The organism is Bacillus cereus group sp. BfR-BA-01408 (genome assembly GCF_022663305.1).
Lineage (GTDB): Bacteria > Bacillota > Bacilli > Bacillales > Bacillaceae_G > Bacillus_A > Bacillus_A pacificus.
Map to the genome: position 1 here is coordinate 1 of NZ_JAKUFF010000003.1, position 115,343 is coordinate 115,343.

Below are 115,343 nucleotides of genomic sequence, written 5' to 3' on the forward strand. Positions count from 1 at the left end.
CTACTGGGTAGGAATAAGCGTAGTTGCTCTCTATGAGGGTAGAAGCACTGTCGAACTCCGACAGACGCAAGCCCCCACTTCAAACGACCCGTAAGGGTGTTAAGTGGCGGGGTGTTGACATATAATTGTGTAGGGAGAATATCTGTAACTATTTGTAAAAATAGGAGGCGGCTATAAAAATGAATGAAATTGCTACGTGGGATTTAGATCGATTGTATTCAAAGGGGGATATTCTAGTACCAATATTGGAGTTGAAAGAACAATATTTTGTAACAAAAGATATAGATATTCTTTCAAAACTTATACAAGCTATTGAAAAAGCAGAATACTATTTGTACTGTCGATCGGCTGAAGAAAGTGTTGCATTGGATAACACTAGATTGACTGTGAAAGTAAAGGAAGTAAAAAGTGAAGTGCAGCAAGTCATACAGCAAAGTGAGATGGAAATTACCGATAATACTAGGCTAGTAAAAGATGAACTAAATGCGTGGGAAAATATGTACATACAATTAAGGAATAGGATAGAAATAGAGCACAATAATAAGCAATTATCATTTGGACAAGCAAATCATGTTGCAATGAATAGTGATAATGAAAAGGAAAGACTAGAAGTATTCGAGTCATTAACATGTGCTTTACATAAGGAGAAAGAAATTTTTGCTACTGTATTAAATCAAATAGGAAGATTGCGTAATACGAAGGGTAATGAATTAGAAGATAGAGAGATTTTAGCAGGGTCTCTTCATGCGAATGGTATATCAGAAACTGTATTATTACAAATATGGAATGCGACAGAAGAAAATCTAGATAAATTAGTTAGTGCTTTAAATGTGTATAAGAAAGGCAAAGCTTCGATTACATGGCATGAACTTATGACAGTAAAGGAGAATAATGAGGTTATTATTCCTTTTTCAGTAGCAGTACAAAACATATACGATGCTTTAAAAAATATAGATGAAGAATTAGCAGAATTTGCACGTCATGCGATAGAAAGTGGTTGGGTAGATGCAGAGCCGAGAGAAAGTAAACCACCAGGTGGATTTTGTGCACCTTTTTTCAGTGAGAAAGAATCACGAATCTCTATGCGTTACGACGGAAGTATCGATAGTGTAAGAGTACTTGCCCACGAACTAGGACATGCTTGGCATTTTTATAATATGAGTTTTGAACAATCCTCTTCTTTTTTAGATGATTATTTGCCAATGAGTACAGCTGAATCAGCATCTATTTTCTTTGAAACGGTGCTTATAAATTATTTAATTCAAACAACAGATAGTATAGATATGAAAAAGTCATTGCTTAGCTGGAAAATAAGAAACTGTTTGAATTATGTAATGGCAATTCGAGCATCGTTCGAATTTGAGAAGAACTTTTATGAGAAATGTAAAGAAAGTCCTTTAAGTGCTGATGAAATTGAGAAATTATCTATAGCAGCGCAAGAAAAAGCATACGGGAATGCATTATTAGAATATCAGCCGTTTGTTTGGGTGAAATATATTCAATTTTATATAGCAGATGTTCCTTTTTATAATTATCCATACACATTTGGCTATTTAGTTAGTTTTAGTTTATTAGAAATAGCTCAAGAAAGTAAAAGTACTTTTCACTTGAAATATAAAGAGTTTTTACGAGAAACAGGAAAAGCTCCAGTGGAAGAACTGATGAAAAAACATTTTGAAACAGATATAACGAGCTATGTATTTTGGGATAAAGCTTTTAGACAAATTTCTAAAGATATTGATGAATATTTGAGGCTTATGTAGGGAGAGAGTATAGTGGATCACCAACTTATAAAGGGAATACCTTTTTCAACTTTAGAATATGCAAAAGCTATAAGTTTATTAAAAGGTTGGCTGTATGAACAACAAGAGAAACCAAGATTTGTAGTAACTGCAAATCCTGAAATTGTTATGTCTGCAAAGGAAAATACGGCTAAATCTAAACAGTTTAAAAAGATGTTACTATTTGCGGATTTAATAACAGCGGATGGAATTGGTGTCATAATTGGCTCGAAAATATTAAAAGGAACGCTGAAAGAACGCGTCACTGGGGCAGATATCACTCACGATTTAATAAAATATTGTAACGATAATCGATACCGTGTCTTTCTTTTTGGAGCTGCACCAGAAAGTAATAAAAAGGCATTAGTAAAATTAAATGAGCAGTTCCCAGGAGCACAGTTTAAAGGACAGCATGGATTTGTAAATGGTGAGGAAATAGAAGAAGTAAAAATGAAAATAAAGAAATTCAAGCCGCACTTATTGCTAGTAGGACTAGGTTCACCAAAACAAGAAGAATTCATCTATGAAAACATACAAACATTAAACGTTCCACTATCTATTGGTATTGGTGGTATGATCGATATATTATCTGGTACTGTAAAAAGAGCACCAAAAATTATGAGGGATACTGGAACTGAATGGCTATATAGGTTACTTTCACAGCCGAAAAGATTTAAGAGACAACTTGTACTTCCAAAATTTTTAATTTCAGTTATGGTAGAGAGGATGAAAGGAACAGCAAGTTAAGAAAGGAAAAAAGATGATAGAGTCGTTATCTAATGAAAAAGCTAATATGATATTACAAGAGCTGCAAGTAGAGTGCGAATCTTTATTTGAATTTCAAATACAAAAAGTAATTCCAATTCATCGTGGTTGGTTAAACTTGAAGTGGAAACTCGAAACGGATGTAGGGAACTTTGTATGAAAGCAATATAATAAAGAACGATACGCGATCTATGGGTAGATAATTTCTTATTCCATAACGATAAAGTCTCAGCAATTCTAGATTTTGATCGTATAGATTATGATTATGTAGAATTGGATATTGGGCGTGCGGTTATATCTTGTACCTTACATGATGGGGGTTTAAATAAGAGTCTTGTTGCATCATTCTTAGCGGGGTACCGCAATGAATTAGACTTTCCAGTAGGGAATATTGTTCGGGCAATTCAAATGCTTTGGTACATGGAGAGTACTTGGTGGATTCATGCCAATATGGATCAGCATAGTGTACCACCTTCACGTTTTGCGAATGAAATGAATTGGATAGCTGAAAATTACGGTGCATTACATAATATATTGGCAGATTTATAAGAAAAAAAGGGGACAACATACATGAACAGAATCGGCATTATCGGAGCAATGCAAATTGAAATAGACTTACTTTTAGAAAAACTAGCTATACAAGAGAAACAGACAATTGCGGGGATGCCTTTTTACGTTGGAGAATTCATGGGAATGGAAGTGATTGTTACAAGATGTGGTGTAGGGAAAGTAAATGCAGCCGCATGTACGCAAACGTTAATTCATAAATTTGATGTAGATGCTATCATTAATACGGGTGTTGCTGGCGGGCTACATCCAGATGTAAAAGTTGGAGATGTAGTCATTTCAACTAACGTAACCCATCATGATGTAAGTAAGACTCAAATGAAAAACTTATTCCCGTTCCAAGAGGAATTTCACGCAAGTAAGAAATTAATGGAGTTAGCACGTACTGCATGCAATAGTAGTAGTTTACATATTGGGGTTCATGAAGGAAGAATCGTAAGCGGTGAATGTTTTGTTGAAGATTCAAAACTAAAAGCGAAATTAATAGATGAATATGCACCGCATTGTACAGAGATGGAAGGTGCAGCAATTGGACATGTTGCCTACATAAATGAAGTACCGTTTCTCGTAATACGATGTATTTCTGACAGTGCAGACGATGAAGCACAAATTTCTTATGATGACTTCGCGAAAACGGCCGCAAACTATTGTTCAGAAATTATCGTTGAGATGTTGAAAAATATATCGAGTAAAACTTATAGTTCAAAAGGAGGGAATGAAATGTTACAAGCATTCATTTTTGATATGGACGGAACGTTATTTCAAACAGATAAAATTTTAGAATTATCGTTAGATGATACTTTTGATCATTTACGTTCATTAAAATTATGGGATACGGTAACACCTATTGATAAGTACCGTGAAATTATGGGCGTGCCGTTACCGAAAGTTTGGGAAGTGTTACTACCGAATCATTCTCTTGAAGTAAGAGAACAAACAGATGCATATTTTTTAGAAAGATTAATTGAAAACATTAAGAGTGGAAAAGGTGCTTTATATCCGAATGTAAAAGAGATTTTTACATATATAAAAGAAAATAATTGTTCAATTTATATTGCAAGTAATGGTTTAACTGAATATTTACGAGCAATCGTATCTTATTATGCTTTAGACCAATGGGTTACTGAAACATTTAGTATTGAACAAATAAAATCGCTTAATAAAAGCGACTTAGTAAAAAGTATTTTGAACAAATATGATATAAAAGAAGCAGCCGTAGTTGGGGATCGTTTATCTGATATACATGCAGCTAAAGAAAATGGCTTGATTGCGGTTGGATGTAATTTTGATTTTGCACAAGAAGATGAACTTGTTCAGGCGGATATAGTAATAGATGATTTAATGGAGTTGAAGGGGATATTACCTGCTGTACAGAGATAATAAAGTTATTTAATAATCCTCTTTCTACTAACGGAATAGATTAGCTCAATAGGGAACCCAAAAAAATACTTGTGGCTTCTGAATGTTAAATACAAAGTAGACTCTGCAATAAAGAGGTAGAGAGATAGTATAATTCATTTGTGATAAATTAGTAATAGTTTGAATTGGATTATAAAGTGTGTGCGTTTTTTACCAAGTCCTATATGTCTCATTCTATGGAGGGAATATGCTTAAAAATAATTTTAAAATTAGTAACATTCCTGTAGTTTTATGGGGAGATAAGAGTGAGAAGATTTTTATTGCAGTACATGGAAATATATCAAATAAGGAAGATACAGTTATTCAAATATTAGCTGAAGAAGCTAATCAAAAAGGCTATCAAGTATTAAGCTTTGATTTACCTGAGCATGGAGAAAGAACAAATGATAATACCCCTTGCAAAGTACAGGTTTGTGCTAGTGAATTATCTATAATTATGAATTACGCAAAAGAACATTGGAAAGAAGTAAGTGTGTTTGCATGTAGTATAGGTGCGTATTTTAGCCTTTTAGCTTATCAAAATGATGTGATAGAAAAGGCGTTATTTTTATCACCAGTAGTTAATATGGAACGAATTATCGAAAATATGATGAAATGGTTTAATGTAACACCAGAGCTTTTGCAAAAAGAAATGACTATAGAGACACCGATTGGTCAAAAGTTATATTGGGATTATTTATGTTATGTAAAAGAACATCCTATTAATACATGGAATACAGATACATATATTATGTACGGGGCCAAGGATGAACTGTGCGAATTTAAAATTATTAATGATTTTACAAAAAAACATCGTTGTGAATTAGAAGTCATGGAGACGGGTGAACATTACTTTCATACTGCAGAACAGTTAAAGATATTTCAACAGTGGTTACACAAACATATCAATTAACGAAGTATAATTTATCTTGGGTCTGTTTGAGAATAAACTAATATAATATTTCATCATATTTGAGTACAAATAGTTTTAAACGTATAGCAATTAAACAATTATATTATCGATTTACATCTGAAGTGCAAAATACGCATGACACAAATTGAATGAAGTAACAACCATAAAAATGCTCAGAATAAATAGTTCTTGAGCATTTTATGTATTTTCATATTAAGGAGGAATTTATTTGAAAGATATACATATTCAACAAATTGAAGATTTAATGTTATACGAACACAATTACCTTGTTCAAGAAAGCAAAGAAGAAGGATTTAATTTCCTAATAAAACTAATAAGTGAATATGAAAATAAAATAAACACATTTAATAAAACTGGTGAATGTTTATATGGTATTTTTCAAGGGGAAAAGTTAATTGGAATAGGAGGGTTGAATGAGGATCCTTATACAGAAAATAATAAGATTGGCCGATTAAGGAGATTTTATATTTTAAAGAATTATCGTCGTATAGGGCTAGGGAAGTTGTTATTAAACCAACTATTATCTTATGCGGAAAAGAATTTTAAAGTAGTTGTTTTACATACAGATACAAAGCAAGGCGATGCATTTTATACTGCAAATGGATTTGTGAAAGGGGAATTATTTAAAGGATCTAGTCATTATAAAGTATTATATGAGTAAAAAAGAGACCTCAGCTTCGAAACATAAGCTTATGAAGTCTCTTTTTTCTAGTCAATTATGTTCAACGTTCATTTCTTTCAATAATCCCTTCGGATCACCTTTCACATAATAAAAATGCGGGTTGTTTTCATCATCGTAAAGCATAATATAAGGTTTTTCGTTAAGTGGTAGAAGAATAAGTACTTCATCAATTGTAGTTTGTAGCCATTGATTTGTAATCGAAACTGGTTTAGATAGAGGGATTTTTATCATGTGACCATCTTTTGGAACGACATTTAAGTTTTTGAACGGGCTAGTAATAGATTTAGCATATTGAACAGCTTCTTTTTGAATAGCTGAATCTAAAGATTGTTTTTGAACGACCATTTCTTTTTTGCAATCAAATACTTCAATTTGTTGATTACTATTTGCGAACACGTTTGTCGATAATAAGAAACAAAGAAGAGTAATGACCCCAATTTTTTTAATCATAATACAACACCTCGTCTTTACTATACCCTTAAAAAGTTCAAATATTTTTCTGTCACATTTATGTAACAAAGAAGTTGTATAATACAGTTGGTTTTTGTTTAAAAGTAATGGAGGATCATTCATGAAAGTATTAATTGCAGATGATGAACAAGATATGTTAAGGATTTTAAAAGCTTATTTTGAAAAAGAAGGCTTTGAAGTGTTATTAGCGAAAGATGGAGAGGAAGCACTTCAAATATTTTATGATGAGAAAATTGATTTAGCTATTTTAGATTGGATGATGCCGAAACATAGTGGCATTACTGTCTGTCAAGAAATAAAAAAGAATTCAAGCGTAAAAGTATTAATGCTTACGGCGAAAAGTGAAAGTGAAGATGAATTAGCAGCGCTTCAAAGCGGAGCAGATGAATACGTAAAAAAACCATTTCATCCAGGCGTACTCATTACTCGAGCGAAAAAGCTAATACAACACGATGATGTCATTCAAGTTCAAGATTTGAAAATTGATTTTACGAAAAATAAAGTTTATAAAAATGACAAAGAGTTAGATATTACAAAAACAGAGCTAGAATTAATAAAGTGTTTTTTAAATCATAAAGGCATGATTTTAACTCGTAAAAAATTGTTAGATATCGTATGGGGATTTGACTATTTTGGAGAAGAGCGAACTGTTGATACACATGTAAGGAGATTACGAAAAAAAGTTGGAGAAAATATTATAAAGACGCACCGTGGGCTAGGATATAGTTTGGAGGAACAGAGTGAATAAACTTGGAAAAAAACTATTTCTCAGCATTTCTTTAACTGTTATTCTTATTTTTACGATTTCTTTATTATTAATTAACTATCTTTTACCGAAATATAATATTTACAAAACACGAGAAAGTTTAAAAGGTATTACAGCACAAATACAGTCCATACCGAGCGAACAAATAGATGAAGCAATTTCTAGCATTGAAAATAAAGGAACTGTTACGATTGCGTATACATCAATTAACAATTCGGAAGATCATATTAATGATGAGTTACGCTTGCAACTTACAAGGAAAAGAGTTGCCCTTAATAAACTTTGGATTACAAAAGGTGAAATAATAAAAGTAAAGAACTTCGGACAATTGAATAAAATATATGATCAAGAGAAAACCAAATCTAGTTTTTTTGTGAAATATATTGCGAAAAACGATATGTTGATTTTAGTAGGGGTTTCTATCGCACATTCGAATGAAATAATAAAAACGTTAAACGCATTGTATTTATTCATTTTAGGTATGACGATTTTACTTATTATTGTACTTGTATGGATATTGTCAAAAGCAATTACGACACCACTGAAAGAATTAAGTGATGTCGCAGAAGATATTTCACGTTTAAAGTTTAAAAAGACAAAAGTGAAAACGAATGATGAAATAGGAGACTTAGCCACTAGTATTAATATCATGAGTGAAAAACTACATGAAGCCCATGAAGATTTAACAGATCGAAATGAACATTTAAAACGATTTATGGGTGATGTGACGCATGAATTAAAAACACCAATAGCACTAGTAAAAGCATATTCTATGGGAATAAAAGATGGTCTAGATGATGGTATGTACATAGATACAATCATTAAACAAACAGATCAAATATCAAATTTAATTGAAGAATTATTACGATTTTCTAAATTGGAAAGAGATGTTTTGCAAAAAGAAGAATTCTCTATTAAATCACTACTCCAAAGTATTATAGATAAGCATAAGATTGAACTGGATTCAAAAGAAATTGATTTGCATGTGAATTATAATGTTGGCGATGCAATTATTTATGCAGATGTAAATAAAATGAGTATGGTATTACAAAATTTAATTTCCAATGCGATAAAATATACAACAAATCAAAATATAAAAATTACTTTAGAAGATCGAAATGAAAGTGTATATTTTCAAATTCAAAATGGTATGAATGGTGAACAAATGAAAGATATCGATAAAATTTGGGAGCCTTTTTACGTCTTAGAATCTTCTCGTAGTAAAGACCATTCAGGTACAGGACTAGGTTTAGCAATCGTGAAAAGTATTTTAGAAAGGCATGGTTTTGACTATGGTGTATCTACTATAGAGGGAGAAATACGGTTTTATATAACTATGAAGAATGAATAATTTAATACGATTAGAAGCATCGTCTATTAATAGGCGATGCTTCTAATTGATTATATGTGAGTAGTAAACGAGAATAAATAACTTCAAAAAATCGTTGGAAGAGTGTTCTGCAAATTTCTCAAGTGGTTGTATGAAGTATTAACTGAATTTTCAGTAATTTTGTTGTATAGTAAAAGGAGAAATATATGGGGAGGAAAGAGTATGGGGAAAAAGAAAATAGCTACACTATCAGCAATATTATCTTTATCAATTGCATCAGGTGTTTCTAGTATGACTGCGTATGCGGACAATAAAGACACAAACTACATAAATAAGAATGACGTTAAATTAAATGGAAAAATCTCAGAAGCGTTACGTTCAAACACGAAGATTGAATTAGAGAATGGGATGACAAAACCGATTTACTCGCTTGATGAAGCGATTGTTGAAAATTTATTTGTAGAAACGGAAGTAGATAGTGATCGAGATGGAAAAAAAGATCGAGTATCAGTAAAAGTTATGCGTCCAAAAACTGATCCAAATGTGAAAGTTCCTGTTATATATGAAATGAGTCCATATCGAGCGGGTTTAAAAGACGTTCCTGTATATAATGTAGATGAAGAATTGTATGCGTATGAAGGCAAACCGTATGGAGCTGTTAATCTTGGTTCATACGGAAATTATTATGTACCAAGAGGCTATGCAGTCATTTTAGGTGAAAGTATTGGAACTGGAAAATCAGATGGATGTCCGACTACTGGGGACGAACAAGAAATATTGGGGACGAAATCTGTCATTGATTGGGTAAATGGACGTGCGAAAGCATATACAGAAAATGGTGAGGAAGTTAAAGCCGATTGGTCAACAGGAAATGTAGGTATGACTGGAGTCTCTTATAATGGTACGTTACCGAATGCTGTTGCAACGACAGGCGTTGAAGGGTTAAAAACAATTATACCAATTGCAGCGATTAGTAGTTGGTATGATTATTATCGTGCAAACGGTGCAGTCATTGCGCCAGGTGGATACCAAGGAGAAGATACAGATAATATGGCAGAAGCAGTACTAACAAGAGAAAATCCTGAAGTTTGTGGACAAGTAATAAAAGAGTTAACAGCAGGACAGGACCGGAAAACTGGTAATTATAATAATTTTTGGGATAAACGTAATTATGTAAAAGATGCTAAAAACGTAAAAGCGAGTGTATTTGTTGTTCATGGTTTAAATGATTGGAATGTAAAGACGAAGCAGTTTGCACAGTGGTGGGAAGCGCTTGGAGAGAATGGTGTCCCTCGTAAAATGTGGTTACATCAAGGTGGACACGGTGGGACATCAACGAATGACTGGCAAAAAACACAAAATAAATGGTTTGATTACTGGCTATATGGAATTGAAAATGGCATTATGAATGAACCAATGGTTGATGTACAACGTGAAAATAAAACATGGGAAAAATTAAAAAATTGGCCAGATCCAGCAGCTGTACCGTCAAAAATTCGGATGTATTTAAGTAACAAAGCAGTTAATTTACCATTGAGCATGGGGGCTGTTAATAAGGTGTTTTCATTCGAAGATGATGCAAAAATGAAATCAAACGAATTAGTAGCAAACCCAGAATTAGAAGTAGCCAATCGATTAGTGTATACAATGCCTGTACTGCCAAAAGATACGCGTATAAGTGGTACGCCAAAGATTTCAATTACAGGAAATATTGATCGATCTGTATCAAATTTAACAGCATTACTTGTTGACTATGGAGGAACGAAGCCGGAAATCGTAACACGAGGCTGGATGGATCCACAAAACTTAAAGAGTATAGAAACTTCAACAGCGATTCAACCGGGCAAAGATTATACATTTACATGGGACATGCAGCCAGATGATTATGTCTTTAAAGCTGGGCATCAAATTGGAGTTGTTTTAATTGCAAGTGATTATGATTATACAATTAGACCAAAAGCGGGCACGAAGCTTACAGTGAAATTAAGTGAAGTGACATTGCCAATTGTGAAATAAATAGTTATGGATAAAGAGCTTACTACAAAGTAAGCTCTTTACATTTTGAAAGGGGGAGTTTAATGTGAATGTTTATTGGTAGATACAAAAAGGCTTACAATAAATAAAAAAATTGCATTTATGATCAATAGGCCACTAAATGTAAGCCCAGCAAAACCTCCAGCGAATCCATCTCCTACTTTTTCACCAATTACATGCAAAGTGGCAAAGAAAACGATGGGGGAAGAAAGAATGAAAATGCCACTTGTAATTTTCCATATTCGTCTATACTTCTTTGCAATAAAGAAAATTACAGCATTAAAAGCAATAAGAAGTAAAAGAAATATAATGAATGAATTCATCATAGGCTCCTCTTGGTAAAATTCTGAATTTTCATTCACAAGGAAATGTTATATAATATGATTATATTGTATGGAAAGCGAGTGATATATTATGACAGTCAGCTCTTTCGAATTTTCATTAAAAGTAAAGGTACAGGAAGATTAATTGAATTAAAATCTTCCGTACGTAAAAAACGGAGGAGAAAATAAATGTTTAGTTTTTATAGTACACTTTGCACGGAACTTTATGATTTCACAAAGCCTGTCGGTTATTCTTTAAATGGTGATATTGAGTATTACGAAGAACGTTTAAAAACTTGCACTGGAAGAATTCTCGAAGCAGCGGTAGGATCAGGGCGCGTCATCATTCCACTTTTAGAGGCTGGATTTAAAGTAGATGGGATAGATTATTCACCTGAAATGCTAGAATCGTGCCGCGTGCGATGTAAAGAGAGAAACTTACATCCTAATTTATATGAAGGAAGCTTACAACAATTTTCACTGCCACATAAATACGAGGCAATTATCATTCCTACTGGATCTTTTTGTTTAATTGAAAATCGTGTGGATTCTATAAACGTATTGAAATGTTTTTATGAACATCTTAATCCAGGCGGGCGATTAATCGTAGATATTATGCTTCCCCATGACTGGAAGACTGGAGAAATTCATACATCGACTTTTTCTTTGCCGAGCGGAGACGGAATTACATTAGAAAATAAATCAATTGAAATAGATTGGCTGAACCAAGTTACTCTATCATATTTAAAATATGAAAAATGGAGTAAAGGACAGTTAGTACAAACAGAACTACAACGCTTTGCGATGCGCTGGTATGGAATAGAAGAGTTTAAACTTCTGTTAGAAAGTATAGGTTTCTCTAACATTACTTGTTCTGCTGATTATGTTTATGAAAAAGAACCGTCAAATGCTAATCAAATGTTTACTTTTGAAGCCGTGCGAAAAGAAAAATAAAGAACTACTTAAGAAAACAAGGCGATCGACATAATATCGATTGCCTTGTTTTAATCGTATATTACTTACATGCTATTTCGTTTTCATCGTCCAAGCATCTTTCTATTAACTACATATGATATTTATATTAGAGACAGTCACTATTTTAAATAGAACTGTTATTTTTCTATAAATGTTATTTTGGAGAAGTAGGGGGATAAATTTGGAGAACGTAGAACAAGATAGAATTGAGAATCAAGTGTATTCAAATCGTGTAGTAAGATCAGAATTTGATGCGAATTGGGAAACGTGTATATCAAAAAGTGGTTATGTAATTTATGTAGCAACAAGTAACAATGCTGAAGTAACAGTACTTCTTGCAGATGGTTCAAGTAAATTATTAATTTTTGAAAAAGGCGGTAAAGTAGTAGTAGGTGGCGGTGGAACAAGTCATTACAGTAAGCCGCATATCGCAAGAAATATTTAAGGAGTTAATTGAGAAGAAACCTATAAGTAATATAGAAAAAGCATTTCCTATTTCGGGAAATGCTTTTTCTATGTTATAGTATAATAGTGTTTCAAAACAATGTTATTTTAATATATTTCAGATTTTGTTGTGTATTATTTTTATATTAAATTAGTTGTGTAAGTATTTTTTTATATAAGGAGTAATAATTAGAGAAATGAAAAATATCGACTTTATACTAGAAAGTGATGAGGCATTAAAACCGTCTGAACGATTAGTACTATTATTATTAGAGAAGCATAGAATGTTATATACGAACGATCTATTAGCATTATCTAATTTATCATATAAAACATTAACGGATTCATTAACAGCACTAGTTTTAAAATCATATGTACTAAAGGAAACAGGCAAGGGAAGAAGACAGAATTGTTATAGATTGGTATGATAAGATTCCTCATTTTAGAGATCTCATATTAATGTTTTTTGAATGTAAGGGTAAATTCTATTTTGGTTTTCAAATGAAAAATACAGGACAAGGTTCGCTTGCATATTTCAATTTCATTTTTATTAATGTAATTCTATCGTTATTGAAAATAGAAAAATAAAATAAACTGCAAAAAACAGAAATAAAAAAATAATCCGTTTTTAAAATGGATTGTTTTTTATTGGAATAATATTATTTAATGAATGGAAAACAGGAATGATTATTCTACTTCACTTGTATACTTTTCAGGTAATAATTCCATTACGTTACATTTTACAAGTTCACCATTATAAGAAAGTATAACATTCGTATTTTTTCCGTAATCACTTATTAATTCTCGACACATCCCACATGGAGCAACAACCCAACATTTTTCTATATCTTCATGAGGGTGTGGGTGTGCAACTGCTACAATGGTATCAAATTCATGATCACCTTCGGAAATAGATTTTCCTATTGCCATGGCTTCACCACATACTGTTATTCTTCCAACATTTGCTTCAACATGCACTGCTGCATAAATATTACCCGTTTTAGTTCGTACAGCTGAACCGATATGATGACGACCATATTTATAGTTTTTTTCGATTACTTTTTCAGCAGCTATAATTAAATTATAGTCTTCACTATTTAAAGGCATTACTTGTAACATAATTTCTCCTCCTTATAAAACATGATTATTGATATTTTAACGAAATATTTTGATATTTTAAAATAAAAGATAGAAATACGATAGATAATATTGTTATGTAAACTGTTATTTTAAGAGGAAAATATAATAATCAATAGAACATATAGAAGAGTGTAATTAAATATTTTGAATGATGGGAGATTATTATGGAGATTTTACAATCAATAACACAAGCTGTTATAAGTGGTAATAAGGAAAAAGTGGTGGAGTTTATAAAGACGAATCCAAGTGCAGTTAATGAATTTAGTGAAGATGGGTGGACGCTACTTCATTTAGCGGCTTATTTTGGACAAAAAGAGATAGCGAGTTTTCTTTTAGAAAGTGGTGCAGATATACATATTAGAGCAAAAAACGAAAATGAAAATACACCTTTACAAGCGGCAATAGCGAATAAGCAAATTGAGCTTGTTGCTTTCTTAATTGAAAAAGGATCAGATGTAAATGTTATACAAAGTGGTGGTTGGACGGGTCTCCACGAAGCAGCATTATTAGGGAATGAAGAAATTATCGTATTGCTTCTTAAAAATGGAGCTAATAAGATGATTGAGAAAAATGATGGAAAAACAGCCTATGATATTGCTTTAGAAAAAGGACATGAGCACCTTTTACATTATTTGCACCAGGAAGTGAACATATGATGAATAAATGGAGTGTAGGTATATTTTTATTTGATGATGTAGAAGTGTTAGACTTTGCAGGGCCATTTGAAGTTTTTTCTGTAACCGAAGCGGATGAAGAAAAACCATTTACTGTTTATACAGTTAGCCAAAATGGAGAAATGATTACAGCAAGAAACGGATTAAAGGTACAGCCGGATTATAGTATTGAAGATTTACCACCAGTTGATATTTTACTTATTCCAGGTGGTAAAGGCGTTCGGGAAAATGAAGTGAAAAATGATATTATAATCAATTGGATTCGTCAGCAAATGAAAGAAGTAAAACTAATGACTTCAGTTTGTACTGGAGCGTTATTACTTGCGAAAGCTGGTTTACTGGATGGCTTAAAAGCCACAACGCACTGGGCTAGTATTCAAACGTTCAAAAAAGATTTTCCGAATGTAGAAGTAATGGAGAATGTGAAATTTGTAGATGAAGGGCACATCATTACATCGGCAGGTATTTCAGCTGGTATTAACATGTCATTTCATATTGTGAAAAATTTGTTAGGTGTGGAGGTTGCTGAGGATACGGCAAAAAGTATGGAATATGATATTGATTTACAAAATTAAAAAAGCCCAAATTGGGCTTTTTTCTTATTTTAAGTGTATATAGGTATGATCTATGCTCTAAACTTAAGCTCTTAAATAGTCATTCTGGTTTTATCAAATATACGACAATGCATTTCTTTTCTCCTTGTAATCATGTTAAAACAAGGAGAAATTTGTATGTAAAAAAACTCTTCTACAATAGTAGAAAAAGAATAACAGAAACTACTATTTTATGCCAGTATACATAAAAAAGTGCAATATAAATATGGAAATGTCGTCGAATGCTATCTTTAATTGGTTAATTAGTGAGATATTTTTGTGAAGGAGCTTATTTTATAAGAATAGAATTAAAGTTAATAAGAAATCATGCCGATGGTAGTGAAAATATATGTGTTAGGGGGATTTCATAATGAGGAAACTCAAGCGAATAAATGTTCCTAATATACAAGAACAACTATCACAGTCTAATGAGAATCGAGCAATTAATAAGAAAAAACTAAGGCGATTTATATTCATGTTTATATTTATTGCGGCGGCTACTTTGTACGTTCAATTTATTTTAACGAAACAACAAGAAATAATTGTAGAAAAAAAAGATACAATAACGAACCAAAAAAAACAATTGCTTTCTTTAAAGAGAGATAAGGCTTCTTTAAAGACTAACATAGAAAATTTAACAGACGATGAAGAAGAAATTTTAAAGTTTGCGAGAAAAGAATATCAATTTTCTAAATCAAATGAAACTATATTTGTGTTGCCGAAGTAGTGTAATAGAACAGTTAGCAATAGCTAGCTGTTTTTTCATGTATGAATGTCATGGTACAAGAAACAATTACATATTGTAAAAATGAAGAGCTCGAGCTGTTTTTGTACTTATGGAATATATACGAAAATAAATGTTGTTAAAATTCTGTCAATTGTATTATAATACAAGGTAAGCGGATACATTTTTTAATCCATGTTGAGTTTATCACTCATACGACTATTAAGAAAACCGTTATCCCGTATTAGAAAGGAAGAGAGCTGTGTACGCTTCAAATACAATTTATGTCGTAGGGGATGCGAAAGCACCTCAAAATAATCCCATTACCGAAAAGTTTAAAAGCTATTTTGTAGCGTTTGTACTTGTTAAGGAGACTGGGGAAATTGTAGATGCAGATTGCTCAGCGACAATTGCATTAACATCTCAATTCGTTAAATATTTATTTCTACATAAAAATATTAATGACCCCGAATTAGTAATGGAAATAAAAGATCGTTATTTCGGTTCGTCTCAAAAAGCACTACTTGTAGCATTAAAAGATGCACAGAAAAAATATAATCAAATCGCTGCTTTGTCTACACATTCCTAGACAAAATCCAGCCGTAAGAATCTTCTTATGGCTGGATTTTTTTATTTCCCATTAACCTTCCACATGAAAAGTAGGCAAAAGAGGAGATGTATTGATCCAAAATCATTGAGAATTAAGGTTCTATTTTGCAAGAAAACGAAAGGATGAACAAAATGAAAATTACTGATGTAAAAGTAAATCGTAGACGTGTAAATCTGCATACACCGTTTAAAACGGCGCTTCGTACTGTAACCGAAATAGAAAGTATAGACGTATATATTCATACAGATGAAGGAATTGTTGGCAAGGGTGCTGCAGCTGCAACACCAGTTATTACGGGGGATTTCGCTAGTGGGATTGAAGAAGCAATTTTAGGGCCGATGCGTTCAAGTTTAATTGGTCAAGATATTACTCAGTTTCAGCAGTTACTACAGCACATTCAAATGAGTTGTATTGGAAATCCAAGTGCAAAAGCGGCGGTAGATATGGCTTTATATGATGTGTATTGTCAATATCATAACGTTCCACTTTACGCATTATTAGGTGGAAAAAAAGAAATTCACACAGATATTACTGTAAGTGTAGATGAACCGTTCATTATGGCGAAAGAGGCAAAGCAACATGTAGAAAAAGGATTTCAAACTTTGAAAATTAAAGTGGGGAAATCTGCCCCTTTAGATTTAGAACGTATTGAAGCGATTCGAAATAGCGTACCAAAAAATACGACGTTACGATTAGATGCAAATCAAGGTTGGAATCCAAAAGAGGCAGTTTCTATCATTAAAGAGATGGAAAATCGTCATTTAAATATTGAATTTATTGAACAACCTGTTCATGCGAAAGATTTGGATGGTTTAAAGTACGTCAAAGATCATGTACAAACGCCTATTATGGCAGATGAAAGCATATTTTCAGCGGGTGATGCATTGAAAATCGTTCAAGGAGGATATGCAGACTTGCTCAATATTAAATTAATGAAATGCGGTGGTATACGTGAAGCTTGGCGTATTGCTGATATTGCAGAAACAGCTGGTGTAAAATGTATGGTCGGAAGTATGATGGAATCCTCACTTTCTGTTAGTGCTGTAGCCCATTTAGCAGCTGCCCATCCTAATATTCATTACTTCGATCTTGATGCACCGCTTTGGTTAATGGAAGAACCAGAAGGAATGACTTATTCTGGATCAAAGGTAAACCTTCAATCGACAGTGAATAGTAAATCTTAGGAGAAGAGACTAGTAAACTATCTTTTAAGGGGGATATGTATGAAAAAAGTAGGAACTGCATTTTTAACAACTTTATTTATATTTTCATCGTTTACATCAGCACATGCTGAAGAGAAGAAAGATAGTAAGGCGTTTATCGATGTGTCTGCCGCAACACTTTGGACTGCACCTGATTCATTACGGCCAATTGATGTACCAAGCGCTACAAATCCAGTTGATTTGTGGAAGTGGACGAAATCGATGACGCTTGATGAAAAACTTTGGTTAACAAACGCAAATAAATTAGAAACGCAAGCGCTATTAGGTCAAGAAGTAACGGTTGTTGATAAAAAAGGGGACTGGGTGAAAGTGTTAGTCCATGGTCAGCCAACACCACGAAATGAGGAAGGTTACCCAGGGTGGATGCCTGAAAAACAGTTAACTTATAATCAAGAATTTGCAGATAAAACAAATGAACCTTTCGTATTAGTAACGAAACCGACAGCAATTTTATATATAAATCCTTCTGAAAAACATAAATCGCTTGAAGTGAGCTATAATACGCGACTGCCGCTACTAAGTGAAGATACAATTTCATATCGCGTGTTGTTACCAAATGGACAGAAAGCTTGGCTACGAAAAAATGATGGAACGGTTTACCGTTCTCAAAATGATATTCCAACCCCGGCGGCCGATGATTTAATAAACACAGGGAAAATGTTTTTAGGATTACCGTACATTTGGGCTGGTACAAGTGGCTTCGGATTTGATTGTTCTGGATTTACACATACAATTTATAAATCGCACGGTATTACCATTCCGCGAGATTCTGGACCGCAATCGAGAAATGGAATTGCAGTGGATAAAGAACATTTACAAAAAGGAGATTTAATTTTCTTCGCACATGATCAAGGGAAAGGTAGTGTTCATCACGTTGCTATGTATATTGGTGATGGAAATATGATTCACTCACCAAGAGCTGAAAGATCGGTAGAGATTATATCACTAAATACACCAGGATATATAGAAGAATACGCTGGTGCGCGTCGTTACTTACCTTAAAAAATAGAGGGAGGTTTTCAAATGAAAAAAGTTGTTCGTTACTCATTAGTTAGTACTCTGTTAGTTTCTTCAATTTTAGTTGGCTGCGCAAAAGAAAAAACAACGACAAAGCCGAAAGATGAGAAGAAAGTATTACAGTTACTAGAAACGGGTGAAATTCCGTCATTACATTCAGGGAAAGTAACAGATGCAGTATCATTTAACGTTTTAAATAACGTAATGGAAGGATTATTCCGCTTATCGAAAAATGATGAAGTGATTGAAGCTGGCGCACAAAAATATGAAGTGAGCAAAGATGGAAAAACATATACATTCCACTTACGTGATGCGAAATGGTCTAACGGAGATCCAGTAACAGCGCAAGATTACGTATATGCTTGGAAGCAGCTTATTAATCCGGATACTGCTTCTCAATATGCATACATTGCGTACGATGTGAAAAATGCGGAGAAAATAAATAAAAAACAACTAGGGTTAGAGGAATTAGGAGTAAAAGCGAAGGATGATAAAACGTTCGTTGTAGAGTTGGAACATCCTGTACCGTATTTTACGAAATTACTTATTTTACCATCATTCTATCCGATTAACGAAAAATATGCGAAAGAACAAGGTAATAAATACGGATTAGAAGCAAATAAAACGGTATATAATGGGCCTTTTACACTATCTGATTGGAAGCATGAAGCGAGCTTTACAATGAAGAAAAACGATAAGTATTGGGATAAAAAAGAAGTGAAGTTAGATGAAGTAAACTATCAAATTGTTAAAGAAATTTCAACTGCGGTAAATTTATATGAAACAGATAAAGTTGATAGAGCTGTCATTTCTACAGAATTCGTAGATAAATATAAAAATAATAAAGAGCTAAAACAATATACAGATCCAGTTATGTACTTCTTCCGATTTAATGAAAATGTGCCGATTCTTAAAAATAAAAATGCACGTCTTGCACTAAGTACAGTGTTTGATAAGAAAGGACTTGCGACTTCGTTTTTAAATGATGGTTCGGTTGCTGCAAACTATTACGTGCCAAAAGGATTTTTAAAAGGTCCAGATAACAAAGATTTTAGAAGTACAGCAGGTGAGTTTAATAAAACGGATGTAAAACAGGCGAAAGAATATTGGGAAAAGGCGAAGCAAGAGACTGGTATAAATGAAGTAACGCTTGAGTTATTAAACTATGATTTAGAAAACTTTAAGAAAGTAGGAGAATACATTAAAGAACAGCTAGAGAAAAACTTACCAGGCTTAAAGGTAAATGTAAAATTACAACCACATACGCAAAAGCTAGCGCTAGAGAAGAAGAAAGAATATGAAATGTCATTATCACGTTGGCTACCAGATTATCCAGATCCAATGACATATTTAGAAGTATTCCTTTCTGGAAGCAGTGTGAACAATACTGAATATGCAAATCCAGAATATGATGCGTTAATTAAGAAGATTAAAACAGAATTAGGTAATGATGAAAAAACTCGTTGGAAAGCATTGCAAGATGCTGAAAAGATGTTGCTGGATGATGCGGTAATTGCTCCAGTATTCCAGCGTGGATTATCTTACTTACAAAAGCCATATGTGAAAGATTTATACGTACATCAATTTGGACCAGCAACAAGTTTAAAGTGGGCAGATGTACAAAAATAAAGGATGAGAAAACAGACTCCACGTTTGTGGTAGTCTGTTTTTTAGTTAAAGTCGGGTAAATAGTACATGGTATAATTTACTAGTCTGTATAAAATTTTGGAGGGGAATGAAGTTTTATGTTTGAAGAAAAGAAAGTAATGCATACAAAAAGGTTATTCATGAGAAAGCCCATTATAGAAGATGTTGATCAATTTTATAGCATAGTAAAAGAAGAGGCTGTTGGCAAATGGCTTGCTAAATCAAAGGGAATGTCAAAGGAAGAAGTAAAGGACTATATTATGCAACTAATATCACATTGGGAACAGTATGGTTTCGGGGTATGGTTGTTAGTTAATAGAAATACAGGAGAGCTTTTAGGACATTGTGGTTTAAGAAAAATAGATGAAACAGGTGAAATAGAAATTATGTATTTACTTGATCCGGAATATTGGGGAAATGGATATGCGTCAGAAGCAGCAAAGGCTTCCATTCAATATGCAAAAGAGATGATGAATGTAAAAAGAATAATTGCTAGAGTAAAAGTAGCAAATGAGAACTCGAAAAAACTTTTACGAAATCTAGGGTTTATATATACTCATGAAGTTGATTATAGCGGGCGCCTATTATCATATTTTGAACTCAATACATCATCCGAAGAATTCTAGACATTTCATATGTTTTTTCATTGTTAAAAAATAAAATTATTACTAAAATTTCAGTGTGAAATGTATGTAGAATCTTGTATAATTAACGTGTTTCTATGGAAACATTTTCTTGCGCTATATAGGTCTTAATAGAACAAGAAAAGAAATACATACATGTATATAATAGATAAATAGAATGGAACATGTATAGAGAAAAAGGAGAGAAATGATGACGTGTCAAAGGCAAGGGTTACAATTTAATTGCGATAGGAAGAGGAACAAAAAATGAAAATGAAGCATGCTTTTGGTCCCATAATTTTAGCGTGTGTGCTGTTTTTTATTATCATACTCATCCCATCGAAAAGTTTAGTATCACTGATTAGTGATAAGAAGGTAGAAGATGCGGCAACTTCTTTACAAAAAGAAAAATTACAAAGTGTATTCTTGCAACAGAAAATGTTAGAGAATTCGCAGTATTTACCGATGTACGGTTCATCTGAATTTTTACGAATGGATGCATATCATCCATCTAATTACTTTAAAGTGAATCCTGCAGGTTTTACGCCATATTTAATCGGAATTGGCGGTACACAAAGTTTAGCTCATATATTAAATATGACGTCTACTATGGATGAGTTAGAAGGTAAAAAAGTAGTCTTTGTTTTATCGCCACAATGGTTTACAAAGACTGGGGTTTCCCAAGGGGATTTTACGAACAATTTCTCCAAACAACAAGCATATCATTTTATTTTTAATGATAAAATAAATGTAGAAATGAAGAAGCAAATTGCGAAACGACTTTTAGATTATAAAGTTGTTCAAGAAGATGATATATTAAAAAATTCCTTAGAAGGTATTGTATATAATGATACGAAACATAACGTAAAAGCGGGCTTAGTTAAACCACTTGCTTATATGCATCGAAATATTTTAGATCATAGAGATTTATTTAACTCCATATTTAAGATTGAGCCGATGAAAGAAAAAACAAATGTGGGACTACGTTCAATTTCTTGGGGAGATGCACGTAAACATGCGGAAGAAGAAGGGAAAGCGGAATCTACTACAAACACATTCGGAATTGAAAATCCATATTACTATAAACATAATTTGAAGAAAAAGTTAAAAGGTCTAAAAAACTTTAGAGCAAATGAATCGTATGAAGAATCACCAGAATATGATGACTTACAAATTGTTTTAAATATTTTTAAAGAGAAAAATGTCAAGCCGCTCTTTATTTCTGTACCTGTAAACGGACCATGGTATGATTACGCTGGTTTCCCTAAAGAGCGCCGTGAAGTGTATTATAAAAAAGTTAGGGAACAAGTTGAGAAAGCAGGATACCCAGTAGTGGATTTCTCTGGCCATGAATATGATAAGTATTTCTTAAAAGATACAATTCATTTAGGTTGGAAAGGCTGGATTTACTTTGATGAAGCAGTGCAAAACTTTTATACTGAAAAATAAGTGTGGAGAAAAAGGAACGGCTATAAGCTGTTCCTTTTTTAGAATAAATGATTTTGATGGGGGCAATTCGGAAAGGCGTGTATATCTTGAATTTGTCTAAAATCATAATGTTTCATTGCGAACTGCGCTTGATAAAGGTATTCATATACATACAATTGACCATCATGTGCTGAACATAATACACCAGAGGTTCCTTGCCCATTAATAAAGGAAATACCGATAGGGCGTCCGATTAAGTATTGTATTTTTTGTTGCCAATGCATAGGGGAATCACTCCTTTTTGAAATAATATACGAAATGAATGAGTGAATTGTAGCTTATCCACATAAGTATGAAGGCTTTTTATACAATTTCTAGAAGATATTAATATGAATGAATTATAAGTGCGAGAAAGGATTGAATAATGAAGAAAGAGAATATTTTGGAAGAAAAATTAAATTTAATAGAATGGTGTCAAACATTGAAGGGATTAAGTGATGATATGTGGCTTCGATCATTTAAAAATGGTTCGTGGGGAATTGCAGATGTGATTTCACATTTTATCGTTTGGGATACGTTTTTAATAAAGCATAGAATTCCATACTTTATAAGTGGACAATCTGTACCAAATGTTCCAATAGATGTTGAGGAAATGAATAAGGGAGCAATAAAATATGCGAGATCTGGTATTTCAAAAGAAGAAATATTAGATCAATTTAGTGTTACTCGTAAAAAATTAGTAGATCAAATTGAGCGAATTCCAACCCAATATTTTTATAATGACCATCAATTTGGTACTAAAAAAGTGAGGCTAAACCATTATTTTTCCTCACTCATTCAGCATGACTTAAAGCATAAAGAAGAAATAAAGCAATTTCTAATATATAATCAAGCCTATAATAAAAACCGCTAACATTTGTAATAAAATGTATAGCGGTTTTTATTTATATTTTTACGCAAGATTTTTACGCTTTTTTGTCCATTTTTTTATAACGAAGTATAAAAGAATAAGTATGACGCCACCAATTGCGAATGATTTCACATATGGTCCAGCAACATCGTTAATATTTTCCCAATTCTCACCTAGTTTTTCACCTAAATAAATGAAAATGATAGACCAAGGGATGATTGCAAGTGCTGTTAACGTAGTGAAACGTAGGAATGACATTTTTGTAATACCAGCAGGAATTGAAATCGCATGACGCACTACTGGAATGAAGCGTGCTGTAAAAATGACGCCAGTTCCGTAACGATTAAACCAATCTTCTGCAGCATCTATATGTTTTTTATGAATGAAAATATATTTTCCGTATCGTTCTAATATAGGTCGTCCACCGTATCGTCCAAGCCAATAAATAAAAATTTGAGCAATAACGCCGCCAATTGTACCAAATACAATTGCGCCTAAAAATGAGATACTACCATTGAATACTAAGTATCCCGCATAAGCAAGGACAATCTCACTTGGGATAATCTCAATCATAAGTCCAAGCATAATGCCCCAATAACCTAATCCTTCAAAAAACGTTAATACTGAATGAATAAAACTACTTACCATTGTTGCACCTTCTAGTTTATGTATTTTTGAATAGGTGAACCTTATACTTAATAACATAAAAGATTCACTATGTGTAGATTATACCTTATTTGTATAGGGGATTGCTATTTCAATTCTTTTATGCCTCTTATAAGTATTATAATAAAGTATGTAAGTTCCGTTTTCATGAAGAGATAATGAAAAGATTATTAAAAATTTCTCATAAAAAAATAGAAGCATTTCTGCTCCTATTTTTTAAGGCTTCACATCTAAGTTCTGTAAAAATAAAGTTGCTGTTACGTAACGTTTCGCTAACATTTGTACATAAGCGGTATGTACAGAAAGTGTGGCAATAATAATGGCGTTACGAATTGCTTCACGTTGTTCGTTATTAACCTGATCGAACTTGCTTGCAATGTTATCAGCTCTTTCTTTTACGATGTTTTCAATTGTATGGATTGTATCTGTTGCATTTAATTGTAAGCAATTCCCTTGATTGAGTTCTTCAAATAGAGAAGAGTATGCTCCATATAAATGAACAGGATTGATTAAGTCATCACTTCGATCGGCTGGGTCATTTACGATAAGGCGTAATAGCTTACGAATAGATTCAAAATCAAGTGCTGTTTTTAAATCTTCAACAATGAATAGTAAGGCTGCTTGTTCAATTGAATATTTTTTTCCTTTTTGAGGAGAGCCAATCATTTCTTTTATATCTCGTTTCACCCAGTTTTGCATGGCAGTTACAGAGAAACTTGTGTTTTCGATCTGATTGCCAAGCGCGACTATTTCATTTAAAGAGAAACCGACGTCTGTATCGTCAATTTTTATCAGTTTTTCAAAAATAGGTGAAAGTGCGGTAGTAATAAAAGCAGTTACGCTTTGTCCGCTTTCAATATCTTTTTTATGTGACTTTGCCCAAGCTTCTTGTAAAATACCGAGAGGCTTTTTCGTATTCCATCCTCTTAACGATAGAAGAAGGGTAGCCATTTCGTTTCGTGTGAGATGAAATGTTTCCATCTTTTCACCTCCATAAATAATAAAAAGTTCTTATGAACCTATAATATGTTTTGTTTCATTTAAAGTCAATTCTGTTTTGCTTAATTTTTCCTTTGTCACCAAACTGTCGGAAGTAAATAACACTTGCATATTTCGACAAAAGTTCATATAATAAGTTCATAAGAACCTTTAAAATGTTTTTAAAAATAAATCTATCATTCTGAATTTACTAGAAAGGTAGATTTCACATATATCTATATAAAAGGAGAATGGATATAATATGTTGAAAAAACTTGTAGCAGTCATGACAGCATTCATGGTTATCTTTGGAGCTAGTAGCTTCATGTTTGTAGATCACGCAGCAGCGAAGAGTTACAAATCTGGTAAAAAGTCATTTACACCAAGTTCAGGTCAAAAGTCAAAAGTTGATTTAAACAAAAAAGACTCAAATGTAAATTCGCAAAAAACGACTCCAGATTCAAAAACAAAAGCAACAAATACAGCACCAAAAAGTAATAAAGGAAGCTTTATGAAAGGTTTATTACTAGGTGGTCTTGGTGGTTTACTAATGGGTAGCTTATTTGCAAATATGGGAGCTCTTGGTTCTGTATTAGCGTTTATGGTAAATATGTTAGTAATGGCTGGTATCGTAATGTTAGCAATTCGTGCATTTAAATACTTTAAAGATCAACGTAAGAAAAAGGAAGATGAAGTAGCATGGAAACGATAAAAATTTCTGAACAAGAACTGATCAATGCCCTTTGCGTATATATCGCTGAAAAAAGACAAGTTGGTCCAGAAGAAGTTTTAGTTGAACTTATGTACGACGATGACTATGGTTTCTCTGCTGAAGTAGAGGTAAATGGTCGCCAGCAAATTTTAATTCAAGCGAACTTAATCGAAGCACTACGCTTATTACTTGACAGAGAATATAACGTCAATTCATTTGCGGCGAGATTACAACTTGAATTAGATGATGAAGAAGGTATTTACGCGTTAGCGAAATTTAATAGTGACGAACAATAAGACTGTTAGGGCTTTATGCTCTAGCAGTTTTTTATTTTAATTTTTATTATTAGTATTTTTCCTATTTTAGGATAAAATTCAATTTTTAATAAACTTATGAATTGGTAAAAATATGTTATTATTATTGAAAACATTTTATGTTAATAGGAGGATATTATGAAAAAGAGATTATTAGCAACAATAGCTACGGTATGTTTATCTTTAACTGCTTGTAATTCAACAGAAGAAACAAAGAATGTAAAGGCGAAAGAGAAAACAGAGAAGAGTGTAGAACAAAAAACTGACACAGCAAATCAAAAAGTTGAGGAAGTAAAATCAGCAAGTACAGTAGAACAGTTATCACAAGACCATAATGTGTCAATAGAAGGAGATGGTAAAAATTCTTCTGATTTCTTTGAGTTGAAAGCTGGTTTTGTAATTGCTGATGTAGAACATAAAGGGAAAAGTAATGCAATCCTTCATTTGAAAGATGAACAGGGAAATGATGCGGGAACACTTTCTAACTTTATTGGAAATGGTAAACAAAAAAAATTAGTTGTTATAAAAGAGAGTGGAAAGTATTTCATTGATGCACTAGCAGACGGACACTGGAGTGCTAATATGTCTCAATCTATTCCGATGGATAAAGTAGTGACGACTCCAGGGGCAGTAAGCGGGCATGGTAGTGATGTTGTATTTGTAAAGTTAGAAAAAGGTTTAAAAGAATTTCATGGGATACATAATAACGGGAAAAGTAATTTTATCGTTCATCTAAATGATAGTACTTTATTTAACGAAATCGGAAACGCTGATACTACGAAAAAAATGCCTGTAAAAGAAAATGGTATACATATATTTACTATTCAAGCTGATGGTGATTGGACAATTGAAGTGAAATAATTTGAAAAGCTCCTCTTATATTTTTGATAAGAAGAGCTTTTTTACAAATAAGTCTTATTAAAGAATTTCTTGTTGTTTATAGAAATCGTTATCATTTGTTTGGAATTTATGCCATAAATCATTCATCTTTCGTCTACCGATATCTACCATCGGATTAAACTGAATTGCAGCTTTCTGACGAACAAAGTGAACGTTTTGAATGGCGTGAGTTAATTGTTGGTCGACTATATCACGTTTTTCACTTGCATATTTAGCAATAGATAGACCTGCAACAGTTCCTTGTGCCATTGCAATCTTCCCGCTTTCAATGCCAGTTATATTACCGGCTACAAATAAACCAGGAAGAGGGGTTTCCATTGTTTCAGAATGGAGAGGAACGTGCCCGCCTAATTCCGGAATGTAACGGAATGGACAGCCAGCTACAGCAGCTAGCTCAGCAAGAGGATATAAGCCACCTGCAATACAAACGAAATCTGCCTCATATATTTGTTCCGATCCAGTGATGATGTTTCCTTTCGTATCAATATTAGCAATGCGTACACCTTCAACTTGATCTGTCCCGATAATTTCAAGAGCTGCTTTTCGAAGATGAAGAGGTGTACCGTTTATTTTCATACCGTTATTAGGGTAAAACTTTAATCCAGCTTGTTTCGCCCAATTATATTGCATCAATCGACTACCAATACGTAATAAAGGTGACGGGGCAAGGTGTGCAGCGTGTAAGAGAGAATTTAAAACTTCTTCTGGTTCACCAGCCTGTTGACTTAACTCACTTTTTTCAGGAAGTACGATATGTTCCACTTTAATTCCTACCAATTGTAATTCATTCAAAATGGCAAATGACAATATGTTAGCACCAATAATGATTCCTTTTTTCCCAACTTGAACACGATGTACATTCGTCATAACTTGAGCTGCTCCAATTGACATCACCCCAGGAAGTGTCCAACCAGGAAGAGGGATAGAGTACTCAGCAGCGCCAGTAGCAAGTAAAACGAAAGGTGCTTCTAACGTACCGATATTCGTATGGACGAACCAAGAACTTTCATCTTTATCTAAATTATAGACGGAAATGCCACATCGAATATCAACTGAAAGAGATTGTGCTTCTTCGTGAAGGCGTTTGGATTCTTTTATCCCGTTCCACCATTCTCCAGTAGGTTCTTGATGTAATTGTCCTAACAATCTTCCGCCAGGCTTCATAAATTCATCAATAACAAGTACTTTTAGTCCAAAACGGGCACAAGAGATAGAGGCTGATAAACCCGCGGGGCCAGCACCGATAATAATGACATCGTTCATCGCTTTTTCACCATCTCTCTCACGATATTTGGATGTTGTTTACCACTAATAACAACCATACCGTTTTCTACAACAGTTAAGCATGCTCGTACGTTTGCTTGATTGTTTACTGTGACGCGGCATTCAGAACAATGTCCAATATTACAGTAAATACCTCGTGGCGTCCCGCTATCTTCATGCACTCTTAATGTTCTTATTCCGTTCGCAAGTAAAGCAGCTGCAATCGTTTCATGTTCATATGCTTCATATTGTTGACCGTTAAATTGAAAAGTGATGCGATTACTATTATGTAAACTCCCTAAAATAGGGTGATGTGTAATTCTACTCATTTACTTTCACCTACCGATCCAAAAGTAACTGCTCGTACCGGTGGTTGGTATTTCAATGGAATATCATTTGTAGTTACGCCTGGATTTGCATTTTCAACCATTCGATCTATCATCATTCTACATGTGCGGCCACCGCAAAAACCCATGCCAGCACGTGTTCTTAGTTTTAATTCTCTTGCCGAGCATTTATAATCAGCAATTGTCGATTGAAGTTGACCATATGTAACTTCTTCACATCGACAAACAATTAAGTGATCTTTATTCGTCATATGTATTCCTCCTCTAGTTCGATTTGCACAAATTATATAATGCAAAAACTATGCCAATATAGAGGAGGGAAGGTTTATTGTAACCCAAGCTTTTTTAAACGATTATATAAGGTGGCTCTCGTAACACCAAGTTGTTTTGCGCATTCTAATTTATTCCCATTTAAAATGCGTAAAGCCCTCTCAATGACTTTTTTCTCATGTTCCTCCATCTCTTCTTGCAAAGAGAGGATTGTATGATTGTTGCTGAGTAATAAGGAATGAGCCGCATGATTATCTAAAGTTTCGGTTGTATGAAATGGTAAATATTCTTGCTTTATAATACCGTCAGTCGCAAATACGACAAGTCTTTCAATAACGTTACGGAGCTCGCGAATATTACCTGGCCAATTGTAATGAAGCAGTTCATGCATAATGCTTGAAGGTAAGTCGCGAATGGGTCTGTTATAGTTAATTGAAAAATTGTTTAGGAAAGAATAGGTTAATTCAATAATATCTTCGCGTCTTTCGCGCAGCGGTGGAATATGCAAACTAACTACATTTAGGCGATAGTATAAATCTTCTCGGAACGTGCCTTTTCTCATTTCTTCTTGTAAATCACGATTGGTAGCAGCGATAATACGAAAGTCAATATGAATCTCTTTTTCTCCACCAACTCGGTAATATTTTCGTTCTTGTAGTACGCGTAAAAGCTTCACTTGCATATCTAGCGGCATTTCTCCAATTTCATCAAGAAATAATGTGCCGCCTTGGGCGAGCTCTATTTTACCTTTCTTACCTTTACTATTTGCACCAGAAAACGCCCCGCGCTCATACCCGAATAATTCGCTTTCAAATAACGCCTCTGGAATGGCACCACAGTTAATTGAAATAAAAGGTGCCTTCGCTGCCTCACTAGCTTCATGAATTGCTTTCGCAAATACTTCTTTTCCAACACCACTTTCACCGAGTATTAAAACGGTTGATTTCACCGAACAAACTTTTCTAGCTAATTGTATTGTTCTTTGTATAACAGGGCTCTTTCCATTCATCGCAAGAAAAGGATCTGATTCATCTTTATACTTTGCTACTTCTTGTTCTAAACGGTGCATTTCATGTGACATATTGAATAGTTTTTCATTTAATGCGACTTGATTTGTAACGTCAGTTTCTGAAACGACTGCTCCTATAATTTCACCGTTACAATAAACTGGATTTGAGTTAATTAATACGAACAAATCTGGACGAGGTTGATGGAACTGAGCGATTATACTTTTTCCGTCATGTAATGATTGCAAAATTTCCAAATCTTTATAGTCAAAAAAATGAGTGATAGGTTGCCCAATAATTTCATTATGCTTGACTGAAAAGATCTTTTCGGCGCCATCTGTCCAGGTGCAAACGCGTTCTTTATCATCGATGACTGTAACGGAAGAATCCGTTGTTTGTATTACGGTGTTATAAAAAGAATGGAGTTCATTGTATGACTTAACAAGAAACGGGATGATTTGCTGAGCTGTTATACAGCATATAGGCTCTTTATTTTCGTTCATTATGATAACCACTATTTCATTGGAAAACGCGTCAATTAAAGCGGTGAATGAATCATCTTCATATATTACTGCGCAGTTATATTTTTCTGTAGTAGAAGGGCGGTAATAATACTTTTCGTTAATTTGCTCAATATGTTGCAAGCAGTATGTATGATCAATGGATAAAATTTTTAGAAATTCTTTTATTGTGGGAAATGAGAATGCCATATTGTCCTCCTATTATGTATAAAAATTTTGACAGTGATAAAAAAATAATACACTTATTTACGATAAATTTAAAATATTTTTACAAATAAAAATATTATTTATAAAAATTGTATATATGTACAGTTGGCACGTCAATTGCATAAAAGAAAGTGAGAGCTTTAGGGGAAGGAGGAATATTTTGTGAGGCACTGCGACGTTTTAATAATTGGAGGCGGTATTATTGGCTGCTCGATCGCTTATTACACTTCGAAATACGGAAGAGACGTAACAATCATTGAAAAAGGAGAATTTGTCAGCGGGACGTCTTCACGGTGTGACGGAAATATTTTGGCTATTGATAAAGACCCAGGATTTGATAGTCAAATGTCGTTAGTAAGTCAAAAATTAGTAACGGATTTAAGTGAAGAGTTAGAGCACTCATTTGAATATAGGGCACCAGGAAGTATTCTCGTATGTGAGTCGGATGAAGAGATGGAAGCAGCGCAGCAATGGGTAAATCGTCAAAAAGAAGCTGGTTTACCATTTCGAATGCTTGATAGGCAAGATATAAGGGAAGAATCACCATTTTTCGCAGATGATTTATTAGGCGGGTTAGAATGCGCAACAGATTCGACTGTAAATCCGTATCTTCTTGCTTTTGCACTTCTTGCAGAATCGAAGAAATTTGGTACGAAAGCTTTTAATCATACGGAAGTAAAAGAAATGAAAAGAGATATAGACGGTTCATTTATTGTAGAAACGACAAATGGGACGTTTACTGCGAAGCAAGTGGTGAACGCAGCGGGTGTGTGGGCTCCGAAAATTGGACAAATGTTGGATGTAAATATCCCAATTGAACCGAGAAAAGGGCATATTATTGTAGCTTCAAGGCAACAACACGTTGGTTGCCGTAAAGTAATGGAATTTGGTTATTTAATTTCTAAATTTGGCGGACAACGAAAAGTGGATGCTTTAACTGAAAAATATGGGGTAGCCCTTGTATTTGAGCCGACAGAAAGCCAAAATTTTTTAATTGGTAGTAGTAGAGAATTTGTAGGGTTTCATACGAGGATAAATAACGAGGTTATTAAATGTATTGCGAACAGAGCAATTCGCTTTTATCCAAAAATGGTGGATATGATGGTGATTCGTTCCTATGCTGGGTTACGTCCGTGGACAGAAGACCATTTGCCGATCATTTCACGTGTGGAACATATCCCGAACTACTTTATAGCAGCAGGGCATGAAGGGGATGGCATTAGTCTTGCTGCAGTTACAGGAAAAGTGATTGAAGAGTTATTAAACGAAAAAGAAACAATCATTCCTATTGAACCACTTCGTTTGAGTCGTTTTACAGAAAGGGTGTTAAACGGATGAGGTCACAAAGAGTCTTTACGACGATTGATACACATACGGGCGGGAATCCAACGAGAACATTGATTAGCGGCCTGCCTAAGTTAATAGGAGAGACGATGGCAGAGAAGATGATACATATGAAAAAGGAGTATGACTGGATTCGTAAATTGTTAATGAATGAACCGCGTGGTCATGATGTAATGTCAGGAGCACTATTAACAGATCCGTGTCATCCTGAAGCAGATATTGGTGTTATTTACATAGAGACAGGTGGATATTTACCGATGTGTGGTCACGATACAATTGGTGTATGTACAGCTTTAATTGAATCAGGTTTCATTCCGGTAGTTGAACCGATTACCTCGCTAAAGTTAGACACACCAGCCGGATTAGTTGAAGTCGATATATTTGTTCAAGATGGAAAAGCGAAAGAAGTCTCCTTTTGTAACATTCCAGCTTTTTTACTGAAAAATATTACAGTAGACGTCGAAGACATTGGAACTGTAGAGGCTGATATTGCGTATGGAGGGAATTTTTATGCCATTATCGATGCGAAATCAGTAGGGTTAGAGTTAGTACCAGAAAATGCATCTACAATCATAGATAAGGCAATTCATATAAGAAATATCATCAATGAAAAATTTGAAATCATTCATCCAGAGCATTCGTTCATTAGAGGATTAACCCATGTTGAATTTTATACAGATCCTACTCATGAAAGCGCTCATGTGAAAAATACAGTTGTCGTTCCGCCTGGAGGAATTGATCGTTCTCCATGTGGTACAGGAACATCAGCAAAGTTAGCGGTATTATATGCGAACCAAAAAATTGAGATTGATGAAGAGTTTGTTCATGAGAGTATCGTTGGTTCTTTATTTAAAGGGTGTGTCATAAATACGACAAATGTTGAAAATATTGAAGCGGTCGTAACGAAAATTACAGGTTCAGCTTGGCTTATGGGGATGCATAGATTTTTTTACAATGAAAAGGATCCACTGAAAGAAGGCTTTTTGCTAATTCCGCCGATGGAACATGAAACGGAGGATGTAAAATGAACATTCAAAAAATGTATACAGCAGTAGACGTACACGTAAATGGCGAGGCATTCCGTGTAATAAAAGATGTACCATGCAAGTACTACTACAATTTAGAACAATTAAACGAACAATTTTCAGGTGAATTAGCAGAAGAAATGCAGCTTTTATTAAATGAACCGCGTGGTTTTATCGGTTTAAATGGATGTATCGTCGTTCCTTCTATTCATCCGGAAATCGATGCAGCTGTATTATTTTTTAATCATGAAGGGTCAATACCTCTTCATTACGGAGGTATTGTCGCAGTCATAACGATGTTACTAGAAAGCGGATATTTAAAAAAGAGAGAGACGAATCAATACAAAATCGAAACGTTATCTGGCATATTTTTAGTCCATGCGTATGTAGAAAATGATGAAGTTGTATCTGTTTCGTTTGAAAGTAAAGTATGTTATATGATTGAGAAAAATTTACAAGTTGAAAATATAAGTTACTCTCTCATACAGGCAGATAAAGTATACGCAGTTGTAGAAAAAGATGCGTATTCACCAGAAATTCATATTGAAAACATTTCTGAATTGAAAAAATGGGGAGAAAGTACACTACAAGCTATACAAAAACAGTCGTTAATAAAAAGGCTTATTTTAGTAGATTCTTCGCAAAAAGAAAAGAACCATATAAAGTCGATTACCTTTCATGAAGATAACTTTATCGTACGATCGCCAGGTTTTGTTTCTACTATTGTGTCTTATGTTCACGCGTTATTTAAAAATGATTATATAGCGGATAAACCTTTTATAAATGAAAGTATATGTAATAGTTTTATAGCAGTTGAAAAAGTGAAGAAGGAAGAACTGGTTTACATTTTCCGTTTTGAAAGTAGAGGTTTTATTACAGGGATGCAGACGTTTCTATTAGACTCTACAGATCCGTTTCCGACAGGATTTTTATTAAAATAGTAAAGGGAGAGATAAATATGAAAAATATTAAAGGGGCATTTCCAGTATTAATCACACCGATGGATGAGTTTCAAGAAATTAATTGGAACGGTGTAAAACAAAATGTAAACTACTTTATTGAGCAAAAAGTGGCTGGCATTATTATAAACGGAAGCACAGGAGAGTTTGTTAGTTTGTCAAAAGAAGAACGATTTAAAATGGTAGAAACAGTATTAAAAGAAGTGGATGGTCGTATTCCGGTTATTGTTGGAACTGCTGCGGAGACGACGAAAGAGACGATTGAATATACGAAACATGCAGAAGCGTATGGAGCGGATTGTGCATTAATTATAAATTCGTATTATTGTAAACCGAAAGAAGAGGAAATATATTTTCATTTTAAAGAAATTTCAAACGCTGTAAATATTCCAATTATGTTATACAATAACCCGTTTACATCTGGTGTTGATATGAGTACAGAACTCATGCTACGCATTGGAAAAGAGTGTGAAAATGTTACACATATTAAAGAATCTAGCGGAGATATTCGAAAAGCAAGAGATTTAGTAAGACAAGGCGAAGGTGCGTTTCAAGTATTCTGTGGATCTGAAGATTTAGTTATGGAATCTTATTTAGTTGGTGCGACGGGCTGGGTTTCAGTAGCAGGTAATATCGTACCGGGACTTGTTACGAAAATGTATGAGCATTTCCAAAATGGTGAATTAGAAAAAGCTTGGGAAATAAACGATGCGATTTTACCTCTTTGTGAGTTTCTTGAAAGGTCCGGAAAATATGTACAAATCGTTAAACGCTCAATGGAATTACACGGGCAAGCTGGAGGGCCTTCTCGCTATCCGAGACTCGGATTAACTGAAGAAGAGAATCAAAAGCTTCAAATGATTATTTCAAAAATTGCTGCTCATGCAGCTGTTTAAATAAGGAGGAGAGCATATATGTTAACGAAAAACATTGAACTAAAACCAAAAGTGAAAGCGTTTTTAAATGAAGAAATTAAAATGTTTATTAATGGTGAATTTGTTCCTTCCATTAGCGGGAAGACATTTGAGACATACAATCCAGCAACTGAAGATGTTTTAGCTGTTGTATGCGAAGCACAAGAAGAGGATATTAATGTCGCAGTAAAAGCGGCAAGATCTGCATTTGAATCAGGACCTTGGGCAGAAATGACTACTGCTGAAAGAGCACATCTTATTTATAAATTAGCAGACTTAATTGAAGAGCATGGAGAAGAATTGGCGCAGTTAGAAGCTTTAGATAACGGGAAACCATATCAAGTAGCACTGGATGATGATATTGCAGCGACTGTAGAAAATTACCGCTATTATGCGGGATGGGCTACGAAAATTATCGGGCAAACAATTCCGATTTCAAAAGATTACTTAAATTATACACGCCATGAACCTGTTGGGGTTGTAGGACAAATTATTCCTTGGAATTTTCCGCTCGTTATGTCTTCTTGGAAAATGGGAGCTGCACTAGCGACAGGTTGTACGATCGTATTAAAACCAGCAGAACAAACGCCTTTATCGTTATTATATACAGCGAAACTTTTTAAAGAAGCAGGTTTTCCAAAAGGTGTTGTAAACTTTGTGCCAGGTTTCGGCCCTGAAGCGGGAGCTGCAATTGTAAACCATCATGATATTGATAAGGTAGCCTTCACAGGTTCAACAGTTACAGGAAAATATATTATGCGTCAATCTGCAGAAACTATTAAACATGTAACGTTAGAACTTGGTGGTAAATCACCAAATATCATTTTAGAAGACGCTGATTTAGAAGAAGCGATTAACGGCGCATTCCAAGGTATTATGTATAATCACGGCCAAAATTGTAGTGCTGGATCTCGCGTGTTCGTTCACCGAAAACATTACGAAACAGTCGTAAATGAACTAGTAAAAATGGCGAATAACGTGAAACTTGGAGCAGGTATGGAGAAGGAAACAGAAATGGGTCCACTCGTATCTAAAAAGCAACAAGAGCGTGTACTACATTACATTGAACAAGGAAAAGCAGAAGGCGCTACTGTTGCTGCTGGTGGTGAACGTGCATTTGAAAAAGGTTATTTTGTACAGCCAACGGTATTCACAAATGTTACTGATGATATGACAATTGTGAAAGAAGAAATTTTTGGACCAGTTGTCGTTGTACTTCCATTTGATTCAACAGAAGAGGTAATCGAAAGAGCAAATCGCTCGTCATACGGACTCGCTGCAGGCGTATGGACACAAAATATTAAAACTGGACATCAAGTTGCCAATAAATTAAAGGCAGGAACAGTATGGATTAATGATTATAACTTAGAAAATGCAGCTGCACCATTTGGTGGGTTTAAACAATCTGGAATCGGTCGTGAGTTAGGTTCATATGCGCTTGATAATTACACAGAAGTGAAGAGTGTTTGGGTAAATATAAAGTAATAGAGAATCTAACTGTTAATAAATAGAGGAATGAAATAATGAGATAGGCGGACAACTGGAAGATTTAATAATAGTTGTCCGTTTTCTTATATATAAAATAGTTTTCAGAATAATGATAAGGGGGATTTGGATGGAGCAATTAGTAGAGTGGTTAGTAGGGCAAGTATGGAGTATTGGATTAGTTGTTTTCGCCTTAGGAGCAGGTGTGTATTTTACAATTGCAACTCGTTTTCTACAAATTCGTTATTTTAAAGAAATGATTAAACTATTATTTGAAGGGAAGAGCTCGGAGACGGGAATTTCATCCTTTCAAGCATTTTGTTTAGCGTTATCTGGTAGGGTTGGAATAGGTAATATTGCAGGGGTTGCGACAGCTATCGCTTTTGGCGGACCTGGAGCTGTATTTTGGATGTGGGTAATGGCACTATTAGGAGCAGCTAGTGCATTTGTTGAATCAACATTATCTCAAGTATATAAAAGTAAAGTTGGAAATGAATATCGCGGTGGTACACCATATTTCATTGAAAAAGGCTTGAAAATGAAATGGTTTGCAATCATTGTAGCAGTCGTTGTAACACTTTCATATGGCGTTTTATTACCAGGTATTCAATCTAGTAGTATCGCAGTGGGATTCGAAAACTCTAACGGTATTAGTAAATATATAACGGGTATATTGTTAGTCTTATTATTAGCAGCAATCATTTTTGGTGGCGTAAAGAGAATTGCAGGCGTTTCACAAATGCTGGTTCCATTTATGGCAATTGGATATGTAATTGTTACATGTATCGTATTAATTGCGAATGTAACGGAAATTCCAAGTATGTTTGCTTTAATTTTCTCTAGTGCTTTCGGTATAAATGAAATGTTTGGTGGAATCGTCGGTGCAGCAATTGCATGGGGCGTAAAGCGCGCTGTATTTTCAAATGTAGCTGGCGTTGGAGAAGCGACGTATAGCTCTGCTGCGGCTGAAGTATCTCACCCAGCAAAACAAGGGTTAGTTCAAGCATTTTCTGTATACATTGATACAATTGTCGTATGTACAGCGACAGCTCTTATGATTTTAATAACAGGTATGTATAATGTTATACCGGAAGGGAAAAGCGCTATTGTAAAAAATATAGGGAATGTTGATGCTGGCCCAATTTATACTCAACAAGCAGTTGAAACTGTTATGACTGGGTTTGGTCCATTATTCATTTCAATCGCAATCTTCTTCTTCGCTTTTACAACTTTACTCGCTTACTACTATATCGCTGAAACGACACTTACTTATTTAGATCGTGAGCTTAAACATAGTTGGTTAAAACCAGTTTTGAAAATTGGATTTTTAATTATGGTTTACATCGGTAGTGTAGAATCAGCATCGCTCTTATGGAATCTTGGAGATTTAGGAATCGGTAGTATGGCATGGTTAAACTTAATCGCGATTCTACTATTAAGCAAAATTGCATTAAAAGTGTTAAAAGATTATGAAGCACAGAAAAAAGAAGGGAAAGATCCAGTGTTTGATCCTAAAAATATAGGGATTGAAGGACTAACTTTTTGGGAAGAAAGAAGTAAAGAGATTGAAAGGAAAAACTATAAAGAACAATCAGTAGTGGATGATAGTCTGAAATTGTAGTTATAATAAACTGAATATTCATTCTTTTTAGGTGGCGTATATTGCCTTCTTTTCATCACATACTACAATAGGTACATATAATTGGAATGGAGGTAATAATAAAATGGCGCACGAACAACATAGTTCAGTAAATGACGTTCTACATCATTATAAAGAAGGTATCGGTAGTTTTACAAACCAAATTCCTGAAATTGCTGAAACATATAATGCATTCACGCAAGCTTGTTTTCAAGAGGGTTCTTTAACAAAAAGGGAAAAACAACTTATCGCATTAGGAATTAGTCTAGCAACGCAAGATGAATATTGTACCGTTTATCATACAAAAGGTTGTCTTGATCAAGGGTGTTCAGATAAAGAAATTCTGGAAGCGTGTGGTGTATCAGCAGCATTTGCTGGTGGAGCTGCAATGAGTCAAGCAGTAACTTTAGTACAAGAGTGTTTAACAGAACTGAAAAATCATAAGCATTGAATAGAAAAGAACGTTTTAAACTTTATGTTTAAAACGTTCTTTTACGTGAGATTAAATTTGAGTATGAAAATTAGCTTGTATGTGATGTAGCAAAGTAAGATTCTTAAATATAGTGGGAATGAGAAACAACTATTTATTTTTAAGATTTTCTAAAAAGTTTCAATTGTTTCATATAATCAATAGCTTTTGTTTTGTTTTTTTGATTACATACATATTTGAATTCATTCTTATCTCGATAATAACTATTCATTATTTCCTTTGTAAGAATTCCATCGGAAATAGCTTTTTTAATTGCGCAATGTGGTTCATTTGTATGAGAGCAGTTAGAAAATTTACAGTTCTTAGATATCGCTTCTATATCCTCATATCCAAGATCAAAGTCGTCCTTATGATGTATTAAGTCAAATCCTATTTTGCTAATGATTAATCCCTCCATCATTCATACATTCTAAAAGTATGCTCTATTTAAATATATATTTCCTTTTAGTATTCTGTTATTCCTTCTTTAAAACTTGGTACAATGAAACAAAAGGGGGATTAGTAATGCAAAATTTAGTAATTGAAGAGATTAAGAAAATAAATGATGATATGGAAGAGCTTTCTAAACTTTTGAAAACGGTTGTAAATGATGGGGCGTCAATTGGTTTTTTACCTCCACTGGATCAAAAAGAATCAGCGAAGTATTGGGAAACTGTTTTAGCACCAGAAGTGATCTTATATGTTGCTAAAATAAATAATGAAGTGGCAGGGAGTATTCAATTACATTTAGTTACAAAGCCTAATGGGATTCATAGAGCTGAAATTTGTAAGTTAATGACTCATCCAAACTTTAGACGTAATGGCATTGGACGTTCACTTATGCGCAAAGCAGAGGAACGAGCAAAGCAAGAAAATAGGTCTCTTTTAGTACTAGATACGAGAGAAGGAGATCCTTCGAATAAATTGTATAAATCATTAGATTATCAAGAAGCTGGAAAAATACCAGAATACGCAATTTCTCCAAATGGTAATTTAGATGCGACAGTTATTTATTATAAAGTTTTATAGCTATTATGCTCAAATTCAAATAACACCGTCAATATTTTTCTAGCTGTGCTATTTGAATTTGTTTAATATACGAATTGAATTTGAGAAAGTTTTTAGAGGGTTCTTTTCGTAATGTCCCTCGACTTATAATGGATGTAGAGAAGATGACTAGGCAACTATAGTTATTTTCGCTTTATTATGGGAAAGGGGATGACGAGATGAAAACGAAAGGTTTACAGAAGGTGAAGAAAGTTATATTAAGTGGTGGCATATTACTTACGGGATTGTTAACTTTCGGTTTTTCAGAAAAAGCTTCCGCTCATGGATATGTTGAATCACCAGCGAGCCGCTCTTATTTATGTAAGCAAGGGGTAAATGTAAATTGCGGTCCGATTCAATATGAACCGCAAAGTGTAGAAGGAATAGGTGGCTTCCCGCAATCAGGACCTTCGGATGGTCAAATCGCAGGAGCTGGCCATTTCCCTGCTTTAGATGTACAGACTGTAGATAGGTGGAAGAAAGTTACTTTAAACGGTGGGACGAATACATTCAAGTGGAAACTAACGGCTCCTCATAGTACGAAAGAGTGGAAATATTATATTACGAAGAAAGATTGGAATCCAAATAAGCCTTTAACGAGGTATGATTTAGATTTAGTGCCTTTCTATGTGAAAAATGATGGAGGAGCTAGACCTGGAACTTCCGTAACACATGAAGCAAATGTGCCTACTGATAGAAATGGATATCACCTTATTTTAGCTGTGTGGGAAATTGCAGACACTGGGAATGCATTTTATCAAGTTATCGATGTTAACCTTGTAAATAATGGTTTGGCATCGAATTTTCCGCTAAATCATGTAGTGCAAGCTCCTAGCTTATTTTAAATAAAGTGAAACTTTAATCAGTGGGGGTCTTACTGCACATTAAAGCGGGATAAAATATACATTTCGATCATCTAATTCATTTTAGATGATCTTTTTTTACGAAAAACGATGAAAAATATAGAAGAAAGTGCAATTATTTATAAAAAATTATGCTTTAAATATTGTCATATTTGCTTCTTTAAGATATCCTTTTCATGAAGAGGTGGAAAACATGGAAAAAGTACTAGTTTTCGGGCATAAAAACCCAGATACAGATGCAATTTGTTCTGCAATTGCTTATGCAGAATTGAAAAAAGAATTAGGAATGAATGCTGAGCCTGTACGTTTAGGCGAAATCAGCGGTGAAACTCAATTTGCGTTAGACTATTTTAAAGTAGAAGGACCGCGTTTTGTTGAGACAGTTGCAAACGAAGTGGACAACGTTATTTTAGTTGACCATAACGAGCGTCAACAAAGTGCTAACGATATCGAATCTGTTCGTGTGTTAGAAGTTATTGACCATCACCGTATTGCTAACTTTGAAACAAGCGATCCTATTTACTACCGTTGTGAGCCAGTTGGTTGTACAGCTACAATTTTAAACAAGATGTACAAAGAAAACGGCATTACAATTCGTAAAGAAGTTGCAGGTTTAATGTTATCTGCAATCATTTCAGATTCTTTACTATTCAAATCTCCAACTTGCACAGAGCAAGACGTAGCAGCAGCTCGTGAACTAGCGGAAATCGCTGGTGTAGATGCTGATAACTACGGCTTAGAAATGTTAAAAGCTGGTGCTGACTTAAGCGGAAAAACAATGGAGCAATTAATCTCTCTTGACGCTAAAGAATTCCAAATGGGTAATGCGAAAGTTGAAATCGCACAAGTAAACGCTGTTGATACGAACGACGTTCTTGTACACCAAGCAGAACTTGAAAAAGTTATCTCTGCAGTAGTAGAAGAAAAAGGTTTAGACCTATTCTTGTTTGTTGTAACTGATATCTTAACAAATGATTCTGTCGGTCTTGCGATCGGTAACGCAGCAAACGTTGTTGAGAAAGCATACAACGTATCTCTAGAAAACAACACTGCTACATTAAAAGGTGTAGTATCTCGTAAAAAACAAATCGTACCAGTATTAACAGAAGCATTCCAAGCTTAATTTTATTGAGTACAGATAGAAAAGGACAAGTAGTCGGATTGGCTACTTGTCTTTTTCTATCTGCAGAAAACAGAAGATTCAATTTTTTAATAGGGGGTTTGTGTATGCTTAATGAATTTGAAAGTAAATTACAGTCACTTTTAGAGCGAAATATTACTTCTGTTTTAGAATTAGAAAGTTGGCTTTTCGATGAACTGTGTGTAACCGCTGAAGTAGAAGAGGAGATAACAAGTAGTTTAATCGCCACGTATAGAGATACAGATGACAGAAATATGCGTGATTTACATATGTATAATCAAAATACAATTCAACCACTTTTAAAAAGATACACTGCAAAATTTGACGAGAAATTTAGAGAGTGTCCGTTTTTCGACTTATTAGATGAGCAGAAATATGGATTTATGAAAAAAGCAAGATTTGTGAAGAGTAGAATGTTTAATGAAGAAAATATTGCTCTTTCTATTAAAGAGCAAGAGCTTATTACGAGGTATAGAGAAATAATGTCTAACATAACAATTAATTGGGAGGGAGAGCAAAAGACGTATGCATACGTTAAAGCACAGCTAGATAACTCTAATAGAGCTATTCGTGAAAAAGCTTGGTACGCTTTATGTGAAGCAAGAAGTGCAGTGAAGATGGAAATAGATTGTATTATGAATGAGCTCGTACAATTACGGAATGAGCTCGCTTTAAATGCAGGATTTCATAATTATAGTGAATATGCTTATAAACAAAAAAACAGAGATTATAACATTGAAGATTGCTATAAGCTCCATGAATCTATAGAAAAGTATGTTGTACCAATTTGGAAACAATTAGGGAGTATTTCTAAAAAGAATCTCGGTGTAAAAACGTATCGCCCTTGGGATCTTACTCCATGTAATATACTAAAAGCTCCATTTCAAAATGCCATTGATTTATTGGATGGGTTGGAAGAAATGTTTCGGAAGACAGATTTATATTTTTATGAGGAATTTATCCATATACGAAAAGCAGGATTAATTGATGTAGAAGAACGTGAAAATAAAGCACCAGGAGCTGCTTGTTTTACCTTGCCTCATAGTAAAGAGGTTTTTGTGTATTCTAATTTTAGTCCATCATTTTATGCGATTAATGCGCTCATACATGAAGTGGGACATGCATTTCATTTTTATAAACAATTTAAAAATGATAGTAGCATGCAGGAAAGGTATCTTCGTGAAGAGGTGGCTGAGCTTTATTCCCTCAGTCTTGAGTTACTAGTAATGGATAAGCTTACTATTTTTTATAAGCAAGAGGATGAATATAAAGAAGTGCAGCGCGTACAATTATATCGTGCTTTGTCTTTATTATTGTCGTCAATTGCAGGAGATGTATTCCAACATTGGATCTATACAAATCCAAACCATACACCAGAAGAGCGTGATAAGAAATACGCTGAACTATGCAAAAGGTATCAATATTCATCAGTCAATATTGACGGATTAGAAGATGAAATTGGTTCGAGTTGGGTAGAGTCATTTCACTTTGTTCAGTTTCCTTTTTATAAAATTGAATATGCAATTGCGCAAATAGGAGCAATGCAATTGTTTCAAATTTATCGAGAGGATCCAGAAAAAGCGATTACTTTCTTTAAAGAGGGAGCGAGTGCAGACTGGAACCTACCAATACAAGAAATATATGAAAAAACAGGTGTCACGTTTGATTTTTCGGAAGAAAGGATAGAAAGTACTGCAAGTGTAATTGTTGATCTGATTAATGAATTAAAATAAGGATAGCATTAGCTATCCTTATAGCTGTTTGTTCGTAGATTTTTTCTTGTTTATATAAAATGTAATAATAGCTGTAATGAGAAAAATAGGTATAGCATACGCTTGCCCAACAAACAACTTCCAGCCCACATGATTATAACCTTGAGATGCTGGAGCAATCATAGCGATTACGCAAACAATAATATAGAGTACTAGTGCAGGGAGTATATTTTTCATTTGTTCACCTCCTTCTAAAGATAAAATATTTTATCATTCATATATTTTAATTAATATTAAGAGCTTTGAAAAGTAAATGTACCATTATTTGTAGTATTATAATATTTACAAAAAGTGTACTATGTTTAAATAGGGCAATGGGATTTCAAATCTTAAAAAAGTGAATTATTAGTAAAAAAGATGGTCATATGGTAAAAGATGTAATTTTTATATTTAATATCATTATATAGCATGTTGAGGGCAAAATGTATAAAATAATTAACTTTACTTATGCAGAAGAAGAGGTAAGAAATATATGAAAAGGTTATGTATAATTCCATGCGGAAAGAAGAAAATTTGGGATAAGTATCCGGATTACGGGTCTATGGAGGCAAAAGATGTATATATTAGCCCGTTCGGAAAAGCGTGTCAGGCGTATGCAACGATGTTTTTTGAGAATTGGGTTATATTATCGGCGAAGCATGGATTTTTAAGGCCAAATGATATTGTACTAGAAAACTATGATCTTGCTTTTAATTCAAAGAGTGATGAGATTATTAGTATGGAACAATTAAAACAACAAATGATTGAAAAAGACTTGCTTCAGTTTGATGAAATCGTTTTACTTGCAGGCAAGAAGCATAAGAAAGTAGTAACACAATTATATCCAGAAGGAACCATAACGTATCCGTTAGCAGGTTGTAAAGGGATTGGGTATATGTTGCAGAGGTTGAAAGAGGCAGTGAAGGAAGAGGAGGAAATATAAGTATAGTTTCGGTCACCATGAGCTTAAACTGTTTTTAGGGAGCTAAAACGTAAAATAGAGTTTTTAAGCATCGCCAAAAAGGTGATGCTTTTTGTTCGTGTCACCACTTTTTATATCGAAAACGATTTGCCTTCACCTATAGAAAATGTAGGACGTATGGGGACAGTTAAGATTGTAAGAGGGAATAGCAATAAGACAAGTTTTGAATATGATATTAAGAAAGGAGATGTTGATAAGTAAATGGCCAGATATAGTTTGCACGGAGGACACAATAGTATTGTTCAAGGGGCTAATTTTGGGAATCGGAAAGAACACGTTCTAGATAGGCAAGTTAAAGATGCTGTGGCGACTAAGTTAAGATCCCTAGGACACACGGTTTATGACGATACGGACGAGGTAGGGACAACTCAATCACAAAATTTAAATAATATCATTCGGAATAGCAATTCCCATGCTGTGGATTTAGTTATTTCTTTTCATCTTAATGCAAGTGATGGAAATGGACAGGGTGTTGAGGTTTTGTATTATGATCAGAAAGATTTGGCGGCTAAAATATCAGCTCAACTAGCAAAAGATATTGGATGGCGTGATCGAGGTGCGAAACAACGTACAGATTTAGCGGTATTAAATGGAACGAAGGCACCGGCTATTCTTATTGAATTAGGATTTATTGATAATGAATCCGACATGGCAAAATGGAATGTTGATAAAATCGCTAATTCTATTGTATTTGCTCTTACAGGACAAACTGGAGGAGGTGCAACGGACTTGCTCAAAGTAAAAACTGGTGGTGTAGCATTTAGCAATTTACAAGCTTTGGCTCAGGCGATGGTTGATGCGGGTATTGATGGACAAATTGTCGTTCAGAAAGATGGCATTGGTTATGCTATAACGAATGGCTATCCGTCCGGAAATATCGATAAATTTACAGCTTGGTTAGATGCACGTAAATGGTACTATGAGTACTTGAGATAAAACGAAAATTAGTTTGATTAAAAACTAAAAATTGTCTTATTTTTAGTTAACAAGTATATTAAGTAATTAATAATTATGTAACTATAAATATGGATAATGTATATGTAAAGTAGTACACAAAACCACCTGTCAGAAAGGTGGTTTTGTGTATCCCGCTTTAATGGGCAGTAAAATTCATACCTCAAAATTCGGATGAAGCTAAGAAATTAGCTGGGAATTGCACTGCTTGTGGCCTCCTACTGATTATAGTTTAGAGCTTTGTAGGTCTTTACTTATTAAACCCGTAATAATATTTTATTTTCTCAATACATAAGCCGAATTTTAAATTATTACTAAATAATACAATACTTCTCATACTATTTATTAGATGATAATAGCAAAAAAACAAGCTTTGAATATAATAACGAAAAAGGAGATGTTAAATGATGGGTTGCATTGTAGATATTTCGAAATGGAATGGCGACATTAACTGGGATATTGCAGCACCACAATTAGATTTTGTAATTGCACGTGTGCAAGATGGTTCAAATTATGTAGATCCTTTATATAAAAATTATGTACAAGCAATGAAAGCAAGAAATATTCCGTTTGGTAATTATGCGTTCTGTCGTTTCGTTTCAGTAGAGGATGCACGGATAGAGGCGAGAGACTTTTGGAACCGTGGTGATAAAAATGCAACAGTTTGGGTAGCTGACGTAGAAGTAAAAACAATGAACGATATGAGAGCAGGTACACAAGCTTTTATTGATGAATTACGAAGATTAGGAGCTAAGAAAATCGGTTTATACATCGCTCATCATATGTATGCTCCATTTGGAATGGCAAATGTCAATTGTGATTTTGTATGGATTCCTCGTTATGGTGGTAACAAACCAGCCTACCCATGTGATATTTGGCAATACACAGAAACAGGGAATGTAGCCGGCATAGGAAAATGTGATTTAAATAAGTTAATGGGAAATAAACCGTTAGTTTGGTTTACTAATCAAACTGTTGAACAATCGACAAAACAAGAAGGAGTTGGAATTATAGTGAATAAATTTAGTAAAGTTGTTACGTATGAATTTGGTACAGCGTTAGTAGTAGAAATGTTAGGAATGATGGATGCTCTTGGGTATGAATCTCGTATTATCTCATATGGAGATAAACAAGGATTAGTTAGATTTGAAACAGCATATCGCCAAGGGAATGAATTAGATCGAGCGACAGCGTGGTTAGATGCTAAAGGACTTAAATATTTTTATACAAAAGAATAGTTTGCTAAATAAAAAGCCGTCATGTGACGGTTTTTTATTTTTATGTAATCTTTTAACTCTACTTATAATATGGAGAAAATAGACTAACAAACAAGCCATTGTATACTTTCAAACATAGAATATGATGCATTCTATCAAGGAGGAAGCATATTTATGAGAAATACTTGTCATTGTGGACATTTTTAAGATTGTAATAAATTTTGGGATGATTTGATGTTTGGGAGATGTAAACGTAATGATTTTCATGAGTGTTGTTGCAAAGAGAAACCGAAGTGTGAGTGTGAAAAATGTCATTGTAAAACAAAAGCGAAATGCCATTGTAGGCACGAAGAGGAAGGGTATTAATAATAAAAAAGAGTACGATACGCACTCTTTTTTGGGGTGATTATATTCCATCTTGAACAGATTTCTTTACAACTAACCATGTGTCTTTCTTTTTAATCGTTATAGCTACATTAGTTCCATTAGATTCCTTATAAAAAATATATCCATTGTTTGAGTTTACATATGTGACTGGTTCGCCTATGCAATCTCGCGAGCAGGATTTGTTGACTAGTTCAATTAGGGAGAGTTCGCTTGGATCTGTTTTACTTGCTTCTATAACAGCATCAAGGTTCGTTTTTCGATAGCCTTGTAAGTTGATATGAAAAAACTGCTCTATTTCTCCTGTAATGCTAGTATTCATTACTTCTACTGAATTCTTTTTTTCTTGAAGAAATCCGTTTTTATAAAGTAATTTTGTATATCCAATCCATGCTATTAATACTAGCATGAAAAATATACCCGTCATTTTAAGCGTTCGTAGTCGTTTACTTACAATAGTTTCTGAGTATTTCATTCAGTCTAATCCTCCAATGTTTTTAATTTAAAATATGCTTGGATACATACTTTTAGAAGAGGATGAAATTTGATGAGTTTTCAATAAAAAAGAAAACATCCAGAGTTAGATGCTTTCTTTTTTGTATTTTTTGCTATCTGTTAGTTACTTGTTTCATAAGTGGTCTAATTTCTTTAACCGGTGGTTTTTTATCGTATACATCAACGTAAGAAAAATAATAATTTAAGTTTCTGAGAATTCCTTTTCCTATTTTAGCACTTAAGAAAGGAAAGACTTGTCCAGTATAATCATCAAGAGATTTACAGTAGTATTTTTCATCTAAATATATACTGTATTTACATGTTAGTTCTACTAGTGAGTTTCCTTCATCATCAATTACTTCCTTAGAATCAATAATGTCTATTAATGCGAATTTTTCATTTAGATAAACTTTCTTCTTTTTCTCATGTTTATTTGTGAGTATAAATACGAGACCAATGGCGTTAATCAAACTGTTTCCTCCTATAAAAAACGGATATTAATAAAATATATCGATATACGTTAAATGTAAAGAGGACAGGTGAAATATCATTGATAGAAAGTTCAATAAGCCGATTTGGTTTTCAAATCGGCTTATTGTTATTGAAATACTTGCGGGAATTGCTTTACGATTGCGTTTGTTATCATGTCGGCCATTTCTAAAGCTTCTTTTTCAATTTTATCGTACAGTTTTACGCCTGCTTCATAATCTTTATTTAGGAATGCCAGTGCTTCTGCCTTAGTTAGTGCTAAATGTTCATAAAACATGTTTCTAAATGCTTCTTTATCAATATATGGGTTAATGCTAGTAAGAAATGCAACAATTTCATCTCCGTTAGCGTACCATTTTTTCTCTATAGCAGTAGCTGAATTTTGATCACCAGCTTTTGCTGCTTTCACAAGATCCGCTGCAATTACTAAGTGGTCTTTAATTAGTGCACTATATTTTTTTACAGCATCCTCACCATAGAATGGTTCAAGCGACAGTCCCATATGTGTTGCATTTTGAAGAAGCCGCCCAACTGTAATGTTTACGTCAGGTAAATTAAAAACAATACTTATAATAGCTAATCTCGTCCAAGCAACGTGTTGTTCCCATAAGGAACGCATATAACCTTTTAAAAAATTCTCGTTTTTACTAATTCGGTAATTACGTACAGATGTATCAAACTGTACATAAGGGTTATGATAGGGGGAGTAATACGATTGCCAATAAGGATACATAAACGGTAACACTCCTTTGAACATGTATAACTCAAAGTATGATGGGAATTTATATTTAGTTACGTGTCCTCGCTTATTTTTAAAAAATGAGTGTTTTAATTGTGATATACAGATAAAGCGAATATAAAGTAAAAGATGCTCTGCAAGGGAAGTTGCAGAGCATCAAAAGGGTATTGCCGAGATGTCGGACTCGACTACGTAATATTATCATAAAATTCGCTTAAAAAAACCTGGTAAATGTGTCCAAATGAAAGTGTATCTTTAATAAAGTCAAAGGGATCTGCTTCCCGCGGCAGATCCCTTTGACTAGATAATGTCGATGAGCAAAAACTCATCTGGAGTACTTTAATAGTAACAAGTGAAATTCGTTTTGTGTATTGAGAAAAAAAGATTTACCTTATTAAATGTTAAAAACTTATATTTTACTTCTTGCTATTATCATCATTTGTTGTGAGTGGAGTATGGTTATAAAATGGAGAAAAGATTTACAATCACATCTAAAAGTGTACTGAAATATATATAAATCAAAAAAGACCTGCACAAATAAGCAGGTCAACTTAAGGGGGTTATCAAACAGAATATTTCATATGTTAACAACTGTATTGTATTAAGTCTATAAGGTTCATATTGAGAAAATTATTATGAACGATCTATTTCGCACGTGTATTAACGTTTAAAAAGTTGAGAAAGAAAATGAAAAAGCTTTCTATAAGAAAATAATGGTTGGTACTTATAGTATGATTCATATTTCCACGCTTCATTATTTGAGAATTGGGGTTGGTTCGATACGCTTTTCTGTTTGATGAAACTAATATTATGGTGCTTCATATAGTAACCTCCTGAATTCATATGTATAAGATTAGTAGTATTCAAGGAGAATTAATAAAATGTGTATTTATTTAGAAATTCGTTATAGTTGTTAATCCATCTCTAAAACGTAAAGAAGCATAAAATAATGAAAAAGCAGGACGTTAGTCATGTATTCATCACTTTCATGACCCATAAGAGATGATATAATAGGAGTAGATGAAAGATAAAGAAAAGCAGGTGACTCTTTTTTGTTTACAAAAGCACAAGAACTTTTAGCGTCTTATTTCGGTTATTCGTCATTCCGAAGAGGACAAGATGAAACAATTAAAAATGTATTAGATGGGAAAGATACAGTTTGTATTATGCCTACAGGTGGTGGTAAGTCAATTTGTTATCAAATTCCCGCATTAGTATTTGAAGGAACAACGTTAGTTATATCGCCTTTAATATCGCTTATGAAAGACCAAGTAGATACATTAGTACAAAATGGTATTTCAGCTACATATATTAATAGTTCTATTTCGATTACAGAAGCGAATCAACGAATTCAATTAGCGAAACAGGGCCATTATAAGTTACTTTATGTAGCGCCAGAGCGACTTGATTCAATGGAGTTTGTTGACCAACTGATCGATATGAAAATCCCGATGATTGCCATTGATGAGGCGCACTGTATTTCGCAGTGGGGACATGATTTCCGTCCGAGCTATTTACATATACACCGTATATTAGATTATCTTCCAGAAAAGCCGCTCGTATTAGCATTAACTGCTACGGCAACACCACAAGTTCGTGATGATATTTGCAACACGCTTGGAATTAATCAAGAAAACACGATTATGACAACGTTTGAGCGCGAGAACTTATCATTTTCTGTTATTAAAGGACAAGATCGTAATGCATATTTAGCGGATTATATTCGTCAAAATCAAAAGGAATCTGGGATTATATATGCAGCTACTAGAAAAGTAGTTGATCAGTTGTATGAGGATTTAATGAAAGCGGGAGTTTCTGTATCAAAATATCATGCTGGTATGAGTGATAACGATCGAAATGAGCAACAAGAACTCTTTTTACGTGATGAAGTGAGCGTAATGGTAGCCACATCTGCGTTTGGGATGGGTATTGATAAATCGAATATTCGTTACGTTATCCATTATCAGCTTCCAAAAAATATGGAAAGTTATTACCAAGAAGCAGGACGTGCTGGCCGTGACGGATTAGATAGTGCATGTATATTGCTTTATTCTTCTCAAGATGTACAAGTACAACGCTTTTTAATTGATCAATCGACAGGAGAGTCTCGTTTTTCAAATGAACTTGAAAAACTGCAAAATATGACTGACTACTGTCATACAGAACAATGTTTACAATCATTTATTTTGCAATACTTTGGAGAAGAACCAAAAGAAGATTGTGGCCGCTGCGGTAATTGTACAGACGACCGAGAAAGTATCGATGTGACGAGAGAATCGCAAATGGTTTTATCTTGTATGATTAGGACGAACCAACGATTTGGTAAACAAATGATTGCACAAGTACTAACTGGATCTAAAAATAAGAAAGTCATTGAATTTAATTTTCATACTTTGCCAACTTACGGACTTTTATCAAATCGTAGTGTAAAAGAAGTGAGTGAATTTATTGAGTTTTTAATTTCAGACGAGCTAATTGCAGTTGAACATGGTACTTACCCGACACTAAAAGTTACGGAAAAAGGGAAAGAAGTGTTACTTGGTAAAGAGAATGTTTTACGTAAAGAACGAGTAGAGACAAGACAAATCGTTCAAGATCATCCTTTATTTGAAGTACTTCGCGAAGTACGTAAAGAAATTGCGCAAGGAGAAGGGGTACCTCCATTCGTTATTTTCTCTGACCAAACGTTGAAAGATATGTGCGCAAAAATGCCGCAAAGCGACTCTGAACTTTTAACTGTGAAAGGGATTGGTGAACACAAACTTGTGAAGTATGGTTCGCACTTCTTACAAGCAGTTCAGCACTTTATTGAGGAAAACCCAAACTATGCTGAAACTATTAAAACAGAAGTGGTGACAGAGCGGAAAAAATCAGGGAAAGCTTCAGCAAATTCTCATTTGGAAACGTATGAAATGTATAAACAAGGTATTAATCTAGATGAAATTGCGAAAGAACGTGGATTATCAAGACAAACGATTGAAAATCATTTAATTCGTTGTTTTGAAGATGGAATGGAAGTAGACTGGAACAGTTTTGTTCCTGCAGAATACGAACAACTGATTGAAACTGCTGTGCAAAATGCTGATGGTGGTCTGAAATCGATTAAGGAACAACTTCCGAATGAAGTGAGTTACTTTATGATTCGTGCTTATTTACAAATTAGAAAGTAGTGACATGTAAAGGGGATAGGGATTTATGCATCACGTTTTTGTGTATGGCACGTTAAGAAAAGAGCAAACGAATGCTCATTATATGCAAGGTGCAATATGCATTGTAGACGAAGCATGGACGTATGGCAAATTATTTGATACAAACGAAGGGTATCCAGCGATGATTTGTTCAAATAAAGATAAGGTATATGGAGAAGTTTATGAAGTAAATGATGCTGTTCTGCAAAAATTAGATGAACTGGAAGAATACACAGGTAATGCAGAGAGTGATTTATATGACCGAATCACCGAAACAATATACTTTGGTGATAGAGAAATACGTGCATTTGTGTATGTTGCTCAAGACAAAGAGATGCTGAAGAAAGTTATCATTTCTGGTGATTGGGTAGAATATCAAAAAGGACAATAAGAGCAGCCGTAGAGCAGATAGTGGGATTTTCCGTTATCTGCTTTTTGTTTTACTAATTCCAAAATTCTTATTATTTTGATAAATTGTGAATATAAGGAATTTCATAGGTGTCAGAAAATTAGTCGGTCACCTACAGCGGGAAAACTTATTACAGGAGGAGAATAATGAACGAATTAGATGTGAGGGAGTTTTATCAAAAACAATTTGAACTGTCGAATTACGATATAAATACAGAAAGCTGGTTAGAGCAGCTCGCTAAAGAAGTTAAAGAGCAAATTGGACATCCATTTCAGTCGATGTTAGAACTGGGAGCAGGAAATGGCGGTTTTGCAAGGGCGATGTCTAAGTTACGTGTAAAGATGACTACTGTTGAGCTTGTACGAGAGTTAGTTATGTTTGCAAAAGAGCATTCTACTAATGATATTGCTATTCATTGCGCTGATTTTTATAAAATTAATTTTGAAGAAAAGTTTGATGTTGTTAGTTATTTAGATGGGTTTGGTGTAGGAACAGATGATGAACAATTGATTCTATTAAAACGGATTAAAAATTGGATGAAGGATGATGGATGTGCACTTATTGATATTTATCAACCATTGTATTGGAAAAAGGTAAGTGGACAAGAAATGCTCTTAAGTTCAGCTATGAGAAAATATGAATATGATAGCATAAATGAAAGAATGTTAGATCATTGGTGGCATCCTAATAATCCAAATGATATAGTTACACAGTCTTTACGTTGTTATACGGTAGATGAGATTAGTAATCTATGTGCTGAAGCTGGTCTAAGTATTGTAGGATTCTTTCCAGGAGGAGCATATGACTTTGAAAAGCGAAAATATAAAGAATTAGCAACTTTAAACGAATGTTTGGCGTATCGAATTAAAATAGAAAAGAGTAGGGATTAATCTCTACTCTTTTTTTATTCGGAAAATTCCCACTAAAAACCTTGACTTTATAAATGGATTTTTAATACAATTATATTTCGACTGAAAATTTAGAACGGACAGGAGGGAATCATCATATGAACAACATTTTTGAAGAAGAGTTACAAAGAATGAAAGATACATTACGTACGATGGATGATCAATTAGAACAGCTCGAAAACATTCCGGTTTATTATGGCGATGATTTTAAAGAACAAATTCTTGAAAGTATGAGGGAGTCTAATAGACAAAATTTACGTATTGGTGTACAAGAGCCGTACTTTGGAAGATTAGATTTTCGAGAGGATGGTAAGGAAGATGTTATGCCGATTTACATCGGTAAAGTAGGTGTTTCAGATAAAGATACGATGAAACCAATTGTAATTGATTGGCGGGCACCTGTCGCAAGTATGTTTTATTCATTTACCGGCGGTGATGAATTAGCGTTTTATCAATCACCAGACGGATTAGTAGAAGGTGATGTTTATTTAAAGCGAAACATCTCTATTAGAAAAAGAGAATTAGAACGTGTTGTTGATACATATGTGAAAGGAAATGAAGATGTCTCGCATGCCGATGATTTTCTTCTATATCGATTAGGTGAGAATAAAGATAATAAACTAAAAGATATTGTTTCGACGATACAATCGGAGCAAAATGATATTATTCGTGCGGAAAGAAACTTACCACTACTTATTCAAGGGGTTGCAGGAAGCGGTAAAACAACGATCGCTTTACATCGTCTTGCTTTTTTAATTTATGAATATCGTGAGCAATTAGAAGCGGAGAGAATGATTGTTTTTGCTCCGAATAGTCTGTTTTTAGATTATATTTCGAGTGTACTTCCTGAATTAGGTGTCGGGAATATTAGTCAAACAACATTTCCAGACTGGGCATTACGTACGTTAGATGATTCGGTGAAACTGAAGCAGACGGAAGAAAAATTGAAAGAAGCATTTTCTATTAATCGTGATGAAAGAAAGATTATGCTTGGTAAATTGAAAGGTACGATAGAATTTAAGTCCTTTATTGAAGAGCAAATGGTTCAATTTGAAAAAGAACTAGTGCCAACAAGTAATTTTGAGGCATGGGATAAAGCTGTTATTCCAGTGGAAGATATAAAAAAATGGATGCAAGTTGAGTATAAACATTATCCATTAAAGAAAAGAAGAGAACGTTTAGTTGGCCGAATGAAGCGCTGGATTGAAATTGAACTAAAAAAGTATGGGGAAACAAACGAGAAGAAATTATTAAAAAAAGAAGCGACAAAGAGATTGAACAACTATCTGAAGTTTTGGCCGAAAATGAGCTCGCTTTCAATATATAGTTCAATATTGAAAAGCAAAGAAATACTCGAAGTATTACCCGAGGAACTTGTGAAAGAAACGGAGAAGAGTTGTCGTAAAAAAGAAGTGTATGTAGAAGATTTACCCGCTTTAATTTACATACATCATCGCATAACAGGTATTGAAATCGGGCAGAAATTTCATCACGTCGTTATTGATGAAGCGCAAGATTTCTCACCATTTCAAATTTATGTATTAAAAGAAATTACACTAGGTAACTCTTTCACTATATTAGGTGATTTATCTCAAGCAATTTATGATTATCAAGGGATTGAAGATTGGAGTGCTTTTAAGGAAGTATTCCAAGAAACAGGCTATTATGAACTGACGAGAAGCTATCGTTCTACAAAAGAAATTATAGAATTTGCGAACGGAATAATTAAAAATGCAGAGATTCCAGTAGGGCTTGCAATGCCAGTTTTCCGTAGTGGTGAAGAAGTGAAAATAATTCATACAGAAGAACAGTTTACTGAAATTGTAAAGACATTAAAACATCTACAAAGTGAAGATGTGAAAACAATTGCGGTAATAGGAAGAACAGACGGTGAGTGCCGCGATATATATGAGAAATTAACAAATGCAGGATTGGCTGTAAACTTCATTGAAGCAGATCAAAGTAAATATGAAGGTGGTATTTCAGTAGTACCTGTATACTTAGCGAAAGGGTTAGAATTTGATGCTGTTCTACTCATTGATGTTGATGCAGAACATTATAAAAATACGAAACATGATGCAAAGTTATTATATGTTGGATGTACAAGGTCGCTTCATGATTTATGGATTTTCCATAGCGGGGAAGCATCTCCGTTAATTAAGAAATAAAAATTCAAGAGGATTTTCTAGTAATGAATAGGAAAGCCTCTTAGTTTATCACGCTTTAATGGGCAGTAAGACCCCCACCTCAAAATGCAGCGAAAGTAAAGAAGTTAGGTGGGGCGCGGGCTGCCCATAAAAGCCCGATTGGTGAGGGCTGATTAAAGTTTCACTTTATAAATATATAGGAGACATGATAATGATTACAAAAGTAATAACAAAGAGAAATTGGGAAATCGCAAAGATAAATGGAGAGATTAATGAAGTTTCACTAAAAGAAGAGGGATTTATTCATTGTTCATTTTTAGAACAAGCTTTAAACGTTGCGGAAAAATATTTCATTCATGAAGAAGAGGTTTTATTACTGACAATTGATCCATCCTTAGTGAAAGCAGAAATAAAATATGAACTTGCTTCTAACGGCCAAGAATATCCGCATGTTTACGGAGCAATTAATATAGATGCAATTATAGATGTTGTTCCATTTCCTAAGGAAAAAGGAGAATTTATATTACCAGAGTAAGCATTTTGAAAGGAAGAAAATCATGATAAGGGACGCAACGGAAAAAGATGTAACATACATTTTAGATATTTATAATGATGCCATACTAAATACAACAGCTGTATATGCATATAAACCTGTAACCTTTAAAAATAGAATAGATTGGTATGAACAGAAAAAGGCTGATGGTTATCCGATTTTTGTATACGAACTAGATAATAAAGTAGTAGGATTTGCAACATTCGGTCCGTTTAGAGCTTGGCCTGCCTATAAATATTCAATTGAACATTCTATATACGTTAATAAGGAATATAGAAATAGAGGAATTGGGACATCTTTAATGAAAGAACTGATAGCCATTGCACGGGAAAGAGAGTATATGACTTTAATTGCTGGAATTGATGCGGAAAATGAGAGAAGTATTGCTTTACATGAAAACTATGGATTTGTTCATGCAGGGACGATTAAAAAGGCTGGTTATAAGTTTAATAAATGGCTAGATTTAGCTTTTTATCAATTGGAGCTTAATGGCCCTAAAAATCCTTTAGAAGAATAGAGATTTTTCGTAAACATGTATCTTTTAGGTAGCAAGGAGCAATTCATGCTACCTTTTTCCTTTTGTAATATCCGATTTAATCTACTAAAAAGGGTTTATACATTCTATATTGAATTATTAAAGGTGATAAAACGATATGAAATGAGGAATGAAAATGGAAACTGTCATTCAAAAAATGAAAGAGATACAATCTGATCATGTTGGAATAGCTATTTATTCTACAAAAAGCAATCGTATAGTTGCTTCATATAATAGTGAAATAAATATTCCGTTAGCATCGGCAGCAAAAGTAGTAATCGGATTTGTAGTAGCGCAAATGGTGAAGGAAAATAAACGTAATTGGAATGATATACTTCATCATGTTAAATTTAATCCAAATGAAGATAGTGCGCAGTTGTATCCACATTTACAAGGAAGAAGGACTTTAACACTTAGTAAAGCAGTAGAAGTGATGATAGCATGTCATGATAGTTACGTTGCACAGTCAGTTGTAATGTACTGTGGTGGATGGGATGCTGTGAAAATGTATGCCCAAACGTACTTGTCAAAAATTCATATACAAGAGGACGCTAGGGATGAGAAAAATGTTGGAGAATTAAATGAGGTTCTTTCACTTTTAGTACATATTTTTCAGGGTTATAAATCAGAAGCAGAATTATGGGAACCAATTATTAGCGGCATGGTAAGACAGCAAGGTGAATATGAAGGAATACATTCATATCACTTAGCTCATATGACAGGTGGACTATCTTCAGCTGCAATAAATATTGGTATAATAGGAATATTCAACGAATTCCCGTTTCTTTATGTTATTGGGGGAAAAGATTTACCTAATCGATGTGAAAATAAAGAGGTAGATGAAGCTTTTGCAGTAGCTTTGAAATACATATACAAAGAATATAGTGAAAGTATGCTAGGAGTGAGCAATTGAAAAGAAACTTAAAGACATCAACAATCATTATTTTAATTGTAACGATTATTGCTCTTGAAGTGGGTATCGCACTATACGATCACAATTTGTCATTAGATACTATTTATTTTGCAGCGATCCTCATTTGTATTGTATTACTTTTTGGTACACGTGTTTCTGAGAAGAAAGAGAGACGAAGAAAAACAGCTCTTTTATTTTGGCCATCTATTTTATTATCTATCGCTTCTTTTGCAGTTATAAGTTATATAAGAGTAGGCTATGTTTCTGTGCCAGGGATAATTGGTTTTTCATGCTTTATTACTTATGGTGGATTCGTATGTATTAGTATTTTAAAAAGGAAAAGTAAAAATAAAAGGTAACTTACTAAGTTGAAAGGAAGAAATATATGAAACATATAGAGAATGGTACTCGCGCTGAAGGAGAATACATAAAAAATAAGGTCATTCAATATAACATGTCTATTTTAACAGATGAAGCAAAACAGCCGATGGAACAAGTAAGTTTTGTTCTGAAAGATGAGGCTGGGAAAATCTTTGGCGGGGTAACAGGAACGATGTATTTTTATCATCTCCATATAGATTTTTTATGGGTTGATGATTCAGTTCGTCATGATGGTTATGGTAGTCAACTATTACATAAAATTGAAGACATTGCGAAGGAAAAAGGTTGTAGATTAATATTATTAGATTCATTTAGTTTTCAAGCGCCAGAGTTTTATAAAAAGCATGGTTACCGAGAATATGGTGTTGTTGAAGATCATCCTAAAGGGCATAGTCAACACTTTTTAGAGAAGAGGTTATAGGCATCAGGAGGAGTGGCAATCATATAATCGATAGTTTGGAATCCTAATCCTTTTAAATAATTTGCTACTACTTTACCTTTTCCGTTGTTACCACCATCAATAAGGATTGTTTCGCCACTTGGAGATTTAATAAAAGTAGCATCACCTTGTCCTACATCAATATAATGAACTTCTAACTCGCCTTTAGGCTTAGGAAGAGCCGGACGGAAACTAGGTTCTAATACACGCGCTAAAAATGCAGCGAACTGTTCACGAGTTACTTTTACATCTGGACCAAATGTACCATCAGGAAATCCAGCTGTAATATTATTTTGAGCTAAAATTTTGACATAATTGTAACCCCAATGATTAGATGGAACATCAGGGAAATTGACGTCTGCACCTGTAGGTTTCAAATTAAAAGTTTTAACTAAAACTACTGCCATTTCTTATAAGTAATTCAAAGTTTAATAGGTAAATATTTTATTAGTTGTTTTGTATTTCCATAAATTTGTTAATTTGAAATGATCTAACTTAATAGAGGAGATAGGAAAGGTATTAGAGAATTGTTTATATTGCAATTGTAAAATCCATATTATAAATTTATAAAATCATTTATAATAATTTGTATTATGTTAAATGGGAGAAAGAAAATGTATACGTATAAATTACAAGATGAGAAACCAATCTGTTCAGAAAAATTAAAGAGGCTTTACGATTCTGTCGGTTGGTGGCCAGAAAGAAAAGAAATCGATATTCAAAAAATGTTAAAAAACAGTATAGCAATTGGGGTATGGAAAGAAAATGAGTTAATTGGTTTTGCTAGAGTTGTTTCAGACGGTGTTTTTCGAGCGTACTTAGAAGATGTTGTTGTGCATGAGAGTGTAAGAAATAAAGGTATTGGTGAGAAGATGCTTACAATGTTGCTTGAAGAGATATCTCATATCAATATTGTGAGCCTATTTTGTGGAGAGAAACTTATAAAGTTTTATGGTCAACAGCAATTTCAAGTGACGAAACAAATTGTGATGCACCGTAATCAAATAGTGAAAGAATAAGAGGTGACAATTAGAATGATTGCGACAAGAGCGTACTGTTTATCGAAAAGAAAAGCGACAGAAGATTCTCCTGATGGTTGGAATGCAACATGTATGAGGCTTAATAATAAAATCTTTGCGATATTGAACCATGAAGAAGGCGAAAAAGCGGCAATAACATTAAAATGTGATCCAGAACTTGCGCTAAGATTAAGAGAAGAGTATCCAGAAACAATCATTCCAGGGTATCATATGAATAAAAAACATTGGAATACGGTGTATATACATAAAGATGTGGAACAGATGCAAATTAATAAGATGATTGATTGGTCGTATGATTTAGTTCTGCAGTCATTTTCAAAGAAAAAGCAGCAAGAGTTATTAGATTAATATGTATAAGGGGTGGGTGTGTTGAAAGACACGATTAAAGATACATATGATAAATTAGCGAGTACATATAAAGAAAATCTAGATGTCGCAAATCCATATAACAGCTATTATGAAAGACCAGCGATGATGGAGATGATTCCAAAGAGATTAGAAGGGAAGAGCGTGCTAGATGCTGGGTGTGCAGCTGGATGGTATACTTCTCAATTTGTAGAAAGTGGAGCAAATGTTACTGCAATTGACGTAAGTTCTGAAATGGTAAAAGCTGCAAAGGAAAGTATGGGTGATAAGGCAACGTTTCTTTGTCATGACTTGCAAGAAATATTACCGTTTGAAGATCATACTTTTGATGTAATTGTAAGTTCGTTAACCCTTCATTATTTAGAAAATTGGAATCAAGTATTTCAGGAGTTTCGTCGCGTACTGAAGCCAGGTGGAGAATTTATATACTCCATTCATCATCCTTTTATGGATTTTACAAAGTTTACTTGTGAAAATTATTTCGAAAAACAACTATTGGTAGATACTTGGATTAAACCAGATATTACAATAGAAGTTAGTTTTTTTAGAAGGTCACTTCAAGACATAATTAATGAAACAACAAATTGTTTTGTGTTAGAAAAAATGGTTGAACCGAGGCCAGTTGAAAAGATGAAAGAAGTAAATGAAAAATCTTATCATTATTTAAATACAAATCCACATTTTTTTATTGTTAAAGCAGTTAATAAATAGCTAGTAAAATGATTATATTTTACTAGCTATTTTGCAGTTTTAAATGATGAATTAGGAGTTTTGAAATGAATACGAAACGAAATAGATTACTATACGCAACGTTTACAATCCTTGTTATTATTTTAGGACTTAGTTCAAGAAAGTTTGCTTTTGCGCTGCCGGCTCTATTAAATGATTATTTAGGTGATGCTTTATGGGCGTTAATGATTTTCATTGGATTCGGATTTTTATTTCCTAAAATAGAAACGAAGAAATTGGCTTTTATTAGTTTAATGTTTTGCTACGGGATTGAAGTGAGCCAATTGTACCATGCCGAATGGATAGATAGCATTCGTGCAACGACTTTAGGTGGACTCGTGTTAGGTTATGGATTTTTGTGGAGTGATTTAGTGGCTTACACAATTGGTGTTGGAATAGGATTTCTTTTTGAGTTGATTTTATGGAAGAAATAAGTGAGTTTAAATGGGGGGATTTACTAAAATTAAATGAAGAGATGTTTTTCTGGATTTTTGCTAGTAAAGAAACTATTGCAGAATTAATAGAAAGGAGTGTGCAAACATGAAAAAAGTTATATTAATAGGTTCTGGTGGTTCAGGGAAATCTACATTAGCAAGGCATTTAGGAAATAAATTAAATATTAAAGTACATCATCTTGATGCGTTATTTTGGAAACCGAATTGGGAAGGGGTACCGAAAGAGGAGCAAAGAACGGTTCAGAATGAATTAGTTAAAGAAGATGAGTGGATTATTGATGGGAATTATGGTGGGACAATGGATATAAGAATGAACGCAGCGGATACAATTATCTTTCTTGATATTCATAGAACAATATGTGCTTATCGTGCTTTTAAAAGAGTTATACAATATCGGAATCAAACAAGACCGGATATGGGCGCGGGATGTAAGGAAAGATTTGATTTGCAATTTTTTAAATGGATATGGGAATATCCTAAGACGAAGCGACCTACAATTTTAAAGAAGTTAAATCAATTGAGTAAGGATAAAGATGTTATTATTTTAAAATCTACAAATGAAGTAAGACTATTTTTAGAGAAGTACGATGCTATAAATAGTTAGATTATAAAAAGAAATAACCTGGGGGGATAGAATTGGATAGATTTATTAGGCTAGTTGATTCTAATATGGTGAAAATTCCAACAGGAAAAGTAGAATTAAGAGATGATCGAATAAAGAAAGAATGGAAAGTCCAAGTTAATTCGTTTCTTCTTGCAAAGTATGTTGTAACGATGGAATTGTATGATGCGATTACGAATCATACATCAAATTTATCCAAAGATAAATACAAACCAGTTGTAAATATCTCATGGAATGATGCCATTATGTTTTGTAATCTGCTTTCAAAAAAAGCGGGGTTAAAAGAATATTATTCTATTAATGACGGTGGTCAAATTGTTAGTTGTAATTTAGATTCAAATGGGTACCGATTACCTTCAGAAGCAGAGTGGCAATATGCGTGTAAAGCAGGAACTACTGGATACATATATGGTGAATTGAAAAAGATTGCTTGGTATAATGAAAATTCAAACGGACAAATTCAAGACATCGGTAAAAAAGAGCCGAATGCATGGGGCTTGTATGATATGTTGGGGAACGTTTGGGAATGGTGTTATGATTTGTATGATGAAAAGGTGTATGGAGCATACCGGATTTTTCGAGGTGGTAGTTGGGCTGAAGAAGCTAGAGGTTGTGGCGCGACTTGTCGTCGCCGTAGTCATCCAACATTTTATATAGATGACCTTGGATTTAGGCTCGCTAAGTCCATTTAGAAGAATTATAAGAGCAAAATAATGTAGAGAAGATTTAAATTAAGGAGTGTTTAAAGTGGCACGTGTTTTATTCATTAATACTGGATCAGAAGGACATATAAATCCAACGTTGCAAGTTGTAGAAGAATTAGTTTCGCGCGGGGAAGAGGTAGTTTATTTTTCAATAGAAGCTTTCAGAGAACGTATTGAAAAAACAGGGGCTATTGTAAGAACAATTGACGACCAAAGATTTATAAAAGCATTTCTTTCCGGTGGTCGAAATTATTTGCAAGAAAGAATAAACGGTCTCTTATATACAGCAGATGTGGTAATACCTAGTGTTTTAGAGCAAATTGAAGGAGAGCAGTTTGATTACATCATTCACGATTCGATGTTTGGGTGCGGTCGTTTAATTGCTCAAATTCTAAAGCTTCCAGCAATAAATTCTTGTACATCTTTTGCGCAGGATGAAAGATCGTTTGAACAAATGTTAGATTACTTGTCTAAAAATATACCAGTGGAAGTTCAAGATAACATACATAATGATTTTGAACGCTTAACAAAAGGAATTTCAGAGAAATATGGTGTTGAAATAAACTCAACGTATGAAGTTTTTTGTAACCCAGCGCCACTCACTATTGTGTATACGGTTAAAGAGTTTCAACCTTTCGGTGATACGTTTAATGAAACATATAAATTTGTAGGCCCATCTATTTCTGCACAAGTAAAAAATGAAGACTTTGATTTTACTTCAATTGAAGAAAAATGCCCGATTTACATTTCGCTAGGCACTGTTTTTAATGAAGCGCTTGATTTTTATAAACTTTGTATGAAGGCGTTCGAGAATAGTGATCATACAATTGTGATGTCTATTGGTAATAAAACGAACATAAGTGATTTAGGTGAAATTCCTAAAAACTTCATTGTAAAAAATTATGTGCCACAAACGAAACTACTTGCATATACAAAGTTGTTTATTACACATGGCGGAATGAACAGTACACATGAAGGATTAAATAACGGGATTCCACTCATTGTAATTCCGCAAAGTGCAGATCAGCCAGTAATTGCAAAGCAAGTAGAGAATCTAGGAGTTGGGATTAAGTTATCTATGAAAGAATTAACTGTAGAACAACTACGTGAAAGTGTAGAACTTGTATTAAATAATCCATCATATAAAGAAGCTGCGTTGCATTTGAAGGAGTCTTTCCGGAAATCTGGTGGCTATAAGGAAGCTACTAATGAGATTTTTACATTTATAGGTCAGTAATAAATGGAATATTATACATTAGAAGAGTGTCTATATGAAATGATATAGACACTCTTCTGTTATATGAAGCGGAGAATCAATTGTTTTGAAAGATTAAATATCTTGTTTTATAAATTCTGGCCATAGTTTTACATGTTAGTAATGCTTTCACAGTTTCTGCACAACTTCTGCACATGTTTTGGTGATTTCTATGTCATGATATATTCATTAAGTGAAATATTTCACATAAAAAGAAATATATTTTCACTGCGGTGTATGCATAAGTAACACATACATCGATGCAAGATTGTCTCTTGTTATTCTTTTACATCGAAGCCCACATTACACTACAAAGTATAACAAGAAAGGGACAGGAATATGAATAATCGATTATTAAAACAACTACAAAACATGAAAATGAACAAAAAAAGTCTAGGAGCTGTTGCATTAACAGCTGGAATTATTGGCACGACACTTATTCCTCAAAACGCATACGCGCACGGTTTTGTTGAAAAGCCTGGCAGCCGATCTGCTTTATGTAGTCCAACCTATGGTGCACTGAATGTAAACTGCGGAAGTATTATGTATGAACCACAAAGTTTAGAAGCTCCAAAAGGATTTCCACAAGCTGGCCCAATTGATGGGAAAATTGCTTCTGCAGGCGGCAAATTTGGTGGTATTTTGGATCAGCAAACAGCCGATCGTTGGTTTAAGAATACAATTACTGGTGGGGAAAATACATTTACTTGGAAGTATACAGCGCCTCACTTAACAAGCAAATGGCATTACTATATTACTAAAAAAGGATGGAACCCAAATAAAGCGCTAACAAGAGCAGATTTTGAACCAATTGGAACTGTACAACATGATGGTTCTACGGCTTCAAATCATTTAACGCACAAAATCAATGTGCCTACTGATCGTAGTGGATATTATGTGATTTTAGCAGTATGGGATGTAGCTGATACAGCAAATGCATTCTATAATGTTATTGATGTTAATCTCATCAATGACATAAAACCAGATACGGAGGCTCCAAGTATTCCAAATGGAATTCAGGCACAAAAAGTAACAGCGAATAGTATAGAACTAGCTTGGAACGATTCTACGGATAATGTAGGGGTAAAAGGATATCAAATCTTCCGTAACGGAGAAATGATCGATACAGTACCGGGCACTCATTTTATTGATAAAAAATTACAACCAAGCACGGAATATTCTTATACTGTAAAAGCAATTGACGCAGCTGGAAATGCTTCGAAAGAAAGTGCAAAGCTTACAGTAAAAACGGCAGTTGAGGCTCCCGATACAGAAGCACCAACACAACCAAAAGGATTACATAGTATGGGAACAACATCTTCAAGTGTGGATCTAATGTGGAGTCCTTCTGACGATAACATTGGTGTAGACCATTACGATATTTATAGAGAAGAAGAAGGATCAATGAAAAAGATTGCAACATCCAATACGACTTCTTATATGGATAAAAATTTACTCTCTAATACTACTTATAAATATGTAGTAAAAGCTGTTGATGTAGCTGGAAATGAATCTGTACAGAGTGATATATTCACAATTACTACAAAAACTGAAAGCGCTTCATATGAAGAGTGGAATGCAACGAAAGCATATGAAAAGGGAGATAGAGTTCTATACGAGGGAAAAGTATATGAAGCAGTCCAGAGTTATAAAGGAAATGGGGATCCAAACTGGATTTATGCCTTATCATTATGGAAAACAGTATAAGCTTTACTAAGATATAAACTAAGAGATAATGGGCTTTGATGCAAAAGGACATCTTGAGAATTCATTTTTCTATTAATAAAAAGGGTAGTATATGAATACATAATGTAGTTTCATATACTGCCCTTTTTATTATGATAATATTTTCGTCATAAGTATATGTGGAATACCGTCTTCCATAAATATATCAGAAGAAGTTTGATAACCTAATTTTTTATAAAATCCTTCAGCCTGTGTTTGACCGTGTAGTTTTACTTTTGTAGATTCTTTTTCACGAGCAATTTCTTCTAACGCTTGAATAATTACTTTTCCTAATCCATATTTACGATAGTCTTTTAAAATACAAATACGTTCTAATTTTCCAGCTCCATCAACAAATCGTATGCGACCTGTACCAACGGGAAGCTCATTATAATAAACTAAAATATGTTTACATGTCTCACCAATTTCATCGAATGTATCGAATTCGTCTTCAAGAGGGACATTTTGTTCTTTTACAAATACTTCTTTTCGAATGTAGAAGGCAGTTTCTAAATCTGTACGTTCTGTTATGAGTTTGGAGTGCAATTTGTTCAGCCCTTTCTAGTGTAATGTACTTTTATTTTCATAGTATATCATAATGATACGTAGTAAAGAGAAATATAAAAAGCTGACTGTAAGAGTCAGCATCCATTATAATTCCTGTATCCCGTTTTTTGTTCCAATAATCGCCTTACTAGTCATATTAACAAACAATCCGGTTTCAACTACACCAGTAATCATTTTTAAATGATTGTGTAAATTGGCAGGATTCGTTATGTTATGAGGGAATACACAATCAATAATCATGTTATTATTATCGGTTATAAATGTTTCATTATTTTTTAAGCGTAACGTTGTTTGACAACCTAAAGATTGAATTTTACTTTCGGTTTGTTTCCATGAAAAAGGTATGATTTCAACAGGTAATGGAAAAGTACCTAAATGCGTTACAAGTTTTGATTCATCAGCAATGATAAGTAGTTCTTTAGAGGAGGAGGCAACGATTTTTTCACGAAGTAATGCGCCACCGCCTCCTTTTATAAGGTGTAAATTTGAATCAATTTCATCCGCTCCATCAATTGTAAGATCAAGACTTTGTATGTCGTTTAATGAAATTAGTGGGATATTTAGTTGCTGAGCTAATACTTCAGTTTCTTTTGATGTCGGGACAGCTTGAAATGATAGTCCTTCTTTTACACGTTCACCTAATTTTTCTATCATCCAGTATACGGTAGAACCTGTACCAAGCCCAATCTTCATTCCATCTTTTACGAAAGTTGCAGCATATTCACCAGCGAGTTGTTTTAAATTCATCGATTTACTCCGCCGGGCGTGGTCCAGCATCAAGACCTGAATTTTCAACTGTAAGTACCGGACGAACTACTATATCCTTATGTACACGCATTTGACAAGATAATCGTAAATGATCTTCAATCCCTTTTTCTGTCATCGCATTTTTTTCCTTTGCATTCGCTTCACAAAAATCACCTGCTATAATTTCTACTCTACAAGTTGTGCAACGTGCTTTTCCGCCGCAACGATGGAGTATGTTTACACCGTTGTCTTCAATTGCTAATACTAATTTTGTGCCTTCTTGTACATCAAAAGTTCCCGTACCTTCAATTGTTAATTTTGGCAAATTTGTTCCTCCTCACGTAAAATGGTACATAACATATTTATGACCGCGAATTATTGAACATAAACATAATTTTTTTATATGCCCCGTAACTTTTTTATTTGTTGAATCGTTAATTAAGTAAGCGCTGAAAAGGAGTGGTTATTTTGTGCACAAAAGTTACTCATATTTTAAAGAATCATATCGATATGAATCATTCAAATATAAATTTTTTAATTGAGCAATATGGAGAGTTAAAAAGATACTGTACTTTTTTAACGAAAAACAAATGGGATGGGGAAGATCTCGCCCAAGAAACAGTGTGTAGAGTACTTCAAAAATATAGAAATAAAGATATTTGTATGGCACTCGTCTATAAAATAGCAAGAAATCGTTGGTTAGATCAGATGAAATCTAAGTCTGTTCATGAAAAAATAAGAGAACAAATCACTTTTGAAGAGCCACAAGAGAATATTGCAGATTTGCATGAAATGGTAGGGAAAGTATTATCTTCATTAAATGTACAGCAATCCACGATTTTATTATTAAAGGATGTTTTTCAATATAGTATCGTTGATATTGCTAAAGTATGTTCCGTATCGGAAGGGGCAGTAAAAGCTTCTTTGTTTCGGAGTAGAAATAGGTTGAAAACTGTAAGTGAAGAAGGGATTGAGATAGTTGAATTCACAGATGATATGGAAGTTGTAGTGACGTCTATTCGAGAGGAGAGACCGGAATTATTAACGAAACTGCTTCCGACAATAGATTTTACTAAGTTACCATCTAAACAGCCAGTCTTATTATTTAATGTGAAACAATCCTCTTCCTACAGTTGTATGCTTTGCGCGGCATAAAAATTATTGGAGGGATTTAAAATGAATGCAATTCCATATGTAGTAGAACAAACAAAATTAGGAGAACGTTCCTATGATATATATTCAAGGTTATTGAAAGACCGCATTATTATAATCGGTTCAGAGATTAATGATCAGGTTGCGAGCAGTGTAGTAGCGCAATTATTATTTTTAGAAGCGGAAGATGCGGAGAAAGATATATTTCTGTATATTAATAGTCCTGGTGGCTCAACGACAGCGGGATTTGCAATATTAGATACAATGAATCTTATTAAACCGGATGTGCAAACGCTTTGTATGGGCTTAGCTGCATCATTTGGTGCCCTTTTACTATTAGCTGGTGCAAAAGGAAAAAGATTCGCGCTTCCTAATAGTGAAATCATGATTCATCAGCCACTTGGCGGTGTAAAAGGGCAAGCAACAGAAATCGAAATTACAGCAAAAAGAATATTGAAATTAAAGCATGACATTAATAAGATTATTGCTGATAGAACAGGACAGCCAATCGAAAAAATAGCACATGATACGGAAAGAGATTATTTTATGACAGCCGAGGAAGCTAAAGAATATGGGATTGTTGATGGGGTCGTTGAGAAAAAATAATATAAACCAGGCTAGAGAATATGCTCATTCTCTAGCCTGGTTTTTTAATCTTTAATCCATTCATCAACTAACGTTTGGTTCTTTTTAATCCATTTTCGCGCCGCTTCTTCGGGATCTTTCGTTTTATTTAACTCGACCATTAATGTACCGAGCTGTTCATCGTTCATTTTCCATTTGTCAAAGTATTTTATGATATCTGGATGATCTTTTTCGAAACCTTTACGAACAGAGTAATAAATGTCATCTTTTTCACCATATACTTTCTTAGGGTCTTTTAAATATTTTAAATCAAATTCTGAAAAGCCCCAATGCGGATTCCAAAGCGTAACAGCGATTGGTTTCTTTTTCGTATATGCTTTCTTTAGTTCACTCATCATCGCCGCTTCAGAAGATTGGACAAGTTTTAGTTTAATATCATATTCCTTCATCGCCTTATTTGTTAAATTCATTAGGCTGCTGCCAGGTTCAATTCCGACAATTTTATTATCTAGTTCATCTTTATGTGCATTTAGATCTTCAATGCTGTTTATGTTTTTCACATAAGAAGGGACAACTAAACCTAGTCCGGTTCCTTCATACCATTTTGATTTTAAGACAATATCATCTTTATAACGATCATTTAGTGGTTTATCCGTAACGGGTAGCCATACTTCTAAATTAGCATCAACATCACCGCGAGCAACACCAGTCCAAATTGCCGCTTTTTCTAAATACATAAGCTCAACTTTGTAGCCTTTTTGTTCTAATAGAACTTTCCACATGTTTGCTGTTGCAATGTTTTCTTTCCAACTTGTTACACCTAGTTTAATTTTTCCTTTCGAATTTGCATTTGTTGCATTACATGAAGAGAAAATCATAGTAATAAATAATGCAAGGCATATGAGCCATATTTTCTTTCTCATTAAAAACCTCCTAAGAAACGTTTGCTTTTTAAATAAATGTATAAGTAAGCATTCTTATTATGAACGGAAAAGAGAATTTTAAAGAAATCTTATAAATGTTATTTTTATGTAATATTTCTTTGCAAAATCGCAACACTATGTGAATAGATGGGTAGAAAAGGAGTAGTGACATGGATAATACAAAGGTACGTGTTGAAAACGTAACAAAAGTATTTGGGAAACACCCGCAAAGAGCGCTTACCTTATTAAAAGAAGGAAAAAGTAAATCGGAAATTTTGAAAGAGACAGGAATGAACGTTGGCGTAAAAAAGGCGACGTTCGAAGTATATACGGGAGAAATTTTCGTTATTATGGGATTGTCTGGTAGCGGGAAATCGACGTTAGTTCGTATGTTAAACCAACTGATTAGACCAACAGCGGGGCATATATACATAGATGGAGAAGATATCGCAACGATGGGCAAAGAAGAGTTGCGAAGAGTGAGAAGAACGAAAATGAGTATGGTGTTTCAGAAATTCGCTCTATTCCCTCATCGTACCGTTTTGCAAAATGTTGCATATGGGTTGGAAATACAAGGAGTTCCAGTAGAGGAACGAGAGAGAAAAGCGTTAGAGTCCTTGAAGTTAGTTGGATTAGACCATCATAAAGATAATTATCCAAGTCAACTGAGTGGTGGTATGCAACAGCGTGTCGGCATTGCGAGAGCGCTTACGAATGATCCGGATGTTTTACTTATGGATGAGTCATTTAGTGCATTAGATCCACTGATTCGAAAAGAAATGCAAGATGAACTGTTAGAATTACAAGATAAAATGGAAAAAACAATTATTTTTATTACGCATGATTTAGATGAAGCCCTTCGAATTGGTGATCGAATTGCGTTAATGAAAGATGGAGAAGTTGTCCAAATTGGAACGCCAGAAGAAATTATGATGAGTCCTGCGAATGAATTTGTAGAGAAATTCGTGGCGGATGTGAATTTAGGAAAAGTAATAACGGCGGAATCTATATTAAAACGACCAGAGACGTTATTAATTGACCGTGGACCACGTGTAGCACTTCAAATTATGAGAAATGCCGGTGTTTCTACAGTGTATGTTGTTAACAAAAAGTATGAGTTTTTAGGAATATTAACGGCAGATGATGCGAGTAAAGCAGTTCAAAAACAGTGGCCAATTGCTGATTTATTACTTACCGATATCCCGCACGTGTATTTAGATACTTTACTGGAAGAAACGTATGCGAAAATGGCGGAGATGAAATATCCGTTACCAGTAATTGATGAGAAGAAAAGATTAAGAGGAATTATTAAACGTGAAAGTGTCATTCAAGCTCTTGCAGGTAATATTGAGGAAGAGGTGAAAGACGATGAATAGTATACCACGTATTCCCTTAGGGGAATGGGTCGACTCATTTGTTGCAAGTTTATATGAGCACTTTGAAGGCTTATTCCGAGGATTCTCTTATATTATCGGCGGATTCGTTGATTTACTCACTAATTTTTTAACAATAATACCGGCTATATTGATGATTATTATTTTGTGTTTCCTCATTTGGTACACAACGAGAAAAGTATCTTTAGTTATTTTTACACTGATCGGGTTATTATTTATTTTAAATATTAACTACTGGGCACAGACGATGCAGACATTAGCTCTTGTACTTACATCTGTTATTATTTCAATCATTGTAGGTATACCAATTGGTATTTTAGCTTCGCAAAATGAACGGTTTTCAAAATTTTTAAAACCAACATTAGATTTTATGCAAACAATGCCGGCTTTCGTATATCTTATTCCCGCGATTACATTTTTTGGAGTAGGTGTAGTACCTGGGATTATTGCATCGGTAATCTTTGCAATGCCACCGACAATTCGTTTTACTGACTTAGGAATTAGACAAGTTCCAGAAGATTTAATAGAAGCAGCGAATGCGTTTGGCTCTACCGCATCACAAAAATTATTTAAAGTACAATTACCACTCGCAACCGGAACGATCATGGCTGGTGTGAACCAAAGTATTATGCTCTCTTTATCAATGGTAGTAACAGCATCGCTTGTAGGAGCTCCAGGTCTTGGAGTTGATGTATACCGTTCTGTAACACAAGTTAATATCGGAATGGGATTTGAAGCCGGACTAGCCATTGTTGTCATTGCGATTATATTAGACCGCATTACACAAGGATTTCATCAAAAAAGAAGATAAACAAAAAACACACTTTATTATACAAAGTGTGTTTTTTGTTTGAATAAATTACATATGAACAATGAAAGAGCCGCCAGCTGGCGCACAAACTTGTTTTTTTATTTCATTGATTTAACTCTTCGATGAATAACGATATGTTTGTTTAATAGCGACTTGAAAATCTCTTCTTAAGAAGAGGATTATGTGCTGGAAAAGTATAAATAATAAAGTACATTTTTTGGAAATTATTAAGTGGAATAGCGAATATATTAGGAGACAGTGAAGTCATGTAAATAGATATTATTTTAGAAGAAATTATGGGAGGAGATGCTATGTTGTCTAAAAAGAAAAAAAGCAATGATGCCTTGGCAATAGGCGTCGGTATAGGAGTTGTAATCGGTGTATTTCAAGGTTATTTTACAAATAATTTAGTAATCGGAATTGTGATTGGGATTGTAATTGGAGTTGTGGTTTTGAAGAAAAAATGAGGTGTAAATTCAATTCAAAATTGTCGCATTAAAAGAATGAATTTTCAGAATATAAATCCTATTTTTCCTTTTTTTATGATATTATATATAAAAAGGATGGTGATGGATATGCCAACAAATAATCAAGAAGAACAAAATTGCTTCATTTGTGAAAAACATAAAGGAAATATTACAGTTCCAGGTGGAGCTATTTACGAAGATGAACTCGTTTACGTTGGACATGTCCACTGGGATAGCGAAGAAACGTATCTTGGTTATGTAATGATAGATATAAAAAGACATGTACCTGGTCTTGCTGAACTAACAGATGAAGAAGCGAAAAGGTTCGGACTTATATCAAGTAGAGTAAGTAAAGCACTAAAAGAAAGTGAAGGTGCAGAACATATTTACACGTTTGTTTCAGGAAATGGTGTACCACATATGCATATGCACATCATACCGCGTTATGCAAATACACCAAAAGAGTTTTGGTCACCGACTGAAGTAGCGAAATGGATGGGTGCGCCTTATGGTGATACAGAAAAAATCAAAAAACTATGCGAAAGAATACGAAAGTATATGGTGAGTGAATATGAATATAACAAATAATAGACAATATTCATGGGTTGGAAGTAGAGAAATGTGCTTAGACGAAATTTCGATAAAGCAATATGGTGAAATCGTAATTGGTAAATACGGCGGAAATATAAGTGCCGGAGCAAACAAGAACGAAGATGGTGCGTTAGTTTGGTCAAATGGTGATTGGGAATTTGCAGCTATATTAGATGGACATAATAGTGCAGAAAGTGTTGATTTAGTAGTAAATACAATTCAAAAAGAATATGAAAATATAAAAGAAATGATGAATGAATCGATTGATACAGTATTTCGATCTATTGAAAATCATATTCTTACTATCTTTCAATCTTCTTTATTTAAGGAAAAGTGCCAAAGAATTAAAGGTGAAACAGCTTGCTTACTATGTGTAAGAAAAGAAAACTACATATGGTGGTTATCTATCGGCGACTGTTTAGTGTATGTATTTCATGATGAATTACACAAATTAGGACAATATGCGTTAAATCAACGTCATTTTTACGAATGGATTGGTAACGTAAATACTTTTGATTTACCTGTTCCTTGCTATTCATCAGGAATTCGTGAATTACGTACTGGCAACAATCGAATTGTAATGGTGACAGATGGGGTATTAGAATACGGAGAACGTCGATATGAAACACCATTAAATCTATATAATGATATGAATAGAAATAATATAAAACTTGAAGAAAGTGTTCATCATGTATTAGAGCACGTTCATCATCAATTCGGACGAGATAGTGCGACAATTATTAGTTGGGACATTGATAATAAAGGAAAAGCTACTTATCCGAGTGATCAGCCAGATAAAAAGTAAAGGAGGAGACATCACTGTTTTTAGTTAAAGGAATTTTATTAATAGTATGGATCATATTCTTAGTTGTTTTGGAAAAAGTAGTGAGAAAAAAATTAAATATACCGAAACAAACAGACTGGAATAGTAAATATGTAAACAACGCTCATAAATGGGGCACTAGGGCTCTTATCGTTTCTTATATAATTGTTACGCTGATATGTGCCACTTTAAATCCTATTTATATTAGTAATTTACCCATATTATTTTTAATAACTTTATACTGCTTTCAATCATATATGGAGTGGAAATATGATAAAGAATCGAGGGAATATGTCATTTCTTTAGGCGTAGTTCCATTATTAATAATAACTGGAATTATGATTAATCTTTTCTTTTATAACTATTGGATTTAATCATATGTGGAATGAATGGGGAGACGAAATGAAGATACCTAAATTACGTGCTGAAGCAATGATTTTAAATGAAGATCATTCTAAAGTACTTGTACAATGTGATTTAAGAGAAATATTTTATCGTTTTCCAGGTGGTTCTATTGAATTCGGTGAAACAGCAAAAGAAGCAATAATGCGAGAATTAATGGAAGAATACGATTTGAAGATTGATGTCCAAGAGCTAGCTGTTGTAAATGAGCATATTTTCGAGTGGAACAACGAAAAAGGTCACCATTGTACATTGATGCATTGGGGAGCTGTTCAAGAGATGATTACAAATGAGATAAGGCATAAAGAACATGAGAATATTATATTAATATGGAAAAGTATAGAAGAGTTAAAGATGAAGTCAACATATCCTGAAGGGATTGTAGATTATTTAGAAGAAGATAATCGTAATATAGTTCACTTTATTTCAAAAAGCAAATGAAGGAATAGGAGGGATGTAAATGAGAACCTCTACGTTTTGGATTATAATTTTTGTTTTTTGTATAGCTGGCTATTTTTTTGAGCAATTTTTAAGAAGAAAGTTGAATATGGAGAAGAGGGGTTTCTTTGGATATAAGCATGTAAATAGCTTGCATGTAAAATTGGAAATAGTCTTGTTTATTATTTATTTTGTTAGTAGTATGATTTATGTTACTAGCAATGAAAATGCAAATGTAGGGTATGCCCTTTTCATTTTTTTTGGAACGTTATGGACGTTACGGGCATGGATGGAGTGGAAATTTGATAGGGAATCGAAAGAATACATTCTTTCGATAATCGGTTTATTTGCATTTGTAATTATGATTTCATTACTACTTTACTTTGATCCGATTTCAGCGTAAAAGTAAGTTTATAGATATAAAATAAGGGGATGAAATATTAGAACAAATTCGAGTGAAGTCTGTAGAGCAATCACTACTAATAATAGGTGTTGATGATTGCTGAAAATATATATGTAGAAAGTCATAAGCCACATGAGTTTGCAGATTTTATTATTGATGGCACAAAACAAGATTTAGCTGATAAATAAGAAACCATTTACTACTAAATGGTTTCTTATTTAAATGCATCATTTATTTTGGCTAATGTGGATGTAACGAAATTTGTTTTATCCTCTGCATATTGATGTTTATCATTAGGATTAGCTTGTGAAAGTTGAATCTTTAATTGTTCATACTGTATACGAGCAGTTTTATTGTCTATTAAGTAATCTCTGAATTGCAATTGTTCTATTAAATATGTATTCCCTCGTTCATACATATGAATTTGATGAGTTCTTGGCTCACCTTTATTAAAATAATATCGTTCAGGCAATACATCTTTTCTATATTTATAGTTTAGTAGTTCTAATTTTTTAATACAATGTATACCGTCCCTATAATTTTCTAATTCAATTGCTATATCAATAATGGGCTTTGCACTTAAATGTGGAATAGAAGTACTACCAATATGGTGTATCGCTAAAATATGTTCGCCAATTTATTCCTCAATGAATTGTTTCTCCTTTACAAATTCAATTGCCCACTCTTCAGTCCACGGAACTAAAAACACTTTACCATAGGGTAAACCTAACATTTAATTAGCACCTCTTTCAAAATGTTTTTCAATAAAGGTAATTACATTTTCTTAAAGCTTCTCAAAACAAGATATTCCCACAATCTCCAAGGAAGAATTTTCTTTGCAAAGATCATAAATTTTACACCTTTTCCAATCGGATATCGTAAATTCGTACGCTTAGATTCAGCAATTTCTACAATTTTATTAGCAACATCTATCGGATTGCCAAATGTATCACTGCCGCTATTAATATGTTTTTGTATTTTATCCATATATTCTTTGTAAGGAGAAGATGTATCAGATTGGTTTGTAGCTAGTTGTTTACCAACTTCCCAAATATTTGTGTTATAAGAACCTGGTTCTATTAAAGCAACATCTATTCCAAAAGGTTTTATTTCTAAACGAAGGGATTCACTCCATCCTTCTAATGCATATTTTGAAGAAACGTAAGGAGATAGACCAGGGAATGCAACTTGACCACTAATGCTGCTTATATTAATAATTTTTCCGCTTTGTTGTTCTCTCATATAAGGTAAAACAAGCTGAGTAATTGAAATAGCTCCAAATAGGTTCGTTTCAAATTGTTTACGGTATTCCTCTACTGGAGTTTCTTCTACAAAGCCCCCATTGGCATATCCTGCATTATTAATGAGGAGGTTCACTTTGTTTATTTCTTTTAAAAATAATTGAAAGTTATGTAAAGAGTTTTGATCGGTTACATCTAATTGTTGAATTTTTATGTTTTGCAGTAAGTTGAGTTGAGTAGCTTGAGATAATAAGTTTCCTTGTTTTTCAAGGTTTCTCATTGTTGCGATAACTAAATAATCTTTTTTTGCGAGTTCGAGTGTAGTTAATAGTCCGAATCCACTTGAAGCTCCTGTAATAACCGCGATTTTTTTATTCATTGGTCGCTCGCTTTCTTTTTCTTTTATCATAACGAGTTATAGTAAGAAAATCTATTATTCTTACATTCATTATGAAACCAATTTGTATGTAAAAAAGGGGATTATAGGAAATCAGCGTATATAAAGTAGTGTATATTAATATGATAATGAAATGAGGGAAGAGAAATGGCCCATGTGAAAGATGTATTAGCAGATCAGTTATTAGCGAATGCGAACGATCCTAGTTGGTATATTCCGTTTTCAGATGCAGTGAAAGATCTATCTGAGAGAGAAGCTTTCTGGAAACCGAATGAAGAGAGTAATAGTATAGCTGAAATTGTACAACATTTACTGTATTGGAACTCAACGTGGCAAACGAGGTATAAAGAATCAAATGTGAATGCTGTGCCCGCTATTGGTGATAATAACAAAAGTTTTATGCTTTCAGATAATCAATCTTTCGATGAATTAAGAGAAAAACTACTGGAGAAACTGTTACTATGGCAAAAGCTAATAAATAAAGAAAAGGTAGAAAGTGATGTAGTTGGATTCCCAGTATGTGCAAAGTGGTGGGAAGTGCTAGCAAATGTCACAACTCATAATGCTTATCATATTGGTCAAATTATTTACATTCGGAAGTTACAGAAGAGTTTTGATCATGAATAAAATAATGATTCTCAAATTAGGTGAACAAAAGTGGACAAAACGAGACAGGTGTCTCATTTTGTCCACTTTTTTATTTTGAAAGAAAAGAGAAACCCTATTAAATCAAGGATTAGAATTTGGCACAGTACTTGCAATATAAAAGATGAACAAGAAAATAGGAGGGCTGGACATGTTAAAAACAACTGAAAGTAAAGGGAATGAAATTACGAAAGAACAAGCTCGTTGGATGTATGAAAAAATGTTAGAGATTCGTAAGTTTGAAGATAAGGTACATGAATTGTTCGCTCAAGGCGTGCTGCCAGGTTTCGTCCATTTATACGCAGGTGAAGAAGCGGTAGCAGTTGGTGTATGTGCCCACTTAACGGATCGTGACAGTATTACAAGTACGCATAGAGGACATGGACACTGTATCGCAAAAGGTTGCGATTTAAACGGTATGATGGCTGAACTTTTTGGGAAAGCGACAGGGTTATGTAAAGGTAAAGGCGGCTCCATGCACATTGCTGATTTAGATAAAGGAATGCTTGGTGCAAATGGCATTGTAGGTGGTGGTTTCCCGCTTGCTTGCGGCTCAGCATTAACAGCTAAATATAAAGGAACGAAAGATGTAAGTGTTTGTTTCTTCGGTGACGGAGCAAATAATGAAGGAACATTTCACGAAGGGGTTAATTTAGCGGCGATTTGGAAATTACCAGTTATTTTTATCGCAGAAAATAACGGTTACGGTGAAGCGACAACATTTGAATATGCTTCAAGTTGTGATTCCATTGCAGATCGAGCGAAAGCTTACAATATTCCAGGTGTTCAAGTGGATGGAAAGGACTTGCTTGCGGTGTATAAAGCAGCGGAAGAAGCAGTAGAACGTGCTCGTAATGGCGGTGGTCCAACAATAATTGAATGTATGACATATCGTAATTACGGTCATTTCGAAGGTGAAGCACAAACGTATAAAACTTCAGAAGAAAAAGAAGAACATTTAAATGAAAAAGATGCGATTGTGAATTTCCGTAAGCATTTAATTCATGAAGCTTTATTAACTGAATCTGAGCTTGTAGATATGGAAAAGGCAGTAGATGAAGCGGTTCAAAAATCAATTGAATTTAGTGAAAATAGTCCATATCCAGAGGATGAAGAGTTATTAAAAGATGTATACGTTTCTTACAAATAAGAGGAGGGTGAAAAATAATGACTAGAACAGTAAGTATGTCAACTGCAATTAATGAAGCGATGAAAATCTCAATGCGTCGTGATGAAAACGTAATTTTAATAGGAGAAGACGTTGCAGGTGGTGCACAAGTTGATCACTTGCAAGATGATGAAGCATGGGGCGGTGTTCTTGGTGTTACGAAAGGCCTTGTACAAGAATTTGGCCGAAATCGTATTTTAGATACACCAATTTCAGAAGCGGGTTACATGGGAGCAGCAATGGCAGCTGCGGCAACAGGACTACGTCCGATTGCTGAATTAATGTTTAATGATTTTATCGGTAGTTGTCTTGATCAAGTATTAAACCAAGGTGCAAAGTTCCGCTATATGTTCGGTGGTAAAGCGAAAGTGCCAGTTACAGTACGTACGATGCATGGTGCAGGTTTTAGCGCAGCTGCACAACATTCACAAAGTTTGTATGCGTTATTTACGAGCATTCCAGGTATAAAAGTTGTCGTTCCTTCTACTCCATATGACGCAAAAGGCTTATTATTAGCGGCAATTGAAGATGATGACCCAGTAATCTTCTTTGAAGATAAAACACTTTACAATATGAAAGGTGAAGTGCCGGAAGGGTATTATACAATTCCATTAGGTAAAGCAGATATAAAACGTGAAGGTTCTGATGTAACAATCGTCGCCATTGGAAAACAAGTTCATACAGCACTTGCAGCCGCTGAGCAATTATCGAAAAAAGGACTTGAAGTAGAAGTAATTGATCCACGTTCTTTATCACCACTGGATGAAGATACGATTTTAGCATCAGTTGAAAAAACAAATCGCCTTATTGTTATTGATGAAGCAAATCCAAGATGTAGTATCGCAACGGATATTGCGGCAATTGTAGCGGATAAAGGATTCGATTTGTTAGATGCACCTATTAAACGAATTACAGCACCACATACACCAGTTCCGTTCTCGCCACCACTTGAAAAGTTATATTTACCAACGCCGGAAAAAGTAATTGAAACTGTATCAGAAATGATCGGAGACCAATCTTTATTACATGTGTAATAAAACGATGAGAAGGGAGAGAGAAGCATGGCTGTAGAAGTTGTAATGCCGAAGTTAGGTATGGCGATGAAAGAAGGTATTATTACGAGCTGGAATATTAAAGCAGGCGATCATGTATCAAAAGGTGAACTAATTGCTAGTATTAATTCGGAAAAAATCGAAACTGAAATAGAAGCACCAGCGGATGGAACTGTTCTTGATATAGCTGTAAGTGAAGATGAGGGAGTTCCACCTGGCACTGTCATTTGCTATATCGGTAAGCTGAACGAAAAAGTAGAAATCAATGAAAGTATAAATGTTGTAGAAGAAAAAGCACCTAATCTAGAGCCTAAAAAGGTCCAACATCCAGAACCATATGCGAAAGAAGTGGCGAAGCAAAGAATCAAAATTTCACCTGTAGCGAAGAAAATTGCAAAGTCTGAAAATCTAGATATCAAAGCATTAGTTGGTACAGGCCCTGGCGGAAGGATTACAAAAGTAGACGTATTAAAAGTGATTGAAGAAAGAGTAACAATTCCAGAAGTACTTGAACAAGAAGAAAGTAAAGCAATTCCTGTTACTGGTATGCGGAAAGCAATCGCAAACCGTATGCATGCAAGTTTACAAAATAGTGCGCAATTAACATTAACGATGAAAGTAGATGTTACAGATTTAGTTGCTTTACATAAAGAAATAGCGGCAGTTGTACAAAAACGATACGATAACAAACTAACTATTACGGATTTCGTTTCTCGTGCTGTTGTATTAGCGCTTGGAGAGCATAAAGAAATGAACAGCGCTTATATGGATGATACAATTCATCAATTTGAACATGTTCATTTAGGCATGGCAGTCGCATTAGAAAAAGGATTAGTCGTTCCAGCTATTCGATTTGCTAATAATCTATCTTTAGTAGAGTTATCTAAACAAATTAAAAACGTTGCACAAAAAGCAAGAGAAGGTAGTTTAAGTAGTGATGATATGCAAGGGACAACCTTTACAATTAGTAATTTAGGTAGCTTCGGTATTGAATATTTTACGCCAGTATTAAATACACCTGAAACTGGTATTTTAGGTGTAGGTGCAATTGAACATGTTCCAGTATATAAAGGGAAGAAAATAAAAAAAGGCAGTATGTTACCTTTAAGTTTAACATTCGATCATCGTGTATTAGATGGTGCACCAGCAGCTGCATTTTTACGCACAATTAAACGTTATTTAGGAGAACCTGTAACAATTCTTTTATAAAGAGAAGGTGAGAGAATGAGTAAACTAGTCGTTATTGGTGGCGGACCTGCTGGCTATGTAGCAGCAATTACCGCGGCTCAAAGTGGAAAAGAAGTCACTCTTATTGATGAAGCTGATCTTGGCGGGACTTGTTTAAATGTTGGGTGCATGCCTACAAAATCATTGTTAGAAAGTGCAGAAGTGCATGACATTGTGAGAAAAGCGAATCATTATGGAGTTATGCTTAACGAAGGAAGTATTTCAGTTGATTGGAAGCAAATGCAGGCGAGGAAATCACAAGTTGTAACACAGCTCGTCCAAGGAATTCAATATTTAATGAAGAAAAATAAAATAAAAGCTATACAAGGTAAAGCAAAATTTGAAACGGATCATCGTGTGAGAGTTACACACGGTGGTAAAGAAATTGTAGTAGATGGAGAACAATTCATTATTGCAGCAGGTTCAGAACCGACTGAATTACCTTCTGCTACATTTGATGGGAAATGGATTTTAAATAGTAGCCATGCAATGTCCCTAGAAAATATACCGAAATCATTATTAATTGTTGGTGGTGGTGTAATAGGATGCGAGTTTGCAAGTATTTATAGTCGTCTTGGAACAAAAGTTACGATTGTTGAAATGGCACCGCAATTATTACCTGGTGAAGATGAAGATATCGCACACATTTTAAGAGGGAAACTAGAAAATGATGGGGTAGAAATATTTACAGGAGCAGCTTTAAAAGGATTAAATAATTATAAAAAGCAAGCTTCATTTGAATATGAAGGAAGTACCCAAGTAGTTAATCCAGAATTTGTTCTCGTTTCTGTCGGCCGAAAACCACGTGTACAACAATTAGATTTAGAAAAAGCAGGCATTCAATATTCAAATAAAGGAATTTCTGTGAATGAACATATGCAAACCAATGTATCACATATTTACGCAGCGGGTGATGTGATTGGTGGAATCCAGCTTGCTCACGTTGCTTTTCATGAAGGAACGACAGCAGCATTACATGCGAGTGGAGAAGATGTAAAAGTAAACTATCATGCTGTACCTCGCTGTATTTATACAGCTCCAGAAATTGCTAGTGTCGGTTTAAGTGAAAAATTAGCAAGAGAGCAATATGGTGATATTCTTATCGGAGAGTTTCCTTTTTCAGCAAATGGAAAAGCGCTTATTATTGGAGAACAAACGGGTAAAGTAAAAGTCATTGTGGAACCTAAATATCAAGAAATTGTAGGGATTTCTATTATTGGTCCACGTGCAACCGAACTGATTGGACAAGGAACTGTAATGATTCATACAGAAGTTACTGCCGATATTATGAGAGATTATATTGCAGCGCACCCTACTTTATCTGAAGCGATTCATGAAGCGCTATTGCAAGCGGTAGGACATGCTGTACATGCTTAAATGGAAGTGTAATAAACCACTATTCTCTAAATGTATGAGAGAATAGTGGTTTGAATTTTTACAGAAGAAATTGAATATCCTATTATTTTTTTACGTCAATCGCTGAAGTAATATCGTTCCAATCAGCAGCTAAATTAGCAGTTTTACCGTACCAATCAGCGTGTTTAAATATAACACCTTTTCCATATCCTTGTGTAGAAGTATGCTCCCAAAGTGTCGTTGAATAACTTGCTGAAGGCGATGCTGTACTTACAGAAGAAATTCTGTCATTCCAGCTAGAAGGTAAGTTTTTAAAACCGCTGCTCCAGTAAATATATTGGCCACCTTTATCTTTATGTTCATAAAAATCAGTACTACCAGCACCGCTACCTAAAGGATTGATTTTATTTTTAAGTACTTTTTTATCCTTTTCAATATAAGTATCTAATGTTTCGCGGCTAGTAAAACCATAAGCTAGCCAATCTCCATTTTCATTTTGCTCTGGTAATACCATAGTAATTTGGATGTCTTTCTTATCTTGATCACTTAATTTTGTAAGAGAATTAACATTCTGTTCATCCACTTTTAAATAATCAAAAGACTTAATTGTGTTACCTTTTTCTTCAGCACTTGCTACTCCTAGTCCTCCAGTTAATGCAAATCCCACTACTAATGTACCTGCTACTAATTTCTTCAACATATAACCATCCCTTTTTGTTTAGATTTTTGTACTAGTAAAATGTATTCTAATTATCAACTATCGTAAATATTCTGAAGTTTTAGAAGTGAAAGGTGGAATATTTACAGTTTTGCATTTTTTTCTTTAGAAAAAATAGGTATTAGAATGATATAATAAATAGATATATCGATTTTGTTGGATGTTAAAATGTTTTAGGAGGGAAGCTGAAGAAGTAACGATTTGTGCAAAAGATGTATTGCTGGAGATAGATTACTAGTAAACTTGATGACTTTACAAACAAAAAAACAGTCGTATTTGACTGTTTTTTATTTAGTTGCTAAATTATCAAGTTTCCAATATGTATCTGTTAACGGCGCGGCTTTGCTATCTATGTATAGATACATATTATTTAAATCTTTTGGTGAAGTTTTCAGTTCAAATACAACGTCAGTAGTTAAAGAGAATTCGTGTGGAACATTTTTATAGTGCTCGTCATATATCGGATGAGCTTCACCTTCATATTTCTGACCAGTTTTTTCATCTTGTATGAAATATTTTATTTCCGAAAGATCAATAGTTTGTCCATCATCTCGAACATTATTAATCATAACACGAGTAGTAATGCGCCATTCTTTGTCTATTTTTTCGAATTTAGCATTTTCAACAGTTGCTCTATAGTATTCATTTTTAACTATTTCCCCATAATGCATTGCATTCTTTTCAAGAGCGCTCTTTTCTTGTTTTGGTGCAGTATTCCCATTACATCCTGCCATTAGTCCTGTAAATAATAATGCTGTACAAGTTACTTTCATTATAGATTTCATAATAATTCCTTTCTGTGTTAAAAAGTGAGACATAGGAATAATTTTACATTAATAGAAGGATGAATGGAAGTATAATTGTGAAACATGCAAATATGCATTTATTTAGTTGTTAATTTAATGGGATAGAAAAAGGGAGAAAACCTGTATAGAGCTGAATACAGAAGTATTGAAAATATTGTAAAACAGAAAAAACATGCATATAATTAAAAGATGGATAAATTTTAAGAATATTCAATGATAGTGGTGAGAACATGTTTACTGAAGAGCGTAGAGAGAAAATTTTGGAGTTACTTAAGAAAAACGGAAGGGTAATTGCTAAAGATCTTGCGGAAAGTTTTGATATGTCTATTGATTCAATAAGAAGAGATTTGTCTATTATGGAGAAGGATGGCTTATTAAAAAGAACGCACGGAGGTGCAATTGAACTTGCTCGAGTAAGGAATTTAGCTGCTGAGCGATTTGAACGTTATAGTAATGGTTCTGTATATGAAGACGCAATTGCAAAAATCGCAGCTTCTTATATACAAGAAGGAGATTCTGTTTTTATTGGTGGGACTTCTATTCATTATGTCATGTTAAAATATTTACCTGAAACATCATTTACAGTTGTTACAAATTCTATAGAAATTGCTAGTACGTTACGGGAATATAAGAACATTGATACGTACTTAATTGGTGGAAAGGTGAAACCATCAGGAAATATGACAGATACACTTGCCTCAGAATGGATAAGTAGATTCTCTATTGATCTGTATTTCTCTACAGGTGGTGGCATTTCATTGAATGGTATAAGTACTGCAACGCCTGAAGTTGCTTATTTTAGTAAAACAGTAAATAAGATTGCTAGACGAAATATTTGTTTAGTTCCTCACAATAAACTTGGAATAGACTACTTTATAAAAGGAGAATCACTGATTGAAATTGACCTTATAATAACAGATTCAGAGGCTAGTAAAGAAACGATTCAACAATTTGAGAAACAAGGTAAAGAAATTGTAATAGCATCAATAGACTACTTTTAAAAGGAGCTTGAAATGATTATAAAAGGACAAAAATTCCACATAAATGGATTAGTTTATACAATTCGTTCGGCAACTGAAACAGATGCGGAACAGTTATCGGAAATTAGAGTTCAAATCGATGGAGAAACTGAAAACATGGATAGAGAAGCTGGAGAGGGATTTATAGATAAGATAGGTTTTCAAAAAATAATAAAAGCAGATAGTGGCGAGACAAAGAATTTGTTTTTAGTTGCAGAAGTGCACAACCGAATCGTTGGGTTTTCAAGATGCGAAGGGTCAAATTTGAAGAGATTATCTCATAAAGTAGAATTTGGCGTTTGTATTTTAAAAGAGTTTTGGGGATATGGAATAGGTAAGAGTCTATTGCAACAATCTATTCATTGGGCTGATGAAAATGAGATTAAAAAGATATCATTACAAGTATTAGAGACAAACGAAAAAGCCATTCAACTTTATAGAAAATTAGGTTTTGAAGTAGAAGGAATTTTGAAAAATGATAAAAGACTGTCAGATGAAAAGTATTATAATACGGTTGTAATGGGAAGGTGTATTTGAGGTGTTTATAAAAGTGTTGGAAATGTATGTTTTATAGAAGAAAGTACTATATAGTAAAGAATGAATTTATAGAAATATTTAATGAGCATTTTAATAAAACAAACTTACCAAATCAGTTAAAGCATGGTTCCAGGCTAATAGGACGCTGGATGAAAGATAATAAGAATGGTACGACTGAAGTGTTTGCAATATGGGAATATGATAGTTATGAACAATATAAAGAAATAGAATCAAAGATTAGAAATGACGAGAAGCATATTAGAAGAATACATGAATGGTATGAAAAACATGGCGGGAAAAAATATGTTTTTCAGGAGTACATAGTAGAGATGAAAAATGAAGAGTTAGTGTGTACTGTAAAGTGATAGAGATGTGAGGGATAATGGGAATGAAAACAAAATTATATTTTAGTGTAGCATCCACAATTTTATTTGCAATAGCCGTGATTGTTTTCTTTATAAATGGAAATCCACAAAAGTGGTTTTGGTTATGTATTTTCTTTGCTTCCATTATAAAAAATATAGTGCTACTAAAAAAGAATAAAGAAGCGCATTAAGATATTCAAATTATTAACATATTTGTGTCGTCTTTCTAGTTTTGTTGAAAACGCTTTTATTCAGTTTTATAATAAAAGTATGTTTTTACAAATCTCCAAAATAATGAATAGGGAGATGATATAATGCTAGCTTCACCGTTTTACTTACATACATGGAAAAAGTTTGTTGATGAAGGTGTCCTTGATTCGAACCGTATAAACGAAAGAATTTCAGAGTCATGGTATCGATGTAGACATGCAAATGTGAATCCTCATATGAATAAAGGTCAGAAAATTTTGTCTTCTAATATTTTTCAAGACCAAAAGAAAAAGAGTGAAATCTTCCTAGATATAGCAATACCTCAAATACAAAATATGAGAAAAACCATTGATGAACTGCAAATGATGGCATTATTAATCGATCCAGACGGTTACGTTCTATCGTTAAGTGGAAATAAACAAACGTTGCAACGAGCGAAACATATTAATTTCGTTGAAGGTGTGAAATGGACGGAAGCGGCTGTTGGTACAAATGCGATAGGAACAGCGTTAGAAATTGAAGAGGCTATTATGATAAGTGGTACAGAGCATTATTCTGTCGCATCTCATAGCTGGAGCTGTGCGGCCGCTCCTATTCATAATGATGATGGGAAATTAATAGGCGTTCTAGATTTCTCTTGTCCGATTGAGTTTTCGCATCCATATATGCTCGGTATGGTAACTTCGATTGCACATGCGATTGAACGTGAATGTAGTATTCGAGTACATCAAAATGAACTGCAGTTAATCCATCGTTTTTTAGATGTAATTGACAGTAATGAACAAGTAGTAATTTGTAATCATCGCGATGTTATCGTTTCTGCGAGCAAGAGGGTTCGGGAACGAGTATGTAATTGGTCACGAATGAAACTTGCAGATTTAATGCACTATGGATTGAAAACTAAATTAGAAGTTCCAGTATACAGTAATAATAGAATGATTGGGAAATGTATCTATGTAAAGGAAAATAAACAAGTAAAATCATTTTCAACGTCCCCATTTATAAATGGCATCACTTTTCCTGGAGTGATTGGGACAAGTAGTGCATTTCAACATACATTAGAAGAAATTAAGCTTGTATCACCAACTGACGCAAGTGTATATGTTTGTGGTGAAACAGGTGTAGGGAAAGAATATGTAGCGAGAGCGATTCATGAAAATAGTCCAAGAAAAAATGGTCCATTTATAGCTGTTAACTGCGGTTCATTACCGAAAGAATTAATGGAAAGTGAATTGTTTGGTTATGCCGAAGGAGCGTTTACAGGTGCACGGCGCCAAGGATATAAAGGGAAATTCGAACAAGCAGATGGAGGAACAATATTTTTAGATGAAATTGGTGAAGTGCCTCCAGAGATGCAAGTCGCATTATTGCGTGTTTTACAAGAACGAACAGTAACCCCAATTGGCAGTTCAAAAGAGGTACCGGTAAATATTCGTATTATTACTGCGACACATAAAGATTTATTGCGATTAGTAGAAGAAGGGAAATTTCGTCAAGATTTATATTATCGGTTACATGTTTATCCGCTTTATGTTCCAACGTTAATAGAAAGAAAAGAGGATATTCCATACTTCATAAAACATTTTTGTGAACAAAAGAATTGGAATGTTGTATTTCCAAAAAGTATTTGTAATCAATTTTATCAGCATACATGGCCCGGAAATATTCGAGAATTATTAAATGTATTAGAACGCATTTACATTTTATCGCAAGGACAGGAAATATGCGAAAAACAAATCTCTTTTTTATTACAAACAATGATGGGAAATCAACATCAACTTGCATTGCAAGCAGAAAATAAAATAGAGAACACATTAAATTTCCGCGAAAGAATACAGCGTGACAGCATGATTGAAGCGCTAGAAAAGACGAACGGAAATGTTTCGTTAGCTGCAAAACTTTTAGATGTACCTCGAAGTACATTTTATAAACGAATGCAAAAATATAAGCTATAAAGTAGATTTTTGTAATCTACTTTTTCTTTGTGGGCTCATGTTCTGTCGGAATATGCGCTTACCGGGGAAATAATAAAATAGTTAGAAATAAATTTCCGAAAGGGGGACTTATGTGAAGTATATTGAAATTGGTATTGGAAATAGGTGGTTCGTTCGAACAGAAACCGAAAATAAAGATGGAACTGAATTTGAGGAAAGAGGAATTATAAAACCTATTTATTTTGAGTCACTGTACGTACGAATGTGGTTTCGGAAAACGTGTTTAATTTTTGATACGAAAGAAGGGTTTAAAAAGGTTAAGAAGAGGAGGATTGATTATAAATTTATAGTTGGAATTGTAAGTAGACTGAATAAAGAAAAGGTGTACTAACATACGTAGTTATATTGACCAGAAAATCCTTTTGACTTATATCAAATTCATGAAAAGCAATTTTTATAAATATAAATTGATAATAAAACCGCTAAGGAAACTTAGCGGTTTCTTTTTAAATGGGAGGGATTTTCGTATGAATAGGATCGTAACGGTTTTACTTGCAATTATTATAATGGGGTATTCCATTTATAGTTGGAATGATACTTCGGAAATGAGTATGCTAATTTTACAAACGCTTTTAGGTTTTATGTTAGTTAGCTTAGGGGTGCAAAATTTAAAAAATAACGAAAAAGAAAATAGAAGTATAGGGATCGCTTTATTACTCGTGGCTTTGTTTTTAATTGTTGTATCTTTAATAAAATATTTTGTATGAATAAGTTTTTAAATTAATAAAAAATTAAAATTCTACTTGTATTTCACTATATAAAATATGACATAATGATTTAGTTAAAATAGAAATGGATAGGGTATTTGAGAGGGGCAGTATAATGAGTTTTGCAATAGAAATAGTAATAAAAGCACCAATGGATGTTGTATGTGACTACATAATAGAAGATGAAAAAATAAAAGAATGGAATACGTTTATAATAGAAAATCGCTATCCTTCAAATATGGATAAAGAGAATCCACGTGTAGGAGATAAATATATTACTGTTCAAAAAGTCGGTAAGAAAATATTCGAGGCTGAAGTAGAAATCCTTGAATACGATGCACCTCATATTATTTCACTTGGCAGTGAAATGAAGCAAGGTTATTCAGCAATGACTTATATGTTAGAAGAAGATGAGGAAGGTACAGCACTTACATTAATTTCAGAATATGAACCTAGTAATTTTTACTATAAAATTATGTATAAGTTAACAGGCTGGATTTCACGAGGTTTAACTATGGAACAAATTGAGCGTCTAGCAGAATGTGTAGAAGCTGCTTATCATAAAGAAAATTAATATTAAAGATATGTATGAAGGTAAAAGCGTTACTCAATCTCAGGAGTAACGCTTTTACTGTTTAAAGATTTTTTATTGAAAACCTCAATAGCTCGTTCATATATTTCTTTATCAATACAAAATCTTTCTGTTATCCAATAATTAAGTTCAGAAGATGTAAGGCTTTGTTCTCTTTTCTTATCTTGGAAATATTGTTTTAAAACATTATCATTAATAGAAGTTGGAATACCATCGATATAACCGAAAATCTGAATTTTCTTTAATACAGGAGATGTATGCCAATCGTTAGACTTTGTAATGAGTTCTTTCATACTTGATAAATCTATTGGCTCTGTATGTAAGATTTTTGCTGGACCTGGATTTCTAGTAATTTCAATCTTATTATTTGAGACTTCATAAGTAAAAGTTTCCCTTACATTACTTACTTGAAATGATTCATAAAGTGGATAAGCTTGGAATAAAGGTGCACAGTAACCAACATCAACATAGTAAGGCTGCTCTAAGTTAACGCGTAAGCATAAATGTCCGGGATTCATATACAAATAATGAACGTCAAAACCAAGGTTTGATAATAACCAATGAAATCCAATTGAGTGCGTCCAACAAGTACCCCCCAGACCTTTTGTAGTAATACGGTTTATGTATGTATCAATGGAAGGGAAATAATTACCTGTTTCATTACCTTTTTCCCAGTCAATTATTTTAGTAAGAGTTTCCCACTTTATTTTTTCTTGATGAGCTTTAATAAGCTCATTTAAAAACTTTAAGCTAGTAGGTTGATTTGTAGTACCTAAAAATGATAGAAATTTATTTACTAGTTTTTCTTGAGACATTTTCTGATCCTTTCTATATAGAAATCGTTTTTGGTATTATTATACAATAGATATCAGAAAATACAGGTATTTATTAATGGAGTGGGAGAGAATTATATGTCTATGTCGCTATATTATAAAAAAATCCGGGAGAAATTAGGCCATGAACTAATTTTTATGCCGAGTGTAGCTGCGGTTATAAAAAATGAGCAAGAAGATATTTTATTTCAATATCCTGGCGGGGAATACTGGAGTTTGCCAGCTGGAGCAATTGAGCCTGGAGAAACTCCAGAAGAAGCAGTAGTTCGTGAAGTGTGGGAAGAAACAGGATTGAAAGTGCAAGTAAAAAAACAAAAAGGGGTGTTTGGAGGAGAAGAGTATCGCCATACATATCCGAATGGCGATCAAGTAGAATATATTGTTGTTGTGTTTGAATGTGAAATTACTAGTGGAAAACTGAAATCAATAGATGGTGAATCTTTAAAACTACAATATTTCTCATTATCTGAAAAGCCTCCTTTAGCACTACCATACCCAGATAAAATATTTTTATAGATGTAAAATAACACACCTTATTTATTGAAGGTGTGCTATTTATATAACCCCGTTGTATACATTTCCGTCAATGTATGTACTATCTCTTCTAACTCTAATTTTTTATCATTTTTCACAATCGTCCAAAGAAATATCTCATTCATTGCGAACCAAGCACGTGCTACAGTTTCTTTATTTAATTCAGGATGCGCTAACCCATTTTCTTGAGAGTATGTAATATCTTGCGTAATGCTGTTTATAAATCGTTCTCGAATCTCATCCCATTTTTGACGTATCTCTTTTGATAGCCCGATTGCTTCTTCTACAACTTGTAAAATAGCTCGTTCTTTCTCTGCTAGTTGGAGGAATGCCCTCACTTGGTTTTGAATCATATTACGTGCTTCTTCTTTTGTTTGAGGAGAAAAAGAGCGCTCAGCAATATCATAAAATTGATTCATAACATCTTCCATTAAAACGGTGAGGAGATCATCTTTGTTTTTGAAGTATACATATGCCGTTCCATAACCAGTTTCTGCATGTTTAATAATTTGCGTAATGGTTGTTTTCTGAAATCCGTTATTAATAAAAACAATGTATCCGGAATGTAAAAGTTTCTTTTTAGTTTCTAAGGAGCGGTGTTTTCTTGATGAAAGAGTAGTGTTTTTCAAAGAACCACCTCTTTATACTGAAATATCTGAAAATATAACTGTATTGTAAAAGAAATTCATATATAAAGTCAACTGACATAATATCATTGACGTTATATCAACTAAGGTGATATATTTCAATTAGTTAGAATAAAAAGAAAATTAAGAGAAGGTGACACCATGTATACAGAACCATTTCAACCAACTTATGAGTATGCGCTTGAATGTGATAAACATGATGAACTGAAAGATTTTCAAACTGAATTTTATAAAAAAGAAGGAACAATATATTTAGATGGAAACTCATTAGGGCTACTTTCAAAAAGAGCAGAAAAATCATTACTTACTTTGCTAGATTCATGGAAAGAGTACGGTATTGACGGCTGGACCGAGGGTGAGCATCCCTGGTTTTTCCTTTCGGAGAAATTAGGTGAATTGACTGCGCCTCTTATTGGAGCTTTACCAGAAGAAACTATTGTAACCGGTTCCACGACAACGAATATTCATCAAGTAATCGCAACTTTCTATGAGCCGAAAGGAATTCGCACAAAAATTCTTGCGGATGAGTTGACATTCCCGTCCGATATATATGCACTTCAAAGTCAAATTCGTTTAAAAGGCTTAGATCCAGATGAGCATTTAGTACGAGTGAAGAGCCGAGATGGTAGAACACTTTCTGAAGATGATATTATTCATGCAATGACAGATGATATCGCGTTAATTTTATTACCTTCTGTACTATATAGAAGTGGCCAAGTTCTTGATATGAAACGTTTAACAGCGGAAGCACATAAGCGTGGTATTCATATCGGATTTGATTTATGTCATTCGATTGGTTCTATTCCGCATCATTTCAAAGAATGGGATGTTGATTTCGCTATTTGGTGTAATTATAAATACTTAAATGCAGGACCTGGTGGTGTTGCTGGTCTTTATGTAAATAAAAAGCATTGTAATAGACTTCCAGGATTGTCTGGATGGTTCAGCTCTAGAAAAGATAAGCAGTTTGATATGGAACATACATTAACAGCTGCTGATCATGCAGGTGCATATCAAATTGGTACCCCTCACGTATTAAGTACAGCGCCGTTAATCGGTTCTCTTGAAATTTTTAAAGAGGCTGGTATAGAACGTTTACGTGAAAAATCTTTACATATTACAAGATACATGCTTAATTTAATTGCTCATGAATTAAGTGATTTTGAATTTACAATTGGAAATCCATTAGAGGATGAAAAACGAGGCGGGCATATTTATTTAGAGCATGCAGAAGCAGCACGCATATGTAAAGCGTTAAAAGCAAATGGAGTTATCCCTGATTTCCGTGCACCTAATGGAGTAAGACTTGCGCCAGTCGCTTTATATAACACATACGAAGAAGTGTGGAAATCTGTACAAATATTAAAGAAAATCATGAAAGATGAAGAATATAAACAGTTTGAAAATAAGAGAGAGGTTGTGGCATAAGTATGAAAACATCAGAGTGGATTGATATTTCACAACCGCTAAATAATGATATTGCTACTTGGCCAGGGGACACACCGTTCTCGTATGAAGTATCATGGCCGAAAGAAGAGAGTGGCTCAGTAAATGTTGGAAAATTAACGATGAGTATTCATACAGGTACTCATATTGATGCACCGTTTCATTTTGATAATGAAGGAAAGAAAGTAATAGATTTAGATATTCAAGTTTATGTCGGCCCAGTACGAATCATTGACGTTTCTAATCTTGAAAGCATCGGAAAAAAAGAATTAGAAAACTTTAATTTAGAAGGAGTAGAACGGTTGTTATTACGCACATCTTCACATGGTAAAGTGAATGAATTCCCAGATGTAATCCCGCATTTACATGCAGATATAGCACCGTTTCTTTCAGAGAAAGGTATACGTTTAATCGGGGTGGATGTACCGTCAGTTGATCCATTAGATGATAAAGAATTAGAAGCGCATCATCAATTATTTAAACATGGCATACACATTTTAGAAAATGTCGTACTAGATCACGTAGCAGACGGCGATTATGAATTGATTGCATTACCACTTGCCTTAACAGATGCAGATGGAAGTCCAGTTCGAGCAGTTATTAGACCAATATAAGTAGAAATATATATAAGGGGCGTTTGGCTAATATGAAAGAAAACGAAAAGATAATTATGGAAAAAGGGATTCATACGGATTTTAAAGAGAATATGACGTACGGGGAATATTTACAATTAGATAGTTTACTATCTTCTCAAAAGAGATTATCAGATCACCATGATGAAATGTTGTTCATCGTTATTCACCAAGCAAGTGAACTTTGGATGAAGCTTATTTTACATGAGTTATATGCAGCAATTGAATCTATTAAACAAGATAAATTACAACCAGCTTTTAAAATGTTAGCGCGTGTATCAAAAATTCAGTCGCAAATTATTCAATCTTGGGATATTCTTGCGACATTAACACCATCCGAGTACATTGAGTTTCGTGACTCGCTCGGTCAAGCTTCAGGTTTTCAATCGTATCAATATCGTATGATTGAGTATGCGCTTGGTTATAAAACGCCGCATGCATTAAAAATTTATGAAAAAGATCCAGAATTACACGCTCGACTTCATACGGCGCTACATGCACCAAGTTTGTATGATGTCGCAATTCAAGCACTTGTAAAAGAAGGATTCCCTATTCATAAAGATGTGTTGAATCGTGATATTACGCAGCCTTATGAAGAAGATGCCACGGTAGAAGCGGCATGGCTTGAAGTGTATGCCGATGTGAAAAAGTATTGGAACTTATACCAACTTGCTGAAAAATTAATCGATATTGAAGATTGGCTACAACAATGGCGTTTCCGTCATATGAAAACGGTAGAACGAATTATCGGACATAAAATGGGAACAGGTGGATCTTCAGGTGTATCTTATTTAAAACGAGTACTTGATCAACGATTCTTCCCAGAGCTTTGGAATGTTCGCACGAAATTATAGAAACAAACCTGTCAGCTAAACTGACAGGTTTGTTTTTTTATTTGAATTCAATTATGTTTTAATAGAAGCTACAACATATAAATAAATGAAGTGATTTTTTAAGCGGAGGTAAAGTTTTGAATTTCAAGCAGCTAGAAAATAAATTTGAAAAGAAAAAAGTGAATACATTTCTTGTTTATCAAAAAGGAGAATTAACAACCGAGTATTATAAAACACCCGAATGTACAAATAACTTATATAAAATAAATTCGATTACAAAAAGTATCGTATCTTTATTAATTGGTATTGCAATTGATAAAGGCTATATAAATGATATACATACACCTATTACAGAGTGGATTGAAAATGTACCTGAGGGAAAACATGATTTGACGCTTTATCACTTATTAACAATGACTACTGGTGAGGAGTGGAAAGAGTTTGGAAATGGAGTAGTATTCCCGAATGACTTTGTAGAATCAGCGAACTGGGTGCAATATATATTAGAAAAACCAATAATTGAAGAACCGGCTACAAAAATGAATTATAACTCAGGGTCTTCGCATTTACTTAGTTACATTATCCAAAAAGCTACTGGAATGCCGACAGAACAGTTTGCGAAAAGGTACTTATTTAATCCGTTAGAGATTACAGAATATGAGTGGCAACAAGATTCCCAGGGAATATATGTTGGTGGTTTCGGTATGAAAATGAAATCTAAAGATTTATTAAAACTCGGAATATTATGTTTGCAGAATGGAATTTGGCAGGGGAATGAAATTGTATCATCGAAATGGTTAGAAGAATCAAGTACACCTCTATTTGAAACGTATGAACATGTCGGGGCATATGGATATCACTGGTGGGTATTGAATAACGAAAGATTTCACATACCGTATTGTATGTACTTTGCTATGGGATACGGCGGGCAATACATCGTTGTCATTCCGCAGTTAGAGGTGGTTGCTGTAATTAGTAGTCATATGCCTAAACGTGGGCTCGTTCCATTAAAGTTATTTATTGAGCATGTACAGGAGAATTATAAGTTTGTATAAGAAGAGGAGGGACTGTATGGGGGATGTAAAAACATTATCTTTATTTAGACTATGTTTAAGCCTTCTAGCATTTAGTGCAATCATTACGCAATTTATAATACGGGCACAAGTGAAACCGTTCAATCCAGTTAATTTTTTCAGTTTCTTCACTATCGAAAGTAACATTTTAGTTGCATGTATTCTCCTTTTAAGTAGTATCGGAACAGCTACATTTGGTCGATCAGAACAGTTTGGTGTACTTCGTGGTGCAGCGACTGTATACATACTTACGACTGGACTCATTTATTTTTTATTATTAAGAGGGTTAGAAGAATCACTTCAAACCGCAATACCATGGGTAAATACGGTGTTACATTATATCATGCCAATTGCCATGCTTTTAGATTGGATATTAAATCCACCAAATAAGAAAATCACTTGGAAACAAGCCGCAAGTTGGCTCTTATTCCCGTTTTTTTACGTTTTATATAGCTTAATACGTGGTCCAATCGTGAATTGGTATCCTTATCCGTTTTTAGATCCGAGAATAAGTGGATATGGTAGAGTACTTTTATACAGTATAGGAATAGCAGTTGTAATTGGCGCTATTTGTATATTGGTAAGATTTTTAGGGAATCGAAATTTTAGAAATGAAAGAAACCCGGCTGTTTAAATTCATAACAGCCGGTTTTTTTTCATTTTATCTACTCGTTTTCTGAAACGACATTTTAATAAATTTCTCCGTCTTCGTTTCAAACTCTACATCAACAAAAACACCATATTCTTTTCCATCCTCACGTAGCCACAATTTAAATTTTTCAATTGTTATTTGAACGGTTTTTGGTTTTCTACCTATATGAAGGTAATCAATAATCTCCGCTTTTGGGTATTGTTCTTTCGTTTTCTCTACAGCAAGTTTACCCCATTTCGCATAAGGTGGCTGAGCATGAACAATTGATGAGCCTGTATATACATTTGAACATGTTATTAGGAACAGAAGGACGAATGCGACACGCTTTAACAATTTCTTCACGATGAACTCCTTTTATCCTTTTTTATCCCACTTTAATGGGCAGTAAGCCCCCCATCTCAAAATTCAGCGAAAGTAAAGAAATTAGGTGGGGGTCGGGCTGCTCATAAAAGTTCGATTGGTTCAACTAATAATCAGTGGGGGATGAAGAAAACCCCCACTGATTAAAGTCTCACTTTATATTGTTTACATATTTTTTCAACGATATTAGTTTGGATTTTTTTGTCTTCTTTACATAAAAGCGAGGCTTTTACAAAACATAACCAAGAAATCATTTCCGTAATTAAGGAGGGAAAATTATGCGCCAAAAAGCTATTTTTAAAATAGCAGTTTTGCTTGCGTTCATAGGACTGTCTTTCATGGTCAGTAGTATACAACTAAAAAATGTAGAAGCCTTTTCTAATCAGGTCATTCAAAGGGGAGCATCTGGCGAAGATGTCATTGAACTGCAATCTCGTTTGAAATATAACGGGTTTTATACCGGAAAAGTGGATGGTGTTTTCGGCTGGGGTACATACTGGGCACTTCGAAATTTTCAAGAGAAATTCGGTTTACCTGTTGATGGTTTAGCCGGAGCTAAAACGAAGCAAATGCTCGTGAAGGCAACGAAGTATGATAAGTCAACTGCTAATAAAGGAACGACAACGAATAAAGGAAATAGTGGTGGTACAGCACAAGAAAATAAACCACCTCAAAATAAAGGGACAAATGTTCCAAATGGTTATTCCCAAAATGACATTCAGCTTATGGCAAACGCAGTATATGGAGAATCTCGTGGTGAGCCGTACTTAGGACAAGTTGCAGTCGCTGCAGTTATTTTAAATCGTGTTACAAGTGCATCATTTCCAAATACTGTTTCGGGTGTGATTTTTGAGCCAAGAGCATTTACAGCGGTAGCAGACGGACAAATATATTTAACGCCAAATGAAACAGCGAAAAAAGCTGTATTAGATGCAATTAATGGATGGGATCCAACAGGAAACGCATTGTATTATTTCAATCCAGATACTGCAACAAGTAAATGGATTTGGACTCGTCCACAAATTAAAAAGATCGGGAAACATATTTTCTGTAAATAGAGCGGAGGTGGAACTATGTTACGAGGTATTATAATCGTATTATTAACAGTTGGTGTAGTCGGGACAGGATACTGGGGCTATAAAGAGCATCAAGAGAAGAATGCAGTATTAATTCGGGCAGAAAATAGCTATCAACGTGCGTTTCATGATTTAGCGTATGAGGTTGATTTATTGCACGATAAAATTGGAACAACGCTTGCGATGAATTCGCGCGCATCTTTATCGCCTGCATTAGCAGATGTATGGAGATTAACATCGGAAGCTCGTTCGGATGTAGGACAACTTCCTTTAACATTAATGCCTTTTAATAAAACGGAAGAATTTTTAGCGAATATCGGTGATTTTAGTTACCGTGCAGCCATTCGTGATTTAGAAAAAGAGCCGTTAAATGATCAAGAATACAAAACGTTGCAAACTTTATATTCCAATGCAGGAAATATACAAGATGAACTAAGAAAAGTGCAACATCTTGTTTTGAAAAACAATTTACGCTGGATGGATGTCGAGATGGCACTCGCATCAAATCGTGATCCTGCAGACAATACAATTATTGACGGATTAAAGACAGTAGAAAAAAATGTAACATCGTATTCTTCTACAAACTTCGGACCTACCTTTACAAGTGCACAAAAAAATAAAAAAGGTGGATTTGAAGCAGGAGGAAAAGCAATTTCAAAAGATGAAGCGGCGAAAATTGCAAAATCGTTTTTAAATTTAAAAGGAAATGAAAAGGTAGAAGTCGAGAAAAGCGGAAAAGGTGCGAAAGAATCTTTCTATAGTGTGAAAATTAAAGATGAGGCAACGAATAATGAGTTTTATATGGATATTACCGGGAAAGGCGGATATCCAATTTGGGTTATGAATAATCGAGAAATTAAAGAACAGAAAATTAGTTTAAACGATGCGGGAAGTAAAGGTTTGAAATTTTTAAAGGACCATAAGTTTCATAATATGGAGCTTTATGATAGCTCACAATATGATAATGTTGGTGTATTTACGTATGTAGTAAATGAGAATGGCGTACGAATTTATCCAGAAGCAATTCAAATGAAAATTGCTTTAGATGACGGTTCTATCGTCGGATTTTCGGCGAAAGAATATTTAGCATCACACCAAAAACGAACAATCCCTTCGGCAAAGCTAACTGCAGCAGAAGCAAGAAAGAAAATAAACCCTGATGTAAAGGTAATGGAAGAGCGAAAAGCAATGGTAGTAAACGATTTGCATAACGAAGTACTTTGCTATGAATTTGTAGGTACTTTAGGGAAAGATACGTACCAAATTTTCATTAATGCAAATAGCGGAGCAGAAGAAAAAGTGAAGAAAATGCAAGCTGTTGAAAAAATTTATGATTAAACTTGAATGGTAAAGTGGTGAGAATAATGAAGATTTTAATATATCTATTGATGGTTTGTTTATTAATAACTGGATGCAGTATTGGAAAAAAGGATAATCCAAACGAAAAGCCCGAGCAAAAAAATGTTTCAATGAAAAATGTTAATTATACAAATAAGTCAAATAAGCCAAATGAAAAAGCAGCGGACCATTTAGCATCTTTAGCGGCAAGTGTGCCAGGTGTAAATGATGCGACAGCGGTAGTAGTTGGGAAATATGCTATTGTAGGCATTGATGTAAAAGCGAAACTAGATCGAACACGTGTTGAGTCCATAAAATACTCTGTTGCAGAAAGCTTAAAAAACGATCCTGATGGTGCTAATGCAGTCGTTGTAGCAGATGTTGATACGTATGAAAGACTGAAACAAATTGGAAAGCAAATTAAAAAAGGAAAAACAGGTGAAGGTATACTGGATGAGTTAGCAGCAATTGTTGGCCGAGTAATGCCACAAGTTCCAAATGACATGATTGAAAATCGAGAAACGAATCCAATAAAAGATAATGATAAACAATTACCAAAAGATGAAGAACAAGAACTGAGAAAAGAACAGAATGACCAATCAAATAATCATTTAAATAAATAAATTTAACCGTAACCCTGTACTAAATTGTACAGGGTTTTTCAATATAATATTAAATATTCAGTTTATTTTTAAGGGAATATATGGTTTAATTATTATGGGAGGGACAACTGTTATGATGAAAAAAAGCACATTAATATTATGTAGTTTATGCTTAGGTTTCAGTATGACAGCGTGTGAACAGAAGAAAGAAGTAAAAAAGCAAACAGCGACTTCTTCTACTGTGATGGAAAATCAAAAGAAAGAATCTATCAATATAAATCATTTCTCCAATATAAATGAAGGAATGACTTATAAAGAAGTGAAAGATTTAATTGGTTTTGAGGGGGATTTACTCATAGAAGAAGGGGTGGAACATTCTACACAAATTAAGCAAATTTTTGCTTGGAAGGGAAGCAATCCAACTGCATTAGTTGAAATTACATTTTTAGATGGCAAAGTATATTCTAAAGTGCAGCAAGGTTTAAGTTAATAAGTAAAAAATAGGAGAGTTTATCATGAACATACATACAGGGGAAATTCAATTAGTTCCGTATAAAGAGGAATTTAAGGAAGTTATACAAACATTTACTTTACCAAGTGAACAAGTTCAATTTACATCGGACCCAGTTGAATTATTGAAAAAAGCAAAAAATGATCGTACAAAAAATGTGATTGTTATTTTAGATTACAATAGGGTACCTGTTGGTCTTTTTGCATTGCAAACAGGAGATAGAGTGCAGGAGTTCACAGAAAATGAGAACGCTTTACTTTTAACTTCATTTTCTATAAATCACAATAGACAAAGGAAGGGATACGCTAAAAAATCACTGGCACTATTACAAGAGTTTGTACAATGTTATTTTCCGATGAAAAATGAAGTTGTACTTGCTGTGAATGAAAAAAATATTCCTGCACAAAATTTATATGAAAAAGTTGGCTTCCAAGATAAAGGTTTTAGAAGAATGGGACCAATTGGTCAACAAATCATAATGCATTTATCTATCATAAAATAACGAGAAAAAACTTACTCTTGTACAAAAGTAGTAAGTTTTTTATTTAGAAAGATATATAATATATAAATAAACGAAATAGAAATGAAGGAAATACAAAATGAATCAAGTTAGAAAATGGAATATTATTGGTGGAAGGGTGATAAAAACAGGAATTGCGGTTTTTCTTACAGTTCTAGTTTGTGAATTTTTTAATATTCCAACTATATTTGCTGTTATCACCGCAATTGTAACGATTGAGCCAACTGCAACGGATTCTATAAAAAAAGGACTGGTTCGTTTTCCAGCTTCAACAATTGGATCAGCATATGCAATGACTTTCACATTTTTCCTAGGTCATCAGGCGCTTTCTTATGCGTTAGCAGCGATGTTTACAATCGTTACATGTCAAAAACTAAAGTTACATGCGGGAACGTTAGTTGCAACATTAACTGCTGTTGCAATGATCCCAATTACGGCAGATCACTATTTTACTGCATTTTTAATTCGATTAGCTACTACATCTACTGGTATTATAGTGTCTACTTTAGTGAATTTTTTCATCTTACCACCACATTATGTTAAAACAATTTCGGGATGTACAGAGGAACTATTTGTTAAAACGGCACATATTATGGAGGAATGGCTTAATGCATTAATTGAAGGGAAAGTGATAACCAAAGAGACAACTCATAATCTATCTAAAGTGAATTTATTATTACATAAAGCGGTACAATTTGTTCAATATGAGCAAAAAGATTGGAAATATCATCGACATACAAAAAAAGAAATGAGAAGTTTTTTACTTGTACAAAAGCAACTTCATTTATTACAGCAAATTATTTATCATATAGATAATTTAGCTCGAACACCAATTGAAACATGTGACTGGTCGCAAAATGAAAAAGAGATTTTACGACGAACAATTCATTCTATAATTTCAATATTAAGAAATAATTGTAATAAAATAGATGAGGAACATTTTAAACTGATTGATGAATTAGACAAGCAATTTTGGAATTATAAAAATGATTTAGCCCATTGTAAACCGAATCAATATCATCATCATTTTTCCAGTGAATCTATCATTTTATTTGAGGTATTATCTATACATGATATGTTAGAGGAATTAAAACAAATATTTGAGAAATATGAGGGGGAAAATCAATTCAATTGTTCAGTTCATTAAAATGTGGAGGATTGCTATGACAATTTATATTGCACTACTAAGAGGAATCAATGTAGGCGGTCATAAGATAATTAAAATGGCTGATTTAAAACAAACGTTTGAATCAATAGGGCTAAAACAAGTAAAAACATATATTCAAAGTGGTAATATCGTGTTCGAATCTGAAAAAGATATTGATTTTTTAAACAAACGAATACAATCTGAAATTAAAAACGTTTTTGGTTTTGATGTTCCGGTTATGTTAAGAACACATGAGGAATTTATAAACATTACCAAAAGATGCCCCTATGAAGTCAATTCATTGCGAGAAGGCGAAAGTATACATGTTGCCTTCTTAGCAAATGAACTTTCTGAATTAGAAAAAGATCAGCTACTTATGCAAAAAAATGAGACTGAAGATTGTTATATACATGAAAAAGTTGTGTATTTATTTTTCAAAAATAGCATTCGAAATTCAAAATTAATGAATCAGTTCCAGAAGTTACATACACCAGCTACGATAAGGAATTGGCGGACTGTGAATAAATTAAAAGCGATAGTAGAAGGGATGTAAATATAAAAAGATGAGATTTTCTGTATATAGAAAATCTCATCTTTTTATTTATATTGTTTTGCGACTATAAGTTCGACAATAGGATAAATAAAGAATGAAGAACAAAGCGCGATGAACAGAGGAAGGTTTTTTATTTCATCAAGTAATAGGAATGCAAATCCTTCTGATACTATTAAAATTAAAAACATAAGGCATATAAGTACAAAATAAGCAACTTTAAAACTTTTATATTTGATTTGCTGTCCCATTTCATCTTGGCTTTCTTTCGATACTCTGTTCGGATCTCCCCAAGTAATTTGATTAATTAAATTACCGATAATTAACGAAAAAGCGAATATTGTTCCTCCTAAAATCGAACCTTCCGTTACATATTTATATGCTCCATGTATGAGAACGACAATTAATGATAAAACGATAATTATGAAAATAAATTTTTTATGGTTCAATTTAGAAATAGCACCTCCATTGTTGTAAAAAACTCTTTACAACTATAGTATAAAATTGGGAAACTTTAATGTCAAATACTTTTTACACATGAGGCCGCGAAAATGATATTTTGTATTTACGGTTAATAAAAAATTACATTACATTTGAATGTAAAAGAATGGGCTCGCATATATTTGGAAGGGATGTCAGATTAATTTAGGGGGTAGTTATGTCTATTCTTTTAAAAGCTGGTGCTGATGCAGGAAATAACGGTTTGAAGTTAATGGTGAAAGGGCAAGATCCTATTTTTATTCCGAGTATATATGCTTTATATATAGGAGAGCCTACAGGATTGTTAGATGAGGGAGATGTTTCATTATCTGAATTAGAAAATCACATTGACGTGACCATTAGTTCTCCATCGTTAATGTTAAATAATGTGCGGTATATCGTTGGAGAAAAAGTCATTCAAGATCAATTAAAAGGTACTGAAGTTGAGAAGAAATCGAATAAGTCAACTGATGAGTTAATGGTTATTACGATTCTATCTGGTTTAGCGGTAAGTGCTATGCGTCAAAGTCCAACTTCTAGTCATATTAACATTCGTTATGATTTATCTGTTGCTCTCCCTATGCAGCTTATTACACAAGAAATAGCTGCGGAAAATGCGAAACGTTATATGGGGAATCATAAGGTTGTGTTCCATTATCCAAACGGACGTGATGTTACAATTAATATTTCCATCGAATATTGTAAATGCCTACCTGAAGGTGCTTCTGGGACGTGGGGCATTGTATATGATGAAGAAGGAAATGTTGTAAAACATAAAATAGAATGTGAACAAAATAAAGTGTCAGAAATTGATTTTGTTGATAAAACATTATTATCTTTTGATATTGGTGCAGGGACAACAGAAGAAGTCGTTTCACTAGGTGTAAACTTTAGACCACAACTAAGTAAGGGTTTATCGTACGGTGTGAAAGAAACGTTACTACAAATTATTACGAGATGGAACCGGAAGTATCCAACAAAGACAATTGATAGTATTACAGAATTCAATCAAATTTATTTAAATGATAAACACCCTAGAAATGCATTATTAGTTGAGGAATCACAACCAGCACTATTAGGTTTAGCAGCGCGTGTTGCAACGGATATTATTAACAAAATTGATGATATGAAAGACGATCCATATGTATTTATTTATGGCGGGGGCGCAGTTATCATAAAAAATAGCCTGAAAATGATTTTAAAACAAAAAGGGCGTTTAACAAATGTAATCTTTGTAGATAATCCATTATTTACAAATGCACGTGGATTATTAGTCTACACTTGTTCGCCAAAATATAGAGAGCATAAGCAAAAAGAGTTAGGATTTACAAACTTAACAATAAGTTAGTTGGTGGAAGTATGCGATCTAGGCGATATAAACGTGGTGACCGAGTAAAAATTAATATTCATAAGTCAGTATCACCTGAAATGCTTGCATGGCTGAATAAACAATCAAATCCAACCAACTTCTTTTTCTTTGCAGCGCAGCAACTTTTTAAACAAGTAGGAGATATTGATGTGTCAAAAGCTATACCAAGTAGCCATGTTTTCTCGTTATACGTGGAGCCATCATCCTTATTAAAAGTAGAAGTTAATCCTTTTAAAAGCGTACCACTAGAAGCAAATAAATCCACCGATAATATAAAAAAAAAATCATGGGAAGCTGTTGACCAATTAGATTGTCCGTTTTTTTAAACATAGAAAATAGAAAAATATAAGTATTGCCCATCACTATACATACGGATACAGTGATGGGCTTTTTTACATGTAAATATAGGGGGACACAAATTGCGGCGTGCCCCTCCTATTCATTATTTTTCTATTATTTTAGCTGTATGTTCAGTAACAGCATGAATGATGTCTTCCCAGTCATCAGGATGAATCTCATGTCCGGCGCCTTCAAGAGTTAATAGAGCTGAGTTAGGAATCTCGTCGATAAGTGCGAGACCATGTTCAAAAGGGAGTGCGGTATCGTCTGTTCCGTGAATGACTAATGTAGGTGCTTGTATGGAGTGAAGCACCCCTTCATATGCATCATCGCCTTGAAGTAAAGCGTGATTAAACATGCTTAATAAATTGTTAGCTCGTTCAATTTCTTGTTTTACTTGATTATAGACTCTTTTTTCATCAAATGTGCGTTTGGACCCGCATAATAGACGGGATCCTGAAACTAAATATTCTGCTACAACATTTTCATTTGTCCAATCTAAATGCGTGCCATTTGCGTGATGTGTTAAAATTCTTTCATCCATCGGAGGTAAATCGCGCGTGTTATCGTCAGAGCCTATTATACTTGTAGCTAATAATGTTAACGATAAAATTCTTTCGGGATGTTTTACAGCAGCAATTTGAGCGATCATACCCCCTAAAGACATCCCGAATAGATGCGCTTGATCAATATGATAAGCATCAAGTACCCCAATTGCATCTTCAGCCATATCCGTAACGGAATAATTAGAAGTTCCAGGTTCATATGCGACGGAGCGTCCCACATCACGGTTATCAAAACGAATAACAAATGCCCCGCTATTCGCCAACTGTTCACAAAATTCTTCATCCCAATAAACCATTGAACACGTAGCACCCATAATTAATAAAATAGCTGGATTTTTAGGGTTTCCAAAGCTTTCTGTACATATATCAATCCCGTTTATTTTAAATATCTTTTCAGTCATAGAGTTCTCTCCATTTCTTTTGAATGTAATTAAAAACACAATTTTGAATGACTCTAAGGTGTGTGTAAGATTTTCTATGTTTCTTGCATAATTACCCCCAAAAATAAGTTTATGATAATTTAAGGAAAAAAATTTTGAGAAATATTTGTATGTTATTAAAATAAACAGTAAGGAGGAGAGGAAATGAAAGCAATTGTTATAGATCAATATGGTAGTGTTGAAGAATTAAAAGAAAGACAAGTTTTAAAACCAGTTGTTAAGAATAATGAGGTATTAATACGTATTCTCGCAACATCTATTAATCCTGTTGATTGGAAAATAAGAAAAGGAGACTTACAAGAACAGTTGCGTTTTTCATTTCCAATCATTTTAGGGCTAGATGTAGCGGGAGTTATTGAAGAAGTTGGGGAAGAGATAGAATGTTTCAAAATAGGAGATAAGGTGTATACGAAACCTGAAAATATAGGGCAGGGCTCTTATGCTGAATTCATTACAGTAAAATCGGATTTAGTATCCTATATGCCTACAAATCTGAGTTTTGAAGAGGCAGCTTCTATTCCTCTTGCAGGACTTACTGCATGGCAAAGTCTTGTAGATTACGCAAAAATAAAAGAACATGACCGAGTACTTATTCATGCTGGAGCTGGTGGAGTTGGAAGTTTGGCAATCCAAATCGCAAAATCATTTGGAGCTTTTGTTGCGACAACTGCCAGTAGTAAGAATGAAGAGTTTTTAAAGTCTTTAGGGGCAGATCTCGTTATTGATTATAAAAAAGATAAATTTGAAGAATTACTATCAGATTTTGATATTGTATTAGATACAATAGGTGGGGAAGTACAAGAAAAAAGCTTTCAGATTTTAAAACCTGGTGGTGTATTAGTTTCGATTGTCCATGAACCAATTCAAAAAGTAAAAGAGATAAAATCAGGTTTTTTATGGCTAAAACCAAACGGAAAACAATTAGAAGCATTATCAGATTTAATTGTACATGGAAAAGTAAAACCAATTATAAGTAAAGTTATGCCGTTTAGTGAGGAAGGGATTAGAGAAGCTCATATTTTGAGTGAAGGTCAGCATGTTAGAGGTAAGATTGTAATTAAAATGGAATGATAATGAAAATATTATTTATATGGTGAGTTTTATGTAATAAAAAGCAAATACCCCAAAATATTTTGGGGTATTTGCTTTTATAGCATAAACTTTCGCATTATATCATGTAATCTCTCTAATCCAATTATCATATCTTTTTCATTTAACATCGAATAGCTAATTCTTAAATGATTATTATTTGTTTCGGGATTTAATAGACAAGCTGTACCTGGTAAAAAAGACACATCTACTTCATTTACTTTTTGTAATAAGGTAAAGGGATCTATCGAATCAGGAAGAGTAATCCATAAATTAAAGCCGCCATTTGGTATTTCAAAGTGCATTTCTTTAAGTGGTGATAACATATCAATCGTTATATCACGTCTAATTTGTAAAGCCGTACGTAATTTTTCTAAATGATTTTTCATACGTTCTGCACGTAAAAATGGTAGAAGTGCTTTTTGTGTTAATAAAGGACTACCGATATCCATTGAACCTTTTACAGCATATAACCATTCGAAAATAGGGCCATCGGCAATAAGTGATGCAATACGTAGTCCTGGTGCTAACGTTTTACTAAATCCTTTTATATATATTACGTGACCGTTTGTATCAAAATTTTTAATAGGAGGGGGAACAGTCACGCCCTCAAAATATATTTCACCGAAAGAATCATCTTCAATGATAAAAAACTCATATAGCTCTGCCAATTCTATAAGTTCCATTCTTCGTTCTTTACTCATTACTGTACCTGTTGGGTTCTGAAAAGTTGGATTCGTATACAATAAAATGGGATTTTTACTTTGACAAATATCATCGATTAAGTCGGATCGAATTCCATAATTATCAAGAGAAACGGGTATAATTCGAGCCCCTTTATTGATGAAAATATCAAGCGCAGCACTATAACACGGACTTTCTACTAATACAATATCACCAGGTTTTATTAGTGTTTGAGCAATTAAATCAATTCCTTGTTGTGCTCCGCTTGTAATTAATAACTGAGATGGATCTGTCAATAATTTCTGGTGTTCATTTAAGTGATTTGCTATTTCAACTCGCAATTCATAATCTCCTTGAACTGGTCCATAAGTTGCTAGAATCATCTGGTCTTTATTAAGTATTTTATGCATTTCGTCTGCCAAGAATGGATTTGGCAATAAACGAGGATATAAAATCGCTTGTGAAAAATCGTAATATTTCCGGTGCTGATTCATTGCATATTGAGATCGCATAACATTAATCGTTTTCGTTTGTTGCCATTTATACGGAACTGTTTTGAAATTTTTCTTTACATGTTTTTGTATATAAGCCCCTTTACCTTGTTCAATTCGTATATATTCTTTCTTTTCTAGCTGTTTATACGCCTTACGAACAGTTAATAGACTAATCTGTAAATCTTCGGCCATCGAGCGTAAAGATGGAAGTGAGTCACCATGTGAAAGCATGCCGCTTTGTACTCTTTCAACGATTTGCATATATATTTGCTGGTAATACGGTATGTTGGATTCTTTACGAAGGACAATCTTCATGGTTTCACCTTTTTCTTTTTTATTTAATTTAAGCGGAAAATATAAAGAGAATCAACTACGATTTTAGGAAACTGTTATATACATAAATACACTGTTATACACCATACCTTCTATACTCATGTTAAGAGTAAAAAGGAGGAAGAAAAATGGTCATTTTCAATTATATTTTAGTATGTATAATTTTTGGAACAACATTTTTAACAATAAAAATCGGAATTGGAGCAGGTGCACCCCCATTATTTTCAGCAGGAATTCGTTTCTTTCTGGCAGGAGTAATCTTAATGATTATATTTAAGCTAAAGCGAAAAGAAATTATGCCACATATATTTTCAAAACGTATTATATATGCTGGTTTTTGCTTAACGTTTATGACATTCGCAACTTTGTACTGGGCGGAACAATATATTTCTTCAGGGCTAGCTGCTGTGTTATCTGCTACGGGACCGATGATGATTTTGTTATTACAGACAAAGAGAAATAAGACAAAATTACAAAAGGAGCAACTTCTTGCTTTAATCATTGCGCTAATAGGCGTTGTTTTTGTTTCTTTACCAGGAATGCACCAAGAAGTAAGTTTTATATGGAGTATCGCTTGTTTTGTTTTAATAATAGGAGAATTATTTTACGGAATAGGCTCAATTCGCTCAAAAGAAATACTTTCGGATTTACAAAGTGTATCGCCATTTCTCATTAATGGTATTCAAATGTTTTATGGAGGCGTTTTACTACTAATCGTGTCTGGCATAGTAGAACAACCGAATGTAACTACACTAGCTTCTTGGAGTGTACAGTGGCCTATTTTATATCTTATCTTTATCGGATCAATTGGTGGGCACGGATTATATTATTGGCTCTTATCAAAAACAAATCCTGTATTCCCGTCAACATGGTTATACGTATCACCGTTAATTGCTATTATAGTAGGATATATTATATTAGGAGAACCTTTAAACCCTACAATGGGAATAGGTGCATGTTTCATTTTGGTTGGTGTATTTTTAGCTAATCGATCCACACTCCGGTCTTATTTCAGAAAAGGGAGATTATTTGAGAAAGAAATGTAATTATATAAAGAAGCAGTCCTGTATATAGCAGGGCTGCTTTCATTTTATTCATGATACGGATTGACTTTATTTATTGGAAAGGCGTAATATTATTAAGCTATATGAAAGAGATCTGCAAGAAGAGGGGAGTTATTATGAAAATAAATTGGACTGAAGTCAAGGAAAAAATTCGACCGCAAATTTCAAAACCATCATATGAAACTTGGTTTACGAATACTACTGTTTATTTAGAGGATGATATATTAACAATTTATTGTCCAAATGAATTTGCACGTGACTGGTTAGAATCTCATTATAAAGAATTAGTATTTAATACATTAAGAGAAATGTTTAATACGACGTTTGAAATTCAATTTGAATTAAAATCAAATACAAATACAACCAGTAATAATGAAAAATCAACAATTGAAGATATCACTTCCGAATTAGGAGAGCAGTTCAAAGTCTCTAATAACAGTTTAAAATATAATGATGTAGATGAGAGCAATAAACGTATTCGAGCGTTAGAAGAAAAAATAATGAACTTGGAAAAGGTCATTGGTACATTAGTAGAAAAATTAGATGCAGTAGAATTAAAAACACAGTTGGAAAAATAACCAACTGTGTTTTTTTACTTAATTCGCTTTTTTTATAAACCCTTTATAATGACGTTTTACAAGCTGGCTTTCTAACGTTTTCATTGTTTCAAGTGCCACACCGACAATGATCAGTAAGCTTGTACCACCAATTTGTGCAGAAGGTGGTAATGTAGCAATTTTCGTGAATACGAGCGGTAAAATTGAAATTGCACCTAAGAAAATCGCGCCGATAAATGTTAAACGGTATAAAATTTTGGTTACATATTGTTCTGTTGATTTACCAGGACGAATACCAGGCACATATCCATTTTGCTTTTTCAAATTCTCAGCCATTTGTTCAGGATTTACTTGAATAAATGCGTAGAAGTATGTGAAAGCAACGATAAGACCGACATAAAGTGTCATTCCAAATGGATGTGCAAAATCCAGATTAGCAACTATCCATTTGGATACGCTTGAATCAGGGAAAAGCTGCGCAATTGTACGCGGCGTCATTAAAAATGCAGAAGCAAAGATTACTGGAATTACACCAGCACTATTTACTTTAAGAGGTAAATGAGTATTTTTTGCTCCTTGATATTGATTGTTGCCTGAAACAGCTTTTGCATATTGAATCGGTATTTTACGCACCGCTTGTTGTATGTAAATAACGCCAACAACTATCGCTAAAATTATAAGACCAATTAAGACCATCTTTATGATGTGCATGAATAATTGATCGCCTGCATTTTGAAATTGTTGCAAATAAATTTGGTTCGCAACATTTGGAATCGCTGCAACAAGTCCTGCGAAGATAATCATCGAAATACCATTACCTACTCCGTTAGCGGTAATTTGTTCACCTAACCAAAGTAAAAATGCAGTTCCTGCAGTTAAAACTGTCGCAATAAATAAGTATGTAGTCCAGCTTTGATCTGTAATTAATTGTCCACCTGCTATATTATTAAAGCCATAAGACATCCCAATGGCTTGTATGAATGCGAGAATGATTGTAAAGTATCGAGTGAATTGAGCTGACTTCTTACGGCCCATTTCTCCTTGCTTTGCCCATTCCGAAAATTTAGGTATAACGTCCATTTGTAGTAATTGTACTATGATGGAAGCTGTAATATAAGGTGTAATACCTACAGCAAAGATTGAGAAGTGTTGCAGTGCTCCTCCGCCAAATACGTTTAGCATACCTAAAACATTAGCTTGATCTTGTACTTTTAATACCTCTGCGTTAGTATGAGGAACTGGAATAAACGTGCCAATTCGGAAAACAATTAACATCGCTAATGTAAAAAGGATTTTCCTTCTTATCTCAGCTACTCTCATGAAATTTGAAATCGTACGAAACATAATGTCGCCTCCTATATTTTTATCAGTTTAAAACTGATTATTATATCCTGATGAAGTAACCACAAACCTCCTTCCGCATTAAATTCATTTGACAAATGGAATTTTATACATTTTGTAGTTTTCACGGATATAAAAATATAAGGTGTTTTTTAGCGACCTATAAGTTTTTCATAATCATTCAATACACATAATATATCGAATAAATTAACAAATGTACATACATACGCATGAAAAATGAATAAATAGGGTCATTTTTTACATTTATTTAATGATAAATTGATAGGAAATTATTATTCAGGATTGTTATACATGTTATAAAAGTAAAGGTGAGCTATTATGATTTATAGCTAATATTCATTCAAACGTATCAGCTAATAGTGTTTCCCAATCTTTAAAAGATAATTTATCAGTTATATGTTTTAGTGCATTAGGTACAACAATATGACAAATTGAAGAGCACCTTAAAGTGCTCTTTTTTTATTGAAATTCATGCACATATATAAGTTGTTCTTTATTTATATCATCGTCCTTATATTATGTAATTTTGCATAATGTTACATAAATTGTGTATTTTCCCTTTTTTTCGACAGAAACAGGAAGTATACTTTGTACAAGCTTTCTATTTCAAAAATTATACGAGGTGAAAAAATGAAAAACAAAAAGACGTTAACTAAGGTAGCATTAACAACAGGTTTAGCTTTAACAGCAGTAGCACCATACGGAGTAGGTCATGCAGAGGAAACTGATCAACTACAAGTTCAAATTCAGGAGGAATCATTCCGATCAGGTGAACTTACACAACCGTCACAAAAGGCACCAGAGAATGTAGTAAAAGATGCTCTTAAGGAGAAAACAAAGCAAGCCCTTTCTCCAAAGCAAGTTAATGGAGAAACAGGAGTAGATTATAAAGTTCTTCAAAAACGTGGTTCATATGATGGGACTACACTTGTACGTATACAACAAACATATGAAGGAAAAGAAGTATATGGCCATCAATTAACTGCACACGTAGATAATGACGGTGTTATTAAAAGTGTTTCAGGTGATAGCGCGCAAAATTTAAAACAAGAAGAATTAAAAAAACCTATCAATCTATCAAAAGATGAAGCGAAACAATATATTTATAAGAAGTACGGGAACGATATCAATTTTATTTCTGAGCCAGAAGTTAAGGAAGTTATTTTTGTGGATGAAAAGAATGGACAAGCTAGCAATGCGTACCAGGTTACATTTGAAGCTGCCACACCAAAATATGTTTCTGGTACATATTTAGTAAATGCACAAAATGGTGATATGTTAAAAAATATGGTGCAAGAGTCTAACTTAAAAGCCAGTGACAAATTAGTTAGCGCTTTAAAGGATAGTAAAAAAAGCAGTCTTACGTCATTAACAGGCACTGGCAAAGATGATTTAGGTATCTCTCGTTCATTTGGTATTTCTAAACAAAGTAATGGCAAATATGCTCTTGCTGATTATACAAGAGGGCAAGGCATTGAAACATATGATGTAAATTACAGAGATATTACTAAAGAAGAAAACTATTATCCTGGTACATTAGCAACTAGTACTTCGACAACATTTAACGATCCAAAAGCAGTAAGTGCTCATTACTTAGCAACAAAAGTTTTTGATTTTTATAAAGATAAATACAATCGTAATAGCTTTGATAATAAGGGACAAAAGGTAGTTTCAGTTGTACACGCTTGGGATTCTGAAGAGACGAATAATCCGAAAAATTGGCAGAATGCATTAAGTGCTAATAATGGTAGTATGCTTGTATATGGAGATCCTATCGTCAAAGCATATGACGTAGCTGGGCATGAATTTACACATGCTGTTACTTCTAGTGAATCTAATCTTGAATATTACGGTGAATCTGGTGCGATAAATGAGGCACTATCTGATATTATGGGAACATCTATTGAGAAATACGTAAATAATGGAAGCTTTAACTGGACGATGGGAGAACAAACTGGATCTGTCTTCCGTGATATGGAAAACCCAGCTTCTGTTCCATCTTCACTTGGAGTACCTTATCCAGATGATTACAGTGAATTTAACGATTTTAATGGATGGGATCAAGGCGGCGTTCACTTTAACTCAAGTATTATTAATAAAGTTGCATATCTCATTGCAAAAGGCGGAACTCATAATGGTGTAACTGTTAAAGGAATTGGTGAAGATAAAATGTTCGATATCTTCTATTACGCAAATACAGATGAGTTAAACATGACTTCTAATTTCAAAGAATTGAGATCAGCATGTATTCGAGTGGCAACTAATAAATATGGTGCGAATACAGCGGAAGTTCAAGCAGTACAGAAGGCATTTGATGCAGCGAAAATTAAGTAGGTTAGAAATATAGTTATCATTCATATATTATTACATTATGAAAAACAGCTAATATCCTTAAAGGACATTAGCTGTTTTTTTACGTAACTATGCATTAGTGAAAATATACTTACTTAACAATAATTAGGGAGGGTATCTTTAAAAGTTACGTCAAATATGTAAGGTTTATAGTATATAAAAACAGAAAATTAATAATATATTGACCTCTTAACGGAAAGTGCTATAGAATGAAAGCGATAACAAACGATTGCTTTATAATGATTTCCCTGATCTTTTAGTATTTACAAATATATGAAGACATAAACAAACCTATTTTTTTATACATTAATGCAAACGTTTTCGTATTAAAAGATCATTGAAATACATATGTGAAATCAGCCAATATGGGGGTGAAATAAAAGAGATTTTTAGATTAATTTAAGTAGTTGTAATGTAGTACGAGCAGAATATAACGTTCATGCTATTTAAAGAAAGGGTGTATGTGGTGCAAATGATAAAAAGATTAATTAACAAATCAGTTTTATTACTTACTATAATCGTTATGTTATCATCTGTTTTCTCTTTTCAAAGTGTAAAGGCAGTTTCAAATTCGAAAACAACTGAAGTTATCATTCATTACAAAGAACAGTCTGGAAATACAAAAGACTGGAATCTTTGGATATGGGGAGAAAATGCAAATGGTAACTCATATGAATTTACTGGTGAAGATGAATTTGGAAAGTACGCAAAGATTAATATAGATGGTGACTATAATCGTGTAGGATTTATCATTCGTACAAATGAGTGGGAAAAAGATGGTAGCGATCGTTGGATTGAAAATATAAAGGACGGTCGTGCTGAAGTATGGATTCTTTCGGGTGATGAAAAAGTATATAATTCTAAGCCGTCATCGGATCTATCAATTCAAAAAGCATCTATTGATAGTTTCAATGAAATTACTGTAACGACTAATGTCCCGTTTCATATTAAGGAACGAAATATTGAAATTGAAGGCATTAAAATTAAGAATATTAGTCCTTATGATAGAAACAGTGGGAATATTACGAATAAGTTTAAAATAATTACGGAGCAGAAAATTGATTTAAAACAGACATACAAAGTTAAAATCGAAAACGTAGCTGATACGAATACTGAAATCGGTAAAGTAATTCGTAGTGAGGAGTTTGATCATTCATTTTATTATGGTGGTAACGATTTAGGGAATATATATACACCACAACATACAAAGTTCCGTGTATGGGCTCCTACTGCGAGTGAAGCGAAATTAGTTACATATAAAAAATGGAACGATAAAATAGGTACTGAAATAAACATGCAACAAAGTGAAAAGGGCACTTGGAAAGCAGAACTTAAAGGGAATCAAAAAGGTCTCTATTATACGTATAAGGTAAAAATTGGTGATAAGTGGATTGAAGCCGTTGATCCGTATGCGCGTGCTGCTTCTGTAAATGGAGATAAAGGTGCGGTTGTTGATTTAGAAAAAACAAATCCGAAAAAATGGAAAGCAAACAAAAAGCCAAAATTTATAAATCCAGAAGATGCTATTATTTATGAATTGCATGTACGTGATCTTTCTATTCAGCCCGAAAGTGGCATTAAACAGAAAGGAAAATATTTAGGTGTAACAGAAAAAGGAACAAAAGGGCCAGAAGGTGTAAAAACAGGACTTGATCATATAAAGGACCTTGGTGTTACTCACGTTCAGTTTTTACCGATATTTGATTATGCTTCAGTAAATGAAGAGAATGTAAACGAACCACAGTATAACTGGGGATATGATCCGGAAAATTTCAATGTTCCAGAGGGATCCTATTCTACAAATCCATATGAGCCAACTGTTCGAATAACAGAATTAAAGCAAATGATTCAAACACTGCATGATAATAATCTTCGTGTTGTAATGGATGTAGTGTATAACCATATGTATAGTGCTACTGAATCTAATTTTCATAAGTTAGTTCCAGGTTATTATTATCGTTACAATGAAGATGGAACATTCGCAAATGGCACTGGAGTAGGAAATGATACTGCTTCGGAAAGAAAAATGATGAGGAAATTTATGATAGATTCCGTCACATATTGGGCAAAAGAATACAATTTAGATGGATTCCGTTTTGATTTAATGGGTATTCATGATTATGAAACGATGAATGAAATACGTAAAGCTGTTAATCAAATTGACCCTTCTATTATACTGCATGGAGAAGGATGGGATTTAAATACACCTCTTGCAGCTGAGCTGAAAGCAAATCAAAAAAATGCAGAGAAAATGAAAGGGATTGCTCATTTTAACGATAATATACGTGATGGATTGAAAGGTAGTGTATTTGAGGAGAAGGAAAATGGTTTTATAAATGGAAAGGAAAACATGGAAGATCGTATTAAAAAAGGCATTACGGCAGGGATTGACTACGATACAAATTCGTCGACTTATCAAGATCCAGAGCAGGTGCTAACTTATGTGGAAGCACATGATAATCATACATTATGGGATAAACTTGAGTTGACTAATCCAAGTGACAGTGAAGAAGTGCGAAAACAAATGCACAAATTGTCTTCTTCGATTTTATTAACATCACAAGGTATTCCGTTCTTACATGCGGGACAAGAGTTTATGCGCACGAAATATGGTGATCATAATAGTTACAAATCTCCAGATTCAATTAACCAGATGGATTGGCTGCGCAGAGCAACGTTTAATAATGAAGTAGATTATATGAAGGGTTTAATAGAATTACGCAAAAAGTACTCAGCTTTTCGAATGACATCTGCAGAACAAATAAAAACACATGTATCATTTATTGATGCTCCGAAAAATACTGTAGCTTATACAATAGAGGGGAATAAAAATGAATACTTTACGGTGGCTCACAATGCAAATAGAGAAGCTGTTGAAATAACACTTCCATCGAAAGGTCCTTGGAAAGCACTAGTAGACGGGAAGCAGGCAGGAAGTAAAACACTTTATGTTGTCCATGATAATAAAATTAAAGTTCCTGCGTTAAGTTCATTTGTTTTAAAGTTAAAATAGTATAATTTCACATACTGTAATTATATTACAATTTAATAAATAAAAAAGAGAAGAACTCACCAAGGTTCTTCTCTTTTTTATGTGTGATTAGGGTTTCCATAATTGTAGACATACGAGTTTATGAATATAGCAAAAGGCAAGACGATGAACCTATTTACAAAGTGACGAGAAAATGACAAAACTGTAAGAATGCACGAATGTTTGTAAGAAAGTTCGATGTTTTCCTTTTTCTTTTTTTATTAAAGTGAAAAAGAAGAAAGCGTTTTTGTAAGGTGTTGATATTTTTAGATGAGTACAATAACCAAAACGATTCATGTAATGAAGGTATATAGCAATCAGTCAAACACCTTACGAAAAAGGAGGGATTTGAAATGTCTTTTTCTCAATTCAATATTGATATTTTTCGAGCAATTAATGATTTAGGTAAACAATATTCATTCCTAAACCCGGCCATCGTATTTTTGGCAGAATATATGGTATATATTTTTGCTTTAATTATTTTAGCTTATTGGTTTACTGGGTCCAGAAAAAGTAGGATGATGGTTATTCAAGCGATGGTTGCTTTTGTAATTGCTGAGGTAATCGGGAAAATAGCAGGGA

At 33.8% G+C, this 115,343-nt stretch carries 127 protein-coding genes and 5 pseudogenes (1 of these 132 running past the window's edge); 100 read left to right on the plus strand and 32 right to left on the minus strand.

Features of this window, described 5'->3' with window-relative positions; translation table 11 throughout:
• The first annotated feature begins 179 nt into the window (after positions 1-179).
• From MR083_RS02480 to MR083_RS02505, 6 genes and pseudogenes are all read left to right on the plus strand, one after another.
• Complete coding sequence (locus MR083_RS02480; protein WP_242268427.1) at positions 180-1,763, plus strand: M3 family metallopeptidase; 1,584 nt, start codon at positions 180-182, stop codon at positions 1,761-1,763.
• A 12-nt stretch (positions 1,764-1,775) separates the two neighbouring features.
• Positions 1,776-2,528, plus strand: coding sequence for a WecB/TagA/CpsF family glycosyltransferase (locus tag MR083_RS02485; protein WP_046647368.1), 753 nt, complete (start codon positions 1,776-1,778; stop codon positions 2,526-2,528).
• 13 nt (positions 2,529-2,541) lie between these two features.
• Positions 2,542-3,095, plus strand: a pseudogene (locus MR083_RS02490) (phosphotransferase).
• 21 nt (positions 3,096-3,116) lie between these two features.
• Positions 3,117-4,493, plus strand: coding sequence for a 5'-methylthioadenosine/adenosylhomocysteine nucleosidase (locus MR083_RS02495; RefSeq protein ID WP_242268429.1), 1,377 nt, complete (start codon positions 3,117-3,119; stop codon positions 4,491-4,493).
• Positions 4,494-4,719: 226 nt separating this feature from the next.
• The gene (locus tag MR083_RS02500) at positions 4,720-5,424 is read left to right on the plus strand and encodes an alpha/beta hydrolase (RefSeq protein WP_000916871.1); all 705 of its coding nucleotides are present in this window, start codon (positions 4,720-4,722) and stop codon (positions 5,422-5,424) included.
• Positions 5,425-5,653: 229 nt separating this feature from the next.
• Entirely contained in the window at positions 5,654-6,106 is a 453-nt protein-coding gene (locus MR083_RS02505; RefSeq protein WP_000651674.1) for a GNAT family N-acetyltransferase, read from the plus strand.
• Between the two features lie 51 nt (positions 6,107-6,157).
• Here the strand turns inward: MR083_RS02505 and MR083_RS02510 are convergent, their stop codons facing one another.
• Positions 6,158-6,577 carry a hypothetical protein gene (locus tag MR083_RS02510; protein WP_242268431.1) on the minus strand — a complete coding sequence of 140 codons (420 nt, stop codon included), beginning with the start codon at positions 6,575-6,577 and terminating at the stop codon, positions 6,158-6,160.
• Between the two features lie 121 nt (positions 6,578-6,698).
• Between MR083_RS02510 and MR083_RS02515 the strand changes: the two genes are divergently transcribed.
• The 3 genes from MR083_RS02515 to MR083_RS02525 all read left to right on the plus strand — a co-directional run bounded on the left by MR083_RS02515 (position 6,699) and on the right by MR083_RS02525 (position 10,710).
• Complete coding sequence (locus tag MR083_RS02515) at positions 6,699-7,346, plus strand: response regulator transcription factor (RefSeq protein WP_000865980.1); 648 nt, start codon at positions 6,699-6,701, stop codon at positions 7,344-7,346.
• Positions 7,339-8,715: a sensor histidine kinase gene (locus tag MR083_RS02520; protein ID WP_242268432.1), complete on the plus strand. Its 1,377-nt coding sequence runs from the start codon at positions 7,339-7,341 to the stop codon at positions 8,713-8,715. The genes MR083_RS02515 and MR083_RS02520 overlap by 8 nt, the downstream gene beginning before the upstream one ends.
• 201 nt (positions 8,716-8,916) lie before the next feature.
• Positions 8,917-10,710: a Xaa-Pro dipeptidyl-peptidase gene (locus MR083_RS02525; RefSeq protein WP_242268434.1), complete on the plus strand. Its 1,794-nt coding sequence runs from the start codon at positions 8,917-8,919 to the stop codon at positions 10,708-10,710.
• 59 nt (positions 10,711-10,769) lie between these two features.
• Here MR083_RS02525 and MR083_RS02530 read toward each other — a convergent pair whose 3' ends face one another.
• Positions 10,770-11,051: a hypothetical protein gene (locus MR083_RS02530; protein WP_011040419.1), complete on the minus strand. Its 282-nt coding sequence runs from the start codon at positions 11,049-11,051 to the stop codon at positions 10,770-10,772.
• Positions 11,052-11,240: 189 nt separating this feature from the next.
• On the opposite strand from MR083_RS02530, the gene MR083_RS02535 reads away from it, so the two are divergent.
• The 3 genes from MR083_RS02535 (at position 11,241) to MR083_RS02545 (ending at position 12,898) form a co-directional block, all read left to right on the plus strand.
• Positions 11,241-12,005 (plus strand): class I SAM-dependent methyltransferase, encoded by a 765-nt coding sequence (locus MR083_RS02535; protein ID WP_000490891.1) that lies wholly within the window; start codon positions 11,241-11,243, stop codon positions 12,003-12,005.
• Between the two features lie 202 nt (positions 12,006-12,207).
• Positions 12,208-12,471: a hypothetical protein gene (locus tag MR083_RS02540; RefSeq protein WP_000432426.1), complete on the plus strand. Its 264-nt coding sequence runs from the start codon at positions 12,208-12,210 to the stop codon at positions 12,469-12,471.
• A gap of 196 nt (positions 12,472-12,667) precedes the next feature.
• Positions 12,668-12,898 (plus strand): hypothetical protein, encoded by a 231-nt coding sequence (locus MR083_RS02545; RefSeq protein WP_000789031.1) that lies wholly within the window; start codon positions 12,668-12,670, stop codon positions 12,896-12,898.
• A gap of 259 nt (positions 12,899-13,157) precedes the next feature.
• Here the strand turns inward: MR083_RS02545 and MR083_RS02550 are convergent, their stop codons facing one another.
• Positions 13,158-13,589, minus strand: a complete 432-nt coding sequence (locus MR083_RS02550) for a cytidine deaminase (RefSeq protein ID WP_242268436.1) — start codon at positions 13,587-13,589, stop codon at positions 13,158-13,160.
• Between the two features lie 185 nt (positions 13,590-13,774).
• Between MR083_RS02550 and MR083_RS02555 the strand changes: the two genes are divergently transcribed.
• The 9 genes from MR083_RS02555 to dltD all read left to right on the plus strand — a co-directional run bounded on the left by MR083_RS02555 (position 13,775) and on the right by dltD (position 22,170).
• The gene (locus MR083_RS02555; protein ID WP_016717726.1) at positions 13,775-14,266 is read left to right on the plus strand and encodes an ankyrin repeat domain-containing protein; all 492 of its coding nucleotides are present in this window, start codon (positions 13,775-13,777) and stop codon (positions 14,264-14,266) included.
• The gene (locus MR083_RS02560; protein ID WP_242268439.1) at positions 14,263-14,859 is read left to right on the plus strand and encodes a DJ-1/PfpI family protein; all 597 of its coding nucleotides are present in this window, start codon (positions 14,263-14,265) and stop codon (positions 14,857-14,859) included. Before MR083_RS02555 ends, MR083_RS02560 begins: the two co-directional genes overlap by 4 nt.
• A 388-nt stretch (positions 14,860-15,247) precedes the next feature.
• On the plus strand, positions 15,248-15,604 hold the full coding sequence (locus tag MR083_RS02565; RefSeq protein WP_242268441.1) for an FtsB family cell division protein: 357 nt from the start codon (positions 15,248-15,250) through the stop codon (positions 15,602-15,604).
• 259 nt (positions 15,605-15,863) lie between these two features.
• Positions 15,864-16,190, plus strand: a complete 327-nt coding sequence (locus MR083_RS02570; protein WP_000271328.1) for a DUF3870 domain-containing protein — start codon at positions 15,864-15,866, stop codon at positions 16,188-16,190.
• A 143-nt stretch (positions 16,191-16,333) separates the two neighbouring features.
• Positions 16,334-17,395, plus strand: coding sequence for a dipeptide epimerase (locus tag MR083_RS02575; RefSeq protein WP_041184676.1), 1,062 nt, complete (start codon positions 16,334-16,336; stop codon positions 17,393-17,395).
• A gap of 39 nt (positions 17,396-17,434) precedes the next feature.
• Positions 17,435-18,436: a C40 family peptidase gene (locus MR083_RS02580; protein WP_242268443.1), complete on the plus strand. Its 1,002-nt coding sequence runs from the start codon at positions 17,435-17,437 to the stop codon at positions 18,434-18,436.
• A gap of 21 nt (positions 18,437-18,457) precedes the next feature.
• Positions 18,458-20,080: a peptide ABC transporter substrate-binding protein gene (locus MR083_RS02585; RefSeq protein ID WP_242268445.1), complete on the plus strand. Its 1,623-nt coding sequence runs from the start codon at positions 18,458-18,460 to the stop codon at positions 20,078-20,080.
• 116 nt (positions 20,081-20,196) lie between these two features.
• Entirely contained in the window at positions 20,197-20,724 is a 528-nt protein-coding gene (locus MR083_RS02590) for a GNAT family N-acetyltransferase (RefSeq protein ID WP_000461352.1), read from the plus strand.
• Positions 20,725-20,988: 264 nt separating this feature from the next.
• A complete protein-coding gene (dltD, locus tag MR083_RS02595) occupies positions 20,989-22,170 on the plus strand; it encodes a D-alanyl-lipoteichoic acid biosynthesis protein DltD (RefSeq protein WP_242268447.1) in 1,182 nt (393 codons plus the stop codon).
• A gap of 38 nt (positions 22,171-22,208) precedes the next feature.
• Here the strand turns inward: dltD and MR083_RS02600 are convergent, their stop codons facing one another.
• Positions 22,209-22,433, minus strand: a complete 225-nt coding sequence (locus MR083_RS02600; RefSeq protein ID WP_000558702.1) for a hypothetical protein — start codon at positions 22,431-22,433, stop codon at positions 22,209-22,211.
• Between the two features lie 140 nt (positions 22,434-22,573).
• Here MR083_RS02600 and MR083_RS02605 point away from each other — a divergent pair, with 140 nt between their 5' ends.
• Positions 22,574-23,062 (plus strand): DinB family protein, encoded by a 489-nt coding sequence (locus MR083_RS02605; RefSeq protein ID WP_000711955.1) that lies wholly within the window; start codon positions 22,574-22,576, stop codon positions 23,060-23,062.
• Positions 23,063-23,101: 39 nt separating this feature from the next.
• On the opposite strand, the gene uptA is transcribed toward MR083_RS02605, so the two are convergent.
• Together uptA and MR083_RS02615 are read right to left on the minus strand one after the other, a co-directional pair.
• Positions 23,102-23,707: an undecaprenyl phosphate transporter UptA gene (gene uptA / locus MR083_RS02610; RefSeq protein WP_000254808.1), complete on the minus strand. Its 606-nt coding sequence runs from the start codon at positions 23,705-23,707 to the stop codon at positions 23,102-23,104.
• Positions 23,708-23,941: 234 nt separating this feature from the next.
• Positions 23,942-24,706 (minus strand): DUF1836 domain-containing protein, encoded by a 765-nt coding sequence (locus MR083_RS02615; RefSeq protein ID WP_242268448.1) that lies wholly within the window; start codon positions 24,704-24,706, stop codon positions 23,942-23,944.
• A 259-nt stretch (positions 24,707-24,965) separates the two neighbouring features.
• Between MR083_RS02615 and MR083_RS02620 the strand changes: the two genes are divergently transcribed.
• The 3 genes from MR083_RS02620 to MR083_RS02630 all read left to right on the plus strand — a co-directional run bounded on the left by MR083_RS02620 (position 24,966) and on the right by MR083_RS02630 (position 26,590).
• Entirely contained in the window at positions 24,966-25,415 is a 450-nt protein-coding gene (locus MR083_RS02620) for a hypothetical protein (protein WP_000914477.1), read from the plus strand.
• Positions 25,403-25,711 (plus strand): YxcD family protein, encoded by a 309-nt coding sequence (locus MR083_RS02625; protein WP_000447760.1) that lies wholly within the window; start codon positions 25,403-25,405, stop codon positions 25,709-25,711. The genes MR083_RS02620 and MR083_RS02625 overlap by 13 nt, the downstream gene beginning before the upstream one ends.
• A 156-nt stretch (positions 25,712-25,867) precedes the next feature.
• On the plus strand, positions 25,868-26,590 hold the full coding sequence (locus MR083_RS02630; protein WP_000746568.1) for a hypothetical protein: 723 nt from the start codon (positions 25,868-25,870) through the stop codon (positions 26,588-26,590).
• 57 nt (positions 26,591-26,647) lie between these two features.
• Here the strand turns inward: MR083_RS02630 and MR083_RS02635 are convergent, their stop codons facing one another.
• The 4 genes from MR083_RS02635 to MR083_RS02650 all read right to left on the minus strand — a co-directional run bounded on the left by MR083_RS02635 (position 26,648) and on the right by MR083_RS02650 (position 30,226).
• Positions 26,648-27,892, minus strand: a complete 1,245-nt coding sequence (locus MR083_RS02635) for an NAD(P)/FAD-dependent oxidoreductase (RefSeq protein ID WP_242268449.1) — start codon at positions 27,890-27,892, stop codon at positions 26,648-26,650.
• The gene (locus MR083_RS02640) at positions 27,889-28,221 is read right to left on the minus strand and encodes a (2Fe-2S)-binding protein (protein ID WP_000087050.1); all 333 of its coding nucleotides are present in this window, start codon (positions 28,219-28,221) and stop codon (positions 27,889-27,891) included. The genes MR083_RS02635 and MR083_RS02640 overlap by 4 nt, the downstream gene beginning before the upstream one ends.
• Positions 28,218-28,490, minus strand: coding sequence for a (2Fe-2S)-binding protein (locus MR083_RS02645; protein WP_000182236.1), 273 nt, complete (start codon positions 28,488-28,490; stop codon positions 28,218-28,220). The genes MR083_RS02640 and MR083_RS02645 overlap by 4 nt, the downstream gene beginning before the upstream one ends.
• A gap of 74 nt (positions 28,491-28,564) precedes the next feature.
• Complete coding sequence (locus MR083_RS02650) at positions 28,565-30,226, minus strand: sigma-54 interaction domain-containing protein (protein ID WP_062821630.1); 1,662 nt, start codon at positions 30,224-30,226, stop codon at positions 28,565-28,567.
• Positions 30,227-30,406: 180 nt separating this feature from the next.
• On the opposite strand from MR083_RS02650, the gene MR083_RS02655 reads away from it, so the two are divergent.
• The 7 genes from MR083_RS02655 to MR083_RS02685 all read left to right on the plus strand — a co-directional run bounded on the left by MR083_RS02655 (position 30,407) and on the right by MR083_RS02685 (position 38,061).
• Positions 30,407-31,582: an NAD(P)/FAD-dependent oxidoreductase gene (locus MR083_RS02655; RefSeq protein WP_046647342.1), complete on the plus strand. Its 1,176-nt coding sequence runs from the start codon at positions 30,407-30,409 to the stop codon at positions 31,580-31,582.
• Positions 31,579-32,616: a proline racemase family protein gene (locus MR083_RS02660; protein WP_046647340.1), complete on the plus strand. Its 1,038-nt coding sequence runs from the start codon at positions 31,579-31,581 to the stop codon at positions 32,614-32,616. The genes MR083_RS02655 and MR083_RS02660 overlap by 4 nt, the downstream gene beginning before the upstream one ends.
• The gene (locus MR083_RS02665; protein WP_001025539.1) at positions 32,613-33,554 is read left to right on the plus strand and encodes a proline racemase family protein; all 942 of its coding nucleotides are present in this window, start codon (positions 32,613-32,615) and stop codon (positions 33,552-33,554) included. The genes MR083_RS02660 and MR083_RS02665 overlap by 4 nt, the downstream gene beginning before the upstream one ends.
• A 17-nt stretch (positions 33,555-33,571) precedes the next feature.
• Positions 33,572-34,468 carry a 4-hydroxy-tetrahydrodipicolinate synthase gene (gene dapA / locus MR083_RS02670; RefSeq protein WP_000789613.1) on the plus strand — a complete coding sequence of 299 codons (897 nt, stop codon included), beginning with the start codon at positions 33,572-33,574 and terminating at the stop codon, positions 34,466-34,468.
• Between the two features lie 18 nt (positions 34,469-34,486).
• Positions 34,487-35,971: an aldehyde dehydrogenase family protein gene (locus tag MR083_RS02675; RefSeq protein ID WP_000956379.1), complete on the plus strand. Its 1,485-nt coding sequence runs from the start codon at positions 34,487-34,489 to the stop codon at positions 35,969-35,971.
• A gap of 130 nt (positions 35,972-36,101) precedes the next feature.
• Positions 36,102-37,592 carry an alanine/glycine:cation symporter family protein gene (locus MR083_RS02680; RefSeq protein WP_000437003.1) on the plus strand — a complete coding sequence of 497 codons (1,491 nt, stop codon included), beginning with the start codon at positions 36,102-36,104 and terminating at the stop codon, positions 37,590-37,592.
• A gap of 31 nt (positions 37,593-37,623) precedes the next feature.
• The gene (locus MR083_RS02685) at positions 37,624-38,061 is read left to right on the plus strand and encodes a carboxymuconolactone decarboxylase family protein (RefSeq protein ID WP_011040414.1); all 438 of its coding nucleotides are present in this window, start codon (positions 37,624-37,626) and stop codon (positions 38,059-38,061) included.
• Positions 38,062-38,200: 139 nt separating this feature from the next.
• Here the strand turns inward: MR083_RS02685 and MR083_RS02690 are convergent, their stop codons facing one another.
• Positions 38,201-38,497: a P-loop NTPase family protein gene (locus tag MR083_RS02690; protein WP_000398675.1), complete on the minus strand. Its 297-nt coding sequence runs from the start codon at positions 38,495-38,497 to the stop codon at positions 38,201-38,203.
• A 107-nt stretch (positions 38,498-38,604) separates the two neighbouring features.
• Here MR083_RS02690 and MR083_RS02695 point away from each other — a divergent pair, with 107 nt between their 5' ends.
• The 4 genes from MR083_RS02695 (at position 38,605) to MR083_RS02710 (ending at position 42,863) form a co-directional block, all read left to right on the plus strand.
• On the plus strand, positions 38,605-39,108 hold the full coding sequence (locus MR083_RS02695) for a GNAT family N-acetyltransferase (RefSeq protein WP_001180580.1): 504 nt from the start codon (positions 38,605-38,607) through the stop codon (positions 39,106-39,108).
• A 197-nt stretch (positions 39,109-39,305) separates the two neighbouring features.
• Positions 39,306-39,971, plus strand: coding sequence for a lytic polysaccharide monooxygenase (locus tag MR083_RS02700; RefSeq protein WP_242268450.1), 666 nt, complete (start codon positions 39,306-39,308; stop codon positions 39,969-39,971).
• 211 nt (positions 39,972-40,182) lie between these two features.
• Positions 40,183-41,112, plus strand: a complete 930-nt coding sequence (gene ppaC, locus MR083_RS02705) for a manganese-dependent inorganic pyrophosphatase (protein ID WP_000416846.1) — start codon at positions 40,183-40,185, stop codon at positions 41,110-41,112.
• Between the two features lie 104 nt (positions 41,113-41,216).
• Entirely contained in the window at positions 41,217-42,863 is a 1,647-nt protein-coding gene (locus MR083_RS02710) for a M3 family oligoendopeptidase (RefSeq protein ID WP_242268451.1), read from the plus strand.
• A gap of 18 nt (positions 42,864-42,881) precedes the next feature.
• Here the strand turns inward: MR083_RS02710 and MR083_RS02715 are convergent, their stop codons facing one another.
• Entirely contained in the window at positions 42,882-43,079 is a 198-nt protein-coding gene (locus MR083_RS02715; RefSeq protein ID WP_000789868.1) for a DUF4017 family protein, read from the minus strand.
• A 295-nt stretch (positions 43,080-43,374) separates the two neighbouring features.
• Here MR083_RS02715 and MR083_RS02720 point away from each other — a divergent pair, with 295 nt between their 5' ends.
• The 3 genes from MR083_RS02720 (at position 43,375) to MR083_RS02730 (ending at position 46,055) form a co-directional block, all read left to right on the plus strand.
• Positions 43,375-43,824 (plus strand): DUF6884 domain-containing protein, encoded by a 450-nt coding sequence (locus tag MR083_RS02720; protein ID WP_000824888.1) that lies wholly within the window; start codon positions 43,375-43,377, stop codon positions 43,822-43,824.
• A 240-nt stretch (positions 43,825-44,064) separates the two neighbouring features.
• Positions 44,065-44,799: an N-acetylmuramoyl-L-alanine amidase gene (locus MR083_RS02725; RefSeq protein WP_000135295.1), complete on the plus strand. Its 735-nt coding sequence runs from the start codon at positions 44,065-44,067 to the stop codon at positions 44,797-44,799.
• A 425-nt stretch (positions 44,800-45,224) separates the two neighbouring features.
• Positions 45,225-46,055 carry a GH25 family lysozyme gene (locus MR083_RS02730; protein WP_242268568.1) on the plus strand — a complete coding sequence of 277 codons (831 nt, stop codon included), beginning with the start codon at positions 45,225-45,227 and terminating at the stop codon, positions 46,053-46,055.
• 385 nt (positions 46,056-46,440) lie between these two features.
• On the opposite strand, the gene MR083_RS02735 is transcribed toward MR083_RS02730, so the two are convergent.
• The 3 genes from MR083_RS02735 to MR083_RS02745 all read right to left on the minus strand — a co-directional run bounded on the left by MR083_RS02735 (position 46,441) and on the right by MR083_RS02745 (position 48,135).
• On the minus strand, positions 46,441-46,893 hold the full coding sequence (locus tag MR083_RS02735) for a hypothetical protein (RefSeq protein ID WP_061182415.1): 453 nt from the start codon (positions 46,891-46,893) through the stop codon (positions 46,441-46,443).
• 133 nt (positions 46,894-47,026) lie between these two features.
• Positions 47,027-47,383: a hypothetical protein gene (locus tag MR083_RS02740; protein ID WP_000606237.1), complete on the minus strand. Its 357-nt coding sequence runs from the start codon at positions 47,381-47,383 to the stop codon at positions 47,027-47,029.
• 128 nt (positions 47,384-47,511) lie between these two features.
• Positions 47,512-48,135: a hypothetical protein gene (locus MR083_RS02745; RefSeq protein ID WP_014893647.1), complete on the minus strand. Its 624-nt coding sequence runs from the start codon at positions 48,133-48,135 to the stop codon at positions 47,512-47,514.
• 1,058 nt (positions 48,136-49,193) lie between these two features.
• On the opposite strand from MR083_RS02745, the gene recQ reads away from it, so the two are divergent.
• The 9 genes from recQ (at position 49,194) to MR083_RS02790 (ending at position 57,596) form a co-directional block, all read left to right on the plus strand.
• Positions 49,194-51,311 (plus strand): DNA helicase RecQ, encoded by a 2,118-nt coding sequence (gene recQ / locus MR083_RS02750; protein ID WP_000494287.1) that lies wholly within the window; start codon positions 49,194-49,196, stop codon positions 51,309-51,311.
• A gap of 25 nt (positions 51,312-51,336) precedes the next feature.
• Positions 51,337-51,720, plus strand: coding sequence for a gamma-glutamylcyclotransferase family protein (locus MR083_RS02755; protein ID WP_000546571.1), 384 nt, complete (start codon positions 51,337-51,339; stop codon positions 51,718-51,720).
• Positions 51,721-51,884: 164 nt separating this feature from the next.
• Complete coding sequence (locus MR083_RS02760; protein ID WP_001003783.1) at positions 51,885-52,628, plus strand: class I SAM-dependent methyltransferase; 744 nt, start codon at positions 51,885-51,887, stop codon at positions 52,626-52,628.
• Between the two features lie 116 nt (positions 52,629-52,744).
• Positions 52,745-54,814, plus strand: coding sequence for a HelD family protein (locus tag MR083_RS02765; RefSeq protein WP_242268452.1), 2,070 nt, complete (start codon positions 52,745-52,747; stop codon positions 54,812-54,814).
• Between the two features lie 190 nt (positions 54,815-55,004).
• Positions 55,005-55,328, plus strand: a complete 324-nt coding sequence (locus MR083_RS02770; RefSeq protein ID WP_242268454.1) for a DUF952 domain-containing protein — start codon at positions 55,005-55,007, stop codon at positions 55,326-55,328.
• Between the two features lie 22 nt (positions 55,329-55,350).
• Positions 55,351-55,863, plus strand: coding sequence for a GNAT family N-acetyltransferase (locus MR083_RS02775; RefSeq protein WP_000617382.1), 513 nt, complete (start codon positions 55,351-55,353; stop codon positions 55,861-55,863).
• 154 nt (positions 55,864-56,017) lie between these two features.
• Positions 56,018-56,794 carry a serine hydrolase gene (locus MR083_RS02780; protein WP_046647326.1) on the plus strand — a complete coding sequence of 259 codons (777 nt, stop codon included), beginning with the start codon at positions 56,018-56,020 and terminating at the stop codon, positions 56,792-56,794.
• On the plus strand, positions 56,791-57,153 hold the full coding sequence (locus MR083_RS02785; protein WP_000828016.1) for a hypothetical protein: 363 nt from the start codon (positions 56,791-56,793) through the stop codon (positions 57,151-57,153). The genes MR083_RS02780 and MR083_RS02785 overlap by 4 nt, the downstream gene beginning before the upstream one ends.
• 26 nt (positions 57,154-57,179) lie before the next feature.
• Positions 57,180-57,596, plus strand: coding sequence for a GNAT family N-acetyltransferase (locus MR083_RS02790; RefSeq protein WP_000680402.1), 417 nt, complete (start codon positions 57,180-57,182; stop codon positions 57,594-57,596).
• Here the strand turns inward: MR083_RS02790 and MR083_RS02795 are convergent.
• Positions 57,596-58,024: pseudogene (locus tag MR083_RS02795) on the minus strand (S-layer homology domain-containing protein); the annotation flags it as partial. The gene MR083_RS02790 and the pseudogene MR083_RS02795 sit on opposite strands and share 1 nt — an antisense overlap.
• 204 nt (positions 58,025-58,228) lie before the next feature.
• Between MR083_RS02795 and MR083_RS02800 the strand changes: the two are divergent.
• From MR083_RS02800 to MR083_RS02835, 8 genes are all read left to right on the plus strand, one after another.
• On the plus strand, positions 58,229-58,633 hold the full coding sequence (locus MR083_RS02800) for a GNAT family N-acetyltransferase (protein ID WP_000288943.1): 405 nt from the start codon (positions 58,229-58,231) through the stop codon (positions 58,631-58,633).
• A gap of 15 nt (positions 58,634-58,648) precedes the next feature.
• Positions 58,649-59,002 (plus strand): MmcQ/YjbR family DNA-binding protein, encoded by a 354-nt coding sequence (locus tag MR083_RS02805; protein WP_016717687.1) that lies wholly within the window; start codon positions 58,649-58,651, stop codon positions 59,000-59,002.
• Positions 59,003-59,023: 21 nt separating this feature from the next.
• Positions 59,024-59,731: a class I SAM-dependent methyltransferase gene (locus tag MR083_RS02810; protein ID WP_242268456.1), complete on the plus strand. Its 708-nt coding sequence runs from the start codon at positions 59,024-59,026 to the stop codon at positions 59,729-59,731.
• 65 nt (positions 59,732-59,796) lie between these two features.
• On the plus strand, positions 59,797-60,183 hold the full coding sequence (locus tag MR083_RS02815; protein ID WP_242268458.1) for a ribosomal maturation YjgA family protein: 387 nt from the start codon (positions 59,797-59,799) through the stop codon (positions 60,181-60,183).
• A 106-nt stretch (positions 60,184-60,289) separates the two neighbouring features.
• The gene (locus MR083_RS02820; protein ID WP_242268460.1) at positions 60,290-60,808 is read left to right on the plus strand and encodes a DNA topology modulation protein; all 519 of its coding nucleotides are present in this window, start codon (positions 60,290-60,292) and stop codon (positions 60,806-60,808) included.
• A 65-nt stretch (positions 60,809-60,873) separates the two neighbouring features.
• Positions 60,874-61,518, plus strand: a complete 645-nt coding sequence (locus tag MR083_RS02825) for a formylglycine-generating enzyme family protein (RefSeq protein ID WP_050558058.1) — start codon at positions 60,874-60,876, stop codon at positions 61,516-61,518.
• A gap of 55 nt (positions 61,519-61,573) precedes the next feature.
• A complete protein-coding gene (locus MR083_RS02830) occupies positions 61,574-62,767 on the plus strand; it encodes a macrolide family glycosyltransferase (RefSeq protein ID WP_242268461.1) in 1,194 nt (397 codons plus the stop codon).
• A 357-nt stretch (positions 62,768-63,124) separates the two neighbouring features.
• Positions 63,125-64,492, plus strand: coding sequence for a lytic polysaccharide monooxygenase (locus MR083_RS02835; RefSeq protein ID WP_001065244.1), 1,368 nt, complete (start codon positions 63,125-63,127; stop codon positions 64,490-64,492).
• A gap of 129 nt (positions 64,493-64,621) precedes the next feature.
• Here the strand turns inward: MR083_RS02835 and MR083_RS02840 are convergent, their stop codons facing one another.
• The 3 genes from MR083_RS02840 to MR083_RS02850 all read right to left on the minus strand — a co-directional run bounded on the left by MR083_RS02840 (position 64,622) and on the right by MR083_RS02850 (position 66,149).
• Entirely contained in the window at positions 64,622-65,056 is a 435-nt protein-coding gene (locus MR083_RS02840; RefSeq protein ID WP_000555726.1) for a GNAT family N-acetyltransferase, read from the minus strand.
• Positions 65,057-65,161: 105 nt separating this feature from the next.
• Positions 65,162-65,824: a ribose-5-phosphate isomerase RpiA gene (gene rpiA / locus MR083_RS02845; protein ID WP_016717680.1), complete on the minus strand. Its 663-nt coding sequence runs from the start codon at positions 65,822-65,824 to the stop codon at positions 65,162-65,164.
• 4 nt (positions 65,825-65,828) lie between these two features.
• Entirely contained in the window at positions 65,829-66,149 is a 321-nt protein-coding gene (locus MR083_RS02850; RefSeq protein ID WP_001125397.1) for a 2Fe-2S iron-sulfur cluster-binding protein, read from the minus strand.
• A 143-nt stretch (positions 66,150-66,292) separates the two neighbouring features.
• Here MR083_RS02850 and MR083_RS02855 point away from each other — a divergent pair, with 143 nt between their 5' ends.
• Together MR083_RS02855 and clpP are read left to right on the plus strand one after the other, a co-directional pair.
• Entirely contained in the window at positions 66,293-66,979 is a 687-nt protein-coding gene (locus tag MR083_RS02855; RefSeq protein WP_242268463.1) for an RNA polymerase subunit sigma-70, read from the plus strand.
• A gap of 21 nt (positions 66,980-67,000) precedes the next feature.
• The gene (gene clpP / locus MR083_RS02860) at positions 67,001-67,582 is read left to right on the plus strand and encodes an ATP-dependent Clp endopeptidase proteolytic subunit ClpP (RefSeq protein WP_001992188.1); all 582 of its coding nucleotides are present in this window, start codon (positions 67,001-67,003) and stop codon (positions 67,580-67,582) included.
• A 44-nt stretch (positions 67,583-67,626) separates the two neighbouring features.
• Here clpP and MR083_RS02865 read toward each other — a convergent pair whose 3' ends face one another.
• Positions 67,627-68,484 (minus strand): glycine betaine ABC transporter substrate-binding protein, encoded by an 858-nt coding sequence (locus tag MR083_RS02865; RefSeq protein ID WP_001227648.1) that lies wholly within the window; start codon positions 68,482-68,484, stop codon positions 67,627-67,629.
• A gap of 170 nt (positions 68,485-68,654) precedes the next feature.
• Between MR083_RS02865 and MR083_RS02870 the strand changes: the two genes are divergently transcribed.
• The 9 genes and pseudogenes from MR083_RS02870 to MR083_RS02910 all read left to right on the plus strand — a co-directional run.
• Positions 68,655-69,860 carry a quaternary amine ABC transporter ATP-binding protein gene (locus MR083_RS02870; RefSeq protein WP_000370623.1) on the plus strand — a complete coding sequence of 402 codons (1,206 nt, stop codon included), beginning with the start codon at positions 68,655-68,657 and terminating at the stop codon, positions 69,858-69,860.
• Entirely contained in the window at positions 69,853-70,689 is an 837-nt protein-coding gene (locus MR083_RS02875) for an ABC transporter permease (protein WP_001084762.1), read from the plus strand. Before MR083_RS02870 ends, MR083_RS02875 begins: the two co-directional genes overlap by 8 nt.
• Positions 70,690-70,985: 296 nt before the next feature.
• The gene (locus MR083_RS02880; RefSeq protein WP_242268465.1) at positions 70,986-71,156 is read left to right on the plus strand and encodes a glycine zipper domain-containing protein; all 171 of its coding nucleotides are present in this window, start codon (positions 70,986-70,988) and stop codon (positions 71,154-71,156) included.
• 102 nt (positions 71,157-71,258) lie between these two features.
• On the plus strand, positions 71,259-71,744 hold the full coding sequence (locus MR083_RS02885; RefSeq protein WP_029141132.1) for an HIT family protein: 486 nt from the start codon (positions 71,259-71,261) through the stop codon (positions 71,742-71,744).
• A complete protein-coding gene (locus MR083_RS02890; RefSeq protein WP_242268467.1) occupies positions 71,728-72,552 on the plus strand; it encodes a PP2C family serine/threonine-protein phosphatase in 825 nt (274 codons plus the stop codon). Before MR083_RS02885 ends, MR083_RS02890 begins: the two co-directional genes overlap by 17 nt.
• A 68-nt stretch (positions 72,553-72,620) precedes the next feature.
• Positions 72,621-72,944, plus strand: coding sequence for a DUF4181 domain-containing protein (locus MR083_RS02895; RefSeq protein ID WP_113711978.1), 324 nt, complete (start codon positions 72,621-72,623; stop codon positions 72,942-72,944).
• Positions 72,945-72,972: 28 nt separating this feature from the next.
• Positions 72,973-73,413, plus strand: a complete 441-nt coding sequence (locus MR083_RS02900; protein ID WP_242268473.1) for an NUDIX domain-containing protein — start codon at positions 72,973-72,975, stop codon at positions 73,411-73,413.
• 19 nt (positions 73,414-73,432) lie between these two features.
• On the plus strand, positions 73,433-73,813 hold the full coding sequence (locus MR083_RS02905) for a DUF4181 domain-containing protein (protein ID WP_001260750.1): 381 nt from the start codon (positions 73,433-73,435) through the stop codon (positions 73,811-73,813).
• Between the two features lie 92 nt (positions 73,814-73,905).
• Positions 73,906-74,001: pseudogene (locus tag MR083_RS02910) on the plus strand (uridine kinase); the annotation flags it as partial.
• A 26-nt stretch (positions 74,002-74,027) separates the two neighbouring features.
• Here the strand turns inward: MR083_RS02910 and MR083_RS02915 are convergent.
• A pseudogene (locus MR083_RS02915) lies at positions 74,028-74,546 on the minus strand (GrpB family protein).
• A 41-nt stretch (positions 74,547-74,587) separates the two neighbouring features.
• On the minus strand, positions 74,588-75,433 hold the full coding sequence (locus MR083_RS02920) for an oxidoreductase (RefSeq protein ID WP_242268475.1): 846 nt from the start codon (positions 75,431-75,433) through the stop codon (positions 74,588-74,590).
• Between the two features lie 165 nt (positions 75,434-75,598).
• Here MR083_RS02920 and MR083_RS02925 point away from each other — a divergent pair, with 165 nt between their 5' ends.
• The 5 genes from MR083_RS02925 (at position 75,599) to lpdA (ending at position 80,920) form a co-directional block, all read left to right on the plus strand.
• Entirely contained in the window at positions 75,599-76,078 is a 480-nt protein-coding gene (locus MR083_RS02925) for a DinB family protein (RefSeq protein ID WP_000951600.1), read from the plus strand.
• A 169-nt stretch (positions 76,079-76,247) separates the two neighbouring features.
• Positions 76,248-77,246, plus strand: a complete 999-nt coding sequence (gene acoA / locus MR083_RS02930; RefSeq protein WP_242268477.1) for an acetoin:2,6-dichlorophenolindophenol oxidoreductase subunit alpha — start codon at positions 76,248-76,250, stop codon at positions 77,244-77,246.
• 17 nt (positions 77,247-77,263) lie between these two features.
• Complete coding sequence (gene acoB, locus MR083_RS02935; protein ID WP_000198893.1) at positions 77,264-78,298, plus strand: acetoin:2,6-dichlorophenolindophenol oxidoreductase subunit beta; 1,035 nt, start codon at positions 77,264-77,266, stop codon at positions 78,296-78,298.
• Between the two features lie 27 nt (positions 78,299-78,325).
• Positions 78,326-79,525: a dihydrolipoamide acetyltransferase family protein gene (locus MR083_RS02940; RefSeq protein ID WP_242268479.1), complete on the plus strand. Its 1,200-nt coding sequence runs from the start codon at positions 78,326-78,328 to the stop codon at positions 79,523-79,525.
• 15 nt (positions 79,526-79,540) lie between these two features.
• Complete coding sequence (lpdA, locus tag MR083_RS02945; RefSeq protein ID WP_242268480.1) at positions 79,541-80,920, plus strand: dihydrolipoyl dehydrogenase; 1,380 nt, start codon at positions 79,541-79,543, stop codon at positions 80,918-80,920.
• Between the two features lie 82 nt (positions 80,921-81,002).
• Here the strand turns inward: lpdA and MR083_RS02950 are convergent, their stop codons facing one another.
• Together MR083_RS02950 and MR083_RS02955 are read right to left on the minus strand one after the other, a co-directional pair.
• Positions 81,003-81,599 (minus strand): hypothetical protein, encoded by a 597-nt coding sequence (locus tag MR083_RS02950; protein ID WP_242268482.1) that lies wholly within the window; start codon positions 81,597-81,599, stop codon positions 81,003-81,005.
• Between the two features lie 305 nt (positions 81,600-81,904).
• Entirely contained in the window at positions 81,905-82,402 is a 498-nt protein-coding gene (locus MR083_RS02955) for a hypothetical protein (RefSeq protein WP_000836196.1), read from the minus strand.
• Positions 82,403-82,653: 251 nt separating this feature from the next.
• On the opposite strand from MR083_RS02955, the gene MR083_RS02960 reads away from it, so the two are divergent.
• From MR083_RS02960 to MR083_RS02990, 7 genes are all read left to right on the plus strand, one after another.
• Positions 82,654-83,424 (plus strand): DeoR/GlpR family DNA-binding transcription regulator, encoded by a 771-nt coding sequence (locus tag MR083_RS02960; protein ID WP_000493617.1) that lies wholly within the window; start codon positions 82,654-82,656, stop codon positions 83,422-83,424.
• A gap of 12 nt (positions 83,425-83,436) precedes the next feature.
• Positions 83,437-83,979, plus strand: a complete 543-nt coding sequence (locus tag MR083_RS02965; RefSeq protein WP_000584356.1) for a GNAT family N-acetyltransferase — start codon at positions 83,437-83,439, stop codon at positions 83,977-83,979.
• A gap of 26 nt (positions 83,980-84,005) precedes the next feature.
• Entirely contained in the window at positions 84,006-84,344 is a 339-nt protein-coding gene (locus tag MR083_RS02970; RefSeq protein ID WP_061182598.1) for an NIPSNAP family protein, read from the plus strand.
• A 314-nt stretch (positions 84,345-84,658) separates the two neighbouring features.
• Positions 84,659-86,509, plus strand: coding sequence for a sigma-54-dependent Fis family transcriptional regulator (locus MR083_RS02975; protein ID WP_242268484.1), 1,851 nt, complete (start codon positions 84,659-84,661; stop codon positions 86,507-86,509).
• A gap of 112 nt (positions 86,510-86,621) precedes the next feature.
• Complete coding sequence (locus MR083_RS02980) at positions 86,622-86,879, plus strand: DUF3977 family protein (protein ID WP_000873848.1); 258 nt, start codon at positions 86,622-86,624, stop codon at positions 86,877-86,879.
• Positions 86,880-87,015: 136 nt separating this feature from the next.
• A complete protein-coding gene (locus MR083_RS02985) occupies positions 87,016-87,255 on the plus strand; it encodes a DUF3953 domain-containing protein (RefSeq protein WP_001080079.1) in 240 nt (79 codons plus the stop codon).
• A 115-nt stretch (positions 87,256-87,370) separates the two neighbouring features.
• Positions 87,371-87,829: an SRPBCC family protein gene (locus MR083_RS02990; protein WP_242268485.1), complete on the plus strand. Its 459-nt coding sequence runs from the start codon at positions 87,371-87,373 to the stop codon at positions 87,827-87,829.
• A 29-nt stretch (positions 87,830-87,858) separates the two neighbouring features.
• Here the strand turns inward: MR083_RS02990 and MR083_RS02995 are convergent, their stop codons facing one another.
• Complete coding sequence (locus MR083_RS02995) at positions 87,859-88,662, minus strand: arylamine N-acetyltransferase (RefSeq protein ID WP_016717659.1); 804 nt, start codon at positions 88,660-88,662, stop codon at positions 87,859-87,861.
• Between the two features lie 96 nt (positions 88,663-88,758).
• On the opposite strand from MR083_RS02995, the gene MR083_RS03000 reads away from it, so the two are divergent.
• Positions 88,759-89,196 carry an NUDIX hydrolase gene (locus MR083_RS03000; RefSeq protein WP_000062910.1) on the plus strand — a complete coding sequence of 146 codons (438 nt, stop codon included), beginning with the start codon at positions 88,759-88,761 and terminating at the stop codon, positions 89,194-89,196.
• 35 nt (positions 89,197-89,231) lie between these two features.
• On the opposite strand, the gene MR083_RS03005 is transcribed toward MR083_RS03000, so the two are convergent.
• A complete protein-coding gene (locus tag MR083_RS03005; RefSeq protein WP_000799595.1) occupies positions 89,232-89,843 on the minus strand; it encodes a TetR/AcrR family transcriptional regulator in 612 nt (203 codons plus the stop codon).
• Positions 89,844-90,002: 159 nt separating this feature from the next.
• On the opposite strand from MR083_RS03005, the gene kynU reads away from it, so the two are divergent.
• The 5 genes from kynU to MR083_RS03030 all read left to right on the plus strand — a co-directional run bounded on the left by kynU (position 90,003) and on the right by MR083_RS03030 (position 94,479).
• Positions 90,003-91,289 (plus strand): kynureninase, encoded by a 1,287-nt coding sequence (kynU, locus tag MR083_RS03010; RefSeq protein ID WP_062821645.1) that lies wholly within the window; start codon positions 90,003-90,005, stop codon positions 91,287-91,289.
• A gap of 2 nt (positions 91,290-91,291) precedes the next feature.
• Entirely contained in the window at positions 91,292-91,921 is a 630-nt protein-coding gene (gene kynB, locus MR083_RS03015) for an arylformamidase (RefSeq protein ID WP_000858052.1), read from the plus strand.
• A 32-nt stretch (positions 91,922-91,953) separates the two neighbouring features.
• Complete coding sequence (gene kynA, locus MR083_RS03020; RefSeq protein ID WP_000661937.1) at positions 91,954-92,793, plus strand: tryptophan 2,3-dioxygenase; 840 nt, start codon at positions 91,954-91,956, stop codon at positions 92,791-92,793.
• Positions 92,794-92,909: 116 nt separating this feature from the next.
• Positions 92,910-93,827: a serine hydrolase domain-containing protein gene (locus tag MR083_RS03025; protein WP_001009748.1), complete on the plus strand. Its 918-nt coding sequence runs from the start codon at positions 92,910-92,912 to the stop codon at positions 93,825-93,827.
• A 16-nt stretch (positions 93,828-93,843) separates the two neighbouring features.
• Positions 93,844-94,479, plus strand: a complete 636-nt coding sequence (locus tag MR083_RS03030; RefSeq protein ID WP_046647304.1) for a Pr6Pr family membrane protein — start codon at positions 93,844-93,846, stop codon at positions 94,477-94,479.
• Positions 94,480-94,506: 27 nt separating this feature from the next.
• Here the strand turns inward: MR083_RS03030 and MR083_RS03035 are convergent, their stop codons facing one another.
• Entirely contained in the window at positions 94,507-94,839 is a 333-nt protein-coding gene (locus MR083_RS03035) for a DUF3889 domain-containing protein (RefSeq protein WP_016717655.1), read from the minus strand.
• A gap of 296 nt (positions 94,840-95,135) precedes the next feature.
• Here MR083_RS03035 and sleB point away from each other — a divergent pair, with 296 nt between their 5' ends.
• The 7 genes from sleB to MR083_RS03070 all read left to right on the plus strand — a co-directional run bounded on the left by sleB (position 95,136) and on the right by MR083_RS03070 (position 100,604).
• Positions 95,136-95,915 (plus strand): spore cortex-lytic enzyme, encoded by a 780-nt coding sequence (sleB, locus tag MR083_RS03040; protein WP_001249040.1) that lies wholly within the window; start codon positions 95,136-95,138, stop codon positions 95,913-95,915.
• 15 nt (positions 95,916-95,930) lie between these two features.
• Positions 95,931-97,271 (plus strand): germination protein YpeB, encoded by a 1,341-nt coding sequence (gene ypeB, locus MR083_RS03045; RefSeq protein ID WP_000943716.1) that lies wholly within the window; start codon positions 95,931-95,933, stop codon positions 97,269-97,271.
• Positions 97,272-97,297: 26 nt separating this feature from the next.
• The gene (locus MR083_RS03050; RefSeq protein WP_000697993.1) at positions 97,298-97,894 is read left to right on the plus strand and encodes a YhcN/YlaJ family sporulation lipoprotein; all 597 of its coding nucleotides are present in this window, start codon (positions 97,298-97,300) and stop codon (positions 97,892-97,894) included.
• A 112-nt stretch (positions 97,895-98,006) separates the two neighbouring features.
• On the plus strand, positions 98,007-98,363 hold the full coding sequence (locus MR083_RS03055) for a hypothetical protein (protein WP_242268487.1): 357 nt from the start codon (positions 98,007-98,009) through the stop codon (positions 98,361-98,363).
• A gap of 25 nt (positions 98,364-98,388) precedes the next feature.
• Positions 98,389-98,886: a GNAT family N-acetyltransferase gene (locus MR083_RS03060; protein ID WP_242268489.1), complete on the plus strand. Its 498-nt coding sequence runs from the start codon at positions 98,389-98,391 to the stop codon at positions 98,884-98,886.
• A gap of 97 nt (positions 98,887-98,983) precedes the next feature.
• Positions 98,984-100,051, plus strand: a complete 1,068-nt coding sequence (locus MR083_RS03065) for an aromatic acid exporter family protein (RefSeq protein ID WP_046647300.1) — start codon at positions 98,984-98,986, stop codon at positions 100,049-100,051.
• 16 nt (positions 100,052-100,067) lie between these two features.
• Positions 100,068-100,604 (plus strand): DUF1697 domain-containing protein, encoded by a 537-nt coding sequence (locus MR083_RS03070; protein WP_016717652.1) that lies wholly within the window; start codon positions 100,068-100,070, stop codon positions 100,602-100,604.
• A gap of 44 nt (positions 100,605-100,648) precedes the next feature.
• Here MR083_RS03070 and MR083_RS03075 read toward each other — a convergent pair whose 3' ends face one another.
• Entirely contained in the window at positions 100,649-101,050 is a 402-nt protein-coding gene (locus MR083_RS03075) for a hypothetical protein (RefSeq protein WP_242268491.1), read from the minus strand.
• A gap of 209 nt (positions 101,051-101,259) precedes the next feature.
• Here MR083_RS03075 and MR083_RS03080 point away from each other — a divergent pair, with 209 nt between their 5' ends.
• Both MR083_RS03080 and MR083_RS03085 read left to right on the plus strand, forming a co-directional pair.
• Complete coding sequence (locus tag MR083_RS03080) at positions 101,260-102,429, plus strand: ParM/StbA family protein (protein WP_000025611.1); 1,170 nt, start codon at positions 101,260-101,262, stop codon at positions 102,427-102,429.
• Between the two features lie 11 nt (positions 102,430-102,440).
• Positions 102,441-102,776, plus strand: coding sequence for a hypothetical protein (locus tag MR083_RS03085; RefSeq protein ID WP_029438566.1), 336 nt, complete (start codon positions 102,441-102,443; stop codon positions 102,774-102,776).
• A 116-nt stretch (positions 102,777-102,892) separates the two neighbouring features.
• On the opposite strand, the gene mle is transcribed toward MR083_RS03085, so the two are convergent.
• Positions 102,893-103,756, minus strand: a complete 864-nt coding sequence (gene mle / locus MR083_RS03090; protein ID WP_016717650.1) for a BCA family alpha/beta fold macrolide esterase — start codon at positions 103,754-103,756, stop codon at positions 102,893-102,895.
• 183 nt (positions 103,757-103,939) lie between these two features.
• On the opposite strand from mle, the gene MR083_RS03095 reads away from it, so the two are divergent.
• Positions 103,940-104,866, plus strand: a complete 927-nt coding sequence (locus tag MR083_RS03095) for an NADP-dependent oxidoreductase (RefSeq protein WP_000644567.1) — start codon at positions 103,940-103,942, stop codon at positions 104,864-104,866.
• Positions 104,867-104,943: 77 nt separating this feature from the next.
• On the opposite strand, the gene pdxR is transcribed toward MR083_RS03095, so the two are convergent.
• Positions 104,944-106,377 carry a MocR-like pyridoxine biosynthesis transcription factor PdxR gene (gene pdxR / locus MR083_RS03100; protein WP_074567974.1) on the minus strand — a complete coding sequence of 478 codons (1,434 nt, stop codon included), beginning with the start codon at positions 106,375-106,377 and terminating at the stop codon, positions 104,944-104,946.
• A 146-nt stretch (positions 106,378-106,523) separates the two neighbouring features.
• Here pdxR and MR083_RS03105 point away from each other — a divergent pair, with 146 nt between their 5' ends.
• Positions 106,524-107,441, plus strand: coding sequence for a DMT family transporter (locus MR083_RS03105; RefSeq protein WP_242268493.1), 918 nt, complete (start codon positions 106,524-106,526; stop codon positions 107,439-107,441).
• Positions 107,442-107,542: 101 nt separating this feature from the next.
• Complete coding sequence (locus MR083_RS03110) at positions 107,543-108,037, plus strand: DnaA N-terminal domain-containing protein (protein ID WP_472927149.1); 495 nt, start codon at positions 107,543-107,545, stop codon at positions 108,035-108,037.
• 18 nt (positions 108,038-108,055) lie between these two features.
• Here the strand turns inward: MR083_RS03110 and secY are convergent, their stop codons facing one another.
• A complete protein-coding gene (gene secY / locus MR083_RS03115; RefSeq protein ID WP_000490139.1) occupies positions 108,056-109,360 on the minus strand; it encodes a preprotein translocase subunit SecY in 1,305 nt (434 codons plus the stop codon).
• Between the two features lie 354 nt (positions 109,361-109,714).
• Positions 109,715-109,810 (minus strand): annotated as a pseudogene (locus MR083_RS03120) (fosfomycin resistance protein); the annotation flags it as partial.
• A 198-nt stretch (positions 109,811-110,008) separates the two neighbouring features.
• On the opposite strand from MR083_RS03120, the gene MR083_RS03125 reads away from it, so the two are divergent.
• The 3 genes from MR083_RS03125 to MR083_RS03135 all read left to right on the plus strand — a co-directional run.
• Positions 110,009-111,712 (plus strand): M4 family metallopeptidase, encoded by a 1,704-nt coding sequence (locus MR083_RS03125; RefSeq protein WP_073531074.1) that lies wholly within the window; start codon positions 110,009-110,011, stop codon positions 111,710-111,712.
• 484 nt (positions 111,713-112,196) lie between these two features.
• Positions 112,197-114,743, plus strand: coding sequence for a type I pullulanase (gene pulA / locus MR083_RS03130; RefSeq protein WP_242268497.1), 2,547 nt, complete (start codon positions 112,197-112,199; stop codon positions 114,741-114,743).
• Between the two features lie 371 nt (positions 114,744-115,114).
• Positions 115,115-115,343 carry the 5' end (the start) of an undecaprenyl-diphosphatase gene (locus tag MR083_RS03135; protein WP_000010575.1) on the plus strand. 371 nt of this gene lie beyond the right edge of the window, so the window shows 229 of its 600 coding nt (coding positions 1-229); the start codon lies at positions 115,115-115,117; the stop codon falls past the right edge of the window.

What these genes read in the sequence shown, in the direction of transcription:
- MR083_RS02480 (WP_242268427.1), top strand. Translation starts at nt 180, where the DNA reads ATGAATGAAATTGCTACGTGGGATTTAGATCGATTGTATTCAAAGGGG.
- MR083_RS02495 (WP_242268429.1), top strand. Translation starts at nt 3,117, where the DNA reads ATGAACAGAATCGGCATTATCGGAGCAATGCAAATTGAAATAGACTTA.
- MR083_RS02500 (WP_000916871.1), top strand. Translation starts at nt 4,720, where the DNA reads ATGCTTAAAAATAATTTTAAAATTAGTAACATTCCTGTAGTTTTATGG.
- MR083_RS02510 (WP_242268431.1), bottom strand. Translation starts at nt 6,577, where the DNA reads ATGATTAAAAAAATTGGGGTCATTACTCTTCTTTGTTTCTTATTATCG.
- MR083_RS02515 (WP_000865980.1), top strand. Translation starts at nt 6,699, where the DNA reads ATGAAAGTATTAATTGCAGATGATGAACAAGATATGTTAAGGATTTTA.
- MR083_RS02525 (WP_242268434.1), top strand. Translation starts at nt 8,917, where the DNA reads ATGGGGAAAAAGAAAATAGCTACACTATCAGCAATATTATCTTTATCA.
- MR083_RS02530 (WP_011040419.1), bottom strand. Translation starts at nt 11,051, where the DNA reads ATGAATTCATTCATTATATTTCTTTTACTTCTTATTGCTTTTAATGCT.
- MR083_RS02535 (WP_000490891.1), top strand. Translation starts at nt 11,241, where the DNA reads ATGTTTAGTTTTTATAGTACACTTTGCACGGAACTTTATGATTTCACA.
- MR083_RS02545 (WP_000789031.1), top strand. Translation starts at nt 12,668, where the DNA reads ATGAAAAATATCGACTTTATACTAGAAAGTGATGAGGCATTAAAACCG.
- MR083_RS02550 (WP_242268436.1), bottom strand. Translation starts at nt 13,589, where the DNA reads ATGTTACAAGTAATGCCTTTAAATAGTGAAGACTATAATTTAATTATA.
- MR083_RS02555 (WP_016717726.1), top strand. Translation starts at nt 13,775, where the DNA reads ATGGAGATTTTACAATCAATAACACAAGCTGTTATAAGTGGTAATAAG.
- MR083_RS02560 (WP_242268439.1), top strand. Translation starts at nt 14,263, where the DNA reads ATGATGAATAAATGGAGTGTAGGTATATTTTTATTTGATGATGTAGAA.
- MR083_RS02565 (WP_242268441.1), top strand. Translation starts at nt 15,248, where the DNA reads ATGAGGAAACTCAAGCGAATAAATGTTCCTAATATACAAGAACAACTA.
- MR083_RS02575 (WP_041184676.1), top strand. Translation starts at nt 16,334, where the DNA reads ATGAACAAAATGAAAATTACTGATGTAAAAGTAAATCGTAGACGTGTA.
- MR083_RS02580 (WP_242268443.1), top strand. Translation starts at nt 17,435, where the DNA reads ATGAAAAAAGTAGGAACTGCATTTTTAACAACTTTATTTATATTTTCA.
- MR083_RS02585 (WP_242268445.1), top strand. Translation starts at nt 18,458, where the DNA reads ATGAAAAAAGTTGTTCGTTACTCATTAGTTAGTACTCTGTTAGTTTCT.
- MR083_RS02590 (WP_000461352.1), top strand. Translation starts at nt 20,197, where the DNA reads ATGTTTGAAGAAAAGAAAGTAATGCATACAAAAAGGTTATTCATGAGA.
- dltD (WP_242268447.1), top strand. Translation starts at nt 20,989, where the DNA reads ATGAAAATGAAGCATGCTTTTGGTCCCATAATTTTAGCGTGTGTGCTG.
- MR083_RS02600 (WP_000558702.1), bottom strand. Translation starts at nt 22,433, where the DNA reads ATGCATTGGCAACAAAAAATACAATACTTAATCGGACGCCCTATCGGT.
- MR083_RS02605 (WP_000711955.1), top strand. Translation starts at nt 22,574, where the DNA reads ATGAAGAAAGAGAATATTTTGGAAGAAAAATTAAATTTAATAGAATGG.
- uptA (WP_000254808.1), bottom strand. Translation starts at nt 23,707, where the DNA reads ATGGTAAGTAGTTTTATTCATTCAGTATTAACGTTTTTTGAAGGATTA.
- MR083_RS02615 (WP_242268448.1), bottom strand. Translation starts at nt 24,706, where the DNA reads ATGGAAACATTTCATCTCACACGAAACGAAATGGCTACCCTTCTTCTA.
- MR083_RS02620 (WP_000914477.1), top strand. Translation starts at nt 24,966, where the DNA reads ATGTTGAAAAAACTTGTAGCAGTCATGACAGCATTCATGGTTATCTTT.
- MR083_RS02625 (WP_000447760.1), top strand. Translation starts at nt 25,403, where the DNA reads ATGGAAACGATAAAAATTTCTGAACAAGAACTGATCAATGCCCTTTGC.
- MR083_RS02630 (WP_000746568.1), top strand. Translation starts at nt 25,868, where the DNA reads ATGAAAAAGAGATTATTAGCAACAATAGCTACGGTATGTTTATCTTTA.
- MR083_RS02635 (WP_242268449.1), bottom strand. Translation starts at nt 27,892, where the DNA reads ATGAACGATGTCATTATTATCGGTGCTGGCCCCGCGGGTTTATCAGCC.
- MR083_RS02640 (WP_000087050.1), bottom strand. Translation starts at nt 28,221, where the DNA reads ATGAGTAGAATTACACATCACCCTATTTTAGGGAGTTTACATAATAGT.
- MR083_RS02645 (WP_000182236.1), bottom strand. Translation starts at nt 28,490, where the DNA reads ATGACGAATAAAGATCACTTAATTGTTTGTCGATGTGAAGAAGTTACA.
- MR083_RS02650 (WP_062821630.1), bottom strand. Translation starts at nt 30,226, where the DNA reads ATGGCATTCTCATTTCCCACAATAAAAGAATTTCTAAAAATTTTATCC.
- MR083_RS02660 (WP_046647340.1), top strand. Translation starts at nt 31,579, where the DNA reads ATGAGGTCACAAAGAGTCTTTACGACGATTGATACACATACGGGCGGG.
- MR083_RS02665 (WP_001025539.1), top strand. Translation starts at nt 32,613, where the DNA reads ATGAACATTCAAAAAATGTATACAGCAGTAGACGTACACGTAAATGGC.
- dapA (WP_000789613.1), top strand. Translation starts at nt 33,572, where the DNA reads ATGAAAAATATTAAAGGGGCATTTCCAGTATTAATCACACCGATGGAT.
- MR083_RS02675 (WP_000956379.1), top strand. Translation starts at nt 34,487, where the DNA reads ATGTTAACGAAAAACATTGAACTAAAACCAAAAGTGAAAGCGTTTTTA.
- MR083_RS02680 (WP_000437003.1), top strand. Translation starts at nt 36,102, where the DNA reads ATGGAGCAATTAGTAGAGTGGTTAGTAGGGCAAGTATGGAGTATTGGA.
- MR083_RS02690 (WP_000398675.1), bottom strand. Translation starts at nt 38,497, where the DNA reads ATGGAGGGATTAATCATTAGCAAAATAGGATTTGACTTAATACATCAT.
- MR083_RS02695 (WP_001180580.1), top strand. Translation starts at nt 38,605, where the DNA reads ATGCAAAATTTAGTAATTGAAGAGATTAAGAAAATAAATGATGATATG.
- MR083_RS02700 (WP_242268450.1), top strand. Translation starts at nt 39,306, where the DNA reads ATGAAAACGAAAGGTTTACAGAAGGTGAAGAAAGTTATATTAAGTGGT.
- ppaC (WP_000416846.1), top strand. Translation starts at nt 40,183, where the DNA reads ATGGAAAAAGTACTAGTTTTCGGGCATAAAAACCCAGATACAGATGCA.
- MR083_RS02710 (WP_242268451.1), top strand. Translation starts at nt 41,217, where the DNA reads ATGCTTAATGAATTTGAAAGTAAATTACAGTCACTTTTAGAGCGAAAT.
- MR083_RS02715 (WP_000789868.1), bottom strand. Translation starts at nt 43,079, where the DNA reads ATGAAAAATATACTCCCTGCACTAGTACTCTATATTATTGTTTGCGTA.
- MR083_RS02720 (WP_000824888.1), top strand. Translation starts at nt 43,375, where the DNA reads ATGAAAAGGTTATGTATAATTCCATGCGGAAAGAAGAAAATTTGGGAT.
- MR083_RS02725 (WP_000135295.1), top strand. Translation starts at nt 44,065, where the DNA reads ATGGCCAGATATAGTTTGCACGGAGGACACAATAGTATTGTTCAAGGG.
- MR083_RS02730 (WP_242268568.1), top strand. Translation starts at nt 45,225, where the DNA reads ATGGGTTGCATTGTAGATATTTCGAAATGGAATGGCGACATTAACTGG.
- MR083_RS02735 (WP_061182415.1), bottom strand. Translation starts at nt 46,893, where the DNA reads ATGAAATACTCAGAAACTATTGTAAGTAAACGACTACGAACGCTTAAA.
- MR083_RS02745 (WP_014893647.1), bottom strand. Translation starts at nt 48,135, where the DNA reads ATGTATCCTTATTGGCAATCGTATTACTCCCCCTATCATAACCCTTAT.
- MR083_RS02755 (WP_000546571.1), top strand. Translation starts at nt 51,337, where the DNA reads ATGCATCACGTTTTTGTGTATGGCACGTTAAGAAAAGAGCAAACGAAT.
- MR083_RS02760 (WP_001003783.1), top strand. Translation starts at nt 51,885, where the DNA reads ATGAACGAATTAGATGTGAGGGAGTTTTATCAAAAACAATTTGAACTG.
- MR083_RS02765 (WP_242268452.1), top strand. Translation starts at nt 52,745, where the DNA reads ATGAACAACATTTTTGAAGAAGAGTTACAAAGAATGAAAGATACATTA.
- MR083_RS02770 (WP_242268454.1), top strand. Translation starts at nt 55,005, where the DNA reads ATGATTACAAAAGTAATAACAAAGAGAAATTGGGAAATCGCAAAGATA.
- MR083_RS02775 (WP_000617382.1), top strand. Translation starts at nt 55,351, where the DNA reads ATGATAAGGGACGCAACGGAAAAAGATGTAACATACATTTTAGATATT.
- MR083_RS02780 (WP_046647326.1), top strand. Translation starts at nt 56,018, where the DNA reads ATGGAAACTGTCATTCAAAAAATGAAAGAGATACAATCTGATCATGTT.
- MR083_RS02790 (WP_000680402.1), top strand. Translation starts at nt 57,180, where the DNA reads ATGAAACATATAGAGAATGGTACTCGCGCTGAAGGAGAATACATAAAA.
- MR083_RS02800 (WP_000288943.1), top strand. Translation starts at nt 58,229, where the DNA reads ATGTATACGTATAAATTACAAGATGAGAAACCAATCTGTTCAGAAAAA.
- MR083_RS02805 (WP_016717687.1), top strand. Translation starts at nt 58,649, where the DNA reads ATGATTGCGACAAGAGCGTACTGTTTATCGAAAAGAAAAGCGACAGAA.
- MR083_RS02815 (WP_242268458.1), top strand. Translation starts at nt 59,797, where the DNA reads ATGAATACGAAACGAAATAGATTACTATACGCAACGTTTACAATCCTT.
- MR083_RS02820 (WP_242268460.1), top strand. Translation starts at nt 60,290, where the DNA reads ATGAAAAAAGTTATATTAATAGGTTCTGGTGGTTCAGGGAAATCTACA.
- MR083_RS02825 (WP_050558058.1), top strand. Translation starts at nt 60,874, where the DNA reads ATGGTGAAAATTCCAACAGGAAAAGTAGAATTAAGAGATGATCGAATA.
- MR083_RS02835 (WP_001065244.1), top strand. Translation starts at nt 63,125, where the DNA reads ATGAATAATCGATTATTAAAACAACTACAAAACATGAAAATGAACAAA.
- rpiA (WP_016717680.1), bottom strand. Translation starts at nt 65,824, where the DNA reads ATGAATTTAAAACAACTCGCTGGTGAATATGCTGCAACTTTCGTAAAA.
- clpP (WP_001992188.1), top strand. Translation starts at nt 67,001, where the DNA reads ATGAATGCAATTCCATATGTAGTAGAACAAACAAAATTAGGAGAACGT.
- MR083_RS02865 (WP_001227648.1), bottom strand. Translation starts at nt 68,484, where the DNA reads ATGAGAAAGAAAATATGGCTCATATGCCTTGCATTATTTATTACTATG.
- MR083_RS02870 (WP_000370623.1), top strand. Translation starts at nt 68,655, where the DNA reads ATGGATAATACAAAGGTACGTGTTGAAAACGTAACAAAAGTATTTGGG.
- MR083_RS02875 (WP_001084762.1), top strand. Translation starts at nt 69,853, where the DNA reads ATGAATAGTATACCACGTATTCCCTTAGGGGAATGGGTCGACTCATTT.
- MR083_RS02880 (WP_242268465.1), top strand. Translation starts at nt 70,986, where the DNA reads ATGGGAGGAGATGCTATGTTGTCTAAAAAGAAAAAAAGCAATGATGCC.
- MR083_RS02885 (WP_029141132.1), top strand. Translation starts at nt 71,259, where the DNA reads ATGGATATGCCAACAAATAATCAAGAAGAACAAAATTGCTTCATTTGT.
- MR083_RS02890 (WP_242268467.1), top strand. Translation starts at nt 71,728, where the DNA reads ATGAATATAACAAATAATAGACAATATTCATGGGTTGGAAGTAGAGAA.
- MR083_RS02900 (WP_242268473.1), top strand. Translation starts at nt 72,973, where the DNA reads ATGAAGATACCTAAATTACGTGCTGAAGCAATGATTTTAAATGAAGAT.
- MR083_RS02905 (WP_001260750.1), top strand. Translation starts at nt 73,433, where the DNA reads ATGAGAACCTCTACGTTTTGGATTATAATTTTTGTTTTTTGTATAGCT.
- MR083_RS02920 (WP_242268475.1), bottom strand. Translation starts at nt 75,433, where the DNA reads ATGAATAAAAAAATCGCGGTTATTACAGGAGCTTCAAGTGGATTCGGA.
- MR083_RS02925 (WP_000951600.1), top strand. Translation starts at nt 75,599, where the DNA reads ATGGCCCATGTGAAAGATGTATTAGCAGATCAGTTATTAGCGAATGCG.
- acoA (WP_242268477.1), top strand. Translation starts at nt 76,248, where the DNA reads ATGTTAAAAACAACTGAAAGTAAAGGGAATGAAATTACGAAAGAACAA.
- acoB (WP_000198893.1), top strand. Translation starts at nt 77,264, where the DNA reads ATGACTAGAACAGTAAGTATGTCAACTGCAATTAATGAAGCGATGAAA.
- MR083_RS02940 (WP_242268479.1), top strand. Translation starts at nt 78,326, where the DNA reads ATGGCTGTAGAAGTTGTAATGCCGAAGTTAGGTATGGCGATGAAAGAA.
- lpdA (WP_242268480.1), top strand. Translation starts at nt 79,541, where the DNA reads ATGAGTAAACTAGTCGTTATTGGTGGCGGACCTGCTGGCTATGTAGCA.
- MR083_RS02950 (WP_242268482.1), bottom strand. Translation starts at nt 81,599, where the DNA reads ATGTTGAAGAAATTAGTAGCAGGTACATTAGTAGTGGGATTTGCATTA.
- MR083_RS02955 (WP_000836196.1), bottom strand. Translation starts at nt 82,402, where the DNA reads ATGAAATCTATAATGAAAGTAACTTGTACAGCATTATTATTTACAGGA.
- MR083_RS02960 (WP_000493617.1), top strand. Translation starts at nt 82,654, where the DNA reads ATGTTTACTGAAGAGCGTAGAGAGAAAATTTTGGAGTTACTTAAGAAA.
- MR083_RS02965 (WP_000584356.1), top strand. Translation starts at nt 83,437, where the DNA reads ATGATTATAAAAGGACAAAAATTCCACATAAATGGATTAGTTTATACA.
- MR083_RS02970 (WP_061182598.1), top strand. Translation starts at nt 84,006, where the DNA reads ATGTTTTATAGAAGAAAGTACTATATAGTAAAGAATGAATTTATAGAA.
- MR083_RS02975 (WP_242268484.1), top strand. Translation starts at nt 84,659, where the DNA reads ATGCTAGCTTCACCGTTTTACTTACATACATGGAAAAAGTTTGTTGAT.
- MR083_RS02985 (WP_001080079.1), top strand. Translation starts at nt 87,016, where the DNA reads ATGAATAGGATCGTAACGGTTTTACTTGCAATTATTATAATGGGGTAT.
- MR083_RS02990 (WP_242268485.1), top strand. Translation starts at nt 87,371, where the DNA reads ATGAGTTTTGCAATAGAAATAGTAATAAAAGCACCAATGGATGTTGTA.
- MR083_RS02995 (WP_016717659.1), bottom strand. Translation starts at nt 88,662, where the DNA reads ATGTCTCAAGAAAAACTAGTAAATAAATTTCTATCATTTTTAGGTACT.
- MR083_RS03000 (WP_000062910.1), top strand. Translation starts at nt 88,759, where the DNA reads ATGTCTATGTCGCTATATTATAAAAAAATCCGGGAGAAATTAGGCCAT.
- kynU (WP_062821645.1), top strand. Translation starts at nt 90,003, where the DNA reads ATGTATACAGAACCATTTCAACCAACTTATGAGTATGCGCTTGAATGT.
- kynB (WP_000858052.1), top strand. Translation starts at nt 91,292, where the DNA reads ATGAAAACATCAGAGTGGATTGATATTTCACAACCGCTAAATAATGAT.
- kynA (WP_000661937.1), top strand. Translation starts at nt 91,954, where the DNA reads ATGAAAGAAAACGAAAAGATAATTATGGAAAAAGGGATTCATACGGAT.
- MR083_RS03030 (WP_046647304.1), top strand. Translation starts at nt 93,844, where the DNA reads ATGGGGGATGTAAAAACATTATCTTTATTTAGACTATGTTTAAGCCTT.
- sleB (WP_001249040.1), top strand. Translation starts at nt 95,136, where the DNA reads ATGCGCCAAAAAGCTATTTTTAAAATAGCAGTTTTGCTTGCGTTCATA.
- ypeB (WP_000943716.1), top strand. Translation starts at nt 95,931, where the DNA reads ATGTTACGAGGTATTATAATCGTATTATTAACAGTTGGTGTAGTCGGG.
- MR083_RS03050 (WP_000697993.1), top strand. Translation starts at nt 97,298, where the DNA reads ATGAAGATTTTAATATATCTATTGATGGTTTGTTTATTAATAACTGGA.
- MR083_RS03055 (WP_242268487.1), top strand. Translation starts at nt 98,007, where the DNA reads ATGATGAAAAAAAGCACATTAATATTATGTAGTTTATGCTTAGGTTTC.
- MR083_RS03060 (WP_242268489.1), top strand. Translation starts at nt 98,389, where the DNA reads ATGAACATACATACAGGGGAAATTCAATTAGTTCCGTATAAAGAGGAA.
- MR083_RS03065 (WP_046647300.1), top strand. Translation starts at nt 98,984, where the DNA reads ATGAATCAAGTTAGAAAATGGAATATTATTGGTGGAAGGGTGATAAAA.
- MR083_RS03070 (WP_016717652.1), top strand. Translation starts at nt 100,068, where the DNA reads ATGACAATTTATATTGCACTACTAAGAGGAATCAATGTAGGCGGTCAT.
- MR083_RS03080 (WP_000025611.1), top strand. Translation starts at nt 101,260, where the DNA reads ATGTCTATTCTTTTAAAAGCTGGTGCTGATGCAGGAAATAACGGTTTG.
- MR083_RS03085 (WP_029438566.1), top strand. Translation starts at nt 102,441, where the DNA reads ATGCGATCTAGGCGATATAAACGTGGTGACCGAGTAAAAATTAATATT.
- mle (WP_016717650.1), bottom strand. Translation starts at nt 103,756, where the DNA reads ATGACTGAAAAGATATTTAAAATAAACGGGATTGATATATGTACAGAA.
- MR083_RS03095 (WP_000644567.1), top strand. Translation starts at nt 103,940, where the DNA reads ATGAAAGCAATTGTTATAGATCAATATGGTAGTGTTGAAGAATTAAAA.
- pdxR (WP_074567974.1), bottom strand. Translation starts at nt 106,377, where the DNA reads ATGAAGATTGTCCTTCGTAAAGAATCCAACATACCGTATTACCAGCAA.
- MR083_RS03105 (WP_242268493.1), top strand. Translation starts at nt 106,524, where the DNA reads ATGGTCATTTTCAATTATATTTTAGTATGTATAATTTTTGGAACAACA.
- MR083_RS03110 (WP_472927149.1), top strand. Translation starts at nt 107,543, where the DNA reads ATGAAAGAGATCTGCAAGAAGAGGGGAGTTATTATGAAAATAAATTGG.
- secY (WP_000490139.1), bottom strand. Translation starts at nt 109,360, where the DNA reads ATGTTTCGTACGATTTCAAATTTCATGAGAGTAGCTGAGATAAGAAGG.
- MR083_RS03125 (WP_073531074.1), top strand. Translation starts at nt 110,009, where the DNA reads ATGAAAAACAAAAAGACGTTAACTAAGGTAGCATTAACAACAGGTTTA.